Origin of the sequence: Paraburkholderia sp. SIMBA_027, assembly GCF_046535315.1 — a bacterium.
Taxonomy (GTDB): Bacteria; Pseudomonadota; Gammaproteobacteria; order Burkholderiales; family Burkholderiaceae; genus Paraburkholderia; species Paraburkholderia tropica.
This window is the reverse complement of sequence record NZ_JAWRWY010000016.1, coordinates 1-115,343: the sequence shown is the minus strand read 5'-3', so window position 1 is coordinate 115,343 and position 115,343 is coordinate 1. Positions and strand designations below refer to the sequence as shown.

The 115,343-nt window shown below is 64.8% G+C and carries 95 protein-coding genes, 3 tRNA genes, 1 pseudogene and 1 riboswitch (1 of these 100 running past the window's edge); of the genes and pseudogenes, 38 read left to right on the top strand and 61 right to left on the bottom strand.

Annotated elements, in window-relative coordinates:
* The 3 genes from SB764_RS28125 to SB764_RS28115 form a co-directional block, all read right to left on the bottom strand.
* Positions 1–228 carry the 5' portion of a hypothetical protein gene (locus tag SB764_RS28125; protein ID WP_065060271.1) on the bottom strand. The gene continues 9 nt to the left of window position 1, outside the view, so 228 of the gene's 237 nt are visible here — the first part of the coding sequence; its start codon is at positions 226–228; the stop codon falls past the left edge of the window.
* Between the two features lie 136 nt (positions 229–364).
* Positions 365–1,804, bottom strand: coding sequence for a lactate utilization protein B (locus SB764_RS28120; protein WP_074984417.1), 1,440 nt, complete (start codon positions 1,802–1,804; stop codon positions 365–367).
* An 89-nt stretch (positions 1,805–1,893) separates the two neighbouring features.
* On the bottom strand, positions 1,894–2,616 hold the full coding sequence (locus SB764_RS28115; protein ID WP_321865350.1) for a (Fe-S)-binding protein: 723 nt from the start codon (positions 2,614–2,616) through the stop codon (positions 1,894–1,896).
* Positions 2,617–2,839: 223 nt separating this feature from the next.
* Here SB764_RS28115 and SB764_RS28110 point away from each other — a divergent pair, with 223 nt between their 5' ends.
* Positions 2,840–3,640, top strand: coding sequence for an IclR family transcriptional regulator (locus SB764_RS28110; RefSeq protein WP_065060371.1), 801 nt, complete (start codon positions 2,840–2,842; stop codon positions 3,638–3,640).
* Between the two features lie 101 nt (positions 3,641–3,741).
* Here the strand turns inward: SB764_RS28110 and SB764_RS28105 are convergent, their stop codons facing one another.
* The 3 genes and pseudogenes from SB764_RS28105 to pbpG all read right to left on the bottom strand — a co-directional run bounded on the left by SB764_RS28105 (position 3,742) and on the right by pbpG (position 6,089).
* Entirely contained in the window at positions 3,742–4,266 is a 525-nt protein-coding gene (locus tag SB764_RS28105; protein WP_321856518.1) for a DNA-binding protein, read from the bottom strand.
* A 161-nt stretch (positions 4,267–4,427) separates the two neighbouring features.
* Positions 4,428–4,664 (bottom strand): annotated as a pseudogene (locus SB764_RS28100) (hypothetical protein); the annotation flags it as partial.
* Positions 4,665–4,913: 249 nt separating this feature from the next.
* Positions 4,914–6,089 (bottom strand): D-alanyl-D-alanine endopeptidase, encoded by a 1,176-nt coding sequence (pbpG, locus tag SB764_RS28095; protein WP_065060275.1) that lies wholly within the window; start codon positions 6,087–6,089, stop codon positions 4,914–4,916.
* Positions 6,090–6,832: 743 nt separating this feature from the next.
* On the opposite strand from pbpG, the gene SB764_RS28090 reads away from it, so the two are divergent.
* Entirely contained in the window at positions 6,833–7,405 is a 573-nt protein-coding gene (locus tag SB764_RS28090; protein ID WP_065060276.1) for a phasin family protein, read from the top strand.
* 321 nt (positions 7,406–7,726) lie between these two features.
* Here the strand turns inward: SB764_RS28090 and lpdA are convergent, their stop codons facing one another.
* The 3 genes from lpdA to aceE all read right to left on the bottom strand — a co-directional run bounded on the left by lpdA (position 7,727) and on the right by aceE (position 14,033).
* Positions 7,727–9,493, bottom strand: coding sequence for a dihydrolipoyl dehydrogenase (lpdA, locus tag SB764_RS28085; RefSeq protein WP_410865765.1), 1,767 nt, complete (start codon positions 9,491–9,493; stop codon positions 7,727–7,729).
* A gap of 97 nt (positions 9,494–9,590) precedes the next feature.
* On the bottom strand, positions 9,591–11,258 hold the full coding sequence (aceF, locus tag SB764_RS28080; RefSeq protein ID WP_065060278.1) for a dihydrolipoyllysine-residue acetyltransferase: 1,668 nt from the start codon (positions 11,256–11,258) through the stop codon (positions 9,591–9,593).
* A gap of 78 nt (positions 11,259–11,336) precedes the next feature.
* A complete protein-coding gene (aceE, locus tag SB764_RS28075; RefSeq protein ID WP_410865763.1) occupies positions 11,337–14,033 on the bottom strand; it encodes a pyruvate dehydrogenase (acetyl-transferring), homodimeric type in 2,697 nt (898 codons plus the stop codon).
* Positions 14,034–14,328: 295 nt separating this feature from the next.
* On the opposite strand from aceE, the gene fixL reads away from it, so the two are divergent.
* The 4 genes from fixL to SB764_RS28055 all read left to right on the top strand — a co-directional run bounded on the left by fixL (position 14,329) and on the right by SB764_RS28055 (position 21,059).
* Positions 14,329–16,857: an oxygen sensor histidine kinase FixL gene (gene fixL, locus SB764_RS28070; RefSeq protein WP_065060280.1), complete on the top strand. Its 2,529-nt coding sequence runs from the start codon at positions 14,329–14,331 to the stop codon at positions 16,855–16,857.
* Positions 16,854–17,504 (top strand): oxygen response regulator transcription factor FixJ, encoded by a 651-nt coding sequence (fixJ, locus tag SB764_RS28065; RefSeq protein WP_065060281.1) that lies wholly within the window; start codon positions 16,854–16,856, stop codon positions 17,502–17,504. Before fixL ends, fixJ begins: the two co-directional genes overlap by 4 nt.
* A 290-nt stretch (positions 17,505–17,794) precedes the next feature.
* Positions 17,795–18,649, top strand: a complete 855-nt coding sequence (gene folD / locus SB764_RS28060) for a bifunctional methylenetetrahydrofolate dehydrogenase/methenyltetrahydrofolate cyclohydrolase FolD (protein ID WP_321902265.1) — start codon at positions 17,795–17,797, stop codon at positions 18,647–18,649.
* Positions 18,650–18,962: 313 nt separating this feature from the next.
* Positions 18,963–21,059: a M3 family metallopeptidase gene (locus SB764_RS28055; RefSeq protein WP_065060283.1), complete on the top strand. Its 2,097-nt coding sequence runs from the start codon at positions 18,963–18,965 to the stop codon at positions 21,057–21,059.
* A 111-nt stretch (positions 21,060–21,170) separates the two neighbouring features.
* Here the strand turns inward: SB764_RS28055 and SB764_RS28050 are convergent, their stop codons facing one another.
* Positions 21,171–22,469 carry an amidohydrolase family protein gene (locus tag SB764_RS28050; protein WP_410865760.1) on the bottom strand — a complete coding sequence of 433 codons (1,299 nt, stop codon included), beginning with the start codon at positions 22,467–22,469 and terminating at the stop codon, positions 21,171–21,173.
* A 283-nt stretch (positions 22,470–22,752) separates the two neighbouring features.
* On the opposite strand from SB764_RS28050, the gene SB764_RS28045 reads away from it, so the two are divergent.
* Positions 22,753–23,451 carry an aspartate/glutamate racemase family protein gene (locus SB764_RS28045; protein WP_176079393.1) on the top strand — a complete coding sequence of 233 codons (699 nt, stop codon included), beginning with the start codon at positions 22,753–22,755 and terminating at the stop codon, positions 23,449–23,451.
* A 77-nt stretch (positions 23,452–23,528) separates the two neighbouring features.
* Here SB764_RS28045 and SB764_RS28040 read toward each other — a convergent pair whose 3' ends face one another.
* From SB764_RS28040 to SB764_RS28030, 3 genes are read right to left on the bottom strand one after another with little or no spacing between them, the layout of a single operon-like run.
* Entirely contained in the window at positions 23,529–23,930 is a 402-nt protein-coding gene (locus tag SB764_RS28040) for an OmpA family protein (RefSeq protein ID WP_156773750.1), read from the bottom strand.
* Between the two features lie 19 nt (positions 23,931–23,949).
* Positions 23,950–24,645: a M35 family metallo-endopeptidase gene (locus SB764_RS28035; RefSeq protein ID WP_082991930.1), complete on the bottom strand. Its 696-nt coding sequence runs from the start codon at positions 24,643–24,645 to the stop codon at positions 23,950–23,952.
* 1 nt (position 24,646) lies between these two features.
* Positions 24,647–25,177 carry a PAAR domain-containing protein gene (locus SB764_RS28030; protein WP_176079166.1) on the bottom strand — a complete coding sequence of 177 codons (531 nt, stop codon included), beginning with the start codon at positions 25,175–25,177 and terminating at the stop codon, positions 24,647–24,649.
* A gap of 269 nt (positions 25,178–25,446) precedes the next feature.
* Here SB764_RS28030 and SB764_RS28025 point away from each other — a divergent pair, with 269 nt between their 5' ends.
* Complete coding sequence (locus SB764_RS28025) at positions 25,447–25,917, top strand: hypothetical protein (protein WP_410865758.1); 471 nt, start codon at positions 25,447–25,449, stop codon at positions 25,915–25,917.
* Positions 25,918–26,087: 170 nt separating this feature from the next.
* Here SB764_RS28025 and SB764_RS28020 read toward each other — a convergent pair.
* Both SB764_RS28020 and SB764_RS28015 read right to left on the bottom strand, forming a co-directional pair.
* Positions 26,088–26,164 (bottom strand) — tRNA-Met (locus SB764_RS28020).
* 147 nt (positions 26,165–26,311) lie between these two features.
* Positions 26,312–26,848 carry a PadR family transcriptional regulator gene (locus SB764_RS28015; RefSeq protein WP_065060287.1) on the bottom strand — a complete coding sequence of 179 codons (537 nt, stop codon included), beginning with the start codon at positions 26,846–26,848 and terminating at the stop codon, positions 26,312–26,314.
* Between the two features lie 221 nt (positions 26,849–27,069).
* Here SB764_RS28015 and SB764_RS28010 point away from each other — a divergent pair, with 221 nt between their 5' ends.
* The gene (locus SB764_RS28010; RefSeq protein ID WP_205994444.1) at positions 27,070–28,059 is read left to right on the top strand and encodes an NAD(P)H-dependent flavin oxidoreductase; all 990 of its coding nucleotides are present in this window, start codon (positions 27,070–27,072) and stop codon (positions 28,057–28,059) included.
* Between the two features lie 88 nt (positions 28,060–28,147).
* Here the strand turns inward: SB764_RS28010 and SB764_RS28005 are convergent, their stop codons facing one another.
* Positions 28,148–28,768 carry a 2-hydroxychromene-2-carboxylate isomerase gene (locus SB764_RS28005; RefSeq protein WP_410865755.1) on the bottom strand — a complete coding sequence of 207 codons (621 nt, stop codon included), beginning with the start codon at positions 28,766–28,768 and terminating at the stop codon, positions 28,148–28,150.
* An 80-nt stretch (positions 28,769–28,848) separates the two neighbouring features.
* Between SB764_RS28005 and SB764_RS28000 the strand changes: the two genes are divergently transcribed.
* Together SB764_RS28000 and xth are read left to right on the top strand one after the other, a co-directional pair.
* A complete protein-coding gene (locus SB764_RS28000) occupies positions 28,849–29,577 on the top strand; it encodes an SDR family oxidoreductase (protein WP_065060290.1) in 729 nt (242 codons plus the stop codon).
* Between the two features lie 163 nt (positions 29,578–29,740).
* Positions 29,741–30,526, top strand: coding sequence for an exodeoxyribonuclease III (gene xth, locus SB764_RS27995; protein ID WP_336751867.1), 786 nt, complete (start codon positions 29,741–29,743; stop codon positions 30,524–30,526).
* Between the two features lie 77 nt (positions 30,527–30,603).
* Here xth and SB764_RS27990 read toward each other — a convergent pair whose 3' ends face one another.
* From SB764_RS27990 to glnA, 4 genes are all read right to left on the bottom strand, one after another.
* Positions 30,604–32,685, bottom strand: coding sequence for a prolyl oligopeptidase family serine peptidase (locus SB764_RS27990; RefSeq protein WP_110328257.1), 2,082 nt, complete (start codon positions 32,683–32,685; stop codon positions 30,604–30,606).
* A gap of 102 nt (positions 32,686–32,787) precedes the next feature.
* Positions 32,788–34,362 (bottom strand): nitrogen regulation protein NR(I), encoded by a 1,575-nt coding sequence (gene ntrC / locus SB764_RS27985; RefSeq protein WP_110328256.1) that lies wholly within the window; start codon positions 34,360–34,362, stop codon positions 32,788–32,790.
* A 40-nt stretch (positions 34,363–34,402) separates the two neighbouring features.
* On the bottom strand, positions 34,403–35,545 hold the full coding sequence (gene glnL, locus SB764_RS27980) for a nitrogen regulation protein NR(II) (protein ID WP_065060294.1): 1,143 nt from the start codon (positions 35,543–35,545) through the stop codon (positions 34,403–34,405).
* 185 nt (positions 35,546–35,730) lie between these two features.
* On the bottom strand, positions 35,731–37,146 hold the full coding sequence (glnA, locus tag SB764_RS27975; protein WP_065060295.1) for a type I glutamate--ammonia ligase: 1,416 nt from the start codon (positions 37,144–37,146) through the stop codon (positions 35,731–35,733).
* Between the two features lie 504 nt (positions 37,147–37,650).
* On the opposite strand from glnA, the gene SB764_RS27970 reads away from it, so the two are divergent.
* The gene (locus tag SB764_RS27970) at positions 37,651–38,118 is read left to right on the top strand and encodes a rhodanese-like domain-containing protein (protein ID WP_065060296.1); all 468 of its coding nucleotides are present in this window, start codon (positions 37,651–37,653) and stop codon (positions 38,116–38,118) included.
* Positions 38,119–38,272: 154 nt separating this feature from the next.
* On the opposite strand, the gene SB764_RS27965 is transcribed toward SB764_RS27970, so the two are convergent.
* The 5 genes from SB764_RS27965 to hrpA all read right to left on the bottom strand — a co-directional run bounded on the left by SB764_RS27965 (position 38,273) and on the right by hrpA (position 47,342).
* Positions 38,273–39,130 (bottom strand): competence/damage-inducible protein A, encoded by an 858-nt coding sequence (locus SB764_RS27965; RefSeq protein ID WP_110328255.1) that lies wholly within the window; start codon positions 39,128–39,130, stop codon positions 38,273–38,275.
* 34 nt (positions 39,131–39,164) lie between these two features.
* Positions 39,165–39,998 carry an EI24 domain-containing protein gene (locus SB764_RS27960; protein ID WP_065060298.1) on the bottom strand — a complete coding sequence of 278 codons (834 nt, stop codon included), beginning with the start codon at positions 39,996–39,998 and terminating at the stop codon, positions 39,165–39,167.
* A 188-nt stretch (positions 39,999–40,186) separates the two neighbouring features.
* Complete coding sequence (locus tag SB764_RS27955; RefSeq protein WP_321902275.1) at positions 40,187–41,215, bottom strand: sterol desaturase family protein; 1,029 nt, start codon at positions 41,213–41,215, stop codon at positions 40,187–40,189.
* 29 nt (positions 41,216–41,244) lie between these two features.
* Positions 41,245–42,285, bottom strand: coding sequence for a beta-propeller fold lactonase family protein (locus SB764_RS27950; RefSeq protein ID WP_065060300.1), 1,041 nt, complete (start codon positions 42,283–42,285; stop codon positions 41,245–41,247).
* A 200-nt stretch (positions 42,286–42,485) separates the two neighbouring features.
* Positions 42,486–47,342 (bottom strand): ATP-dependent RNA helicase HrpA, encoded by a 4,857-nt coding sequence (gene hrpA, locus SB764_RS27945; RefSeq protein WP_410865751.1) that lies wholly within the window; start codon positions 47,340–47,342, stop codon positions 42,486–42,488.
* Positions 47,343–47,365: 23 nt separating this feature from the next.
* Between hrpA and argA the strand changes: the two genes are divergently transcribed.
* The 3 genes from argA to proP all read left to right on the top strand — a co-directional run bounded on the left by argA (position 47,366) and on the right by proP (position 51,216).
* On the top strand, positions 47,366–48,769 hold the full coding sequence (gene argA / locus SB764_RS27940; RefSeq protein ID WP_065060301.1) for an amino-acid N-acetyltransferase: 1,404 nt from the start codon (positions 47,366–47,368) through the stop codon (positions 48,767–48,769).
* A gap of 42 nt (positions 48,770–48,811) precedes the next feature.
* Positions 48,812–49,087 (top strand): oxidative damage protection protein, encoded by a 276-nt coding sequence (locus SB764_RS27935; RefSeq protein WP_065060302.1) that lies wholly within the window; start codon positions 48,812–48,814, stop codon positions 49,085–49,087.
* 671 nt (positions 49,088–49,758) lie between these two features.
* Positions 49,759–51,216, top strand: coding sequence for a glycine betaine/L-proline transporter ProP (gene proP, locus SB764_RS27930; RefSeq protein WP_065060374.1), 1,458 nt, complete (start codon positions 49,759–49,761; stop codon positions 51,214–51,216).
* A 108-nt stretch (positions 51,217–51,324) separates the two neighbouring features.
* Here proP and SB764_RS27925 read toward each other — a convergent pair whose 3' ends face one another.
* The 5 genes from SB764_RS27925 to SB764_RS27905 all read right to left on the bottom strand — a co-directional run bounded on the left by SB764_RS27925 (position 51,325) and on the right by SB764_RS27905 (position 54,958).
* Positions 51,325–51,804 carry a metallophosphoesterase family protein gene (locus tag SB764_RS27925; RefSeq protein WP_410865749.1) on the bottom strand — a complete coding sequence of 160 codons (480 nt, stop codon included), beginning with the start codon at positions 51,802–51,804 and terminating at the stop codon, positions 51,325–51,327.
* A gap of 33 nt (positions 51,805–51,837) precedes the next feature.
* Positions 51,838–52,275, bottom strand: a complete 438-nt coding sequence (locus tag SB764_RS27920) for a cupin domain-containing protein (protein ID WP_183714221.1) — start codon at positions 52,273–52,275, stop codon at positions 51,838–51,840.
* Positions 52,272–53,690 (bottom strand): FAD-containing oxidoreductase, encoded by a 1,419-nt coding sequence (locus SB764_RS27915; protein ID WP_321865339.1) that lies wholly within the window; start codon positions 53,688–53,690, stop codon positions 52,272–52,274. Before SB764_RS27915 ends, SB764_RS27920 begins: the two co-directional genes overlap by 4 nt.
* 247 nt (positions 53,691–53,937) lie before the next feature.
* A complete protein-coding gene (locus SB764_RS27910) occupies positions 53,938–54,135 on the bottom strand; it encodes a hypothetical protein (protein WP_183038814.1) in 198 nt (65 codons plus the stop codon).
* A gap of 208 nt (positions 54,136–54,343) precedes the next feature.
* Positions 54,344–54,958 carry a glutathione S-transferase family protein gene (locus SB764_RS27905; protein ID WP_065060305.1) on the bottom strand — a complete coding sequence of 205 codons (615 nt, stop codon included), beginning with the start codon at positions 54,956–54,958 and terminating at the stop codon, positions 54,344–54,346.
* 623 nt (positions 54,959–55,581) lie between these two features.
* On the opposite strand from SB764_RS27905, the gene SB764_RS27900 reads away from it, so the two are divergent.
* The 9 genes from SB764_RS27900 to SB764_RS27860 all read left to right on the top strand — a co-directional run bounded on the left by SB764_RS27900 (position 55,582) and on the right by SB764_RS27860 (position 64,961).
* Positions 55,582–55,830 carry a hypothetical protein gene (locus SB764_RS27900; RefSeq protein WP_065060306.1) on the top strand — a complete coding sequence of 83 codons (249 nt, stop codon included), beginning with the start codon at positions 55,582–55,584 and terminating at the stop codon, positions 55,828–55,830.
* A 387-nt stretch (positions 55,831–56,217) separates the two neighbouring features.
* Positions 56,218–56,490: a hypothetical protein gene (locus SB764_RS27895; RefSeq protein WP_065060377.1), complete on the top strand. Its 273-nt coding sequence runs from the start codon at positions 56,218–56,220 to the stop codon at positions 56,488–56,490.
* A gap of 1,050 nt (positions 56,491–57,540) precedes the next feature.
* Positions 57,541–58,596, top strand: coding sequence for a substrate-binding domain-containing protein (locus SB764_RS27890; RefSeq protein WP_065060307.1), 1,056 nt, complete (start codon positions 57,541–57,543; stop codon positions 58,594–58,596).
* 240 nt (positions 58,597–58,836) lie between these two features.
* Positions 58,837–59,838 carry an ABC transporter substrate-binding protein gene (locus SB764_RS27885; RefSeq protein ID WP_322007739.1) on the top strand — a complete coding sequence of 334 codons (1,002 nt, stop codon included), beginning with the start codon at positions 58,837–58,839 and terminating at the stop codon, positions 59,836–59,838.
* A gap of 51 nt (positions 59,839–59,889) precedes the next feature.
* Complete coding sequence (locus SB764_RS27880) at positions 59,890–60,714, top strand: ABC transporter permease (protein ID WP_110328247.1); 825 nt, start codon at positions 59,890–59,892, stop codon at positions 60,712–60,714.
* Between the two features lie 50 nt (positions 60,715–60,764).
* Positions 60,765–61,673: an ABC transporter permease gene (locus SB764_RS27875; RefSeq protein WP_183714235.1), complete on the top strand. Its 909-nt coding sequence runs from the start codon at positions 60,765–60,767 to the stop codon at positions 61,671–61,673.
* Between the two features lie 8 nt (positions 61,674–61,681).
* Positions 61,682–62,722, top strand: a complete 1,041-nt coding sequence (locus SB764_RS27870) for an ABC transporter ATP-binding protein (RefSeq protein WP_410865809.1) — start codon at positions 61,682–61,684, stop codon at positions 62,720–62,722.
* 30 nt (positions 62,723–62,752) lie between these two features.
* On the top strand, positions 62,753–63,586 hold the full coding sequence (locus SB764_RS27865) for a phosphodiesterase (RefSeq protein WP_110328245.1): 834 nt from the start codon (positions 62,753–62,755) through the stop codon (positions 63,584–63,586).
* 163 nt (positions 63,587–63,749) lie between these two features.
* Positions 63,750–64,961 (top strand): MFS transporter, encoded by a 1,212-nt coding sequence (locus tag SB764_RS27860; protein ID WP_074984384.1) that lies wholly within the window; start codon positions 63,750–63,752, stop codon positions 64,959–64,961.
* Between the two features lie 30 nt (positions 64,962–64,991).
* Here SB764_RS27860 and SB764_RS27855 read toward each other — a convergent pair whose 3' ends face one another.
* Together SB764_RS27855 and SB764_RS27850 are read right to left on the bottom strand one after the other, a co-directional pair.
* Positions 64,992–65,534: a bacterioferritin gene (locus SB764_RS27855; RefSeq protein WP_065060313.1), complete on the bottom strand. Its 543-nt coding sequence runs from the start codon at positions 65,532–65,534 to the stop codon at positions 64,992–64,994.
* 71 nt (positions 65,535–65,605) lie between these two features.
* Positions 65,606–65,767 (bottom strand): DUF1328 family protein, encoded by a 162-nt coding sequence (locus tag SB764_RS27850; protein WP_065060314.1) that lies wholly within the window; start codon positions 65,765–65,767, stop codon positions 65,606–65,608.
* Positions 65,768–65,976: 209 nt separating this feature from the next.
* Here SB764_RS27850 and SB764_RS27845 point away from each other — a divergent pair, with 209 nt between their 5' ends.
* Positions 65,977–66,114, top strand: a complete 138-nt coding sequence (locus SB764_RS27845) for an entericidin A/B family lipoprotein (RefSeq protein WP_074984383.1) — start codon at positions 65,977–65,979, stop codon at positions 66,112–66,114.
* A gap of 144 nt (positions 66,115–66,258) precedes the next feature.
* On the opposite strand, the gene SB764_RS27840 is transcribed toward SB764_RS27845, so the two are convergent.
* Positions 66,259–67,260: an EamA family transporter gene (locus SB764_RS27840; protein ID WP_183714238.1), complete on the bottom strand. Its 1,002-nt coding sequence runs from the start codon at positions 67,258–67,260 to the stop codon at positions 66,259–66,261.
* A gap of 678 nt (positions 67,261–67,938) precedes the next feature.
* Here SB764_RS27840 and SB764_RS27835 point away from each other — a divergent pair.
* The 5 genes from SB764_RS27835 (at position 67,939) to SB764_RS27815 (ending at position 73,782) form a co-directional block, all read left to right on the top strand.
* Complete coding sequence (locus SB764_RS27835) at positions 67,939–68,346, top strand: GreA/GreB family elongation factor (RefSeq protein ID WP_065060318.1); 408 nt, start codon at positions 67,939–67,941, stop codon at positions 68,344–68,346.
* 207 nt (positions 68,347–68,553) lie between these two features.
* Positions 68,554–68,693: riboswitch (TPP riboswitch) on the top strand.
* A gap of 102 nt (positions 68,694–68,795) precedes the next feature.
* On the top strand, positions 68,796–70,727 hold the full coding sequence (thiC, locus tag SB764_RS27830; RefSeq protein WP_065060319.1) for a phosphomethylpyrimidine synthase ThiC: 1,932 nt from the start codon (positions 68,796–68,798) through the stop codon (positions 70,725–70,727).
* 215 nt (positions 70,728–70,942) lie between these two features.
* On the top strand, positions 70,943–71,164 hold the full coding sequence (locus SB764_RS27825; protein WP_065060320.1) for a glycine zipper 2TM domain-containing protein: 222 nt from the start codon (positions 70,943–70,945) through the stop codon (positions 71,162–71,164).
* Positions 71,165–71,415: 251 nt separating this feature from the next.
* Positions 71,416–71,916 carry a hypothetical protein gene (locus SB764_RS27820; protein WP_260183321.1) on the top strand — a complete coding sequence of 167 codons (501 nt, stop codon included), beginning with the start codon at positions 71,416–71,418 and terminating at the stop codon, positions 71,914–71,916.
* Positions 71,917–72,180: 264 nt separating this feature from the next.
* Positions 72,181–73,782 (top strand): L-lactate permease, encoded by a 1,602-nt coding sequence (locus tag SB764_RS27815; RefSeq protein WP_065060322.1) that lies wholly within the window; start codon positions 72,181–72,183, stop codon positions 73,780–73,782.
* A gap of 118 nt (positions 73,783–73,900) precedes the next feature.
* On the opposite strand, the gene bamC is transcribed toward SB764_RS27815, so the two are convergent.
* Positions 73,901–75,130 carry an outer membrane protein assembly factor BamC gene (gene bamC, locus SB764_RS27810; protein WP_065060323.1) on the bottom strand — a complete coding sequence of 410 codons (1,230 nt, stop codon included), beginning with the start codon at positions 75,128–75,130 and terminating at the stop codon, positions 73,901–73,903.
* 386 nt (positions 75,131–75,516) lie between these two features.
* On the opposite strand from bamC, the gene SB764_RS27805 reads away from it, so the two are divergent.
* Together SB764_RS27805 and SB764_RS27800 are read left to right on the top strand one after the other, a co-directional pair.
* Positions 75,517–76,008 carry a DUF2844 domain-containing protein gene (locus SB764_RS27805; RefSeq protein ID WP_065060324.1) on the top strand — a complete coding sequence of 164 codons (492 nt, stop codon included), beginning with the start codon at positions 75,517–75,519 and terminating at the stop codon, positions 76,006–76,008.
* A 53-nt stretch (positions 76,009–76,061) separates the two neighbouring features.
* On the top strand, positions 76,062–77,342 hold the full coding sequence (locus tag SB764_RS27800; protein WP_410865742.1) for a DUF3443 domain-containing protein: 1,281 nt from the start codon (positions 76,062–76,064) through the stop codon (positions 77,340–77,342).
* A 63-nt stretch (positions 77,343–77,405) separates the two neighbouring features.
* Here SB764_RS27800 and SB764_RS27795 read toward each other — a convergent pair whose 3' ends face one another.
* Positions 77,406–77,939, bottom strand: a complete 534-nt coding sequence (locus SB764_RS27795; RefSeq protein ID WP_176079153.1) for a hypothetical protein — start codon at positions 77,937–77,939, stop codon at positions 77,406–77,408.
* 142 nt (positions 77,940–78,081) lie between these two features.
* Between SB764_RS27795 and SB764_RS27790 the strand changes: the two genes are divergently transcribed.
* Entirely contained in the window at positions 78,082–79,899 is a 1,818-nt protein-coding gene (locus SB764_RS27790) for a VRR-NUC domain-containing protein (RefSeq protein WP_410865740.1), read from the top strand.
* Positions 79,896–82,163, top strand: coding sequence for an ATP-dependent DNA helicase (locus SB764_RS27785; protein WP_410865738.1), 2,268 nt, complete (start codon positions 79,896–79,898; stop codon positions 82,161–82,163). The genes SB764_RS27790 and SB764_RS27785 overlap by 4 nt, the downstream gene beginning before the upstream one ends.
* 106 nt (positions 82,164–82,269) lie before the next feature.
* On the opposite strand, the gene SB764_RS27780 is transcribed toward SB764_RS27785, so the two are convergent.
* From SB764_RS27780 to xylA, 6 genes are all read right to left on the bottom strand, one after another.
* A complete protein-coding gene (locus SB764_RS27780) occupies positions 82,270–85,128 on the bottom strand; it encodes an AAA family ATPase (protein WP_410865736.1) in 2,859 nt (952 codons plus the stop codon).
* 441 nt (positions 85,129–85,569) lie between these two features.
* Positions 85,570–86,769 (bottom strand): sugar ABC transporter permease, encoded by a 1,200-nt coding sequence (locus SB764_RS27775; protein ID WP_321902292.1) that lies wholly within the window; start codon positions 86,767–86,769, stop codon positions 85,570–85,572.
* Entirely contained in the window at positions 86,766–88,307 is a 1,542-nt protein-coding gene (xylG, locus tag SB764_RS27770; protein WP_408583291.1) for a D-xylose ABC transporter ATP-binding protein, read from the bottom strand. Before xylG ends, SB764_RS27775 begins: the two co-directional genes overlap by 4 nt.
* A gap of 135 nt (positions 88,308–88,442) precedes the next feature.
* A complete protein-coding gene (gene xylF / locus SB764_RS27765; protein WP_065060332.1) occupies positions 88,443–89,471 on the bottom strand; it encodes a D-xylose ABC transporter substrate-binding protein in 1,029 nt (342 codons plus the stop codon).
* Positions 89,472–89,672: 201 nt separating this feature from the next.
* Positions 89,673–91,163 carry a xylulokinase gene (gene xylB / locus SB764_RS27760; protein ID WP_321902294.1) on the bottom strand — a complete coding sequence of 497 codons (1,491 nt, stop codon included), beginning with the start codon at positions 91,161–91,163 and terminating at the stop codon, positions 89,673–89,675.
* 82 nt (positions 91,164–91,245) lie between these two features.
* Entirely contained in the window at positions 91,246–92,568 is a 1,323-nt protein-coding gene (xylA, locus tag SB764_RS27755) for a xylose isomerase (protein WP_410865734.1), read from the bottom strand.
* A gap of 270 nt (positions 92,569–92,838) precedes the next feature.
* Here xylA and SB764_RS27750 point away from each other — a divergent pair, with 270 nt between their 5' ends.
* Positions 92,839–94,077 (top strand): XylR family transcriptional regulator, encoded by a 1,239-nt coding sequence (locus SB764_RS27750; protein WP_074984369.1) that lies wholly within the window; start codon positions 92,839–92,841, stop codon positions 94,075–94,077.
* A gap of 38 nt (positions 94,078–94,115) precedes the next feature.
* Positions 94,116–95,180: an aldose epimerase family protein gene (locus SB764_RS27745; RefSeq protein WP_065060335.1), complete on the top strand. Its 1,065-nt coding sequence runs from the start codon at positions 94,116–94,118 to the stop codon at positions 95,178–95,180.
* Between the two features lie 79 nt (positions 95,181–95,259).
* Here SB764_RS27745 and SB764_RS27740 read toward each other — a convergent pair whose 3' ends face one another.
* The 18 genes from SB764_RS27740 to SB764_RS27655 all read right to left on the bottom strand — a co-directional run bounded on the left by SB764_RS27740 (position 95,260) and on the right by SB764_RS27655 (position 112,796).
* On the bottom strand, positions 95,260–96,120 hold the full coding sequence (locus SB764_RS27740; RefSeq protein WP_176079145.1) for a 3-hydroxybutyryl-CoA dehydrogenase: 861 nt from the start codon (positions 96,118–96,120) through the stop codon (positions 95,260–95,262).
* 188 nt (positions 96,121–96,308) lie between these two features.
* Positions 96,309–96,875 carry an acyloxyacyl hydrolase gene (locus tag SB764_RS27735; RefSeq protein WP_410865731.1) on the bottom strand — a complete coding sequence of 189 codons (567 nt, stop codon included), beginning with the start codon at positions 96,873–96,875 and terminating at the stop codon, positions 96,309–96,311.
* A gap of 481 nt (positions 96,876–97,356) precedes the next feature.
* Entirely contained in the window at positions 97,357–98,295 is a 939-nt protein-coding gene (locus SB764_RS27730; RefSeq protein WP_065060338.1) for a DMT family transporter, read from the bottom strand.
* 231 nt (positions 98,296–98,526) lie between these two features.
* Positions 98,527–98,603 (bottom strand) — tRNA-Pro (locus SB764_RS27725).
* Positions 98,604–98,715: 112 nt separating this feature from the next.
* Positions 98,716–99,105 (bottom strand): MerR family transcriptional regulator, encoded by a 390-nt coding sequence (locus SB764_RS27720; protein WP_065060339.1) that lies wholly within the window; start codon positions 99,103–99,105, stop codon positions 98,716–98,718.
* Positions 99,106–99,234: 129 nt separating this feature from the next.
* Positions 99,235–99,645 carry an integration host factor subunit alpha gene (locus SB764_RS27715; RefSeq protein WP_065060340.1) on the bottom strand — a complete coding sequence of 137 codons (411 nt, stop codon included), beginning with the start codon at positions 99,643–99,645 and terminating at the stop codon, positions 99,235–99,237.
* A gap of 81 nt (positions 99,646–99,726) precedes the next feature.
* Positions 99,727–102,183 carry a phenylalanine--tRNA ligase subunit beta gene (gene pheT, locus SB764_RS27710; RefSeq protein WP_321892049.1) on the bottom strand — a complete coding sequence of 819 codons (2,457 nt, stop codon included), beginning with the start codon at positions 102,181–102,183 and terminating at the stop codon, positions 99,727–99,729.
* 117 nt (positions 102,184–102,300) lie between these two features.
* Complete coding sequence (gene pheS, locus SB764_RS27705) at positions 102,301–103,314, bottom strand: phenylalanine--tRNA ligase subunit alpha (protein ID WP_065060342.1); 1,014 nt, start codon at positions 103,312–103,314, stop codon at positions 102,301–102,303.
* Between the two features lie 268 nt (positions 103,315–103,582).
* Positions 103,583–103,942, bottom strand: coding sequence for a 50S ribosomal protein L20 (gene rplT, locus SB764_RS27700; RefSeq protein WP_004192938.1), 360 nt, complete (start codon positions 103,940–103,942; stop codon positions 103,583–103,585).
* A gap of 30 nt (positions 103,943–103,972) precedes the next feature.
* Positions 103,973–104,170 (bottom strand): 50S ribosomal protein L35, encoded by a 198-nt coding sequence (gene rpmI / locus SB764_RS27695; protein WP_027793434.1) that lies wholly within the window; start codon positions 104,168–104,170, stop codon positions 103,973–103,975.
* 319 nt (positions 104,171–104,489) lie between these two features.
* Entirely contained in the window at positions 104,490–105,011 is a 522-nt protein-coding gene (gene infC / locus SB764_RS27690; protein ID WP_074987823.1) for a translation initiation factor IF-3, read from the bottom strand.
* Between the two features lie 50 nt (positions 105,012–105,061).
* Positions 105,062–106,969: a threonine--tRNA ligase gene (gene thrS, locus SB764_RS27685; RefSeq protein WP_065060344.1), complete on the bottom strand. Its 1,908-nt coding sequence runs from the start codon at positions 106,967–106,969 to the stop codon at positions 105,062–105,064.
* 271 nt (positions 106,970–107,240) lie between these two features.
* Positions 107,241–107,317, bottom strand: a tRNA-Val gene (locus tag SB764_RS27680).
* 111 nt (positions 107,318–107,428) lie between these two features.
* A complete protein-coding gene (locus SB764_RS27675) occupies positions 107,429–109,690 on the bottom strand; it encodes a RelA/SpoT family protein (protein WP_074987824.1) in 2,262 nt (753 codons plus the stop codon).
* A gap of 121 nt (positions 109,691–109,811) precedes the next feature.
* A complete protein-coding gene (locus SB764_RS27670) occupies positions 109,812–110,165 on the bottom strand; it encodes a RidA family protein (RefSeq protein WP_321856435.1) in 354 nt (117 codons plus the stop codon).
* A 71-nt stretch (positions 110,166–110,236) separates the two neighbouring features.
* The gene (locus SB764_RS27665; protein ID WP_124261169.1) at positions 110,237–111,130 is read right to left on the bottom strand and encodes an alpha/beta fold hydrolase; all 894 of its coding nucleotides are present in this window, start codon (positions 111,128–111,130) and stop codon (positions 110,237–110,239) included.
* A gap of 301 nt (positions 111,131–111,431) precedes the next feature.
* Positions 111,432–112,073, bottom strand: coding sequence for a CoA transferase subunit B (locus SB764_RS27660; protein WP_074987826.1), 642 nt, complete (start codon positions 112,071–112,073; stop codon positions 111,432–111,434).
* Between the two features lie 15 nt (positions 112,074–112,088).
* Positions 112,089–112,796 (bottom strand): CoA transferase subunit A, encoded by a 708-nt coding sequence (locus tag SB764_RS27655; protein ID WP_065060349.1) that lies wholly within the window; start codon positions 112,794–112,796, stop codon positions 112,089–112,091.
* Between the two features lie 239 nt (positions 112,797–113,035).
* Here SB764_RS27655 and SB764_RS27650 point away from each other — a divergent pair, with 239 nt between their 5' ends.
* On the top strand, positions 113,036–113,602 hold the full coding sequence (locus SB764_RS27650; protein WP_110328229.1) for a LuxR C-terminal-related transcriptional regulator: 567 nt from the start codon (positions 113,036–113,038) through the stop codon (positions 113,600–113,602).
* Positions 113,603–113,677: 75 nt separating this feature from the next.
* Here the strand turns inward: SB764_RS27650 and SB764_RS27645 are convergent, their stop codons facing one another.
* Both SB764_RS27645 and SB764_RS27640 read right to left on the bottom strand, forming a co-directional pair.
* Positions 113,678–114,118 carry an acyl-CoA thioesterase gene (locus tag SB764_RS27645; RefSeq protein WP_065060351.1) on the bottom strand — a complete coding sequence of 147 codons (441 nt, stop codon included), beginning with the start codon at positions 114,116–114,118 and terminating at the stop codon, positions 113,678–113,680.
* Between the two features lie 96 nt (positions 114,119–114,214).
* Positions 114,215–114,994 carry an SDR family oxidoreductase gene (locus SB764_RS27640; RefSeq protein ID WP_110328228.1) on the bottom strand — a complete coding sequence of 260 codons (780 nt, stop codon included), beginning with the start codon at positions 114,992–114,994 and terminating at the stop codon, positions 114,215–114,217.
* Positions 114,995–115,170: 176 nt separating this feature from the next.
* On the opposite strand from SB764_RS27640, the gene SB764_RS27635 reads away from it, so the two are divergent.
* A partial coding sequence (locus SB764_RS27635; protein WP_410865807.1) for an FAD-dependent oxidoreductase occupies positions 115,171–115,343 on the top strand: 173 nt, incomplete at its 3' end.

Sequence of the window (115,343 nt, the reverse complement as noted above, 5' to 3'; positions counted from 1 at the left end):
GCTTGCGTGCGGCAGCGGGCTCGCGCCGCGCATGGCCTTCACCGGCGCTTTCACGTCGCCTGCATCGCCGACGAGACCATACGACACGGCGCGCGCCAGTTCGGCGCTCACCTGATCGGCGGCGAGCGGCAGTTGCTGCTCGGCGGTATCCCAGGCATGAACCCATGCAATCGCCGCGAGCGGCACGATCAGCGCCAGCGGCCAATACACCACTATTTTCTTTCTCATGATGCGACTCTCTCTCGACTATGGGGCGAGGTGCTTGAGACGCACTATCGCCAGTCGAAATGATATAGACGATCGCAATCAGGAAAAACCCGACAAAGACGAACACACTGTTGCCGCAGGTTAAACAGTGGCGGATTTACGGTTGACGAGCCCGCGTTGCGTTGGCGTCGAGATGCGTCTGGCGCGCCGCGTACAGTTCGCGGAACGTGCGTCCGACCGGCGTGGGCATGTCGCGCCCCTCGGTCCAGCCGCGCGCGAACGGCAGCTTGCGGATCGACTGCCCCTGCCGCCCTAGGCGCTCCAGCACACGCACGCCGAGTTTGGTCAGCAGCGCATACGCCGTGGGATGCAGCGCGAACCAGCCCCAGACGGCCAGCGCCGCGCGTTCGCGCCACGGCCGCAGCTTGCGTTCGGTCTGCTTCTCGCGCAGCTTGCGCAGCAGGTCCGAAAGCGGAATGCCGACCGGGCAGACGCTGTTGCACTCGCCGCAAAGCGTGGCGGCCTGGGGCAGATCCAGCGCTTTCTCGATCCCGACGTAGCTCGGCGTAAGCACCGATCCCATCGGCCCCGGATAAACCCAGCCATACGCATGGCCACCGACCTTCTGATAGACGGGGCAGTGGTTCATACACGCGCCGCATCGTATACAGCGCAGCATTTCCTGGAACTCGCCGCCGATCAGCCCGGTGCGGCCACCGTCGACGAGCACCACATACATATGCTCGGGCCCATCCTGGTCGCCCGGACCGCGCGGGCCGGTGAGCATCGAAAAATAGTTCGAGGTGGCCTGCCCCGTCGCCGAACGAGGCAGCAGGCGCATGGCGGTGGCGAGATCTTCCAGCGTGGGCAGCACCTTTTCAATGCCGGTGACCGCCACGTGCACGCGCGGCATCACCGTGCACATGCCCTCATTGCCCTCGTTCGTGACCAGCACGACCGAACCCGTTTCCGCGACGAGGAAGTTGCCGCCCGTCACGCCCATGTCCGCCGAGAGGAAGTGTGGCCGCAGCACCTCGCGCGCCTCGCGCGTCATGTCGGGAATTTCCGTCAGACGCGCTGTGTGATGCGTCTGCGCGAACAGGTCGGCGATCTCGTCTTTGTCCTTGTGGACGACGGGCGCGATGATGTGACTCGGCGGTTCGTTGTTGTTGATCTGAAGGATGTACTCGCCGAGATCCGTCTCGATGGACTGCACGCCCATTTGCGCGAGCACGGTGTTGAGCTGCATCTCCTCCGAGACCATTGACTTCGTCTTGATGACCTTGCGCACCTCGTGCTTGCGCGCGATGTCGGCCACCAGTTGCGCCGCGTCGCGTGCGGTCTCCGCAAACAGCACCGTGACGCCGCGCCGCGTGGCCTCGGCCTCGAACTGCTCGATCCAGACGTCGAGATTCTCCAGCGCACGGTTGCGGCGCGCTTTCAGCGCGGCGCGCGTGGCCTCGAAGTCGATGGCCGTGATCGCCTCCGCCCGTGCCGTGACGAACTTGGTAGAGAGCTTCTTCAGGTTCTGTTGCAGACGCTGGTCGGCAAGCTTCTGGCCGGCGCGCGCCTTGAACTGCATCGATTGGACTTGCATGGCGGAGTGTCGGGCAATTAAGTGGCGTGAACGTGCGGATGGGGCAGCGTGCGGCGTTGGCGTACGCGTTGGCGCGACAGCGCGACGCGTCAGACGTCGCCGGCCAGCACCTGTGCGATATGCAGCACACGCGTATGTGCGTCGCCGGTGCGACGCAGTCGCCCTTCGATGTTCAGCATGCAGCCGAGGTCGCCGAGCACCACCGCGCCCGCGCCGCTCGCCTGCACGTTCATGCATTTCTCGTCGACGATCGCGGTGGAAATCGCGCCGTACTTGACCGCGAACGTGCCACCGAAACCGCAGCAATGCTCGCAGTCCTTCATCTCGTGGACTTCGACACCCCGTTGCGCAAGGAGCGCGCGCGGCTGCGCCTTCACGCCCAGTTCGCGCAGCCCCGAGCACGAATCGTGATAGGTGACCGGACCGCGAAACTCGCCTTCGGGCAACGCGACCTTCGCCACGTTGACCAGAAAGTCGGTCAGCTCGAATACGCGCTCGCGCAGCTTGCCGTAGCGCGACATGAGCTCGGGGTCGTCGCGAAACAGGTCGCCGTAGTGCGCGCGGATCATGCCGCCGCACGAGCCCGACGGTATGACCACATAGTCGAACTGTTCGAATTCGCGCAGCGTCTTTTCGGCCAGATCGCGCGCCAGCGCGCGTTCGCCCGAGTTGTAGGCCGGCTGACCGCAGCAGGTTTGCGCGGGCGGCACGACGACTTCGTAGCCCGCCGATTCGAGCAGTTTGATCGTCGAAAAACCGATCTCGGGACGCATCGTGTCGATGAGGCAAGTGACGAACAAACCGACTCGCATGGGATTCCTCCTAAAAACCGTCCCCGATTATCCGATGTTTCGCGCCCGTCACCAACGCGGGGCTGCCCGGGTTTCTCTCGCCCCGCGGCGCCCAACAGCTAGCCTCAGTGCGCTTGATCCGACACTGCGGCAGTGCAGCAACGAGGCTCGCCAGGCGCTTACTTTTTTCACAATACGAGATACAATGAATTTTCCGCTTCACGCGTCAAACGAAATTGCACCCATGAGCGACACGAATCCGGATCCGAAGACCTCGATTCAGGTGATCGAGCGCATGATGCGGCTCCTAGACGCACTTGCCGCGCACACCGACCCCGTCAGCCTGAAAGAACTGGCGCAACGTACCGAGCTGCACCCCTCGACTGCGCACCGTATCCTCAACGATATGGTGAGTTGCCGTCTGGTGGACCGCTCCGACCCCGGCACATACCGGCTGGGCATGCGTCTGCTCGAACTCGGCAACCTCGTGAAAGCGCGCCTTTCGGTGCGTGACGCAGCGCTTTCGCCGATGCGCGAACTGCACCGCCTCACCGGGCAAACGGTCAATCTCTCCGTACGCCAGGGCGACGAAATCGTGTATATCGAACGCGCGTATTCGGAGCGCTCGGGCATGCAGGTCGTGCGCGCCATTGGCGGCCGCGCGCCGCTGCACCTCACTTCGGTGGGCAAGCTTTTTCTCGCCGCCGACGAAGCCACCCGCGTGCGCGCTTATGCAACGCGCACCGGCCTCTCGGGTCATACGCGCAACAGCATTACTGACCTCAGCCGCCTCGAACGCGAACTCACGCATGTGCGCCAGGAATCGTGCGCGCGCGATAACGAAGAACTCGAGCTGGGCGTTCGCTGCATTGCCGCGGGTATTTACGACGACACCGGCAAGCTCGTGGCGGGCCTCTCACTTTCCGCGCCTGCGGATCGCCTGCAGGACTCGTGGCTCGGTCAGTTGAGCAAGACCGCGCTGACGATTTCGGAGTCGCTGGGTTATCACCCGGAACCGGTCGACGGACACGTTCACACCGCGTGAGACCGGCACACTGACGCACGCCGTCGCGGCACACGAAGCGGAGGCAGGTCCTCCGCTTTTTTACGCCCGCAAATTCCCGCGCGCGAGCTAGTGTGCAGAACTCATCCCACGAGTGCTTCGAGTTGCCGGTCAATCTGCGTATCGAGCGCACGCGCCTCTTTCGCGAGATTGACCTGCCGGGCCGAGCGCGCCGTTTCGAGCAGCGCCGCGCTGATGCTGTAACCATCGCGGCCAACGAGCCACGCGAGGATGTCGCTCAAATGCCAGAGCGAGGGACTGCCTTCGTGGACCGGCTGCGGAAAGTCGTCTGCGTGAATGAGCATGAGCTTGCGCATGTTCTGTCGCGACATGCCCGTCATGTCTGCGACATCGGTCAAACCAACGAAGTCGGGCGCCGCTTCCACGAGCCGCGCGGACGGCACCGCCTCCTTCACGTTCTGCAAGGCCGTGTAGATGGCTTCCCATGCCGTTGCGCTGTCACGCGTGAACGCCAGCGCAATGCGCCCCGGCAAGCCTACGCCGATGGTGGCGTCGTCGCAGCCCGCCTGCGCGAGCCGTTCGACGAGCACGTTGTGGTCGCTGTCTTCCGGTGCAAGCTGATACTTGAGCGTGAAAACGTATTCCATGCCTGACTCCTGCCTTATTCGTGCGTTACTGGTGCATTGCGCGTGCATGACTCGTGCTCGCGGGCTACAACGGGCCGCCGTGACCTTGCCTCATGCGGCACGCCCCCGGCCGCACTGCCCGGCGGCACGCTGAATGGCGTGCCGGGCGGCCCCTTCGGCTGCGCCGTACAGTTGTCCACCACGCGCCTGAGCATGTTCGCGTGATTGCCCGCGTTGCGCGGGGTGCTCCAGATGCTCGTGATGCAAAATTCGCCGCAACGGCAATCGCCCTGATTGAGCGGACAAAACATCTTCCCCCACGCATGGCTGCGGCCTTTACCTGGTATAACTAACCAACCTCGAGTCTCGGCATAAACCAGTGCCGCCTCGACCTCTTTCTTCGCATGCGATCGTCTCATCGACCCACCCAGTGTATGTATCGTCAAGATAGTTGTCAACTGACAACCATCAAACTCCAACCGGTCTCGATGCCCGGCTGGCCGCCTTGATTCATCACTGGAAATCTTGCCGATTGAACCGGCGCCCATAAAGCTGGCCGGATGGCGTAGGCGCTCGCCCGACGCTCGTCGGAGCGCCGCCTGAAAACAAAAACGCCCCGCAGTAGCGGGGCGTTTTGCGAGACGAACTCGGTATTGGCGCGATGCGGCTCAGGTCCCCGCGCCGCCCGCGTCCGCGCTCGTGATACGCGGCTGCTGGTCGGCGCCGCCGTTGTCCAGCCACGTGCGCACGCGCGTAGCGTCGGCGAAGCGCGAGTACTTGCCGCTCGAATCGAGCAGCACCATGATCACCGGACGGCCATGCACGACCGTCTGCATCACGAGGCACTCGCCGGCTTCGTTGATAAAGCCGGTCTTCTGCAAGCCAATGTCCCACGACGGATTGCGGATCAGCGCGTTCGTGCTGTTGTAAGCGAGGTTGCGCTTGCCCGTGAACACGTCGTAGCTGCGATCGGTCGAGAACTGACGGATCATCGGGTACTGATACGCCGCGTTGACCATCTTCACGAGGTCGCGCGCGCTCGACACGTTGTGGCTCGTCAAACCCGTGGAGTTCTCGAAATGCGTGTCGGTCATGCCGAGCTGCTTCGCCTTGGCGTTCATCGCGGCGATGAAGGCCGGACGGCCGCCCGGGTAGTAGCGCGAGAGCGCGGCGGCCGCGCGGTTTTCCGACGCCATCAGTGCGATGTGCAGCATGTCTTCACGCGACAGCACCGAGCCGACCGACAGGCGCGAGCCCGTGTTCTTCTCGTAGTCGCGATCTTCGTCGGTGACTTCGATCTGCTCGGTGAGCGGCGCCTTCGAGTCGAGCACGACCATCGCGGTCATGAGCTTCGAGATCGAGGCGATCGGCACCACGGCGCGCGAGTTCTTGTCGAACAGCGGTTCGAGCGAATTCTGATCGACCACATAGGCCACACCCGAGCGCAGCATCAGCGAATCGGGCGTCTCGTGGAGGCCAAACGCCTGACCGGCGGTGGGCTGACGCGGCTCGAACGCCACGCGGCGCACGGCCGTGTGATGGCGGCCGTTCATCGTGTAGGCCACGCGGCGTTTCTTGGCCACCGGGCGCGCGTCGTCGTCCTTGGCCGCGACGGTGCGGGCAGCGCCCGCCTTCTTCGCAACCTTGGCCGATGCCGGCGCAACCTTCTTGGTGGACTTCTTCGCCTTGGCCGTCTTGGCCGCAGCGGTGTTCTGCGACGCAGCAAACGCGCCTTCGGGCACGAATAGCGTCGTGCTGATGGCCACGGACACAGCCACCGACAGCGCGGTGCTGACAACCGATGAGGGCACCAGCTTGAACGACAGGAATTTGTCGGATTTCATTGGTGTTCTGGATGGAGCGGCGGGATCGTTCGCCAAGTGTAGTAAAACCACGAAAAATTCGCAAATTGAAGCACTTATGGCTACTCGTTAAACCGAAATCTGGTTCTTGATTGAGTAGACCAATATGCTTCGCATTCTCGATGGACAGAGACAATCGTCCGGGCGGTCCCGCCCTGCTGCGCCAATGGCCGGCAACTATTGCTGTCGCCTACGCATTAACGGCGCACGTCATGCAGAACTTGATGTGGGATAAATACCGGGGACGATGCTCAGACGCCTATGCCGCCGAAACGCACGACGCGCGTTCGACCGGAATGAATCTTTAACGTTCCGTGACGCAATCTGGTGGACGCGTTAAGTGAAATCCCGCATGAGGCTTCCTCGAATCTGACGGCACAACCTCCGATGCGCCGTCAGCCTCAATCTTGCCAGAATCAGCGCGCATATGCCTGGCCTTGTCCAGCAAGGCCTGGCGCCGGTTTGCGAGTGCGCGCCCGTGGCGCCATGCCGCACATTGCCAACAGGCATGCAAATTGCCACATGCCAATCGCATAAGTGCTTGTTTAATAACAATTAAATGACATGGTGCGACGCACCACAAGACGCTTGACTTTCGCCTCAGGCATCCTAAAATCGTCTTCAATGTTGCGACGCACCAAAGCGTCCGGCAGATCACCAGCGTCTTGCCACTTACTCCAGGCGGCCCACCCACACGAGGCCGCTAACCATCCAGGAGCGTAAACATGAGTCTGCTGACCCCTGAGCAATTCGTCGCCGCCCAAAAAGCCAACCTCGAAACCCTGTTCGGCCTGACCGGCAAGGCCTTCGAAGGCGTGGAAAAGCTGGTCGAATTGAATCTTCAGGCCGTTCGCTCGAATCTGGCGGAATCGCAGGAACACGCACAGCGCGCGTTGTCGGTGAAGGATGCGCAGGAACTGCTCGCGCTCCAGTCGAGCTATGCGCAACCGCTCGCCGAAAAGGTGCTCTCGTACGGCCGCCACGTGTATGAAATCGCGTCGGCCACGCAAGCCGAATTCGCGAAGGTCGCCGAAGCCCACTACGAAGAGCAGAACCGCAAGGTGCAGTCGCTCGTCGACAACGTCGCGAAGAACGCGCCCGCCGGTTCAGAAACCGCCGTCGCCGTGATCAAGTCGGCCATCAACGCCGCGAACACGACCTACGAAACGGTCCACAAGGCCACCAAGCAAGCGGTCGAAATGGCCGAAAGCAACTTCAACGCCGCCACCGCCGCGGCCAGCAAGGCTGCCGCACAAGCCTCGCGCTCGGCTTCCGCTTCGGCCAAGAAGACGGTCTGAGGCCGGTTGTCGGCACGCAGCGCCGGCGCACGCCGGCTGTCGGCTGACTGATAACTGAAACCCGCCGAACCGGAGCGCGCGCTGCAACGGCTGCGCGCTCCGGCACCGACGCTCCGGCATGCTGCAAGGCGTGCCGCTTACCCGGTCGCCGACCGGGAATCTTTTTTACCGCTCCGGCGCGCCTCTCGACCTACCCGTCAGCCCGATCAGAAAGATCCAGGCGTCGCATGAAGAAAAACGGCGCACTCCCTGCGGAGTGCGCCGTTTGCTTACGTCTGTCTGCTTACGTGCATGCCGCCTGCGACAGCGGCACGCCACGTCTTACTTCTTTTTCTGCGGCGGCAGATCGGTACAGACGCCTTCGTACAGCTCGGCGGCCATGCCGACGGATTCGCCCAGCGTCGGGTGCGGGTGAATCGTCTTGCCGATGTCGGTCGCATCCGCGCCCATTTCCACCGCGAGGCAGACTTCGCTGATCAGATCGCCCGCGTTCAGACCGACGATAGCGCCGCCGATCACACGATGCGTCTCTTCGTCGAAAATCAGCTTGGTGAAGCCCTCGTCGCGGCCATTGGCGATCGCGCGGCCCGAAGCGGCCCACGGGAACACGGCCTTGCCGTACTTGATGCCTTCGGCCTTGCACTGCTCTTCCGTCTTGCCGGCCCACGCCACTTCCGGATCGGTGTAGGCCACCGACGGGATCTGCAGCGCGTCGAAGTACGCCTTCTCGCCATGCGCCGCTTCCGCCGCCACGTGGCCTTCATGCACGGCCTTGTGTGCGAGCATCGGCTGGCCAACCACGTCGCCGATCGCGAAGATGTGCGGCACGTTGGTGCGCATCTGCTTGTCGACTTCGATGAAGCCGCGATCCGTCACCGCCACGCCGGCTTTGTCCGCGCCGATCTTCTTGCCGTTGGGCGAGCGGCCCACGGCGACCAGCACGAGGTCGTAACGCTGCGCTTCGGCCGGAGCCTTTTCGCCTTCGAACGTGACGTAGATGCCGTCTTCCTTCGCTTCGGCCTTCGTCGTTTTGGTCTTGAGCATGACATTCGCGAAGCGCTTCGCGTTGTACTTCTCCCAGACCTTCACGAGATCGCGGTCCGCGCCGGCCATCAGGCCGTCCAGCATTTCCACGACGTCGATCTGCGCGCCGAGCGTCGAATAAACGGTCGCCATTTCCAGACCGATGATGCCGCCGCCGATCACCAGCATCTTCTGCGGCAGCTGACGCAGTTCCAGCGCGCCGGTCGAATCGACCACGCGCGGATCTTCCGGCATGAACGGCAGCTTCACGGCCTGCGAACCGGCTGCGATGATCGCCTGCTTGAACTTGACGATCTTCTTGCCGCCCTCGCCCGCCACTTCCATGTGGTGCGGATCGATGAACGAGCCGAGGCCCGTCACGACTTCGACCTTGCGCGCCTTGGCCATGCCGGCGAGACCGCCGGTCAGCTTCTTGACGACACCCGACTTGAAGTCGCGCAGCTTGTCGAGATCGACTTGCGGCTTGCCGAACGAGATGCCGTGCGATTCGAGCGACGCGGCTTCGTCGATCACCAGCGCCGTGTGCAGCAGCGCCTTCGACGGAATGCAGCCGACGTTCAGACACACGCCGCCGAGCGTCGCATAACGCTCGACCAGCACGGTCTTCATGCCGAGGTCGGCGGAGCGGAACGCCGCCGAGTAGCCGCCGGGGCCCGCGCCGAGCACGAGCATGTCGCATTCGACGTCGGCGCTGCCGCTGAAGCTGCCGGCTTGCGGCGCGGGCGCAGCAGCCTTCGACGCTTCGGCCGCCTTGGGCGCTTCCGCCTTCGGTGCTTCGGCCTTCGGCGCGGGCGCAGCCGCGCCTTCCGACACTTCGACGATCGCGACCAGCGTGCCTTGCGACGCCTTGTCGCCGGCCTTGATCTTCACTTCCTTGACCGTGCCCGCGACATCGCTGGGCACTTCCATCGTGGCCTTGTCCGACTCGAGCGAGACGAGCGTCTGCTCCTTCTCAATCACGTCGCCCGGCTTGATGTTGACTTCGATGACGTCGATGTCCTTGAAGTCGCCGATATCCGGCACTTTCACTTCGACGAGACTCATGGTGTCCCCTTCAGGAACGACCGGCCGCACCGGTCGCGGCGCGCATCGGCTTGAAGAGCGGATGCGGCGCGTTGGGTGCTGGACGGTCGAAACGGTTTTACAGGATCACGCGGCGGAAATCGCCGAGGATCTGGCCGAGGTACGCGTTGAAGCGCGCGGCAGCCGCGCCGTCGATCACGCGGTGGTCGTACGAGAGCGAGAGCGGCAGCGTGAGACGCGGCACGAACTGCTTGCCGTCCCACACGGGCTTCATCGCGCTCTTCGACAGGCCGAGGATCGCCACTTCCGGCGCATTGATGATCGGCGTGAAATGCGTGCCGCCGATGCCGCCGAGCGACGAGATCGAGAAGCAGCCGCCTTGCATCTGGTCCGGCTTGAGCTTGCCTTCACGCGCGAGCTTCGACAGCTCGGTCATTTCCTTCGCGATGTCGACGAGACCCTTCTTGTCGGCGTCGCGAATCACCGGAACGACGAGACCGTTCGGCGTATCGGCGGCGAAACCGATATGGAAGTACTGCTTGAACACGAGGTTGTCGCCGTCGAGGCTCGCGTTGAACGCCGGGAACTTCTTGAGCGCCGCAACCACTGCCTTGATGACGAACGCCAGCATCGTGAACTTCACGCCGGCCTTCTCGTTTTCCTTGTTCAGTTGCACGCGCAGCGCTTCGAGATCGGTGATGTCCGCTTCGTCGTTGTTCGTGACGTGCGGGATCATGACCCAGTTGCGGTGCAGGTTCGCGCCCGAGATCTTCTTGATGCGCGACAGCGGCTGCGTGTCGATCGGGCCGAACTTCGTGAAGTCGACCTTCGGCCACGGCAGCAGGTTCAGGCCCGCGCCGTTTGCCGGAGCCGCAGCGGCAGCCGGAGCCGCCGTCTGGCCGCTCATGACGCCCTTCACGAATGCCGTGATGTCGGCTTGCGTGATACGGCCCTTCGGACCCGAGCCCGCAACGCGCGCCACGTCGACGCCCAGTTCGCGCGCGAACTTGCGCACCGAAGGCGAAGCATGGCTCGGACGGCGCGAACCGCCTTCGCCGGCCGGGATGATCGGGGCTTGCGCGAGTGCCGACGGCGCAGCGGGCGCGGCCTTGGCGGGCGCAGCCTGCGGTGCGTCGGACGGCTGTTCGGCGGGCGCCTTCGCAGCCGGCGCGGGCGCAGCGGCTGCCGCACCTTCCGCTTCCACGACGATGATTTCCGCGCCTTCCGACACGTTGTCACCGACCTTGACCTTGATTTCCTTGACGATACCCGCGACCGGGCTCGGCACATCCATCGTGGCCTTGTCCGATTCGAGCGTGACGAGCGACTGCTCCTTCTCGACGCGGTCGCCGACCTTCACGCCGATCTCGATGACCGGAACGTCCTTGTAGTCGCCGATATCGGGGACCTTGACGGTCTGCACGCCGCCGCTCGCGGCGGGCGCGGCAGCAGCGGCTGCCGGCGCGGGCGCTGCGGCTTGCGCGGCGGCCGGTGCAGCCTTCTCTTCCTTCGCGGCCGGTGCGGCAGCGGGAGCCGCGGCGGCGCCGGCGGCTTCCAGCACGAGGACGAGCACGCCTTCCGAGACGTTGTCGCCGACCTTGACCTTCACTTCCTTCACCGTGCCCGATGCCGGGCTCGGCACGTCCATCGTCGCCTTGTCCGACTCCAGCGTGATGAGCGACTGCTCTTTCTCGACGGTATCACCCGCCTTCACCAGCACCTCGATCACAGGAATGTCCTTGTAATCGCCGATGTCCGGCACCTTGACTTCGATCGCTTGACTCATTGTTAGTGTCTCCGGGGCCGCATAAAACGCGCCTCCCCGCTTCGGGGAGGCGCGCATGCCATGCACAGGGGTGATGCGTTAGACGGTCATCGGGTTGGGTTTCGACGGATCGAGGTTGTACTTGGCGATGGCTTCGCCGACAACCTTGCGTTCGATCTTGCCTTCGTCCGCGAGCGCGTTGAGCGCTGCAACCGTCGTCCAGTAACGATCGACTTCGAAGAAGTGACGCAGCTTTTCACGCGTGTCCGAACGGCCGAAACCGTCGGTGCCGAGCACCACGAACTTGCGCGCCACGAGGCCACGGATCTGGTCGACCAGCGCGCGCACGTAGTCGGTCGAAGCGATGACCGGACCTTCCGTGCCCTTGAGCAGCTTCTCGACGTGCGATTCGCGGCGCGGCTCGCTCGGGTGCAGCAGGTTCCAGCGCTCGACTTCGTGGCCTTCGCGGGCCAGTTCGGTAAAGCTCGGCACGCTCCAGAGGTCGGCTTCGACGCCCCAGTCGTTCTTCAGCAGGTCGGCGGCGGCGATCACTTCGTTGAAGATCGTGCCTGCGCCCAGCAGCTGAACGCGCGGGCCCTTGGCCTTGGCGTCCGCCTTGCGGAACGCATACATGCCCTTGATGATGTCGGCGGCTACGGCCTCGCCCTGCGGAATCGCCGGGTGCTCGTAGTTCTCGTTCATCACGGTGATGTAATAGAACACGTCTTCCTGGTCCTGCACCATGCGGCGCAGACCGTCTTGCATGATGACCGCGAGTTCATAGCCGAAGGTCGGGTCGTAGCTCACGCAGTTCGGCACCGATGCCGCCCACAGGAGCGAGTGACCGTCTTCGTGCTGCAGACCTTCGCCGTTCAGCGTCGTGCGGCCTGCGGTGCCGCCCAGCAGGAAGCCGCGCGAACGCATGTCGCCGGCGGCCCACACCAGGTCGCCGATACGCTGCATGCCGAACATCGAATAGAAGATGTAGAACGGGATCATCGTCTCGCCGTGCGTCGAGTACGACGTCGCGGCCGCGATCCAGTCCGACATGCCGCCGGCTTCGTTGATGCCTTCCTGCAGAATCTGACCGCTTTCCGATTCCTTGTAGAACATCAGCTGGTCCGAATCTTCCGGCACGTACTTCTGGCCTTGCTGATTCCAGATGCCGATCTGGCGGAACAGACCTTCCATGCCGAAGGTACGCGATTCGTCCGGCACGATCGGCACGACGCGCTTGCCGAGCTGCTTGTCCTTCAACAGGATGTTGAGGATACGCACGAACGCCATCGTCGTGGAGATCTCGCGGCCTTCGCCCGTGCCCTTGAGCAGCGGCTCGAATGCGTCGAGCGCCGGCACCGGCAGCGAGGCGGCCTTCTGGCGGCGCGCCGGCAGGTAACCGCCGAGGTCCATGCGCTTCTGGCGCATGTATTCGAGTTCCTTCGAGCCTTCTTCGAACGTCAGATACGGCACGTCGACGATCTGCTCGTCGGTGATCGGCAGACGGAACTGGTCGCGGAACTTCTTGAGCTGATCCACCTGCATCTTCTTCTGCTGGTGGGTGATGTTCATCGCCTGACCGGCTTCGCCCATGCCGTAGCCCTTGATCGTCTTCGCGAGGATGACGGTCGGCTGGCCCTTCGAATTCGAAGCTTCATGGAACGCCGCGTAGATCTTGTGCGGGTCGTGGCCGCCGCGGTTCAGGTTCCAGATGTCGTCGTCGGACCAGTCGGCGACCAGCGCCTTCAGTTCCGGCGTGTTGAAGAAGTGCTCGCGAACATACGCGCCCGACTCCGACTTGTACGTCTGGTACTCGCCGTCGACGACTTCCATCATGCGGCGCATCAGCGCGCCCGACTTGTCGCGCGCGAACAGCGCGTCCCAGCGCGAACCCCAGATGACCTTGATGACGTTCCAGCCGGCGCCGCGGAACTCGCTTTCGAGTTCCTGGATGATCTTGCCGTTGCCGCGCACCGGGCCGTCGAGACGCTGCAGGTTGCAGTTGATGACGAACACGAGGTTGTCCAGACGCTCGCGGCCGGCCATGCCGATCGCGCCGAGGGATTCCGGCTCGTCCGTTTCACCGTCGCCGAGGAAAGCCCAGACCTTGCGGCCTTCGGTCTTCACGATGCCGCGCGCCTGCATGTACTTCATGAAGCGGGCCTGATAGATCGCCATGATCGGGCCGAGGCCCATCGAGACGGTCGGGAACTGCCAGAAGTCCGGCATCAGCCACGGGTGCGGATACGACGAGATGCCCTCGCCGCCCACTTCCTGGCGGAAGTTGTCGAGTTGCTTTTCGCTCAGACGGCCGAGCAGGAACGCGCGCGAGTAGACGCCCGGCGACGAGTGGCCCTGCACGAAAATCAGATCGCCGCCGTGGTTGTCCGACGGTGCGTGCCAGAAGTGGTTGTAGCCGACGTCATAGAGCGTGGCAGCCGACGCGAACGAGGCAATGTGACCGCCCACGTTCGTGTGCTTGCCCGCGCGCAGCACCATGGCCATGGCGTTCCAGCGCGTGTACGAGCGGATACGGTGTTCGATGTCCTGGTCACCGGGGTTCTTCGCCTGGTTGGCGACCGGGATGGTGTTGATGTACGGCGTGTTCGCCGAGAAAGGCAGATGCTCGCCGTGCACACGGGCGAATTCGATCTGCTTTTCGATCAGGTAATGGGCGCGGTCGGGACCGATGGTCGAAATGACGCCATCGAGCGCCTCGAGCCATTCTGCGGTTTCCTGGGGATCCTCGTCCTTGTCGGCGGCAACGTACTTCAGGACTTCGTCGGGTACAGCGGACATGCTCGTCTCCTGGATGTAGGGGAACGCTGTTGATCGGACCATGCGGGCGACGACGCCCAGACGTAACCGGGCCGACCGCAGCAGCTTTGCGGGCGATTGTAATGACGCCCCCCGAACTCGCGCAAGGAAATTTTCGAATCGCGAGATGACATTTCATAATGCAAAAAAATGCTGCGGCGCACGCTGAATCGTTCGGGCCCTTGCGCCGATATCAACCAGTTTGGGCCGGTTTATCTGCGATTTAATGCTTTTTTCACGGCATTTTGGACTCTTACGCTGAGCTACAATCCTTGCCATGTTGACCGAACGGCTTTTCGCACGCTCGGCGCGGCCGCCCGGTTCGCCCGGCGAGTCGTCGCCGTCTCGCTGGCACCACGGACCCTGGTGGTCGAACTCCTATTTGTTGACGCCGCTCCTGTCGATCCTCGTATTTCTGATCGTCATGAGCCTGATCCTCTGGAGCCTCAACCGCCGCGAGCAGCAGCAGCAGGAAGACACGCTCTATCGCAACGTGGCCTGGGCCCAGCAACAGATCCGCCTCTCCATGACGGGCGCGCAAGAGCAATTGCAGGCGCTGGCGCGCGATCTGGTCGCGGGCCATAACGACCCGCAGTCGTTCCAGGTGTCCACCACGGACATCATGCAGGGCCATCCCGAAATCCTTTACCTGAACTGGTACACCAGCCAGCAGGAGCCGCGCTGGCCCAATACCGCGCTGCCGGTCTTCGGACAGCGCCTCGCCAAGCCCAACGACTCGCAGATGGACGATGCCGTGAAGGCCGCGTTCGCCGAGGCGCGCTCCACGCGCCGCCAGGTCTATTCGCCGCTCATTTACGACGACGTCGGCAACGGCTACATCACGCTCCAGACGCCGGTATACCGCGATCGCGAATTTCTTGGCTCCATCGCGGCCGTGTTCTCGGTCGAAGGCATCCTGAAGCACGACATCCCGCCGGAGCTGTCGGCCAAGTACAAGATTTCGATCCTCGACGCGAACAACCGCGAACTCGCCACTACCTCGACGCGCCCGCGCCTGCCGCGCGACGTCTATTACGATCTGCCGCTCGATCCGCCGGGCCAGGGCGTCTCGGTGCGCGTCTATTCGTATCCGCAGATGACCAACTTCACGAACAACACGCTCGTGTGGCTGGTCGCGGGGCTCTCCTGCTTCGTGCTGTGGAGCCTCTGGAGCCTGTGGAAGCACACGCGCCAGCGCTTCGAGGCGCAGCAGGCGCTCTATGCGGAAGCGTTCTTCCGCCGCGCGATGGAAAATTCCGTGCTGATCGGCATGCGCGTGCTCGACATGCATGGCCGCATCACGCACGTCAATCCGGCGTTTTGCCGCATGACCGGCTGGGACGAAAGCGATCTGGTCGGCAAGACCGCGCCGTTCCCCTACTGGCCGCGCGACAGCTATCCGGAAATGCAGCGCCAGCTCGACATGACGCTGCGCGGCAAAGCGCCCTCCTCGGGCTTCGAGCTGCGCGTGCGCCGCAAGGACAGTTCGCAGTTCCACGCGCGCCTCTACGTCTCGCCGCTGATCGACAGCTCGGGCCGCCAGACCGGCTGGATGTCGTCGATGACCGACATCACCGAACCGAAACGCGCGCGCGAAGAACTCGCCGCCGCCCACGAGCGCTTCACGACCGTGCTCGAAAGCCTCGACGCGGCCGTCTCCGTGCTGGCCGCCGACGAAGCCGAACTGCTGTTCGCCAACCGCTACTACCGCCATCTGTTCGGCATCCGCCCGGACGGCCATCTGGAACTCGCGGGCGGCGGCGGTTTCGATTCGTCGAGCGCCTCGTCGGACTCCATCGACATGGTCGACGCCTTCGCCGGCCTGCCCGCCACGGCGCTCACCGAGAGCACCGCCGACGCGCAGGAGATCTACGTCGAGAGCATCCAGAAGTGGTTCGAAGTGCGCCGCCAGTATATTCAGTGGGTCGACGGCCACCTCGCCCAGATGCAGATCGCAACCGACATCACCACGCGCAAGCAGGCGCAGGAACTGGCCCGCCAGCAGGACGAAAAGCTGCAGTTCACGAGCCGCCTGATGACGATGGGCGAAATGGCCTCGTCGCTCGCGCACGAGTTGAACCAGCCGCTCGCCGCGATCAACAACTACGCCTCGGGCACCGTCGCGCTGGTGAAGTCGGGCCGCGGCGCGCCCGAGAATCTGCTGCCCGCGCTCGAAAAAACCGCCCAGCAGGCCGTGCGCGCGGGCATGATCATCAAGCGCATCCGTGAATTCGTGAAGCGCTCCGAACCCAAGCGCCAGGCCGCGCGTGTCGCCGACATCGTCGCCGACGCCGTGGGGCTCGCCGAGATCGAAGCGCGCAAGCGCCGCATCCGCATCGTGACCGACATGCGCTCGCGCATGCCCGTGATCTACGTCGATCCGGTGCTGATCGAGCAGGTGCTCGTCAACCTCTTGAAGAACGCCGCCGAAGCGATGGCCGACGCGCGTCCGAATTCGCCCGACGCGGCGATCGACCCGGTGATCCGCGTGATCGTGAAGCGCGAAGGCGGCCACGTCTGCATCAGCGTGATCGACCAGGGGCCGGGCGTGGACGAAGCCACCGCCGAGCGCCTGTTCGAACCGTTCTACAGCACCAAGTCCGACGGCATGGGCATGGGGCTGAATATTTGCCGCTCGATCATCGAATCGCATCGCGGGCGTCTCTGGGTGGTCAACAACGTCGAAGCAGACGGCCACATCAGCGGCGCCACGTTCCATTGCAGTCTGCCCATCGGCGAGTCCGACCAGCCCTCGCGGGACGGTCGTGACGAACCGACTCCACAAACCGTTACGGGAGAGCCATGAACAGCCCAGTCACCACCCAGGAAACCGTCTTTGTCGTCGACGACGACGAGGCCGTCCGAGACTCCCTGCGCTGGCTGCTCGAAGCGAACGGCTACCGCGTTCAGTGCTTCACGAGCGCGGAAGAATTCCTCGAGGCGTACCAGCCCGCGCAGCAAGCCGGTCAGATCGCCTGTCTGATTCTGGACGTGCGCATGCAGGGCATGAGCGGGCTCGAACTCCAGGAGCGCCTGATCGCCGACAACGCGTCGCTGCCGATCATCTTCGTCACGGGCCACGGCGACGTGCCGATGGCCGTCTCCACGATGAAGAAGGGCGCGATGGACTTCATCGAGAAGCCGTTCGATGAAGCCGAACTGCGCAAGCTGGTCGAGCGCATGCTCGACAAGGCGCGCAGCGAAAGCACCAACGTGCAGCAGCAGCGCGCGGCGGCCGAACGTCTGGGCAAGCTCACGGCGCGCGAGCATCAGGTGCTCGAGCGCATCATCGCGGGCCGCCTGAACAAGCAGATCGCCGACGACCTCGGCATCAGCATCAAGACCGTCGAAGCGCACCGCGCGAACATCATGGAAAAGCTCAACGTGAACACGGTCGCCGACCTGCTCCGTCTGGCGCTGTCCAACAAGCCGCAACAGGCGCAGCAGCAGTAATCGCTGCGTCATTCGTGAAGCCGCTGCGGCAACCGCCGCACGGCTTCACCGTCATTCTCCGCAGTTTTCCTTCCAGAACCGGCCGCCGATCCGTCCGGCCGCGACAGGTCACGCCCGTCGCACGGGTATAATGTCGGCCTCCACAGCGGCGCCCGCTTTCGCGCGATTGTTCATCCGCGCGCGGCGACGCAGAATTCGCTTAGGATTCGCTTCGTTCGCGCCCCGCCGCTTGCCCCGGCGACTCGCGCTCCGCGCTTTTGTCATCTGCCTCACTCGACTCTCGACCGACCATGACTGCCACCCTCATCGACGGCCTCGCCCTCTCCAAGAAACTGCGCGCCGACGTCGCCACGCGCGCTGCCGCTCTCGCCGCACGCGGCCATCAGCCGGGCCTCGCGGTCGTGCTGGTTGGCGATAATCCGGCGAGCGAGGTCTACGTGCGCAACAAGATCAAGGCGTGCGAGGACAACGGCCTCCATTCGTCGTACGACCGCTATCCGGAAACGCTCTCGGAAGCCGATCTGCTCAAGCGCATCGACGAACTGAACAACGATCCGAAGATCCACGGCATCCTCGTGCAACTGCCGCTGCCCAAGCATATCGACAGCCACAAGGTGATCGAGGCAATTGCCCCCGAGAAAGACGTCGACGGCTTCCACGTCGCCAACGCTGGCGCGCTCATGACCGGCCAGCCGCTGTTCCGCCCCTGCACGCCTTACGGCGTGATGAAGATGTTCGAGGAATACAAGATTCCGCTCGAAGGCGCGAACGCCGTGGTGATCGGCCGCTCGAACATCGTCGGCAAGCCGATGGCGCTGCTGCTGCTCGAAAAGGGCGCGACGGTCACGATCTGCCACAGCAAGACGCGCGACCTCGCGAAGCACACGCTCGACGCGGACATCGTCGTGGCCGCCGTCGGCAAGCGCAACGTGCTGACCGCCGACATGATCAAGCCGGGCGCGACCGTGATCGACGTGGGCATGAACCGCGACGACAACGGCAAGCTGTGCGGCGACGTCGACTTCGCGGGCCTCAAGGACAAGGCCGGCTTCATCACACCGGTGCCGGGCGGCGTCGGTCCGATGACCATCACCATGCTGCTCGTCAACACGATCGAAGCCGCGGAGCGCGCAGCCGGCGTGTAGGATCTCTGTTGGCCCGCTGTTTGCCGCCCGTTGCACCAAGCCTCGCATTGCGCGGCGCAACATGGCGCCGCCTGCGTCGATATTAAAAAAGCCCCGGAAATCCGGGGCTTTTTTACGCCTGATGCCCGTGCGCGCGCCGTTTCGCGCGTCGGGATTTCGCCGCCGCGAGCCGACTTCTGCTAATTTGCTCGCATGACCCGGTTGGAAAGCGCGCACTGCGCCCCAATAACCGATCTAACGAACCCACAGCCGGGGCGCGCGACCACGCGGCGCCCCGAATCGATTAACCGCGACAGAAGGAACAGGACGCACCATGGCAACGACTTCCTCCGATAATCCGCTGCTCGACTTCTCCGGCCTGCCGCGCTTCGGCGAAATCCGCCCCGAACACGTGACGCCCGCGCTCGACGTGCTGCTCGCGAACGCCAACGCCGCCGTCGAACGCGCCGCGCAACCAATGACGCCCGCGCAATGGAGCGACGTGGTCGAGCCCGTCGAGCGCGTCACCGAACCGCTCTCGCGCGCCTGGGGCGTGATCGGCCACCTGAACGCCGTCGCCGATACGCCCGAGCTGCGCGCCGTCTACGGCGAGAATCTGCCGCGCGTGACCGAGTTCTGGTCGAGCGTCGGCCAGAATCTCGCGCTGTACGAGAAGTACAAGGCCATCACGAATCACAACTCGTTTCAGTTGCTCACGAGCGAGCGCAAGAAGATTCTCGACAACGCGCTGCGCGACTTCCGCCTCTCGGGCGCGGAGTTGCCCGAAGAGCAGAAGCCGCGTTTCGCCGAATTGCAGGAGCGCCAGGCCGCGCTCTCTAAGGCGTTCTCGGACCACGTGCTCGACGCGACCAACGCCTACGCGTTCTACGCAAAGGACGAAAAGGAACTCGCCGGTCTGCCCGAAGACGTGATCGCCGCCGCGCGCGAAGCCGCCGAGCGCGATAACCAGGAAGGCTGGAAGTTCACGCTGCACTTCCCCTCGTATTTCCCGGTGCTCCAGTATTCGGAAAACCGCGCAATGCGCGAAACGATGTACCGCGCCTACGTCACGCGCGCATCGGAACTTGGTCCGGTCTATGGCGGCGGCAAGCCTGAATGGGACAACACCGCGATCGTCGACGAACAGCTCAAGCTGCGCGCCGAAGAAGCGAAGATGCTCGGCTACAACAACTTCGCCGAAGTCTCGCTCACGCCGAAGATGGCCGAATCGCCCGCGCAGGTCATGAGCTTTCTCGAAGACCTCGCCACGCGCGCGCGTCCGCACGCCGAGAAAGACTGGGAAGAACTGCGCGAATTCGCCGCCAGCGAATTCGGCCTCACGCAACTCGAACCGTGGGACATGGCGTTCGCGGCCGAGCGTCTGCGCCAGAAGCGCTATTCGTTCTCCGAAAACGAGGTGAAGCAGTACTTCCCCGAAGACTTCGTGCTCAAGGGCCTCTTCAAGGTCACGGAAACGCTGTTCGGCGTGCGTATCCGCGACGACAGCGCGCCGGTCTGGAACAACGACGTGCGCTTCTTCCGCGTCGAGAACACCGACGGCTCACTGGTCGCGCAGTTCTATCTCGACCTCTACGCACGCGAAGGCAAGCGCGGCGGCGCATGGATGGACGACGCGCGCTCGCGCCGCAAGCTCGAAGCCAATGGCGTGCAGACGCCGGTCGCGTACCTCACCTGCAACTTCTCGGCGCCGGTGGGCGGCCGTCCGGCCTGCTTCACGCACGACGAAGTCATCACGCTGTTCCACGAGTTCGGCCACGGCCTGCATCACATGCTCACGCGCGTCGATGAACTCTCGGTCTCCGGCATCAACGGCGTGGAATGGGACGCGGTCGAACTGCCGTCGCAGTTCATGGAAAACTTCTGCTGGGAATGGGACGTCCTCACGGAGATGACCTCGCACGTCGATACGGCCAAGCCGCTGCCGCGCGAACTCTTCGACAAGATGCTCGCCGCCAAGAACTTCCAGAGCGGTCTGGGCACGCTGCGCCAGATCGTGTTCTCGATGTTCGACATGGCGCTGCACGTGGACTTCGACGCCTCGAAGGGCAAGACCGTGAACGAACTCGCGCGCGAAATCAACGAGCGTTATCACGTGATTCCGCAGGCGCCGTTCTCGCGCTGGCCGAATACGTTCAGCCACATCTTCGCGGGCGGCTACGCAGCGGGCTACTACAGCTACAAGTGGGCCGAAGTGCTGTCCGCCGACGCCTACGCGGCGTTCGAGGAAGCCGCGCAAGCCACGAAGTCGAGCGTGCTCGACGCGGCCACCGGCACGCGCTATCGCAAGGAGATTCTGGAAGTGGGCGGCAGCCGGCCGGCGATGGAATCGTTCAAGGCGTTCCGCGGCCGCGAGCCGAGCATCGACGCGCTGCTGCGCCACAACGGCATGGAGCAGCCGCCGGCGCATTGAGCTTCGCGGCGTTCACAGCGGTTCACGACCGCTACGCCGAAAAGCAAAACCGCGCACTTCGGTGCGCGGTTTTTTTATGGCCGCTCGATACCGCTGCTAGCGCTTCGTCATTCAGCGATGCAGCTTGAAATCGACGCTGTCAGGCCGTCCGTCGAGCGTGAGCGACGCGCGCTGCGCCGGTTGGCGGCTCACCACCCTGCCCCGGCTCACGACCGCGAGTCGCGCGGCGCGCAAACGAATTGCCTCGATCGGATCGCGGGCATCGAGCACGACGAGATTCGCGGCACAGCCCGGCGCGATGCCGTAGCCTTCGAGCCCGAGAATCTGTGCGGGATTGACCGTGACCGCATCGAAGCACGCGCGCGTGGCGTCGACGCCCGTCATCTGCGCGACGTGCAAGCCCATGTGCGCGACTTCGAGCATGTCGCCCGAGCCGAAGCTGTACCACGGGTCCATCACGCAATCGTGGCCGAACGCGATCGTCACGCCCGCCGCCATCAACTCGGGCACGCGCGTCATGCCGCGCCGCTTCGGATAGGTGTCGGCGCGCCCCTGCAACGTGATGTTGATGAGCGGATTCGCGATCGCCGCCACGCCCGACTCGCGAATCAGCGGAATCAGCTTGCTCACGTAGTAGTTGTCCATCGAATGCATCGACGTCAGATGCGAACCAGTCACGCGCCCATGCAATCCGAGGCGGTGCGTCTGCGCCGCCAGCGTTTCGATGTGACGCGAGAGCGGATCGTCGGACTCATCGCAATGCATGTCCACGCGCAGGCCTTTTTCCGCGGCGAATTCGCAGAGCAGGCGCACGGATTCCGCGCCGTCCGCCATCGTGCGCTCGAAGTGCGGAATGCCGCCGACCACGTCGACGCCCATCGCAATCGCACGCTTGAGATTGTCGAACGCGCCCGGACTGCGCAGCACGCCGTCTTGCGGAAAGGCCACGAGTTGCAGATCGAGATAAGGCGCGACGCGACGCTTCACTTCGAGCAGCGCCTCGACCGCGAGCAGTCGTTCGTCACAGACATCGACATGCGAGCGGATCGCGAGCAACCCGCGCGCGACGGCCCAATCGCAGTACTGCAACGCGCGTTCGACCAGCGCTTCCTGAGTGAGATGCGGTTTGAGTTCACCCCACAGCGCAATGCCTTCGAGCAGCGTGCCCGATGCGTTCACGCGCGGCAGCCCGTACGACAACGTGGCGTCCATGTGGAAATGCGCGTCGACGAATGGCGCGCTCACGAGCATGCCGCCCGCGTCGATCACCTCGCGCGCCTGGGCGTCCGCCTCGGTGTCGATATGCGGCTCGACGGCCACGATGCGCCCCGACTCGATACCGATATCGACAGTGGCATGGCCGGCGGGATGGCCATGCGCAAGCACGGCGCGGCGAACGATCAGGTCCATGGCGAAGCTCCTGGGTGGCGTCTTGTTGTGGGCCCGATGCGGCCAGCGCATCGCGGCATGTGATCCGATTCTATCGGCGACAGAAATGAGGTGCCAGTTCGGAAGCCACAGCGCAGCACCCATACACCCGCGCCCGACTGTACTGAAGTGATCGAATTTCGCGATAACTGTCCGCGCGCTGTGCCCAATCCGTATCGTGACACTTGCGCCGCACCGTACCTGTACAGCGCAGGACACACGCCTATACTCGTTCGATCCTTACCTCTTTCGGCATTGGCAGATGATGAAAACGATCGGCGTAATTGGCGGCATGAGCTGGGAATCGTCGGCGGAGTATTACCGCCTGCTCAACACGTATACGAAGGCACGGCTGGGCGGGCACCACAACGCGCGCAGCCTGATGGCGACCGTCGATTTCGCCGATATCGAAGTGCTCCAGCGCGCGGGCGACTGGGACGCGCTCGGCGTGCAGATGGCGCAGGCGGCGACGCAACTCGAACGCGGCGGCGCAGGGATCGTGCTGCTCGCGACCAACACGATGCATCGCGTGTGCGCGTCGATCGAAGCGGCGATCGCGATTCCCTTCCTGCATATCGCGGACCCGACCGGCGCGGCGCTACGCGCGGCGGGCGTCACACGCGTCGGCCTGCTGGGCACGCGCTACACGATGGAGCAGGACTTCTACGTGGGGCGGCTGCGCGACGTTCACGGCATCGAGGCGATCGTGCCCGACGACGCAGCGCGCGCCGACGTGCATCGCATCATCTATGACGAGCTGTGCCACGGGAACGTGAAGACAGAATCGCGGCAGGTTTATCAGCGCACGATCGAAGCGCTGGCACAGGCCGGGGCGCAAGCGGTGATACTCGGCTGCACCGAGATCACGCTGCTGATACGTGCTGAAGATTCCGCGCTGCCCGTGTTCGACACGACGGCGCTGCATGCGCAGGCCGCGGTGGATTGGGCGTTGAGCGACGCGTAAGAGGAAGGCAAAGGTAGCGCCGCGCTGATGCGGCGCTACAAAGGATAAAGCCCGCACGATTTGGCGTGCGAAAAACGTTACTTCTCCAGACATTCCGGAATAAGCGTTAATTCCGCTCTGGTTCCTGATGGCTCAAATTTGTCGTTTGGCAAGGCGGGCCTGTAAAGGTGCGCTGTGACTTCATACTGCGCTGCCTGCACGCCAAGCACGTCCAAGGTTTTCTTGACGACGTTCGCCCGCGCTTCTGCGATATGTTGAGCGTTATGCTCGCGCTTGTCCGCCAAGCCGGTAATAGAAACACCCTTAAGGACGGAGCGCTTACTATGCGTGTCTACGACCCAGTTTGCGAGTGAAAGAATCTCCGCATTACTTATCTCACTCGAATTAAATCCGAAATTTATATCTCTCGTAACGCCTGGAATCGGCGACGATCCCTCACAGGCGAGCGCACAAGGCATCGAAAGCGCGAGTGACAGCAACAGAATGACTCGTCTCAATTTAGTCGCCCTCGACAATATAGCCAGCAACACTATCGGCGTTATTGAGTGCAAGATCAGAATTCGATTGTGCCCAATCACGAAGCGTAAACGCAATCGTATATTGATGATCTTTGCTAGCCATTGTGTCCAGGAAGTGTGTGACTTCGTGAATTACGGTCGATACGCGCGAATCCGCATTGTCCGACCAATGCCGCATGGTGCAAAACAGCGGACTAATGCTAATAGTGTGCGTTGCCGTATCCGGCGCGCATACATGCGCGGCCTCCTGGCCAGACCTCGCAGGATTCGGCATACAACCTGTCGCTCTGTCGCGGTCGCTTCCAGTTCGAACGAAATTTGCCGGACTAAGCCCGCGCAGGACCGCGCTCACACGCGCTATACCGTTTAGCAGAATCGTGCGCGCTGTTTCATCATTTCGCCCAAACCAGCGCTGTACGCGTGCGCGCTCGTTCGGCGTCCACAACTTCAAGGCGCGCACGCGGGCTTCGACTAGTGGAACTGCACGCTGGAGAATGCTATTAATAATTTCTCTGAATTCTTTGTTGGACATGTCCTCGCAGATTCTTTCGGTATTGATTTTTACCGTTACCATCGATCCGGGATTCGTGTTTGTGACCGCAGTAGAATGAACCGTAATCCATTCTTCTTCATTGACTTTGAATCCATATTCATTTTTGCCAGGAAGATCGCCCATTTCATCTTCCCCCAATGATTTCAACTTCTAGCCGCCGCGATGTTTCCGTACTGATACGCACGGTGCGCCCCTCTGAGTCAGTCACGCCGCTTGCGACGACCGCTAAGTCAGATAGGACGCGATAGCGAATCTTCGAAAGTGCGCGCCCGGTGCTGTCAGTGAGCGCAAATTGCTCATCGTATGGGGCGTGCTGCATGTCCTGTAGTGTGGCGAGACTCGCGCTATAGCCCATTTCCCCCCATTCGTCCTCCCAGCTATGAGAGGCACTGACTTGCGACGCGCTGAAGACCGGCGGCGGTGAACATTTGCAGATGCAGATATCGTCTTCCAGCGCCTGTTGCTTGCCCCGCATCGTTGCGCTGTGACGCGGACCTACCGACTCGATATAACCGTGCGATTTACAGCCTTCGCACCAGACCTTTGCTCCGATAAACGTAATCGGTATGCCGTGGTGCGTGCAGTTTTCTGCGCCCTCCAGGACAACACCGCCCGCCGTGGATTTATCGCCTAGCCTCAACAGATAACGCCTCATGTGCGTGCCTTCGTTCGATTGCAGGTATGGAAACCGTGCAGATACGCGACCAGCACGGTCACGACGGACCCTCCGCCGCTAACCGGTAATCGTCGGATTACGCAAGGGGGCAGACCATCAGATAATCTTTAAAGTGGAGTTTGATTTATCCGTTTTGCGTCGTGAGCGAAACGCAATTTGACATTCCACAAACTGAATGTGATATCGCAATTTATTCGGAAGTCAGAACGCTTCCCGAATAAATGAACGCGCCCCAAGGGGCGCACGAAATGGAGAAGTACAAGGCTGAACTTACCAGCAAACAGAGAGCAGAGCGCTTGCTTGCTGAAATGCGCAAGGTCGTAGCGGAAAAGATGTTTGCGCTAAAGCTCGATGCCTACCACGAAGTGCACGACGTGCTGGAACGTGTCCCTCATGATTTTCTCGCGAACGTCGGTTTGCCGCCGGAACAGCGCTGCACATACAGCGTGGTAATCCAGGATATGAGCAAATTTGCGGATACGGTCCAGCGCGTCAGTCTCTATCTGCCCGGGGAATTTCAGGACTCGTATCTGAAACTTCTTCGCCTCATGCAAAACGCAGCCGCCGATGAAGTGATATGGACACATACGCCACCGCGCACGACAACCCAGCCAGAGATGGCGGCCATACTTTTGCAGACCGTCAGATTGCTTTCCGACCTGATGGCCTTGCATCAACGTTTGCCCGACGATGTAGCAGACAGCCTGGTTCGGCCTTGAGACCAGTGACGGTGAGGAACGAGACGCCAGATCAACAGGCAACAAAAAACCCGCTCAAGGCGGGTTCGATGTTTCGGAAAAAATCACCTAAGTTTCGCGGCGATTTTCCTACGGGCAAAACAGCGCGATTCCGTGATACACAAGAAACCGGCTGCAAGCCTTGACGGTATTGGTTGCGGGGACAGGATTTGAACCTGTGACCTTCGGGTTATGAGCCCGACGAGCTGCCAGACTGCTCCACCCCGCGTCCGTCAGAGAAAAGAATTATAGGACCACGATTCCTTTACGTCAACACTTTTTTCATCATCGTGTTCATGCGCCACCTGGTACGATCGTTGCCCCACCCCATTACTTCGGCATCCGAATCATATTCAAACGGCGTGCGCACCGGGATTCAAGCCGCTTCATCGCCCACGATCGCACGCAATTCCTCGGCCCACGCAAGCCACTGGGTCTGCGTCTGAATACCCGCCTTGAGAATCGCATACTGCAATTGCTGGGCACGCGTGAGCTGCGCCGCACCGAAGTCGCGCCGCTCGATCTCGCGATAGGTCTCCAGCCGCGCGCTCGCCTCGTCGATCAAGCGCCGCAATTCCTCGCCGAGCCCCAGCGGACCAATCACCGCATCCGCCCGCAGCTTGAGCAGGAACACGTTGCGATCATCCACGCCGAGCCGCGTCTCGCGCACCCAGCGCGCGACTTCCTCGCGCCCGACGGGCAGCACCCGGTAAATCTTCTTGCGCGACGCCGCCGCGCCCTCCTCGACCACCGTCACCCATCCCGACGCGACCATGCGGCCGAGTTCGCGGTAGATCTGCTGATGCGTAGCCTGCCAGAAGTAGCCGATGGCCCGGTCGAAGCGCCGGGCAAGGTCGTAGCCCGACGACGGCTTTTCGAGCAGGGCGATGAGGATGGCGTGAGGAGTCGACATGCGGCGATTCTAAACCACGCCTCCCGCGCCGCCGCCCTGGTTCCGTCCCGAATATCTCCCGCCACGATTCCGAACGCGTCCCGAGAAACAGCACTATGCAACTGGTTGCATAGTGCTGTCGCCTTTGCTATGTTTAGCCCTGCCGGCGCGTGCAAGCGCCGCCCTACGAACAACGCGTCGGCGCCCATCGCGGGCCGCCGCCATCATCAAGGAGATAAGGGATGTCCCTGCCCGCCGTGCTGCGCCGTGGCCTGTCGATTCCGGTCGTCGGCTCGCCGCTCTTCATCATCTCGAACCCCGATCTCGTGATCGCGCAGTGCAAGGCAGGCGTGGTCGGCTCCTTCCCGGCGCTCAACGCGCGCCCCGAGCACGTGCTCGGCGAGTGGCTCGACCGCATCACCACCGAACTCGCCGAATACAACGCGAAGCACCCCGATCGCCCCGCCGCACCGTTCGCGGTGAATCAGATCGTCCACAAGTCGAACGATCGGCTGCAGCACGATCTGGGGATCTGCGCGCAATACAAGGTGCCGATCGTCATCACGTCGCTCGGCGCGCGCGAGGAAGTGAATCAGGCGGTGCATGGCTGGGGCGGCATTGTGCTGCACGACGTCATCAACAACAAGTTCGCGAAGAAAGCCATCGAGAAAGGCGCCGACGGTCTGATCGCCGTCGCGGCCGGCGCGGGCGGTCATGCGGGCACGCTCTCGCCGTTCGCGCTGATTCACGAGATCCGCGAATGGTTCGACGGCCCGCTGCTGCTCTCGGGCGCGATCGGCAACGGCAACGCGATTCTCGCCGCCCAGGCGGCGGGCGCGGACCTCGCGTATATCGGCTCGGCCTTCATCGCCACGCAGGAAGCGAACGCCGTCGAAGCCTACAAGCAGATGATCGTCGACAGCGACGCCGCCGATATCGTCTACTCGAATCTCTTCACGGGCGTGCACGGCAACTATCTGCGTTCGAGCATCGTCGCGAGCGGCCTCGATCCGGACGCGCTGCCGGAATCGGATCCCACGGCCATGAATTTCGGCTCCAACCGCGTGAAGCCGTGGAAGGACATCTGGGGCTCGGGCCAGGGCATCGGTGCAGTGAAAGCGATCGTGCCCGCCGCCGATCTGATCGCGCGTCTGAAACGCGAATACGATGCGGCGCGTGAGCGGATCGGCGTGATGTCGGCGAGCGAAGCCGAAGCGCCCGCCGCGGTCTGATACGCGATACGCGACAAGCACGATCGAAACGGGGAAGCGCATGCACCTCATCTGCGCTCCCCGCTTCGCCGCCAAGGCCGCTACAACGCTACGCGCCGCCTTTCACGCGCACGATTTCGTCTTCGACATCGCGCAGTTGATCCTTCCCAAAGAACATCTCGTCGCCGACAAAGAACGTGGGCGCACCGAACGCACCGCGCTCGAACGCCCGTTGCGTATTCGCGAGCAGGCCCGCTTTCACATCGGCGTCGGCGAGCAGCGTTTCAAAACGCGCGACGTCGAATCCATCGGCTTGCAGCGTGGCGCGCAGCACGTCGGGATCGTCGAGCTTGAGGCCGTCCTCCCACATATGCGCGAACATGCGATCGACGTAACGCGCGAACACGCCCTCGCGCTGCGCCGCCACCGCGCCACGCATGATCTGCAGCGTATTCACCGGAAAATGCGGATTCATCCGATACGCACTGAGGCCGTGCTTCGCGATAAACCGCTTCATCTCCACGAACAGATATTTGCGCTTGTTCTCGATCTGCGCGGTGCTTTCGGCCGGCGAGCGATTGCCCGTCATCTTGAACAGGCCGCCGAGCAAAATGGGCACATACTCGAAGCGCACGCCGTGACGCGCCTCGATCGCGGGAATGATCTTGTGGCTCAAATAAGCATTAGGACTGCCAAAATCAAACAGAAACTGCACGCTGATGTCCTGCATTGTCGCTCCTCCATGCGTGTGTGAATTCGTTTGACGCATATTCCTCCATGCAGGCAAACATGACAAGGAGACAAACCACCATGACGCAAAAGAAAGCCGTGCTCGTGATCGGCGCAGGCGATGCAACCGGCAGCGCAATTGCCCGGCGTTTCGCACGCGAAGGCTATATCGCCTGCGTGACGCGCCGCCATGCCGACAAGCTCGCGCCGCTGGTCGCGCAGATCGAAGCCGAAGGCGGCATCGCGCACGCGTTCGGCTCGGACGCGCGCAAGGAAGAGGACATGATCGCGCTGTTTGCGGAGATCGAGGCGAACATCGCGCCCATCGAAGTCGCGATCTTCAATATCGGCGCGAACGTCCGTTTCAGCATCACCGAAACCACGGCGCGCGTGTATCAAAAGGTGTGGGAAATGGCCTGTTTCGCGGGCTTTTTGATGGGACGCGAGGCGGCGAAAGTCATGCTGCCGCGCGCGCGCGGCTCGATCTTTTTCACCGGCGCGACAGCAAGCGTGCGCGGACGCGCGGGCTTCTCCGCCTTCGCGGGCGCGAAGCACGCGCTGCGCGCGCTCGCGCAATCGATGGCGCGCGAACTCGGGCCGGAAGGCGTACACGTTGCGCAGATCATCGTCGATGGCGCGATCGATACCGAATTCATCCGCGAGAATTTTCCGGAGCGCTACAAGCTCAAGGAGCGCGACGGCATTCTGAATCCCGACCATATCGCCGACGCTTACTGGATGCTGCATCAGCAGCCGCGCGATGCGTGGACGCATGAACTCGACCTGCGTCCGTGGCTCGAGGAATGGTGAAATTTGCGCCCTTCGCGCGCGGGTTGACTCATGATCGCCCGCAGCCAGGTATGATGCGGGAAACGCCGGTTCGCGGCGCGCGTCCTTTCGCTTGACGCACGCGCGGCCGCCGGCCCGATTTGTCGCGCCTGCTTCACCGCGCTCATTACCTGTTCAGCAACTCATGAAAATCGCCACCTGGAACGTCAATTCCCTGAAGGTCCGCTTGCAGCACGTTATCGACTGGCTCGGCGAGAGCAAGGTCGACGTGCTCTGTCTTCAGGAACTGAAGCTCACCGACGATAAATACCCGCGCGCCGAACTCGAAGCGCACGGTTATCGCAGCTGGTTCACCGGCCAGAAGACCTATAACGGCGTGGCCATTCTCGTGCGCGACGGCCTGAACGTCGACGAAAGCAGCGTCGTGCGCAATATTCCCGGCTTCGAAGATCCGCAGCAGCGCGTGGTTGCCGTGACGGTCGAAGGCACGCGCATCGTGTGCGCGTATTTCCCGAACGGTCAGGCGCCGGGCAGCGAAAAATTCGCGTACAAGCTCGACTGGCTCAACGCGATGCACGACTGGCTCGCCGCAGAAATGCAGCAGTATCCGAAGCTCGCGCTGCTCGGCGACTACAACATCGCGCCCGAAGACCGCGACGTGCACGACCCGAAAGCGTGGGAAGGCCAGAATCTCGTCTCGCCCGAGGAGCGCGCGCAGTTCCAGCGGCTCATCGCGCTCGGTTTCGTCGATGCGTTCCGCCAGTTCGAGCAGCCGGAAAAACTCTTTACGTGGTGGGATTACCGCATGTTCGCGTTCCGTCGCAACGCGGGCTTGCGCATCGACCACATTCTGCTTTCGCCCGCGCTCGCGACCACGCTCATCGCGTGCGAAGTCGACAAGGTGCCGCGCAAATGGGAGCAGCCGTCCGACCACACGCCGGTCATCGCCGAAGTCACGCTCGCGGGCTGAGCGCGCCGTATGACCGCGCGCGAAGACTCAAGCGCGCGCGGCTAACGTGAGGCGCACGCGCGCTTCACGCTGATCTTTCACCACGTTCCGCCGAGCGTGGTCCACAGGAAGCGATAAACGAGCGCATCGTACTGCGCGCGTTCCAGCGAATCGCTGCCCGGCCCGTGGCCGCCTTCCGTGTTCTCCAGATACCAGACGTTCGCGTGCCCCTGCTCCTGCATGCGCGCGACCATCTTGCGCGCGTGCGCGGGATGCACGCGATCGTCGCTCGTCGAGGTCGTGAACAGCACCGGCGGATACGCAATGCCCGGCTTCACGCGTTGATACGGCGAGTACGCCGCGAGCGCGGCGCCTTCTTCGGCATCCTCGGGATCGCCGTATTCGTCCATCCACGATGCGCCCGCGTGCAGCAGCGGATAACGCTCCATGTCGAGCAGCGGCACTTCGCACACCACCGCGCCGAACAGCTCGGGCCGCTGCACCATGCACGCGCCGACCAGCAGCCCGCCGTTGCTGCCGCCCTTGATGCCGAGTTGCGGCGCGCTCGTATGGCCTTGCGACACCAGCGCCTGCGAGACGGCGATGAAGTCGTCGAACGAACGCTGCCGATGTTCGCGCTGCGCCTGTACGTGCCACGCCGTGCCGTATTCGCCGCCGCCGCGGATATGCGCGATCGCGACGATGCCGCCCTGCTCCAGCCAGCCGATGCCCGAGCCCACGAGATACTGCGGCGTCAGCGCGATCGAAAACCCGCCGTAACCCGTCAGCAGACACGGCAGCGGCTTGCGGGCGTCGCCTTCGAGCGCGGCGCGCGGACCGACGACCGTGAACGGCACCATCGTGCCGTCGGCCGAGCGGGCGTGCGAGCGGATCACCGTGAACGGCCCGGCGTCGAATTGCGTGGGCCAGCGGTCGAGCAATTCCCAGTTCTGCAGATCCTGCTGCGCGAGATCGGCGAGCCAGTATTCAGGCGGCAGCAGATAGTCGTCGACGTCGACGAACACTTCATCGTTGAGCGTGTCCTCGATCGGCGAGACATCGACCTGCGAACTCGCGCGGCCCGGAAAGCGGCGCGAATGCCACGTCCACGCGCCTTCGTGCTCGATCGGCTGCCAGAGCATCGTGCGGCTTTGCACGTCGTCGAGCCAGGACACGATCAAGACGTTTTTCGTATTGGTCCAGTCACATGCGGACGTCACGGGCGTCGGCGTAAAGAGCGGCGTGAACGTGCGCTCGCCGGCCACGAACGCGTCCTCGCGGATCGCGAGCAGCGAACCGCCCGCATACGTGTGCGTGCCGATCGTCCAGTCGAGACGCGGTTCGAGCATGAGCCAGCCATGCCACGCGCCCACGGCCACGTGCGCAGGCACGTCATAGAGTTGCCATTCGCCGCGCTCATCCAGGCGATAGGTATGGGAATCGAAGAAGTCGACCGCGCGCACCACGTCGTGGCGTTGCTCGACCGGATCGTAGTCGCCCTCGACGCTGATGTCGTCGAACTCGCCACGAAACACCACGGGCGCATCGACGAGGCGCGTGCCGCGCGTCCAGCGCCGCACCTCGCGCGGATAACCCGAGCGCGTGAGCGTCTTCTTGCCGTGATCCCAGCCGACGTAAACCGTGTCGCGATCGATCCACGAAATCGTGTGCTTGCCTTCCTTCTCGATGCAGAAACCGCCATCGACGAACACGCGCCGTTCGAGATCGAACTCGCGCACCGTGACGGCGTCGGCGCCGCCATCGGAAAGCTGGATCAGCGCGCGGTCGCCATCGGGATACAGAATGTCGATGCCCGCGCAGACCCATGGCATGTCTTCCGCCGCGCCGAGCGCATCGAAGTCGAGCAGCGTTTCCCACACCGGTTGATGCGCGCGCCAGTCGGCCCATTTCGCGCGGCGCCACAGGCCCTTCGGATTGTCCTCGTCTTCCCAGAGATCGTAGGCCCATTCGAGCCAGCGGCTCGGAATCACCGGCCGTTCGCGCGGCAGATAGGCTTGCGCGAGGCGCTTCTCCAGCGCGTCGAAGCGCGCGCCGCCCTGCCACGCAGCACGCGTGCGCGCGTTCTGCGCCTCGACCCACGTCATGGCGGCGGGGTCGTCGAGCGATTCGAGGGAGAGAAAGGGATCGGCCTCGGCGGGCCAGGGAGAAATCACGGGCATGTTCGATCGTCTGCAAGAAACCAGCGTCGATTATGCCCCAGCGCGTGAGCCGGCACGCGTACGGTGCATCGGCCCGCCTGGAGCCGATGCACCGTGCCCTGCTTATTCCAGATTCAATTCCTGGATCTTGCGCGTGATGGTGTTGCGGCCGATGCCGAGGCGCTCGGCGGCCTCGACCTTGCGCCCGCGCGTGAAGTCCAGCGCCTCGCGGATCACGGCCGCTTCGAAACGGCGCGAAAGTTCGTCCATGACGTCGGCGCTGTTTTCGCGCAGCAGGCGCGCGACCTCCGTGCGCAGGCCGCTTTCCCACACGCTCACCGCGAGCGCCGCCGCAGCGGCGACGCCGTTCGCCGCGGAGAAACCGCCCACGGCTGCGCCAGCCGCGCCGCCGAATCCCGGCACGCTCGCCGCGCCCGGCACGCCGCCCACGGCACCGGCGCCCGCCGCCGCGCCATCGTATGCGGCCGCGCCGGCGCTGGCCAGTTCGCCCGAACCCGCCGCGCCCTCGCCCGCCGCGATATGCGACGGCAGCAGATCAGGCGGCAGATCCTTGATTTCGATGGTCTGCGCGGGCGCCATCACCGTGAGCCAGTTCGCGAGATTCTCGAGCTGGCGCACGTTGCCCTGAAACGGCAGCGACGACATATACGCGAGCGCTTCGTCCGACACGCGCTTGGGTTCCACGCCCAGTTCGCGCGCGCTCTTTTGCAGGAAGTGACGCGTGAGCAGCGGGATATCCTCGCTGCGCTCGCGCAGCGCCGGCAGACGCAGGCGGATCACGTTGAGGCGGTGATACAAGTCCTCGCGGAACAGCCCCTGACGCACGCGCGTTTCGAGATTCTGGTGCGTTGCCGCAATCACGCGCACGTTGGCGCGCAGCGGATTGTGACCGCCCACGCGATAGAACTGGCCATCCGAGAGCACACGCAGCAGACGCGTTTGCAGATCGAAGGGCATGTCGCCGATTTCATCGAGAAACAGCGTGCCGTTCTCGGCTTGCTCGAAGCGGCCCTGGCGCATCGCCTGGGCACCCGTGAACGCGCCGCGCTCGTGGCCGAACAGTTCGGATTCCAGAAGATCTTTCGGAATGGCCGCGGTGTTCAGCGCGATGAACGGACCGTTCGCGCGTGGGCTATGTCGGTGCAAGGCGCGCGCGACAAGCTCCTTTCCGGTGCCCGACTCGCCCGTGATGAGCACGGTCGCCGCCGAATGCGAGAGGCGGCCGATCGCGCGGAACATGTCCTGCATCGCGGGCGCCTGGCCCAGCATCTCGGGCGCTTCGGCGGGACGGTCGTCCCACTGCTGTTCACCGCGCATGCTTTCGTCGACGGCGCGGCGAATCAGCTCGACAGCCTTGTCGACGTCGAAGGGCTTGGCGAGATATTCGAATGCACCGCCCTGGAACGCGGCCACCGCGCTGTCGAGGTCGGAGAACGCCGTCATGATGATGACGGGCAGTCCCGGCAGACGCTCGCGCACGGTCTGCAGGAGTTCGAGCCCCGAGCCGCCTGGCATGCGGATATCGGAGACGAGCACCTGCGGGCTGTCGTGGTCGAGCGCGCTCGCGGCTTCGCGCACGTTCGAGAAGCTGCGGGTTGCGAAATTTTCGCGTGCGAGTGCTTTTTCGAGCACCCAGCGAATCGATTGGTCGTCGTCAACTATCCAGATCGGCTTCATAAGGTCGGTCAGAAGTCTTGGTGGCTTGCGGGTCGTGAGATCAGTTGTCGAGCGGCAGCAAAATCTGAAACTCGGTATGACCGGGCCGGCTTTCCACTTCGATCAGGCCGTCGTGCTGTTGCACGAAAGTCTGCGCGAGCGTGAGGCCGAGACCGCTGCCATCCTCGCGTCCGGAGACGAGCGGATAGAAGATGCGGTCGCGAATATCCTCGGGAATGCCGGGGCCGTTGTCGATGATATGCAAGTCCAATGCCAGCTTGCACAGGCGTTTTGAAATCGTGATCTTGCGGGCGATGCGCGTGCGCAATTCGATGCGCGCGTCGCCCTGCGAAATGCGTTCGCGCAGCGCCTGCGCCGCGTTGCGCACGATGTTGAGGAGCGCCTGAATCAGTTGCTCCTTGTCGCCGCGCAGGTCGGGCACGCTCACGTCGTAATCGCGCTCGATCGTGAGGCCGCGCGGAAACTCCGCGAGTATCACGGCACGCACGCGCTCGCAGACTTCGTGAATATTCACGTCGCCGACGATGTGCGGATGACGATGCGGTTCGAGCAGCCGGTCGACGAGCGTCTGCAGACGGTCCGACTCCTTGATGACCACCTGCGTGTACTCGCGCAACTCGCCACGCTCGAGCGTGCCGAGTTCGAATTCGAGCAGTTGCGCCGCGCCGCGAATCCCGCCGAGCGGATTCTTGATTTCGTGCGCGAGATTGCGGATCAGATGCTTGTTGACCGTCGCGAGGTCGTGAATGCGCTCCTCGCGGTCGGTGCGGATATGCCGCTCGTTCTCGAACAGTTCGAGCAGCACGTAGTCAGGCGCGCTCTCCAGAAAGCCGACGATCGCATGCACATGCAGCGATTCACGGCCCGGCCGTTCGAGCGAGGCGTCGAGCCGCGTCGCGTGAAAGCGGTGTGCGGCAATCGACGCGATGGTTTCGAGCAGTTCGTCGGCATTCGAGAACAGATCGGACCACACCATCTGCGAAAGCTGCCGGCGCGACAGATCGAGCATCGCCTCGGCCGAGGGGTTCGCGAACGCCACACGCAGGCTGCGCTTGTCGAGCACGAGCACGACGGTGGGCAGCGCCTCGAAGCCGGGCAAGAGACCCGACTCGACGAGCGGCGCGTCGTCCGAAAGCGGCTCCGCGTGGCCCTTTCTTGCCTTGATCAGATTCTTGAGCACCATCTTGCATGGCCGGCCGCCACGCGGCGCACCGGCTCTCTGTCCCTGTCGTTGAGTGACGGCAACGCGGCGAGCGGACCAACGAAAAAGGGACGGCACCGCCGTCCCTTCGTGACCGATCGCCGATGTCGGATGGACACTTCGCTGCGCGGTTGCGAGCGAAGCGCCATCGTCGATTACAGCGCGCTTTACAGCGAGTAGTACAGTTCGAACTCGACCGGGTGCGTCGTCATGCGCACGCGTTGCAGTTCGCCTTCCTTCAGTGCGAGGTAGGCGTCGATCATCGAATCCGTAAACACGCCACCGCGCGTCAGGAATTCGCGATCCTTGTCGAGCGCTTCCAGAGCCTGGTCGAGGCCGGCGCAGACGGTCGGGATCTTTGCATCCTCTTCCGGCGGCAGGTCGTACAGGTTCTTGTCGGCGGCTTCGCCCGGATGGATCTTGTTCTGCACGCCGTCCAGACCTGCCATCATCAGTGCCGAGAAGCACAGGTACGGGTTGGCCATCGGATCCGGGAAGCGCGTTTCGATACGGCGGCCCTTCGGGTTCGAGACGTGCGGAATACGGATCGACGCCGAACGGTTGCGTGCCGAGTAAGCCAGCTTGACCGGTGCTTCGAAGTGCGGAACCAGACGCTTGTACGAGTTCGTCGACGGGTTCGTGATGGCGTTCAGCGCGCGAGCGTGCTTGATGATGCCGCCGATGTAGAACAGCGCGAATTCCGACAGACCTGCGTAGCCGTTGCCTGCGAACAGGTTCTGGCCGTCCTTCCAGATCGACTGGTGAACGTGCATGCCCGAACCGTTGTCGCCAACGATCGGCTTCGGCATGAACGTCGCCGTCTTGCCATACGTGTGCGCCACGTTATGGATGATGTACTTCATCTGCTGCGTCCAGTCCGCGCGCTGAACCAGCGTCGAGAACTTCGTGCCGATTTCGTTCTGGCCCTGGCCAGCGACTTCGTGGTGGTGCACTTCGACCGGGATGCCGATCTGTTCGAGCAGCAGACACATTTCCGAACGGATGTCCTGGAACGTGTCGACCGGCGCGACCGGGAAGTAGCCGCCCTTGACGCCCGGACGGTGACCCGTGTTGCCGCCTTCGAATTCCTTGCTCGACGACCACGGTGCTTCTTCCGAGCCGATCTTGACGAACGAGCCCGACATGTCCGTGTTCCACTGGACCGAGTCGAAAATGAAGAATTCGGGTTCCGGACCGAAGAAGGCCGTGTCGCCGAGGCCCGTGCTCTTCAGGTACGCTTCAGCGCGCTTGGCGAGCGAGCGCGGGTCGCGCTCGTAGCCCTTGCCGTCAGCCGGCTCGACCACGTCGCAGGTCAGAACCAGCGTCGACTCTTCGTAGAACGGGTCGATGAAGGCCGTGTTCGCATCCGGAACGAGCAGCATGTCCGAGGCTTCGATGCCCTTCCAGCCGGCGATCGACGAACCGTCAAATGCATGACCCGACTCGAACTTGTCTTCGTCGAAGTGCGACAGCGGAACCGAGACGTGTTGCTCCTTGCCGCGCGTGTCGGTAAAGCGGAAGTCGACAAACTTGACGTCTTCGTCCTTGACGAGTTGCATGACGTCGGCCACGGATTTACTCATAACCTATTCTCCTGATTAACGATTTCGGCGAACGCTGCCGCCGTCCCAATCCTTGTTAGTCGCCGGTTGCTGCCCGGCCCGCTTGCGCAGACCGGCTGCGAACGATCGCGACAGATAAAGCAGCTTCCGTGCCAAGTAAGCGCCAGCCTGGCACAAACCCAATGCCGACGCGCACCTGGACGAAAAAACCGCGCCTCGTCGGCGAGCAGGCTCGACGACCGGGGCGCCTTCATGCACCAATTTCGTGCGATCCCGAATTTGGCGCGTAAAACTCACTTCATTATGGTGCATAACGGCATTCTTGCACCACGATTGCGCAAAAACCTTGCGGCCGCGCGAGCGGACTGCCTGCGCCCTTCCGGCATTGCGATGACGCCGCCCCGCAAGCGGTCATGCGCGCGCCGTCGTTGCGCGAGTATGCCCCGCAATGCGGGGTTCCCGCACTCATGCAGCGCGCTAGAATGATTCTTTGGACCGATCACGCATCCGAGGAGATCCGCTGTCATGAGTACGCTCGAACAATTGCACGCCCAGGCCGACCAGCGCCGCGTCGAGAACCAGTTGCCCTACGCCGGCGCACTGTCGCCCGCCGAGGCGTTCGAGCTTCTGCAACTCGATCCGCGTACCCGGCTCGTCGACGTGCGCACGCGCGCCGAACTCGACTGGGTGGGCCGCCCCGTGATCGGCGACGGCCAGTATGCCCACGTCGAATGGACACGCTACCCGGGCGGCGTGCCGAACACCGACTTCATCGCCCAGCTCAAGAGCGCCGTCAGCGACACCGACGCGCCCGTGCTGTTCCTCTGCCGCAGCGCGGCCCGCTCGAAGCTCGCGGCCATCGAAGCGGCCAAAGCCGGCTTCACGCACGCCTACGACCTGCTCGAAGGCTTCGAAGGCGACAAGAACGCCGAAGGCCATCGCAAGTCGGTCACGGGATGGTGCTTCCGCGGCCTGCCCTGGCTCGGCGCCTGATTCGTCCCGACTCAAACCGCCCGCCCGACCGGCCCGCACGCGCGGCGTCCGTCCAGCGGGCCACTCTGAGCGCCCCATATGACACGCCGATGATGCGGTTGGCGTGCCCTTCAAGCGCCTCAAGCGCCTCAAGCGCTTCGAGCACCTCGCAAACTCAGAACCCGGCGCGCGGACCGCTGCGACGCTCGCGATCCGGCGCGTCCTCGCCCGCCTCGGGCGGCTCCACGACATCGCCGCCCAGCAGGTGCACCCCCTCGCGCAGCTTCACGAACGCCGCCGCCACCGCCTCGGGCTCGCCCTTCACACCCAGATCGATGTGCCGACGCGCGTAAATGCCGCCGCGCTCCGTGTCGCCCACGCTCGGCAGGCTGAACACGCGCACGCCCGGAAAATCGTGCTCGATACGCTCCATCAGCGGCGTGATCGTCGATTCCGGCAACTCGAACACCAGCAGCGACTTCTCCGCATGCGGCGTCTGATGATGCAGATGCGCGTATTTCGTATCGAGCACCCACTCGATCATCGGCCACGCCATCACCGGAAAGCCCGGCACGAAATAGTGCTCGCGAATCGAAAAGCCCGGAATCTTGTTGTAGCCGTTCGGAATGATCTCGCAGCCCTGCGGGAAGGTGCCCATCTGGAAGCGATGCAGATTCTCCGGCGACGCGAAATCGATCGGATCGGCGCCCGTGTGCATGTCGCGGATACGCTCGCTGATCGCCGCCTCGGCGTCAGGGTGCAGCGCGAGCGGCAGGCCCAGCGCGGCCGCCGCGCACTGGCGCGTGTGGTCGTCGGGCGTCGCGCCGATGCCGCCCGTGGAAAACACGATATCGCCCGATTCGAACGACCGCTTGAGCGTGGCCGTGATGCGCGCCGGATCGTCGCCGACGTATTCGGCCCAGTCGAGCGCGAGGCCGCGCGCGCCGAGCAGTTCGATGACCTTCGGCAGATGCTTGTCGGTGCGACGGCCGGACAGAATCTCGTCGCCGATGATGATGACGCCAAATGCCATGAGTTGCCTCGTCGAGGAAATGAGATGAAGGAGTTCAGTGGACGATGGTGATGTCGTGCCCGCTATGCTGCGTCTCTTCGTGACGCAGGCGCTGCAGCGCGCGCAGGCAGTAATGACCGAACCAGAGCGCCGTGAACACCAGAATGAAAGCGTAGATCCAGATGGTCAGCGCGGCCACCACCGGGAAAAGCAGCACGAGCCAAGCGGACGCGACCCAGATCGCCGTCGGCAGTGAGCCGAGCAGACCGCTCGCCACGCCGATCGCCAGCAGCGGCAGACGATGGCGGCGCACAATCTCGCGGCGTTCCTCGGCGCTTGCGTGCAGCGCGAGCGCGTCGTAAGTCATCACGCGATACGTGAGCCAGCCCCACAGCAGCGGCGGCACGAGCACGCAGAACGGCGGAATGAACCAGAACGGCAGCGTCACGATCAGCAACACGATGCACAGCAGCGTGGTCCAGAGCGAATGCGCCATGCTGCCGAACCAGCTGCCGCCGCGCCGCGGCTCCAGGCCGGCATACTGCCGCGCCGTGAGATGGCGAATGACACGCGGCATCGCCACGGCGACGATCAGCAGCAACACCGTGATGACGATGAGCGGAATCGACAGGATGATGACCACGAACGGCCCGATCATGCTGCGCAGCGCGCCGAAACCGAGCGCGTCGAAGACGTGATAGAGCCAGGACATCGCCGGCCAGTTTTCGAACGTGATCCGCACCGCGTCGATGAGCGGCTGCCAGAAGATATAGAGCACGACGCCCCACGCCCCCGCCGCCACGAGGAACGGCACGATGGTCAGGAGCAGCATGGCGGGATGGAACACGCCGGAAAGCGCGCGGCCAAGCGAGCGCAGCAAGTCGTTCATGCGAGCGGGAAAGTAGCGGAGAGACAGGGAAGCGTCACGAAACCGGTGGCGTCACTGCGACAAAACGACAGCATAAACCACGGCGCGCCGCTCGGGCGAAACGAGCGCAGGCGCGGCGCAGGCACGTGGAGCGTAGCGCTTTCGTCAAGAAGTCATGAAGCGCAGCGCCGGAAGGCGGCGCGAAGCGCTCAGGCAACGGAAGTATCGTCGCGGGCGGCGGCCTTGTTGCGCCCGCGTGCGCCAAGCCGGCGCGCGATGCGCCCGAACGCCAGCCCCTGCTGCGCCCAGAATCCCTCGCCGTAGCGCACGCCTTCGAGCTGGTCGCGAATGCCCGTGGGTTCGAGTTCGCGATTGAACGACGCACTGCCGAACAGCATGTCCCACCACGGAAACAGCACGCCGAAGTTGCAGCCGTAGGTGGTGCCTTCGTGGCCATAGCCGATGGCGTGATGGCGGCGATGAAAGCGCGGACTCACGATCAGCCGCTCGCCGAGCCAGCCGAAATGCGCGCGGATATTGGCGTGCTGGACGTTCTGCACGAAGTTCGTGAGCGCGACGAGCACCACGAACTGCGCGGGCGGCACGCCAATCACGAGCGCGATGGCGGCGAACATGCACGACTGCATCAGCACGTCGAGCAGATGGTTGCGGTTATCGCACCAGAACGACATCCGGCGCTGGCTGTGATGCACGGCGTGCAGCTCCCACCAGATGCCGTAGCGATGCGAGAGCCGGTGATACCAGTAGCCGAAGAAGTCGAGCACGATCAGATAGATCGCGAACGCCACGATGGGCTGCGTCGTCACGCCGGGCCAGAGATTGTCGATATCGACGCTCATCACGCCATGCAGACGCAGCCAGCCCTGCGCGCGGTCGAACACCGGCTGCATGGCGAAGAAGAACAGCAGATTGAGAATGCCGAGCCGCGTGATCCACGTGTAGACGGCGTCCACGCCCACGCCCTTGCGGTCCTGCCATTTTTCCGCGGGCATCAGCGCTTCGAGCGGACGCAGCAGCGCGTACATCACGCCCACTTCCAGCACGCCGACGATCACCCAATAGAGCGCGTCGAACGTGTCTTCGTCCACGTTCATCAGACCGAAGCGGAACAGCAACGGCTGGAGGACGTTCACGTAGACCAGCGTCTGGAGCCACGACACGCAGTCGTCGGCGCCGGACGCGAGCCATTGAATGCCGGAATTCAGCAACGCGAGCATGGGCAAACGCTAGCAGAGTCCGCCGGTTGTCACGCGCCGTTCGGCGACATGACCGGCGCGCGGTCGAAGAAGTAGATACCGTGCGGCGAGCGGCCCACGGCAATCGTCTTGATGAGCTTTTTCGTCTGCATGTCGATCAGACCGATGCGCTTCGCGAAACGGAACGTGACCCACAGATAGCGCTTGTCGGCAGTGAGCTCCATGTCGTCCGGTCCGGGCAGCAGGCCGTTGATCTCGCCCACTTTCTCCAGCGACTCCTCGTCGAGAATGCTGATGACGTTCGAGACGCGGCTCGACACCAGCACGTGACGGCCGTCCACCATCGAGCGGAAGTTGTGCGCCGCCTTGCCCACCTGAATCGTCTTGATGACCTTCTGGTTGCGCCAGTCGACGACCGCGACGTAGTCGGCGCCCGTCATGCCGACGAGCAGGTATTTGTCGCCGGGCGTGAGCCACAGGCCGGCCGGCGCGGCGCCCACTTTCATTTTCCAGAGCACTTTCTGCGTGGGCAGGTCGACGGCCGCGATCTCGCCCGACACCTGCAGCGAGACGAACACGATATTGCTGTCCTTCGTGAACGCCAGGTGGCTGGGCATGGCCGAGAGCGGCAGGCGCTTCGCGACCGTGAAATTACCGGCGCCGCCGTAGTGATAGATATCGAGGCGATCGAGACGCAGGCCGGTGGTCACGAACCATTTGTTGTCCGGCGAGAAACCGAGCTGATACGGGTCTTCGATGTTCTCGATCCAGCGCTGCGCCTTGCCGGTTTTCGGGTCGACGAACAGCAGATTGTTGGACACCGAATTCGCGACGATCAGCGAGGTATTGTCGGGCGTGGGAAACAGGTGATGCGGCTCCTTGCCCGTGGGCACGGTGCCGACGACTTCGTGCGTCTTGTCGTCGATGAGGCTCAGCGTGGCTTCGCCGGAGTTCAGCACGATGATGTTGTTCGCGTGCGCGATACTCGGCATGGCCGTGGCCAGCGCGGCGCCGACCAGCGCGGAGGAGGCAAACACGGCGGCGCGTTTGGCAAAGCGACCGGCGGCACGGCGGAATTCGTTTTTACGCATGAAGAGTCGTTCCCAGGCAGATCCGTGATTGTAGAACGCTTACCGCTTCGCAAGGTTGACGTAGGGCCCATGAAATACAACGGGGCGCGAAATTTCGCGCCCCGCTCCCGCCTTTTTCGTCTTTTTCTTCTGCCTTTGCGGGCCGATTGTCATGATTGTTATGGCCCGCAAAAATCAGCGTGACGACTACGCGATCGGCCTCATCGCTGCATCGATTCCCACACTTTGTACAGGCGCTTCACCGAGACCGGCATCGGCGTGCGCAATTCCTGTGCGAAGAGCGAAATCCGCAACTCCTCGAGCAGCCAGCGGAACTCCGCGAGCCGCGCGTCGAACACGCCGCCGCGCTGCGAGAGCGCGCGCTGATACTGCTGCGCGAGCGGCTGGAATTCCGAAGCCTGGCGCGCGTCGCGGGCGGGATCGGCACGCAGCTTGTCGATGCGTAGCGCGATGCCCTTCAGGTAGCGCGGGAAATGCACGAGCTGCGCGTACGGCGTCTCCAGAATGAAGCGCTTGCCGATGAGCGCGTCGAGCTGCGCCTGCATGTCGGCGGCCGGCGCGCCGAACGCCTTCGCCGCCACGAGCTTCTTCGACACCGACGCGAATTCCGCCAGAATCTGCCCGACGAGCCGCGCGATTTCCTGCGCGAGCAGCGAAAGCCGTCCGCGCCCTTCGTCCTTGCGGGCATGGAAACTCGCTTCGTCGTCGGGGAGCGGATCTTGCAGGCAGGCGCGATCGAGCGCGAGTTCGACGAGCTGATCGCGCAATTCCTCCTGCGTGGCGCGCGCCATGAACTGCATCGCCATTTCGCGCAGACCCGGCAGATTCCTCTCCAGATAGCGGATCGGCTCGCGCAACTGCAGCGCGAACAGACGACGCAGACCGGCACGATGAATCCGCGCCGCTTCCTCGGGCGAATCGAACACTTCCACGTCGCAATGCGTGGCGCGGTCGACGAGCGCCGGATAGCCGAACAGCGTCTGGCCGCCCCGGCGGATTTCCAGCAGTTCGGGCAACTTGCCGAAATTCCAGGTCGTGAGGTTTTCGTAGAGCGCAGTGGCGGGCGACGCGTCGCTCGAAGCGGGCGTGTGAGGCGCGTTGGCCTTCTTCGGCGCGCTCGCGTTCGGCACTGCGCCGGCGGCAGCGCCGCCGCTTGCATCCTTCGCGTCCTTCGCGCCCTGCGCGTGCGTTTCCAGCGCTGCCAGCGCGGTCGCGCTCGCCAGCTTCTGGAACTGCTGCTGCGCCTGCGCGCCGAGTTCCGCGCGCAACTGCGCGAGATTGCGGCCCATCGCGAGCTGGCGACCGTGCTCGTCGATCACCTTGAAGTTCATGAACAGATGCGCGGGCAGCGTCTCCAGCTTGAAATCCGCGGACTTCAACTGGAGCTGTTTCTGCTCCCGCACGTCGATGATCAGCGCCTCCAGCAGCCCGCCCGCGCCGAAGCGCTCGCCACTCACGCGATCGGCGAAACCGGCCGCGTACTCGGGCAGCGGCACGCAATGGCGGCGCAGCTTCTGCGGCAAGGACTTCAGCAGCAGTTGCGCCTTCTCCTTGAGCATGCCCGGCACGAGCCATTCGCAGCGGCGCGCATCGACCTGATTGAGCGCGTAGAGCGGCACCGCGAGCGTCACGCCGTCACGCGGCGAGCCCGGCTCGAAGTGATACGTGAGCGCCATCCCCACGCCCGACATCGTCATGCGCTTCGGAAACAGATCGGTCGTCACGCCCGCCGCTTCGTGACGCATCAGGTCGTCGCGCGAGAGATACAGCAGACGCAGCTTGTCCTCGGACTGCCCGCTCTTTTTCACCTCGTCGCGATACCAGCGCTCGAACGACGCGCCCGAATACATGCCCTCGGGAATCGCCTGATCGTAGAAACCGAAGATCAGTTCGTCGTCGACGAGCACGTCCTGGCGGCGCGACTTGTGTTCGAGTTGCTCGATGTCGGCGAGCAGTTTGCGGTTGTGCGCGAAGAACGGCAGCTTTGTGTCGAACTCGCCCTCGACCAGCGCGCCGCGAATGAACAACTCGCGCGCGCGCGCCGGGTCCTGCTTGCCGAACGCCACGCGGCGTCGCTGATACACGGGCAAGCCGTACAGCACGCCGCGCTCGAACGCGCTGACCTGCGCCGCGCGCTTCTCCCAATGCGGCTCGGAGAGCGACTTCTTGAGCAGATGCGCGCCCACTTTTTCGAGCCATTCGGGCTCGATCTTCGCGATGCAGCGCGCGTACAGACGGCTCGTTTCGACGAGTTCCGCCGCCACGACCCAGCGCCCCGCTTTCTTCACGAGCGCCGAACCGGGCCACAGATGGAACTTGATGCTGCGCGCGCCGAGGTAATGCGGTTCGTCGTCGGCCTTGAGACCGATGTTGCCGAGCAAGCCCGTCAGCAGCGCATGATGGATTTGCTCGTAGGTCGCGTCGGACTGGTTGATGCGCCAGCCGTGCTCGCGCACGACCGTGAGCAGTTGCGAATGCACGTCGCGCCATTCGCGCAGACGCAGATGCGAAAGGAAGTTCGCGCGGCACGCATCGACGAGCTGCTTGTTCGACTTCTTGTGCGCGACGGCGTCTTCGAACCACGTCCAGATCTTGAGCCACTGGAGGAATTCCGAGCGCTCGTCGGCGAAACGACGATGCGCCTGATCGGCCTGCTCCTGCGCTTCGATCGGCCGGTCGCGCGGGTCCTGCACCGACAGCGCGCTCGCGATCACCAGCACTTCGCGCAGCGATTGTTCGTCGCGCGCGGCCAGAATCATGCGGCCGACGCGCGGATCGAGCGGCAGACGCGACAGCTCGCGGCCGAGCGTGGTCAGCGCGTTGTCGTCGTCGACCGCGCCGAGTTCGTTGAGCAGCTGATAGCCGTCCGCGATCGCGCGTCCCGGCGGCGGCTCGATGAACGGGAAGGTTTCGATCGCCGTGAGATGCAGCGACTTCATGCGCAGAATCACGGCCGCCAGCGACGAGCGCAGAATTTCCGGATCGGAAAAACGCGGCCGCGCGACGAAATCGGACTCTTCGTAAAGCCGGATGCACACGCCGTCGGCGACGCGCCCGCAACGGCCCGCGCGCTGATTCGCGGCGGCCTGCGAGATCGACTCGATCTGCAACTGCTCGACCTTGTTGCGGTACGAATAGCGCTTCACGCGCGCGAGGCCCGTGTCCACCACGTAGCGGATGCCGGGCACCGTCAGCGAGGTTTCGGCCACGTTGGTCGCGAGCACGATGCGGCGCGCGTTCGACGCCTTGAACACGCGCTCCTGTTCCTGCGCCGAGAGCCGCGCGAACAGCGGCAGGATTTCCGTGTGCGGCGGATGATGCTTGCGCAGCGCTTCGGCGGCGTCGCGAATCTCGCGCTCGCCGGGCAGGAACACGAGCACGTCGCCCGAGCCTTCGCGGCAGAGTTCGTCGACGGCGTCGACGATCGCGTCCATCAAATCGCGGTCGGTGTCGCGCTGCGATTTCTTCGCGGGCGCACTGCCCTGTGCGTTCTTCACGGCCGGACTGTCTTCCTGCACCGGGCGATAGCGCACCTCGACCGGATACAGACGCCCGCTCACCTCGATCACCGGCGCGGGCTTTTCGTCGCTGCCGAAATGGCGCGCGAAACGATCCGCGTCGATGGTCGCCGAGGTCACGATCAGCTTGAGATCGGGCCGGCGCGGCAGGATTTCCTTCAGATAGCCGAGCAGGAAGTCGATGTTGAGGCTGCGTTCGTGCGCCTCGTCGATGATGATCGTGTCGTAGGCCTTGAGCAGCGGATCGGTCTGGGTCTCGGCGAGCAGAATGCCGTCGGTCATCAGCTTGACCGACGCGCCCGCCGCCAGATTGTCCGTGAAGCGCACCTTGTAGCCGACCACTTCGCCGAACGGCGTGCCCAGCTCCTCGGCGATACGCCGACCGGTCGCCGACGCCGCGATCCGGCGCGGCTGCGTGTGGCCGATCAGGCCGGAGCCGCCCGCGCCGAGACCGCGCCCGAGCGACAGCGCGATCTTCGGCAACTGCGTGGTCTTGCCCGAACCGGTTTCGCCGCTGACGATCACGACCTGATTGTTCGCGATCGCGCGTGCGATTTCCTCGCGGCGGCCGGAGACCGGCAGCGCCTCGGGAAAGGTGATCGGCGGGATCGGATTCGGCGTGACGTTCGCGCGCGGCGCGCGTTCGCGGCGCTCCTTGCGCTCGCCTTCGGGACGCGGCGGGCGGTCTTCGCGGGCCGTCTGCGGGCGCTCGGTTTGCGGTTTGGCCGGACGCGCGGCGTTGGCCGGCTTGCGCTGAGCGGCGGCTTGCGGGTCACGCGGGGTTTCCGTGCGCTCGGCGCGGGGTTCGCGGGGTTCGCGCGCTTCACGTTGCGGGCGGGGTTCGCGTGGCTCGCGCGATTCACGTTGATCGCGCGGCTGACGATCGCCGCCGCGCGAAGCCTCGCCCGACTGCGGCGCACGTGGCGGCGTATGCGCCGCGTTACGCGCTTCGCCCGTCCGCGACTCGCCTTGCGGCGCTCGCCGAGATTGATCACGCGCGGGCGCGCGAGGCGCCTGGCGATCGTCGCGAATCTCGCGCGGCGCTTGCGCAGGCGCATCGGCTTTCTGCGGCGTTTTCTGCGGCGTTTTCTGCGATGTTTGCGGCGAAACGGGCTGCGGAACTGATTGAGAAGCGGCTTGAGAAGTGGCTTGAGAAGCGGCCCGAGCAACCGGCGACGGTTTTTGCGCCGTCACCGGCGTCTGCGTTTTCACGGCAGGCGCCTCCGGCAGATCCGGCGCATGCGGCACCACCGGCGCCACATTCTTTTCACCCCGTGTTTCACGCGGCGGCTGCGCCTCGGCCGGCTTCGCGGCGGGCGCCTGTTTCCCACGCTGATCCTGCACGCGCGCGCCACCGAGCGCGCCGCTGCCCATCAGCGCGGCGAGCCGGTCCAGCGACGCCGGTTTCTGCGTATCGCCCTGCGCGCCGCCGTACTTCTGCGCGCCGCGCTTTTCCCGCGCGCCGCCGTGCGCGGCGTCATCGCCGGAAGGGGTGTTGCTGCCCTGCCCCGAGGCAGGTCTTTTGGGTACATTCGACATGGGGGCGCATTATAATCCCGGGCATGAATTCCCAAACCGACCTCGTCCCCGCCACCCAAGGCGCGCCGGCCGCCGCCGCCGCCTCGGACCCCGCGTCCCAGCAAGCCGCGCAGCAGGTGGCGCAGCACGCGCAGTTCGTCGACTGGATGCGATCGGTCGCGCCCTACATCCACGCATTCCAGGGCAAGACTTTCGTCGTCGGATTCGGCGGCGAGGTCGTGCACCAGAACCTGCTCAACGCGCTCGTCGCCGACATCGCGCTGCTCCAGGCCATGGGCATCCAGATCGTGCTCGTGCACGGTTCGCGCCCGCAGGTCGAAGAGCAGATGAGCCTGCACGGCGTGGAGTCGGAGTTCTCGCACGGCATGCGCATCACGAATGCCCGCGCGCTCGAATCCGCGAAGGAAGCGGCCGGCGAAGTGCGTCTCGACATCGAGGCCGCGATCAGCCAGGGTCTGCCGAACACGCCGATGGCGCACGCGCACATCAGCGTCGTGTCGGGCAACTTCGTCACCGCGCGCCCGGTCGGCATTCTCGACGGCGTCGACTTCCAGCATACCGGCGTGGTCCGCAAGATCGACGCCGACTCGATCCGCCATTCGCTCGCGAGCCGCAAGCTCGTGCTGCTTTCGCCGCTCGGCTTCTCGCCCACGGGCGAGGCGTTCAATCTGTCGATGGAAGACGTCGCGTCGGCGGCGGCCATCGCGCTGCGCGCCGACAAGATCGTGTTCCTCACGGAGACGCAGGGTCTCATCGACGAGGAAGGCGGGCTGATCCGCGAAATGTCGCTCGACGACGCCTACCGGCTCCAGGAAGGCGGCACCGTGCTCGGCGACGCGGGCTTCTATCTGAAGCACTCGATTCGCGCCTGCCGCGGCGGCGTCGGCCGCGCGCACATCATTCCCTACGCGCTCGACGGCGGCCTGCTGCTCGAACTGTTCCTGCACGACGGCGTCGGCACCATGATCTCGTACGAGAATCTGGAAAGTCTGCGCGAGGCCACGCCCGACGACGTCGGCGGCATTCTCACGCTGATCGAGCCGCTCGAAAGCGACGGCACGCTGGTGCGCCGCGGCCGTCACCAGATCGAACGCGACATCGACCATTTCTCGGTGATCGAGCACGATGGCGTGCTGTTCGGCTGCGCCGCGCTGTACGCGTACTCGCAGGAACGCATCGGCGAAATGGCGTGCCTCACCGTCTCGCCCGAAGCGCAAGGTTCCGGCGACGGCGAGCGCCTCTTGCGCCGCATCGAGCAGCGCGCCCGCGCGCGCGGCCTCACGCGCATCTTCGTGCTCACCACGCGCACGGAACACTGGTTCCTCAAGCGCGGCTTCGTCAAGGCCACGGTCGACGACCTGCCCGAAGACCGCCGCCGCCTCTATAACTGGCAGCGCAAGTCGCTCGTGCTGATGAAACAGCTCTGAGCGCGCCGCCCATTCCCCATACGACTACAGGAGAAGCACAGCATGGCCCGTATGATTCAATGCGCGAAGCTCGGCAAGGAAGCCGAGGGTCTCGATTTTCCGCCGCTGCCGGGCGAACTCGGCAAGCGCATCTATGAAAGCGTGTCGAAGGAAGCCTGGCAGGGCTGGCTCAAGCAGCAGACCATGCTGATCAACGAGAACCGCCTGAACATGGCCGATCCGCGCGCGCGCCAGTACCTGATGAAGCAGACCGAAAAGTACTTCTTCGGCGAAGGCGCCGATCAGGCGTCGGGCTTCGTGCCGCCGACGCAAGGCTGATTGTCCGCCCATCCGCGCGCCGATCCGGCCCTTTGCCGATCGACACCGTGGAAAGCCCTGCAAAAACCGCGCCTCGTGCGCGGTTTTTTTACGCGCGTTTTATGCCACTCGTCATCGCGACCGACGTTTTTTGCTGCACCGCGAAATCGCCGGAATCCCTTGCCGCATAAGGGCTGGCGCGCCTCCCCGGCGCCCCGGCTGACGGGCCGGTTTGCACGATCTTCCGTTATCGTGCTATCATGTCGCTTCGTTCAACAGGCATTAGCCATCAATTGCATTCAGTCCGGCGCCCGAAAACGCCTTTTCAGCTGAATGCGCTCGCACAAAAAGAACGCGCCGCCACGCGGTGATTCTTTTTCGTTCAGCGGCACTTTGCAGTCACACTCCGTGACAGCCCAGTGTCCTCAAGCGTCCTGCCCCCCTCTACGGCCACGCAGGCGCCAAGCTTAATCACAATTCGATCGAGTGTCGTTTCGCGACACTTCAGCATGCACTTTCGTGCGCCGCCGGATCACGCTCATCGTGCGTCCGGCCAGGCCCGGTTTCGCCCCAGGCGAGCCCATGCGCATCGCGCGCCGCGCACGAACGGCTGCCGCTATCGCGAAACGGCACTCTCCGGCAACCGTGGCGAGCTCTCCTGGAGTTCGTCGCAGTCATTGGAGATGCAGACCTTGACCGCTTCCACTTCCGGCGCGTCGGCCCAGTCCGACCTTACCCTCGACGACATCACGATCGTCGACAACAGCCTCCTCAAACGCGCCGTCGGCGCCATGGCCCTTGGCAATGCCATGGAATGGTTCGACTTCGGCGTCTACAGCTACATCGCCGTCACGCTCGGCCAGGTGTTCTTCCCGTCGAGCAGCCCGTCGGCCCAACTGATCGCCACCTTCGGCACGTTCGCGGCCGCGTTCCTCGTGCGCCCGATCGGCGGCATGGTGTTCGGCCCGCTCGGCGACCGTATCGGCCGCCAGCGCGTACTCGCGATGACGATGATCATGATGGCCTGCGGCACTTTCGCCATCGGCCTGATTCCGTCGTACCACTCGATCGGCATCGCGGCGCCCGTGCTGCTGCTGGTTGCGCGTCTCGTGCAAGGTTTCTCGACCGGCGGCGAGTACGGCGGCGCGGCGACCTTCATCGCCGAATTCGCCACCGACAAGCGCCGCGGCTTCATGGGCAGCTTCCTCGAATGCGGCACGATGGTGGGCTACGTGTTCGGCGCGGGCACGGTCGCCGTGCTGACCGCCCTGCTCTCGCATCAGCAACTGCTCGACTGGGGCTGGCGCGTGCCGTTCATGATCGCGGGTCCGCTCGGGATCGTGGGCCTGTACATCCGGACCAAGCTCGAAGAAACGCCGGCGTTCAAGCGTGAAGCCGAACTGCGCGAAGCCGAAGAAACCGCGCGTCCGAAGCTCACGCTCCACTCGCTGCTGACCCAGCATCTGCGCCCCTTCCTGCTGTGCGTGGGCCTCGTGCTGATCTTCAACGTGACCGACTACATGGCGCTCTCGTATCTGCCGAGCTATCTGTCGGCGACGCTGCACTTCAACGAAACGCACGGTCTTTTCCTCGTGCTCGCCGTGATGGTGCTGATGGTGCCCCTCACGATCGCGTTCGGCCGCCTCTCGGACGCCATCGGCCGCAAGCCGGTGATGCTCGCGGGCTGTGTGGGCCTGATCGTGCTGGCGATTCCGTCGCTCACGCTGATCCAGACGGGCGCGGTCGTGCCGGTGTTCCTCGGTCTGATGATTCTCGGCACGCTGCTGTCGTGCTTCACGGGCGTGATGCCCTCGGCGCTGCCCGCGCTGTTCCCGACCGCGATCCGCTACGGCGCGCTCGCCATCGGCTTCAACGTCTCGGTCTCGCTGTTTGGCGGCACGACGCCGCTGGTCGCCGCCTGGCTCGTCGAGCACACGCAGAACCTCATGATGCCCGCGTACTATCTGATGGGCGCGGCGGTCGTCGGTATCGTCTCGGTGCTGGCGCTGCACGAAACGGCGCGCCGTCCGCTGCCGGGCTCGGCGCCGAGCGTCGGCACCAAGGCAGAAGCGCATGCGGTGCTGCGCGGCGTGCGTCTCGCCCGCGAGATGGACGACGACTACGCGACGGCCATGCCCGCGCGCGTGTAAGTCACACACGGATACGCCGGTTCCCGAATCGGCGACGCCATGAAAAAGGCCAGCTTTGCGCTGGCCTTTTTTGCGTCTGGCGTTCGTGCGATGCGCGCCCGGCGCGCTTTATTCGATCAGCCGTGCGTGCTCGATGCGCGGCGCGCCGCCGACATCGATCGTCAGCATCGCGGCCGAGATCGGCAAGCTGAAACGGCGCGGTCCCGCGCTGCCCGGATTCACGTAGATCACGCCGTCGCGCGTATCGAGCGCGGGCTTGTGCGAGTGTCCGCTCACGACGATCGCCACGCCGTCCGCGCGCGGATCGCCGCGCAGATCGGGCAATTCGTGCACGACCGCAATCGCGATCCCGCCGATCTCCAGCCGCGTCTGCACCGGCAGCGCCTCGGCCCACGCACCGCGATCGTTGTTGCCGCGCACGGCGGTCAGCGGCGCGATGCGTGCGAGCGTCTCCAGCACGCCAGGCTCGCAGATGTCGCCCGCGTGCACGATGGCATCGCAGCCGTCGACGAAGCTCAGCAATTCGGGGCGCAGCAGATTGTGCGTGTCGGAAACGAGCGCGATGCGCAGCGGCGTCTGGCGTGACATGGAAACGTAGTCGAGTGGCGGAACACCCGCACCTTACCCGTTCGTGGAGGTTTGCGCAGCCGCGTGGCTGTCGTTATGCACTTCGTCGCTCGCTTCGGCGCGAACCTCGGCACGCGTATCGAAATACACCGCGAGCCAGACCGTCGGCAGCGCCGGATCGGTCCACGCCACGCGATGCCGGCAATGCGGCGGAATATGCACATAGTCGCCGGGCAGCATGCCGTGCCGCACGCTCCCCTGCGCCTCGAATTCCAGCGCCGCCGCGCCCGCGAGCAGCACCACCCATTCCTCGCGCGGATCGTCGTACCAGAAGCCCTCGGGACTCGTCTGCCCCGTCGAGACGATGCGCTCGATCAGCACGCCGTCGCGCTTGAGCAGCGCATCGAAACGCTCGTCGCCCGCATAGACGTCGATCGCCGAAAAGAGGTTGCCGGTCTTGCCGCCACGCGGCCGCGCCGTACTGTCGTTCATTCGAGCGGCCTCAGTCCGTCGAGCAGCGTGGGCACGAGTTCGCTGACCGTGGGATGGATGTGCATTGCGTATTGCAGCGTCGTATAGGGCGCGTCGGCGGTCATGATGTCGATGAAGCAGTGAATTGCCTCGTCACCCTCGATGCCGAAGAGGCTCGCGCCGAGAATCTTGTGCGTTTGCGCATCGACGAGCGCCTTCATGAAACCCGCGGTCTCGCCGCGCTCGCGCGCACGCCCGACACGCGACATCGGCATCGTCGCGATCAAGGCAGGCCGCTTCGTTGCGCGGACCTCGCGCTCACTTGCGCCCACGCGCGCGAGCGGCGGATCGACGAACACGGCGTAGGCCGGAATGCGCGTATCGACGCTGCGATGCGCGCCGTCGAGCAGATTCGCCGCGACGATCTGGTAATCGTCGTATGAGGTGTGCGTGAACGCGCCGCGCCCGTTCACGTCGCCGAGCGCCCACACGCCGTCGACGTTGGTGCGCAACTGGCCGTCGACCGCGATGATGCCGTGCGCGTCGCGCTGGATGCCCGCGGCGTCGAGGCCGAGATCATCGGTATTCGGAATACGGCCGGTCGCGAACAGCAGATGCGACACGTCGAGCGTGTCGTCGCCGAGCTCGATGCGGATGCCGTCGGCGGGCGTGGCGCCGAGCGGCGCCACGCTTTTCGGCGAAGTGCCGAAGCGGAACACCACGCCTTCGCGCGCGAGCACGTCGTGCACGGCTTTGGCGACGTCGTCGTCCTCGCGCGCGAGAATGCGCTCGCCGCGCACGAGCACCGTGACCTGGCTGCCGAAGCGGCGGAACATCTGCGCGAATTCGAGCGCCACGTAGCTGCCGCCGCAGATCGCGAGATGCGCGGGCAATTCGGTGAGGTCGAGGATGCCGGAGTTGGTTTCGTACCAGATGCGGTCGAGTCCGGGCACAGGCGGCACGGCGGCGCGCGTGCCGGTGTTGATGAAGATTTCGTCGGCTTCGAGCGACTCGGACTCGCCGTTCGCGGACGTCACGCTCAGCGAATGCGGCCCGGTGAAACGCGCGTGTCCTTGCAACACGGTGACGTTTTGAGCGTTACGCAGCCAGTGCTCCACGCCGTCGCGCGACGCGCCGATGATCGCGTCCTTGCGCGCCTTGATAAAAGCGAGATCGACGCTGACATCGTCGCGATGCGCGCCGAGCGCGCCATTGCCGATGCGAACGCCGTACTCGCCGGCGTGCCGCGCCACATGGGCCGCGCGCGCGCAGGCCACCCAGGCCTTTGTCGGCGTGCAACCGGCGTTCACGCACGTGCCGCCGAACTGCGCGCGCTCGATGATCGCCGTCTTGCGCCCGCTCGCGCCGAGACGCACCGCCAGCGGCGGACCGCTTTGCCCGGTGCCGATCACGATCGCATCGAATCGCTGTGCCATGCCGCTCTCCTTCGTGTGCTTCGTGTGAAGGGTCCAGGTCGCGCACGGCGCATGCCGCGCTCGCGCCATCTTACGCCGCGCTGCGCACGCGCCGCGCGAGCGCGGCCGACGGCGCTTCACACAGAACTCACGGAAATCGGCGAAAAAAAGAGCCGCCTCGGAACATGAGGCGGCTCACAGGGTGACGCCACAACAGCAAACGGGCGATGCCGCTGCGCGTCGGGGGGGAAACAAAAAAGCACGGGCCTTAGTGCACGCGCTCGCAGCCGCGGCTAGCGCACCAGAGTTCGCGCGAACGCAGCACCGCAGCGCGTGCGCCGCGCGTGGCAACCATGAAGCCGACCTGGCTCATGTTGAAGTCGAGCGACACCATCAGCTGCATGAGGTCCACCATCGGCAGGACCAGTGCTGGCTGATACAGTTGTCGTTCGATAAAGGATTTCATGACGGCTCCCGCTGTGGCCGCCGCGTCTGCATGACGCAGCGGCGATTCCATGGAAGCCATTCTAGGAATGTAGCGTCCGCCGATAAATGGGCTGGACGCGAAGTCACTTGTCGTCAATCGCGAACAATCGTCGCAGGGGCGCGCCGCACGGGGTTGTGCGCCGAACGCTGCCCTGCTGCTTGCGTCCTGGTTCCTCGCGCCAGCGCACTCACTCCAGCGGCGTCGCGACGAACTCCGGCAAGGCCTCGGCGCGCCGCGACAGCGCGGCCAGCGCCGGATAGCGCGCCGGATCGGCCGTGCCCGGCAGGATGTGCTGCGTGAAACGCCACGCCACCGCCGCCGTGATGTCCGCCTGCGTGATCCGGCCCGCGCAGAGCCAGCCCTCGCGCCCGCTCACGAGGCGCTCCAGTTCGGCGTACGCCGCATGCATCTGCGCGTTGACCCGCTCGAACCACGGCTCGTGCTGTCGATCCTCGGGGCGCAACTGGCGCTCGTACACCTGCTGCACGGTCTTTTCCATCGCCGCCAGCGCGAAACCGTTCACGCGCAGCGCGAACGTGCGCTCCTGCGTCTCCTCCGGCATCAGACGGCGCGCCGCCGGGACCTTGTGATCGAGGAAATCGAGAATCAGCGTGGAGTCGATCAGCATCGTGCCGTCGTCGTCGATGAATGTCGGCGCCTTGACGACCGGGTTGATCTTCGCGAACGCGTCGTAGTGCCGGAACACCGACACGCTCTGGTGCTCGAAAGACAGCCCGAGGACGTGCAGCGAAATCGCCACGCGACGCACGTACGGGGAATCCATCATGCCAATCAGCTGCATTGCTCACCTCGCTCACAAAAAAGGGACCGGACCATCGATGGTGCAGCATCGGCCAGCGGTTTTCAAGCCGGATTGATGAAGCGCAAAGCGGCGAAGCGAGTGGGGACAAAGCAAGCTCGCCGGCGCTTCCATCTTTCGCCGAAATTGCTCAGGCCATCTGATTATCGTGGGAGCTTGAGTCTGAGCGAGCGGAGGAAATCCGGACATCAAGCAGCGAATCAATCGGATTGCCGTGCGTCGTTTAGACCGTGTTTTTTGCGACGGATTGCGCATACATTCATGCACGCATCTATCGCGAAAACAGGCCCGAAAAATGCCGTGTCGACGTGTCGCGCGCGCCAACGATCGCTCAGGAGCAAGATTCGTTAGCTGACGTTTCATCTGACGCGACGCGGCAATGTTGCGGCGCAATGGCCGTGTCGCCGCAACGCCCCGACTTCGCGGTTCCGCGCCCACCAAGGCGCACCGGACAGCACGCAGCAACAGCAGGATGCCGAATCATTAATCACCCTGCATTTACAGGGCTTTTCGCACGCCGCATGTGTTGCAGTGCATCGCCGGGAAACTCCTGGATTCGTCCGGCGTAAGGCTGCGCTAGTCTGATTGCACTAGGAGATGAAATCATGAGACAAGCATTCAATGTTGGCATCGTCATCGTCCTCGCACTCCTTCTCGGGAACCGGATTCTGACTCGCGTGCAGGCGCACGAGGGCAGTTCGGTCAGCTGCGCGAAGGGTTCCGAACTCGTGCGCCTCGAAGCGCTCGCGCGCGGTTTCACGACCCTCGGGGCGCGCAGCCAGGGGGAAAACTTCCTCTCGTCCTGCCTCGTGTCCGGTGAGGCGCAGGTCGGCAACGTCGTCGCGCACGACTGAAGCCTCGCCTGGATCGCTGGCCGGGTTCCGCCGGAAGGGCCTGGCGGCACGGCCGGCCGGCTGTGTGCCTGAGCGCGCGCTCCGTGCGCCCGTTCGCCCTGCGCGAAACGTTTCGTGAAATTGTGGCCCGTCCGCGCGCTGCGCTCAGGCGTAGCTGTCCGCTCCAGTCCGGCCCGCCGCCGATATGCCGCCGATACCGTCCGGCATCGCCATTTCCCGCCGACTGCCTTGCTGCTCACCGCATTCGCGCACTCACGCGCACCCTGCGGCGACGTGATAAACGACGCCCATCGGCCTGCGCAGAAGCCTCAGGTTAGCGAACCTTTCTTTCGGGTTGCCAATGCGCGCACCTGGCAGCGACAATGGTGCGCAATCCGGAGGGAATTCATGAAAGGAAGGGTCCTGCTGCTTGGAATCGGCATGCTGACGGCGTGCACGTCGGTCACCGGCGTGAATTCGAGACAGGACGGCCACCTTTCGGTCACGAGCCGCGCGCGCTGGGATTTCGTCTCCTGGAATCATGTGCGCAGCGCCAGCCTCAAGGAAGCGCAAGCCTATTGCCACAAGCGCAAGAAGGAAATGCACGCCATCCAGGTCCATAGCGAAGGCTTGCGCGGCGTCACCTCGCAGACAGTAGAAGTAATCTTCGACTGCATCTGATCTCTCCCCGCTCCACCCCCAACGCCCCGCCCCACAAGCCTTTCCGCCGGTAAGCAGAAGGGTTTTTCTTAGCGACCTTGCCGTCGCGCAACAGTTTGTTGTCGTTCTCCCTGATATTCAAACCGCATGCCCGAGGTACACTTACTTAACACTTTGTTACGGTTTGTCTTAACTCGTATCATGCTTACCGCTTTCTTCATCGCGTCGCCGGTCGCCATCGCTGCCTTGTTCGGCTTTGCACGGCTCGTGAATCCGCGAACCGGCCAGATCGGCAGCCGCTGATCGCGCAACGGCATCGTCCGCCTGGCGTCGCTTGCCGGGAAGCCGCGCGGTTGATGCGTTCGCGATTGCGCCGTTATCGGCGTCGCTACGTAGGCATCGCGAAGCGTCAGGACCGATTGCTCGCACCCGCTTGATCGCGCCCTTTTCTGCCGTTTAGCGCGTTACTCCGCGTCCCCACATTCCCGCTGCCGGTTTCCCGCGCGCGCAACAAAAAACCCGCGAAGCGTGACGCTATCGCGGGTTTCATGATTCCAGCGGTAGGCGCTGGAAGAACAGCAACATCTGGTGCCGGGGACCGGACTCGAACCGGCAAGCCGTGAGGCGGCGGATTTTCGTCACACTACGTCTTTCGACGCCACCCGCTCATCGAGGCGGGCGTTCGTGCGCTGGACTATGCCTTCACCATCGCCGTGCCGCGTGCCGCTTTCGCGTAACACGCCGCGCCAACTTTAGGCGCCCCCCGTCTAGTCTCTACACCTTCCGTACCGACGCTTGCAGCATCAGCCGGCTTGGCTCGGCGTTGCCTCGGTGCCCGCGGGCCCCCAGGGGATTCGCCGAATTTGAGGGGTTCTGCACCGGCCGTTTCCGGCTGGGCACTCAAATTATTTTAAGTCCGCTATGTTTACCAATTTCATCACCCCGGCAGGGCGGACGCGATTCTACCATTGCACCGCGCCCCTCCCAAGCGCCTCTCCGTCATCGCTCCGTCATACGCGTTTCTCATAATCGGCCCCGTCGAAAACGTTTACATCGCCCGGGGCCAGTCGCATGACGTCAACCATCAAAGATGTCGCCGCACACGCAGGATTTTCGATCGCCACCGTGTCGCGGGCGATCAACGCGCCGCACACGGTCAATCCGGTCACGCTCGCCCGCGTGCGCGAAGCCATCGACGCGCTCAAGTTCAGCCCCAGCCCGCTCGGGCGCCAGTTGCGCGGCGAACGCACGCGTCTGATCGGCGTGGTGCTGCCAACGCTCGCCAATCCGGTCTTCGCGGAATGTCTGCAGGGCATCGACGAGCTGGCGTCCGCCCAAGGCTTCCGCCTCATGCTGATGACGACGCAATACGACGCGCAGCGCGAGCGCCACGCGATCGAAACGTTGCGCGCGCAACGCGTCGAGGGCCTGATCCTGACGGTCGCCGACGCGGATACGCACCCGCTCCTCGACGAACTCGACGCCGACGGCCCGCTCTACGTGCTCATGCACAACGACACCAAGCGCCGCCCGTCGGTGTCCGTCGATAACCACCAGGCCGCTTTCGACGGCGTGCGCACGCTGATCGCCCACGGTCATCGGCGCATCCTGATGCTCGCGGGCACGCTCGCCGCCTCCGACCGCGCGCGCCAGCGTCACGCCGGCTACGCGCAGGCGATGCAGCAAGCGGGTCTCACGCCCGCACCCGCGCTCGAAATCGATTTCAACGCGGCGGAACTCGCGCCGTCGGTGCTCGCGCATCTGACGACCGGCCCGCAGCGCCCCACCGCCCTCTTCTGCAGCAACGATCTGCTGGCGATGGTGGTGATGCGCGGCCTGCGCCGCGCGCGCATGCGCGTGCCGCAGGACATGTCGATCCTCGGCTTCGACGGCCTCGCGGTCAGCGAGCTGCTCGCGCCTCCGCTCGCGAGCATCGGCACGCCCAACGGCGAGATCGGCCGCTCGGCGTGGCAGCGTCTGATGGCGCGCATCGGCGGCGAGTACTCGGGTCCGTCGCTCGGCCTCGCGCTGCCGCACACGCTGCGCGAAGGCGGCACGATCGCGGCCATCGCCAGCGTGGCGCATGCGGGTTCCGCACAGCGCGCACGCAGCAGCATCGCGTCGTAAGCGCGCCGTAGTCGCTTCATAGCCGCTTCATAGCCGCTTCATAGCCGCTTCATAGCCGCTTCATAGCCGCTTCGCGCATCGATTTTTACCCGGCCTCGCCGTCCGCCCCCTTCTCGCCCACGACACAACGGGCCGCGCCCACCTGCGCGCCACAACGCCCATCCGATCCGGAGCCCCGACGTGACTCACCGACTCGCCTTCCGCCATCCGCTCGCCGCACTCGCGCGCCGCGGCGCCGCCATGCTCGGCCTCGCGCTCTCGTTCGCGGCGGCGGGCCTCGCCGCGCCGACGCTCGCGCACGCCGACGCCACCGCGATCTGCTACAACTGCCCGCCCGAATGGGCCGACTGGGCCAGCCAGATCCAGGCGATCCAGCGCAAGACCGGCATCCGCGTGCCGTTCGACAACAAGAACTCGGGCCAGTCGATCGCGCAGTTGATGGCCGAGCAGAAAAGCCCGGTCGCCGACGTGGTGTATCTCGGCGTGTCGTCCGCGTTCCAGGCGAAGGACAAAGGCGTGATCGCGCCGTACAAGCCCGCGCACTGGGACGACATTCCGGCCAACCTGAAAGACCCGCAAGGCTACTGGTTCGCGATCCACTCGGGCACGCTCGGCTTTTTCGTCAACAAGGACGCGCTCGACGGCAAGCCGGTGCCGCGCTCGTGGGCGGACCTGCTCAAGCCCGAGTACAAAGGCATGATCGGCTACCTCGATCCGTCGAGCGCCTTCGTCGGCTATGCGGGCGCCGTCGCCGTGAATCTCGCGCTCGGCGGCACGCTCGACAACTTCCAGCCCGCTATCGAATGGTTCAGCAAGCTCAAGGCGAACCAGCCGATCGTGCCGAAGCAGACCGCCTACGCGCGCGTGCTGTCGGGCGAGATTCCGATCCTGCTCGACTACGACTTCGACGCCTATCGCGCGAAGTACAAGGATCACGCCAATGTGGAGTTCGTGATTCCGAAGGAAGGCACGATCTCCGTGCCCTATGTGATGAGCCTCGTGAAGCACGCGCCGCACGCCGACAACGGCAAGAAAGTGCTGGATTTCGTGCTCTCCGACGAAGGCCAGAAGCTTTGGGCCAACGCGTATCTGCGTCCCGTGCGCGCCAACGCGCTGTCGCCGGAAGCCGCCGCGAAGTTCCTGCCCGCGAGCGATTACGCGCGCGCCAAACCGGTCGATTTCGCGAAGATGGCCGCGCAGCAGCAGAGCTTCGGCGAGCGTTATCTGCAAGTCATGCACTGAGCGCGCGCTGAGTTCGCCACACCCGCCACGTTCGTCCACTTTCGTTTCGCCATGCACGATCTCACGTTTCCCCTGCGCTGGCGCGTGGCGCTCATCGCGCCCGCGCTCGCGATCTTCCTCGCGTTCTGGCTGCTGCCGATGGTGGCGCTCGTCCAGGTCAGCGCCGACGGCCATCTGTTCGCCACCTACACCGCACTGCTCGGCAACGGCCGCTACATGAGCGCGCTGCTCGCGACGGTGCTGCTCTCCGCCGCCGTCACGGCCGCGACGCTCGCGATCTCGACGATCTGCGGCCTCCTGCTCGCGCGCCGCCGTTTCGCTGGCCGACGCGCGCTGGTCGCCCTGCTCACGTTTCCGCTCGCGTTTCCAGGCGTGGTGGTCGGCTTCATGGTGATCATGCTCGCGGGCCGCCAGGGCCTGATCGGCGCGCTCGCGCTGCGCTTCACCGGCGAGCGCTGGGTGTTCGCCTATTCGATGGCGGGCCTGTTCGCGGGCTATCTGTACTTTTCGATTCCGCGCGTGATCGTCACGGTGATGGCGGTCGCGGGCCAGCTCGACGCCTCGCTCGAAGAAGCCGCGCGCTCGCTCGGCGCGTCGCCGTGGCGCGTCATGCGCGACGTGATCCTGCCCGCGCTCGCGCCGGGCCTGATCGCGGCGGGCGCGGTGTGCTTCGCCACCGCGATGGGCGCCTTCGGCACCGCCTTCACGCTCGCCACCGACATCGACGTGCTGCCGATGACCATCTACACCGAGTTCACGCTCAACGCGAACATGGTGACGGCGGCCGGCCTGTCGATCGTGCTCGGCGCGGTGACGTGGGCCGTGCTCACGCTCGCGCGCAGCCTGACGGGCGCCTCGGTGGCGGCAACGGCGTGAGCCGCGCCACCCTCGACACCGCCGCATCCTCGACGTCATCCGAACGAAGCATGAATACGATCGCCACGTCCTCTTCTCCGTCCCTGCCGCCCGCCGCGCGCCGCAAACGCCTCGTCTGGCCCGGCGCGCGCGCGTGGCTCGCCGCCGCGCAATGGGCCATCACGCTCGCCACCTGCGCCTTCCTCGTGGTGCCGGTCGTGATGTCGATTCTCGCGGGCCTCACCGTCAACTATTTTCGCGGCGTGGCGAGCGGCCTCACGCTGCGCTGGCTCGACCAGGTCTGGACGCAGTATCACGACTCCGTGTTCCTCTCGCTCGAAGTCGCGGCCGCCACGCTCGCCGTCACGCTCGTCGCGGGCGTGCCCGCCGGTTATGCGCTCGCGCGCAGCCGCACGCGTCTCTCGCGCGTGATCGAAGAGTTGCTCGTGATGCCCGTCGCGCTGCCCGGCCTCGCCTCGGCGCTCGCGCTGCTGGTGGTCTACGGCGGCTTCTCCGCGTTTCGCATGAGCGCGGCCTTCATCGTGGTCGGGCACGTGGTGTTCACGCTGCCGTTCATGGTGCGGCCGGTGGCGGCCGTGTGCGCCTCCGGCGATCTGCGCACGCTCGAAGAAGGCGCGGCGAGCCTCGGCGCGAACTTCGTGCAGCGCTTCATGACGATCGTGCTGCCGAACGCGCGCCCCGGCATCGTGGCGGGCGCGCTCGCGGTGCTCACGCTCTCGATCGGCGAATTCAACCTGACGTGGATGCTGCACACGCCCGACACCAAGACGCTGCCCGTCGGTCTCGCCGATACCTACGCGTCGCTGCGCATCGAAGTCGGCAGCGCGTACACGATCCTGTTTTTCATCATGACGATGCCGCTGCTGGTGGCGATGCAGTGGCTCGGCGTGGACGCGACGGGCGCCCAGACGAAGCGCGCCGCCGCCGCGCATGCCGCTCATACTGAGGAAGCCGAATGAAGCCCGCAATGAAACTCGACTCGATGCCGATCACGCTCACGCAGTGCGCGAAAACGTTTCGCGGCACGCGCGTGCTGGAGCCGCTCGACCTGAGCATCGGCGCGGGCGAGACGCTCGTGCTGCTCGGCCCGTCGGGTTGCGGCAAGACCACGACGCTGCGTCTGATCGCCGGCCTCGAGACGCCCGACGCGGGCGGCCGCGTGGCGTTCGGCGACGACGACGTCACGGCCCTGCCCATCGAGCGCCGCAAGGTCGGCATGGTGTTCCAGAATTACGCGCTGTTTCCGAACCTCAACGTGCGCGGCAATATCGGCTACGGTCTGAAGATTCAGCGCGTGAGCGGCGCGGACGCGCGCGAACGCGTCGACGCACTGCTCGCGATGATGCGTCTCGAAGCGCACGCCGACAAACCCGTTTCGCAGCTTTCCGGCGGCCAGCGCCAGCGTGTCGCGCTGGCGCGTGCGCTCGCGCCGCGCCCGCGCGTGCTGCTGCTCGACGAACCGCTGACCGCGCTCGACGCGCGTCTGCGCGACACGCTGCGCGGCGAAATGAACACGCTGCTGCGCGAGCTGAGCGTGACGACCGTCTACGTCACGCACGACCAGGCCGAAGCGATGGAACTCGGCGACCGCATCGTCGTGATGAGCCATGGCCGCATCGAGCAGATCGGCACGCCGCGCGACATCTATTACCGACCCGCGAGCCGCGCGGTGGCGCAGTTCATCGGCACGCTCAATCGCCTCGCGGGCGAGTGGCGCGACGGCATGCTCTGCACCACGGGCGGCGCGGTCCGCGCGCCGGGCAACAGCCGCAGCGGCGCGAACGAACTCTTTTTCCGCCCCGAAGACGCCACGCTCGCCGATCCCGCCGCCGCCGCGCTGCGCGGCACGATCGAGCAAGCGACGTTTCTCGGCGAACGCACGCGCCTGACGATCGGCGGCGCCGCGCCCGATGCGCTGTTCATCGACGTGGCGGGCCGCATCGAACTCGCGCGCGGCACGCCCGTGGGCATCGCCATCGCACCGGAAGCGCTGATTGCGCTCGCGTAACTTCGCGTAACTTTTACAATCGAGGTCAACATGCTGCTCGCCCAGATCAGCGATCTGCACATCAAGCCGCCGGGCGCGCTCGCGTACCGGCGCGTCGATACCGCCGCGCAATTCGCGCGCACGATTGCGCGGCTCAACGCGCTCGCGCCGCGTCCCGACGCGGTGCTCATCACCGGCGATCTGGTCGATTGCGGCAGCGCCGACGAGTATCGGCATCTGAAAACGCTGCTCGACACGCTGGCGATTCCCTACTGGCTGCTGATCGGCAATCACGACGGACGCGAGGGCTTGCGCGAGGTGTTCGGCGAACGCGCCGAACTGCAGGCGCGCGCGCCCGGTGATTTCGTGCAATACGTCGTCGATCTCGGTGCGCTGCGCGTGATCGCGCTCGATTCGATGCAGCCGGGCCGCAGCGGCGGCACGCTCTGCGAGGCGCGGCTGGGCTGGCTCGCGCAGCAACTCGACGCGGCGCGCGGGCATCCGGTGATCGTCGCGCTCCATCATCCGCCGTTCGATTGCGGCATCGCGCATATGGATGCGATCCGTCTCGACGAGCCCGCCGCGCGCGCGCTCGAAGCGCTGATCGCGCAGCATCCGAACGTGGAGCGCGTGCTCTGCGGCCATGTGCACCGGCCGATGTTCGTGCGCTTCGGCGGCACCATCGCCAGCGCGGTGCCCGCGCCCGCGCATCAGGTCACGCTCGATCTCGCGGCCGATGCACCCTCCTCGTTCACGCTCGAACCGCCCGCCTTCGCGCTGCACCGCTACGACGCCGCGCGCGGCATCGTCACGCATCACGCTTATGTGGAGGCCTCGGACGGCCCGTATCCGTTTCACGAACCGTCGGGCGAATTGATCGCCTGAGCGGTGTCTGACCATCGTCAGGCTCGCGCGCGACGGCATCCGCAGCGACGGAGCGGCGCCAGCAGAAACCCCCGCGCTCCGGTATGATCGGCACGCCCGGCCCCGCGCCGGGCTGCCCTTTACGTATCGGGCCGTTCCGCCGCGAACGGCCGACCCAGCGCCCATGCCCACATCCGAATCCGCTACCGCCGGCGACAGCCGGTCGTTGCGCGGCCTCCTGCTTTTGCTCGCGACCATCGCGGGCATTTCGGTCGCGAACATCTATTACAACCAGCCGCTGCTCGACGACTTCCGCCAGGCCTTCCCGGGCGGCGCGGCATGGATCGGCGCGGTGCCCGCCGCGACGCAGCTCGGCTACGCCGCCGGCATGCTGCTGCTCGCGCCGCTCGGCGACCGCTTCGACCGCCGCCGCATCATCCTGATGCAGACCGCGCTGCTCTGCTGCGCGCTGCTCGTCGCCACGACCGCGCCCACGCTGCCCGTGCTGATTGGCGCGAGCCTCGCCATGGGCGTGCTCTCGACCATCGCGCAGCAAGCCGTGCCGTTCGCCGCCGAACTCGCGCCGCCCGAAGGGCGTGGCCACGCCGTCGGCACCGTCATGAGCGGCTTGCTGATCGGCATTCTGCTTGCGCGGACCGCCGCCGGTTTCGTCGGTCAGTATTTCGGCTGGCGCTCGGTGTTCGGCGCGTCGATCGTGGTGCTGCTCTGCCTCGCCGTGGTCATCATCAAAAAACTGCCGAAAAGCCGGCCGACGTCGACGCTGAGCTACGGCAAGCTGCTCGGCTCGATGTGGCATCTGGCGGTGGAATTGCGCGGACTGCGCGAAGCGTCGGCGACGGGCGCCTGCCTGTTCGCCGCGTTCAGCCTGTTCTGGCCCGTGCTCACGCTGCTGCTCGCGGGCGAGCCGTTCCATCTCGGGCCGCAGGTCGCGGGGCTGTTCGGCATCGTCGGCGCGGCGGGCGCGCTGGCCGCGCCGTGGGCCGGACGCTCGGCGGACAAACGCGGACCGCGCGCGGTCATCACGATGTCGATCGCGCTGATGGCGCTCGCGTTCGTGATCTTCGCGTTCTCGGGCAAAAGCCTGATCGGTCTGGTGATCGGCGTCGTGGTGCTCGACGTCGGCGTGCAGGCCGCGCAGATTTCGAATCAGTCGCGCATCTACGCACTGCGGCCCGAAGCGCGCAGCCGCGTGAACACCGTGTTCATGGTCTGCTATTTCATCGGCGGCGCGACCGGCTCGGCCGTGGGCGCCGCGACGTGGCATGCGTTCGGCTGGGTCGGCGTCTGCGTGGCGGGACTCGGCTTCACGGCGCTGGCCGCGTGGGTGCATTTCGCCACGCGCCCGCGCGTGAACGCGAGCGCGCAGACTTCCTGACCGTCACGGCAAATCCCGCCGTCGACACGCCTATTTGCCCGAATCGAGCAAATCGGTCATGTCGTCGGCATGCTCTTCCTCGACGGCGAGAATCTCCTCGAAAATGCGCCGCGTGGTGGTGTCGCTGTCGCCGAGGTAATGAATGATCGCGCGATAACTCTCGATCGCAATGCGCTCGGCGATCAGATTTTCGCGAATCATGTCGTGCAGGTCCTTGCCCTCCTTGTACTCGGAATGCGAATGCTCGACGAGGTGCGCGGGCGAAAAATCCGGCTCGCCGCCAAGCTGCACGATGCGCGCGGCGAGCATGTCCGCGTGCTGTTCTTCCTCGGTCGCGTGCTCGAGAAACTCGGCCGCCACCGATTCCGATTCGATCCCCTTCGCCATGAAGTAGTGCCGCTTGTAGCGCAGCACGCAAACAAGCTCGGTGGCGAGCGAATCGTTGAGCAGCTTGAGCACGGTTTCGCGGTCCGCGCCGTAGCCCGGCGTGACCGGGCCTTGCTCCAGATTGCGTCGCGCATCTTCGCGCACGCGTTTCAGATCGATCTCAAACGAAGCGTGTGACTTCGACATCTGACTCTCCTTCGAACGGTTGGCAGGCTGACTTGGGTTCGCGCGCGGTCGCGGACGGCGACTACCGGCCGCTAGCCGCGCAGCACGCCGAGCAGCAGCGTGACGACGAACACGACGAGGAAGACGTAAAACAGGATCTTGGCGATTTCCGCCGCGCCCGCCGCAATGCCGGTGAAGCCGAACACGGCGGCAATGAGCGCGATCACGAAAAAGACGATGGCGTAATGAAGCATGGCGTCGTTCTCCCGTTTTTCCCCCTGGATGCGGCTGATGTGGCAATTCGCTATGCGCAAGCAGCGGTCCCGAGCACGCGGACAATCTGGCGGAAAAATCGCGAATAGCCCTTGAAACAAGGGCTCGAAGCAGAATCGGGAGGGAGAGAAACGGCGTCAGGCACGCCGCGTGCTGGAGGAGGATTCCCTTAATCGTGGAGGAATCCCTCATGAAACGCCTGATTGCCTTGCTTCTCGTTGCCGCGTCGGCTGCGGCACTGGCCGCCTGCAACACCGTGGCGGGCGCTGGCCAGGATATTTCTTCAGGTGGTCACGCCATTTCGAACACCGCCGAGCAGGCGAAGTAAGCGGCGGGCCTCGGTGAAAAACGGCTGCGCTGTGCGCGCCGTTTTTCATCGTTTTGCGGCGAATCGAAGAAGAAAATCCAGTACCTGGCAAACACCTGGCAATCACCTGGCCATCCGGACAATCTGCGTGAATCGCAGATCGAATCAGTTTGTCCGGCGCCTGTCGTCGAAGAAAAACGAGAGTCCGACGCTGCCGAGAATCAGCACCGTCGCGACGATCGTCCCCGTGGTGATCGGCTCGCCCAGCATCACCGCGCCCAGCGCCACCGCCACCACCGGATTCACGTACATGCAGCTGCTCGCCACGAGCGGACTTGTCTGGCGAATCAGATAGCCATACGCGACATACGCGGCCATCGTGCCGATCAGCATCAGATAAACGAAGGCGACGAACGGCAGGAAGTGCAGCGTGCCCATGCGCTCGCCGGTGATCCACGCGACCATCGTCGAGATCGCACCGCCGAGGCCGATCTGCAAGGCCGTGGCGATGAAGAGATCGGACGGCAATTCGAGCCGTCCCGCCAGATGCGCGCCCACTGCCCAGAACAGCGCGCCGCCGAGAATCGCGAGCGACCCGCCCGCCGTGCCGCTCGCGCCGCCGCCGTGACTCAGAATGGCGATGCCGACGAGACCGAGCGCGACCGCCGCCCATTCGCCTTTCGCGACACGCCGGCCCGCAGCCGCTGCGATCAGCGTGGCGAACAAGGGAACGGTCGCGACCATCACGGCCGCCGTGCCGGTGCCGACCGTGCGCATGCCGTACGCGAGCATGCCGCTCGACAGCCCGACCAGCAGCGTGCCGACGACACCCGCGTTACGCACCTGCGCGAGCGTGGGCATGACGGGGCGTCGCCGCATCGCGAATACGAACAGACCGATGCCCGCCAGCAGGTTGCGCAGGCCCGAGAGCAAGAGCGGCGGAAACGAGCCGAGCGCGACGTGCACACCGAGATAGGTCGAGCCCCAGACGAAGTAGACGACCGCAAGCGACAGCGCGACGCGACCGCTGCGCGTCTGCGGCAGGCGCAGGGCGCGCGCACTGCGCCAGCACCAGGCGCCCGCCCGTATCAACGCTTGAAGGAGACCGAGAAGGAGCCCTTGTGCGAGCGACAAAGCAGTCTGGCCGGAAGGCAAACGGGGCAGCATCGTCAATGCTCCGTGGCGGCGCTGGAAGGGGAACGGACGAAGCACGGGCATCCCGCCGGACGTGGGACGGGACGAGCAAAGCGCGACGGCATGATGGAGGCGGAGAGCGGAGCGAAAGTGCGAGAGAGCGTGCCGATGAGGGCGAAGCTGAACGCGCCCGAAACACGATTGAAAGCTCGGACGGGCGCCACGCATTATGCAACAACGTGCTTCATTGCGGACGCCGCGCAGCGCCTTTATGCGTGGGGGCGCTGCGTGCGCGCAACGGTGTCCCGATCCGGGCGAAACGCAGCGTCGATCCGGCCGCCCTCGCCCCCGATTTTCGAGACCGTGCTAGGATGACACATCCTTTCGATTTACTTTCAGACGATTTTTCGTCCACTTTTTTGCTTCGTCGATACTGATGCGCCAATCGCCCCCGATCCTCGCCGTTTGCCCGCCGCCGCGCCCGTTGCGCGGCGCGGTCGTGCGCGCACGGGCGGCCCGCGCACCAGCACGCGCATTCGCTCGACGACGCCCGCGCCAACCCGGCCAGTCCACCGGCTACCACGCCCCGCAAGCCGCCGCCCGGCGCCCGCGCTGAACCACCCTCCGCTTCCGGAGCCGTTCGGCCAGGCTCCGGGCCGACGATCCCTCACCTCATCCCTTTCACTTTTCCGGATTGCCGGGAGAACCGCCATGTCCAAGAAAATCCGTTACCTGACCGAACTCGATCTCGCCCGCCTCGAAAAATGCGCCGCCGAACCTGGCGCCGCCCCGGCGCGCCAGGCCATGCTCGACGAGCTGCTCGAGCGCGCCGAGATCGTCGATGCGCACAAGGTCGCCTCGAACGTCGTCACCATGAATTCGCAGGTCACGCTCGTGAGCGAGCGCTCGGGCGAACCGGTGACTTTCACGGTCGTTTATCCGGCGGGCGCGAATGTCGAAGCCGGACGCCTGAACGTGTTCTCGCCGGCGGGCCTTGCGCTGCTCGGCGCGAAGCGCGGCGACACCGTGCGCTTCACGCCGCCGAGCGGCGCCGTCGAAACGCTCAAGATCGATCGCATCCTGTTTCAGCCCGAAGCCGCCGACGATTTTTCGCTCTAATCGCTCTAATAACGCGCAGCTTTCACCCGAAGCACGCGCGGCTTTGCGCCGTGGCTTCGCGGTTCTTCCACCACTTTTCCTCCCTCCCCAACAACGCGAAATCCGCGCGCATCGCTATATGAGCGCGCGCGCGAAACGCGCCGCGCCTGCCACATCGCGCGCGAATTCGCGCTTGCCAGATCGTCGCAGCGCGGTGTATCGTTTGGCCTGCTTACGCGGGGGTCCTGCGTCATGCGCCGCTTCGAACCATTCATACGAATGCTCAAGCTGCGTATTTCGCGGGTGAGAAATACCCTTTGAACCTGATCTGGATAATGCCAGCGCAGGGAAGCGTCCGGACTTCGCAGCACCATCGCCTTGCTTCATCCATCAAAGCGAAGTCCGTCCACGTTCCGTTTCGTCTCCTGCTAAGCCGTTGTTCCCCCACTGCTTCATGGAGAGAGAGACGCATGAACGCGAATCCCAAATTCATTTCCGCCAACGCGCACGTCGACGAAGCCGCGATCGCGCCGCTGCCCAATTCCCGCAAGATCTACGTCACCGGCTCGCAGCCCGACATCCGCGTGCCGATGCGCGAGATCACGCAAGCCGACACGCCCACGGGCTTCGGCGGCGAGAAGAATCCGCCGGTCTACGTCTACGACACCTCGGGTCCGTACACCGATCCCGAAGCGAAGATCGACATTCGCGCGGGTCTGCCTGCGCTGCGCCAGTCGTGGATCGAAAAGCGCGGCGACACCGAAGCGCTGCCTGGCCTCTCCTCCGACTACGGCCGCGAGCGCGCCGCCGATCCGGCCACGGCCGAACTGCGTTTCCCGGGCCTGCACCGCACGCCGCGCCGCGCCCAGGCCGGCAAGAACGTCACGCAGATGCACTACGCGCGTCAGGGCATCATCACGCCCGAAATGGAGTACATCGCGATCCGCGAAAACCAGCGTCGCGCCGAGTACCTCGAGAGCCTCAAGTCGAGCGGCCCGAACGGCGCAAAGCTCGCGGCAATGATGGGCCGCCAGCATCCGGGCCAGGCGTTCGGCGCAGCGGCGTTCGGCGCCGACGCGCTCAAGGAAATCACGCCTGAATTCGTGCGCGACGAGATCGCACGCGGCCGCGCGATCATCCCCGCGAACATCAACCACCCGGAAAGCGAACCGATGATCATCGGCCGCAACTTCCTCGTGAAGATCAACGCGAACATCGGCAACTCGGCGGTCACGTCGTCGATCGGCGAGGAAGTCGACAAGATGACGTGGGCGATCCGCTGGGGCGGCGACACGGTCATGGATCTGTCGACCGGCAAGCACATTCATGAAACGCGCGAGTGGATCATCCGCAATTCGCCGGTGCCGATCGGCACGGTGCCGATCTATCAGGCGCTCGAAAAGGTCAACGGCAAGGCCGAAGACCTCACGTGGGAAATGTTCCGCGACACGCTGATCGAGCAGGCCGAACAAGGCGTCGACTACTTCACGATTCACGCGGGCGTGCGTCTGCAATACGTGCCGCTCACGGCCAACCGCATGACGGGCATCGTCTCGCGCGGCGGTTCGATCATGGCCAAGTGGTGCCTCGCGCACCATAAGGAATCCTTCATTTACGAGCATTTCGAAGAGATCTGCGAAATCATGAAGGCCTACGACGTGAGCTTCTCGCTCGGCGACGGCCTGCGTCCCGGCTCGATCTACGACGCCAACGACGAAGCGCAGCTCGGCGAACTGAAGACGCTCGGCGAACTCACGCAGATCGCGTGGAAGCACGACGTGCAGGTGATGATCGAAGGCCCCGGCCACGTGCCGATGCAGCTCATCAAGGAGAACATGGATCTCCAGCTCGACTGGTGCAAGGAAGCGCCGTTCTACACGCTCGGGCCGCTGACCACCGACATCGCGCCGGGCTACGATCACATCACTTCGGGCATCGGCGCGGCGATGATCGGCTGGTTCGGCACGGCGATGCTCTGCTACGTCACGCCGAAGGAACACCTCGGCCTGCCGAACAAGGACGACGTGAAGGAAGGCATCATCACGTACAAGCTCGCGGCGCACGCGGCCGATCTCGCGAAGGGTCATCCGGGCGCGCAGGTGCGCGACAACGCGCTCTCGAAGGCGCGTTTCGAGTTCCGCTGGGAAGACCAGTTCAACCTCGGCCTCGATCCGGACAAGGCGCGTGAATTCCACGACGAAACGCTGCCGAAGGACTCGGCCAAGGTCGCGCACTTCTGCTCGATGTGCGGCCCGCACTTCTGCTCGATGAAGATCACGCAGGACGTGCGCGACTTCGCGGCGAAGCAAGGCATGAGCGACGACGAAGCCCTGAAAAAAGGCATGGAAGTGAAGGCCGTCGAGTTCGTCAAGCAAGGCGCGGAGATTTATCAGCGCCAGTAAGCGAAGCGGTTTTTCGCTGCGCCGCACGATGAAAATCGTCACGACGATCGTCGTGCGGCGCGCCGATACATTTTTTAACGACTCCGACAACTCGCTGACAAGCGCACACACCCTGATACGCGGCGTGTGGCTAGGATGGGTGTACTGGAGGTGCGAATCGGGCCTGCGATAGGCGGCGAGATCCGCATCGCATATCCGATTTCAAGGAGTCGACAATGAACGCGCTCGTCCGTCCCCGCATCCTACTCACGGCCGCCACGCTGGTCGCCGTGCTCGGCAGTCTCACTGCTTGTGACAACATGTCCCGACGCGATCGCGACACCGCCATCGGCGCGGGTGTCGGCGGCGCTGCGGGCGCCGTGATCGGCGGCAGCGCGCTGTCGACGGTGGGCGGCGCGGCGGTGGGCGGCATCATCGGCAATCAGGTCGGCAAGTAACCAGCGGTCTGCGCGAAGCATAACGACAACGTCGACAACCCCGACAGGCAGATCGCCGGCCAGCCCGGTTTCAGAGAGGATGCGCGGCGCATGGTTCCTTGGGACATGCGCCGCGCCTGTTTTTGAGCCGCGCCATTGCGTCGATGCCCTTGCCCGAAATATGCCGTTACGCGTGGGCAATACGCCGCGACGGCAACGCGAGTAAGCTCGATCGACTACGCCGCGATCCGCGCCGCGCCTCGGAGCCCGTCATGCAATACCCGTTTGCGTTTGTATCGATGCTGTCTTCGTCTGTGTCGGCTTGCCGCGCTTCCACGCCCGCGCGATACGTGAAGCGCGCCGCTTCGGCAGGCGCGGCCGTCACGCTGCTCGCGCTCTCGGGCTGCTACTACTACGCGCCATACGGCTACGCGCCCTACTCGTCCTACTCGCCGTACTACGCCGGCGCGGTGCCCGCCGCCGGCACGCAGCAGGAAACGTCGGCTTATCCAACGCAGCAATCGGCACAATCGACCTGGACCGCGGCGCCCAACCCCGCGCCCGCCGCGATTCCCGACGCGCAGTATCCCGGTTCGCTCACGGCCACGCCGCCGGTCGTCGTCGCCGCGCCCGTGTGGCCGGTCTGGCCTGCGTACTATCCGGCTTATCCGGCCTGGCCCGCCTACTATTCGTATCCCGCATGGGGCTGGGGCGCGCCGTCGATCTCGTTCGGCTTCGGCTACTGGGGCGGCGGCGGACACTGGCATCGCTGATCGCGCGGCATCGCATCCGCACTCGAACCGCTGCCCCTCCCGCGCGCCCGGCCCGCACACGACCGTACTTTCCCTCCTTGACGCTCCGCGCCCATTTTCTATCCTGCTTAGGGGCACCGGGGATTGAAGCACTGCCTTAACTACATCGCCCTCCTTCTCGACGACGCACGCCGCCGCGCGCCGTCCGCCCCGCCGACGCCACGCCCGGCACGCCTTGCGCCCACGCATCGATGCGCCGATACGAACCAGCACAAAGGAGACGTCATGTTTCATCAGCTGTTGACACCCATCGGCAACTCGCTGCTCTTGTCGTTCATCGTGGCGGTGTTGCCGATCGCCGTGGTGCTCGTCCTGCTCGGCTGGGCGCGCCGCCCCGCGTGGCAGGCTTCGCTCGCGGGCCTCGTCGTCGGGCTGATCGTGGCCATCGCGGGCTGGCAGTTCCCGGTCAATCTGGCGGTGAGCGCGGTGCTCAACGGCGTGGTGTTCGCGCTGTGGCCGGTCATGTGGATCGTGGTCACGGCCATCCTGCTCTACAACATCGCGCTGCGTTCGGGGCGCTTCGCGGCGTTCCGCATGTGGCTGCTCGACAATCTGCCGAACGACCGGCGCATCGTGCTCGTCGTGGTGGGGTTCTCGTTCGGCGCGCTGTTCGAAGGCATTTCGGGCTTCGGCACGCCGATCGCGATCACGAGTTCGCTGCTCATCATGCTCGGCTTCCCGACGCTCGAAGCGCTCACTTTCACGCTGATCTTCAACACCGCGCCGGTGGCGTTCGGCGCGCTCGGCGTGCCGATCACCGTGCTCGGCGCGGTCACGCATCTGCCCGCCGACGTGCTCGGCCAGATGGTCGGCCGCCAGTTGCCGTTCTTCGCCCTGCTGCTGCCGTTCTACGTGATCGCGATCTACGCGGGCGTGGGCGGCATGCTGCGCATCTGGCCGGTGCTGCTGGTCTCGGGCGGCAGTTTCGCGATCACGCAGTTCGTCACCGCGAACTTCATCAACTACAGCCTGACCGACGTGCTGTCGTCGCTCGTTTCGCTGATCCTGACCATCGTGTTTCTGCGCGTCTGGAAACCCGCGCCCGATCCCGCCTTCGAGATCAAGGTCGACCGCGCGAAGGAAGTGCGCGGCGCCGTCTCGGGCGCGCAAGGCTGGTATCCGTGGATCATCGTGGCCGTCGTGGTGATTCTCTGGACCGTGGCGAAGGTGTTCGCGATCGGCGACGTGAAAGTGCCGTGGCCGGGTCTCGACAAGGCCGTCTTCATCACGCTCTACAAGACGCCGTACGGCGCGATCTGGGACTTCCAGCCGCTCGCCACGGGCACCGCGATCCTCGTGGCGGCGATCATCACGGCCTTCGTCGTGCGGCTTAAACCCGCCGACTTCGGCGGCGCGATCGTCGACACGTGGGTGCAGACGCGCATCGCCATTCTCACGGTGGCGACCATCGTCGGGCTCGCGTTTCTGATGAACTACTCGGGCCTCACCTACACGCTCGGGCTCGGCGTGGCGTCGGTGGGCGCGTTCTTCCCGCTGGTGTCCGCGTTCCTCGGCTGGGTCGCCGTGTTCCTCTCGGGCAGCGACACCTCGGGCAACGCGCTGTTCGGCAACCTGCAGGTGGTGGCCGCGCAGCAGCTCAACCTCAATCCCGTGCTGATGGCGGCGACCAACTCGTCGGGCGGCGTGATGGGCAAGATGATCTCGCCGCAGAACATCGCGACGGGCGTCGCAACCACCGAGCTCAAGGGCAAGGAAGGCCACGTCTTCGCACGCACCTTCAAGCATTCGATCCTGATGACGGTGCTGCTCGGCCTGCTCGTCTGGCTCCAGCAGAACGTCTTCACGTGGATGATTCCGCCGCACTGAGCGCGCGATACTCCGCAGCAAAATAAAAAGCCCGCCTGCTTGACGCAGGCGGGCTTTTTAACGATCGCGGACCGGACGAAGGCGACGGACAGCGCGCCTTCGTCCGGTTGCAAATCGCTTAGTGCAGCTCTTCGACCATCAGGCCCATGATCTCGCGCGCCGGGCGCGACGAGTCGATCTGGCCTTTGTCGTCGACCACGGCGATGCGGGTCTGGTTCTCGGTCACGGCGCGCACGTTCACCTTGTACTGCTTGGCGATCTTTTCCTTGCGGCCATGGAAGATCTGGTTCCAGAAGCCCTGTTCCGCCGACGTCATATCCTGCGGATCGACGTAGCGCACGTAGTAGATGCCCTTCGAGCGGTCGCGGTCGTCCACGGTGAAGTTGGCGCGATCGAGCGCGACGCCCACACGCAGCCACGCGCGGTCATACGGCTCGCCGAGCGTGAGTTCGCTCGACGTGTACTGACCCGACGTGTTACCGGTCGGCGTGGACGGCTGGCTCTGACCCACGGCTGCGGCGTTCTGCGCGGCGATGGCGGCGGCGGCCGCGTCCGGTGCCTTCGACTTCGCGTCCTTGGCGTTGGCCTTCGCGTCGACGTCCTTCGCGACCTGCGCGTCGGGCACGCCCGGCTTGGCGTTCGCGAGCGTCATCATCAGGCGCTTCAGGTATTCCTGCTCGAGCGCCGGATCGTTGGGCTTCGGCACCCACTTGCTGGTCTCGTTGTTGGTGCCCGACAGCTGCTCGCTCAGCCCCTTCTGGCTGATGAACACATACGTGCCGCCCGTGGGCGACGTTTCGAGGCGCGTGCGGTACTTGTTGCGCTCGGCCGTGACGTACGAGTTGCCCGTGGCCCACGACAGCGTGTTGCGGATCAGACCGTCGTTGATCTTCGGATGGGTTTCGTTCCAGTCCGTTTCCATCACGCCCTTGTCGCGCTGGTCGACGACCAGCAGGAAGCCTTGTTCCTGCCAGAAGCGGCGGACCTGGGCCCAGACGTCGGCGGGCGTGCGGCTGTCGATGACGAGCCAGCTTTCCGTGCCGTCACGCTGGATGTGCATGCCCGGAACCTGCGGCAGCACCTGGGTCTGCTGGTCGGACGACGGCGCGTCGCTCTGGACCTGCTTGAGCGTGGACAGCGAGGCCTCGCCGCCCTGCGGCGCCACCGAACGCTGGTCGGACGTTTCGTCCAGCAAGTTCGGCGGTACAGCCAGCGACGCCTGCTTCGCCTTGGCGTCGCTGCGGTAATCGATCTTGTTCGGCGACGGCGAACTGCAGCCGGCGACCAACCCGCCCGCCATCAGGAGCGCAAAGGCGCGTGCGGCAAGACGTTGATGAAAATCACTCATGTTCGGGTAATCCCTTCGGCTTAGGCCACGTCCGGTTTCGTGGATCAACCAAACATTTTACCGGCGACTCGGCGTGATGTGCAAAAAGCCGGGGGCGACAACGCCGCTTGAAACGCTTTCCTCGCGCGCAACGCCCTGTCCGCGCGGCCTTTACCGGCATTTCCCGTAATCAAATTAACGTTTATCAACATTCGGTAAGCCTTGCCGATTGTGCCCTTTTGCTCAGCTTTTCCTTACAAATCAAGCGACTGCGGGTTCTATCGAGGTTCGCTCGAGTTTGCGCAGTGCGGTGTCGCGCGTTCGGTGGGCTTGCCTGAAAGGGCCCGGTGCTACTTTTCTCAAAAAGAAAAGAAACATCTCGAAAAAAGAATCTAACGGAGAGAAATATGACAACTTGCAGCCTCACCGAGGCGGGCCGCGTCACGTCTGTCGCCCGCGCAGTTACCTGCGCACTCGTGTGCCTGGCCGGTCTGCCCGCCGTCGCGCACGCCGCGCTCGGCGACATCGCCCCCGCCGCCGAAGCCGCCTCGCCGCCCGCGCACAGCGTCGCGGGCGGCGAGGCGCGGATGGCGAGCTACACCGATGCCGCGGGCACGACCGTCAACGTCTACATCGACGCCCGCAGCCGGCGGATCTTCGCCTACACCTGGCAAGGCCCGGCGACGCCCAATCTCGACACACTCCTCGGCCCGTACGCCGCCACCTGGCACAGCGGCGCGGCAGCGCTGCACGCCGCCGGCGGCGACGAACTGCACGCCGCGCGCGTGGAAACGCCATCGGTCATCGTCGAAACCGGCGGTCACATGCGCGGTTACATCGGGCGCGCGTGGCTGCCCGGCGCGCTGCCCGTCGGCATCACTGAGAGGGCACTGCAATGAACGCACATGAACTTCCAGCGCGGGCACAAGAGTCTGCGCCATCCCGCCGCCGCATGCGCCTGCTCGCTTGCGCGAGCGTCCTTGGGCTCGCGCTGAGCGTCACGCTCGTCGCCTGCGGCGGCGGCGGGGGCGATGGCGGCGGCAACGGCGCGGGCAGTCCGCCCGCCCCCAGCGCGACCGCCGCGCCTACCGCCGTCAAACCTGCGGCCACGCCCGCGCCGAACACCAGCAATACGAGCGTGCCGCCGTCGAGCACGCCCAACGTGCATCCCGTGAGCGTCGCGGCCACGCCCAGCTCGACGCGCAACATGCTCACCACGACCGTGACCGTCTGCGTGCCGGGCACGAACACCTGCGCGACCATCGGCAACGTGCAGGTGGACACCGGTTCGCAGGGCCTGCGGCTGCTCGCTTCCGCGCTGCCCGCCGGACTGAATCTGCCCGCCGTGTCGGCGGGCGGCGGCCAGGCCATCGCGGGCGAATGCGCGGGCTTCGGCAGCGGCTACACCTGGGGCGCCGTGCGCAGCGCCGACGTGCGGCTCGCGGGCGAAGTGGCGTCCGCGCTGCCGATCCAGGTGATCGCCGACCCGGCCGTGCCCGCCACGCCGAGCGCCTGCCAGGGCCGCGGCCTCGCGATGCTGACGCCCGGGACGCTGCGCGCGAACGGCATCCTCGGCGTCGGTCCGTTCGATGCCGACTGCGGCGCGTCGTGCGTCAATCAGGCGTCGGGATCGTGGTACTACGCGTGCGCGTCGGGCACTTGCGCGGCCAGCGCGCAGCCGCTCGCGCAGCAGGTGCGCAACCCCGTCGCCGCCTTCGCCACCGACAACAACGGCGTCGTGCTCGACCTGCCCGCGGTGGCCGCGACCGGCGCATCGAGCGTGTCCGGATCGCTGATCTTCGGCATCGGCTCGCAGTCGAACAACGCGCTCGGCGGCGCGACTGTGCTGCGCGCGAACACCGTGACGGGCTTCGTCTCGACCACCACCTCGGACGGCAGCGTCTACGCGCAAAGCTATCTGGACAGCGGCTCGAACGGATTCTTCTTCGCCAACGCGACGCTCACGCGCTGCGGCGTCTGGTACTGCCCGTCATCGCCGCAAAGTCTCAGCGCGACGATCAAGGGCATCGACGGCACCGGCGCGCCCGCCGCGCTTTCGATCGACAGCGCGCAGACGCTCTTCGCGAGCGGCAACTGGGCGTTCGCGAATCTGGCGGGCTACAACGGCCATGCGTTCGGATGGGGCCTGCCGTTTTTCTTCGGCAAGCGCGTCTATACGGCGATCGAGGCCCAGGCGACGCCGGTGGGCGCGGGACCGTACTTCGCGTTCTGATGACGAGGGGGAAAACGGAGCGAGGCGCGCGCAGCGCGCCTCGTCATGATGGACGAAACGTGCTTAGTCTTGCGCGCTGGCGTCGGAAGCCGGCGTGGTCTTCGCGAGCGCGGCCGGCGCGAGCCAGTGGAACGACGTGAGGCTGCCGGTGTGATCGTAGGTGCACTCGGCGGCGGTGGCCGTGGGCGGCGCCTTGTGCAGGCCGAGTTTGCGGGCGATCAGCTCGACGGGCGTGGAGGGCTTGGCTTCCGCTGCATGCGTCGACGAAGCGCCCGACGCAGCCGAAGCCGCCGACGCCACCGCAGCACTCGAAGCACCCGTAGCCGCATGTGCCCCGCTCGCAGCCACAGCCGCCGATGCGGCGACCGCCTCCGACGCCGGCAACGCGCCGCGTTCGAGATGCCCTTCGATCACCACGCGTTCGCCGCGATACGCCACGGCGGTATGCGTGACGGAGAGTTCGCCCAGCGACGCCTGGTTCAGCCGCGTGCGCATCTCCTGCTCGCAGGCGCCCGGATTCTGATACTGCGCGACGCATCCCGCGAGCAGGGTAACGCCGGCCGCAAGGCCGACGAGGCTGACATTCCGTTTATTCATCGCTCTTTCATGCGCTCGAAGCGCGGTTCGGTTTTCAGGCTGCGGCAATTGTAGCCTACGGTAGGCCGCGCCCTCCGTCGAAGCGATGCGCGGCGGCGCGGGCCTGCTATCATCGCTGCTGTATATCCGTACAGTGCCGCGCGTGCTTCCCGACTCCCCCGATCCGTTCTATTACCTCGCAAACTTCGAGCGTGCGCTCGGCTGGCTCGACGCGCGCTGCGCCGACCTGTTCGACGACGGGGAACGCCGCTTCCTGCGCGAATTCGTCGCCCTGCCGCGCGCCTCGCGTGCGTTGTTCGTGCGCATGCTGATGCGCAAAGGCCCGGATTTTCGCGTCAGCAAGCTCGATTACGCCGAAATCGGCTGCCCGCGCGAAGCCGCTGCGCCGCTGGTGGCGGGCGGCTGGCTCGACGGCGCGCCCGTGCTCGCTTTCGATGCGCTCGCGGCAATCGTCACGAAGGCGGAATTGCTGGCGCTCGCTGCGCACCTCGCGCAAGTCACCCATGAGCCCGACCTGGCCGACACCGCCAACGCGCCATCGCACGCAGCCGCCGTGCAAGCGCTCAACGCGCTCGACAAACGCAGCGCCACGCGCGCCGCCACGCTTGCCGCGCTCGACGCTCTCGCGCCCGACGCACGCGAATGGGCCGCGTGGTTCCCCGCTTCCGCCGACGCCGTGTTCCGCTTCAACGCTGCGCCGCTGTGCGAGCGCCTGCGCCTGATGTTCTTCGGCAATCTGCGCCAGGACTGGACCGAGTTCGTGCTCGCCGATCTGGGCGTCTATCGCTACGAGCAGGTGCCGCTCGATGCGGCGTCGCGCGCGTTCCAGCAGCGCACCGACATCGACGCCTATCTCGCCCTGCGCGATTGCCGCGAAGCGCTCGATCTCGCCGACGATCCGGTCGCGGGCCTCGCGTACGCGCTCGATACGCTCGACGCTCTCGCGCCCCGCACGCACGGCAATGCGTGGCTGCGCGCGCGTCACGACCGTCTGCGCCACGCCGTGGGGCTCGCCGCCGAGCGCGCCAGCGAAGCCGACCTCGCGTGGCGCGCCTACGTGGACAGCGCGCATCCGGAGTCGCGCTACCGGCGCGTGCGCGTGCTCGAACAACTCGCGCGCCGCGACGAAGCCGTGGCCCTCGCGCAGGCGATTGCCGCCGCGCCGGCGAACGAGGAAGAGGCGCAACGCGCGGCGCGCACGCTCGGCCGCCTGCTGCGCACACGCGCGAAAAAACACGCAAGCCAAGCGGACGACACCGCCGCGTCCACCCACGCGAAGCTCTCGCTGACCTTGCCCGCCGCGTGGGCGGCTCTGCGCGTGGAAGAAGCATCGCGCCGCGCGCTCAGCACCGACGACGCGCCCGTGTTCTACGTCGAGAACACGCTAATCACCAGTCTGTTCGGCCTGCTCTGCTGGCCCGCGCTGTTCGCGCCGCTGCCGGGCGCGTTCTTCCATCCTTTCCAGCGCGGCCCTGCCGACCTCCACGCCGCCGATTTCGTCAGTCGGCGCGCCGAGCGCTTCGCGGCCTGTCTCGCCGAACTCGACGACGGCCGCTATCGCGAGACCATCTTCGCCCGCTTCGGCGAGAAATACGGCGTCCAGTCGCCCTACGTCGCGTGGCCCGCGCTCGACGACACGCTGCTCACGCTCGCGCTCGACTGCTTTCCGGCCGCGCATCTGCGTCTGTGGTTCGAGCGTCTGTTGCGCGAACCCGCCGCCAACCGCTCGGGTCTGCCCGACCTCGTGCGCTTCTGGCCGCGCGAACGCCGCTACGAGCTGATCGAGGTGAAAGGCCCCGGCGACCGCCTGCAGGACAACCAGCGCCGCTGGCTCGCCTATTGCGCGTCGCACGGCATGCCCGTCACGGTGCTGCAGGCGCGCTGGGCCCGCGAAGATAGCGACGAGCGCGAAGAAAGCGATAGCGGCACGCTCGCGTCCCACCCGGAAACAGCGCGATGAGCTACACGGTCGCCGTGCGCACGCTCTGCGAGTTCACCGCGAAGCGCGGCGACCTCGACCTGCGCTTCACGCCATCGCCCGACGCGAGCGAAGGCCGCGCCGGGCATGCCGCCATCGCCGCGCGCCGCCCCTCGGGCTACGAAACCGAAATCGCGCTGACCGGCACCGTCGGCACGCTGACCGTGCGCGGCCGCGCCGATGGCTACGATCCCGCGCAACGCCGGCTCGAAGAGTTCAAGACCTATCGCGGCGATCTCGACGCCATGCGCGAAAACCACCGCGCGCTGCACTGGGCGCAACTGCGCGTCTATGGCGCGCTGATGTGCGAGAAGCGGGCGCTCGACACGATCGAACTCGCGCTCGTGTACTACGACATCGCCTCGGGCCGCGAAACCGCACTCACCGAACAGGCCAGCGCCACCGATTTGCGCGCCACGTTCGAGTCGCAGTGCGCGCGATTTTCCGCATGGGCCGAACAGGAAAGCGCGCATCGCAGCGCGCGCGACGCGGCGCTCGCCGCGCTGCAACTGCCGCACGCGGACTTCCGTCACGGCCAGCGCGATCTCGCCGAAGCGGTCTGGCGCGCGGCCACACAAGCACGCTGCCTGCTGGCGCAAGCGCCCACCGGCATCGGCAAGACGATCGGCACGCTGTTTCCGCAATTGAAGGCGTGTCCGCGCGCGGGCATCGACAAGGTGCTGTTTCTGAGCGCGAAAAGCTCGGGGCGCCAGCTCGCGCTCGATGCACTCGCGACGCTGACGCGCACGCAAGAAGACACAGCGCTGCCGCTGCGCGTGCTCGAACTCGTCGCGCGCGACAAGGCCTGCGAGCATCCCGAACTGGCGTGTCATGGCGAATCGTGTCCGCTTGCGCGCGGCTTCTACGACCGCCTGCCTGCCGCGCGCTCGGCGGCGCTCGCGCGCGTGCGGCTCGATCGCGCCACGCTGCGCGACGTCGCGCGCGATCACGCGGTCTGTCCGTATTACCTCGGCCAGGAACTCGCGCGCTGGAGCGACGTGATCGTCGGCGACTACAACTACTACTTCGACGTGAGCGCCATGCTGTTCATGCTCGCCGCGCACAATCAATGGCGCGCGAGCCTGCTCGTCGACGAAGCGCACAACCTGCCCGAACGCGCCCGCGCGATGTACTCGGCGGAACTCGTGCAGACGCGGCTCGACGCCGTGAAGCGCGGCGCGAGCGCGCCGGTCAAGCGCGCGCTCACCCGCCTCACGCGCCACTGGAACACCGAAAACGCCGTGCAGCCGCACGCGTGGCGCGCGAGCGACGCGTTGCCCGACGCCCTGATCGCCGCGCTCGGCGACGTGATCGGCGCGATCGGCGATCAACTCGCGGAGCCCGCGCTCGTGCGCGATCCCGAACTCGAACGTTTTTACTTTGACGCGCTGCATTTCCTGCGCATCGCCGAGCGCTTCGATCAGCATTCGATCTTCGACGTCACGCCGCTGCCCGCCGCGAGCAACGCGAAGCGCACGCGCTCCGCGCTCTGCATCCGCAACATCGTGCCCGCGGGCGCGTTACGTCCACGTGTGGCGGCGGCGCACAGCGTCACGCTGTTTTCCGCCACGCTCGCGCCGACGCACTATTACGCCGACATGCTCGGTCTGCCCGCGAATACGGTGAACGTCGAGATCGGCACGCCGTTTCGCGCGGAACAACTCGACGTTCAGATCGCGCGCGACATTTCCACGCGCTACAAGGACCGCGAGCGCTCGCTCGACGCGCTGGTCACGCGCGTCGCCGCGCAATATGCGCAGCGCCCGGGCAACTATCTGTGTTTCTTCAGCAGCTACGCGTATCTGCAAAGCGCCGCCGATACCTTCGTCGCGCGTCATCCTCATGTACCGGTGTGGATGCAGTCGCGCACGATGGATGAAGCGCAGCAGCAGGACTTCGTCGCACGCTTCGTGGAAGGCGGCAGCGGCGTGGGCTTCGCGGTGCTCGGCGGCGCGTTCGGCGAAGGCATCGACCTGCCGGGCACGCGGCTGATCGGCACCTTCATCGCCACGCTCGGCATGCCGCAGGTGAACCCCGTGAACGAAGCGATCCGCGCGCGCATGGACGCGCTCTATGGCGCGGGCTTCGACTACACCTATCTGATTCCCGGTCTGCGCAAGGTCGTGCAGGCGGCCGGCCGCGTGATCCGCACCGAGCGCGACAGCGGCGTGGTGCATCTGCTCGACGACCGCTTTGCGCGGCCCGACGTGCGCGCGCTGCTGCCTGCCTGGTGGGAAGTCGGCTAACCGCCATTCATCAGTATGCCGAACTATCTTGCGACCATGAAAAACCGGCGCCGCACGCGACGCCGGTTTCCACGCGAGCGCTTCTAGCGCATATCGATCACACCGATCACGCCGATTTCGACTTGCCCGCGCCCTTGCCGTTCTTCTTCGGAGGCGGCGGCGGATCGCCCTCGGCGTCGTCGGCGGCAATCTCGGGCGCGACTTCATTGACGTCGGGTTTCGCGCCTTTGCCGTCACCCTTCGCCTTCTTCGCGGCCTTGCCTTCCTTCACATCGGGCGGCACCGCGATCTTGTTGATGGTGACTTCTTCTGCGCTCGCGTCGTAGCCCAGTTCGACCGTATCGCCCGATTGCAGCGCGTCGCCGAGTATCTCCTTCGCGAGCCGCGTTTCCACTTCCTGGCGAATCTGCCGCTTGAGTTCGCGCGCGCCGAATTCCGGTTGATACCCCACCTCCACCAGATGATCGACAAGCGCCTCGCTCATCTTCAGCGTGATGCCCTGCGCCGCCGCCGTGCGCGTCACGCGGTCGAGCTGGATCTGCACGATATTGCGGATGTTGTCTTTCGAGAGCGCATGGAAAACGATGATCTCGTCGATGCGATTGAGGAACTCCGGACGGAAGTGGCCCTTGAGCACTTTCATCAACTCGCCGCGCACATCCTTGTCGCTCTTGCGCTTCGCCTCGGGCTGCTCCAGATTCTCCATGATGATCTGCGCACCCAGATTGCTCGTGGCGATGATGATCGTATTGCTGAAGTCCACGACGCGACCTTTGCCGTCGGTGAGGCGGCCGTCGTCGAACACCTGTAGCAGCACGTTATAGACGTCGGGGTGCGCCTTCTCGATCTCGTCGAGCAGAATCACGCAGTACGGCCGCCGACGCACGCGCTCGGTCAGTTGGCCGCCCTCGTCGTAGCCCACGTAACCCGGCGGCGCACCAATCAACCGCGCGACCGCGTGCCGCTCCATGTACTCGCTCATGTCGATGCGCACGATCGCCTGCTCGTCGCCGAACACGGTTTCGGCCAGCGCCTTCGCGAGTTCGGTCTTGCCGACGCCTGTCGGCCCGAGAAACAGGAACGTGGCAATCGGCCGATGCTCCTGACCGAGCCCCGCGCGCGACAGACGCACCGCATCGCTCACGGCCACCACCGCATCGCTCTGCCCGACCACGCGCTCGCGCAGTGTCTCTTCCATCTTGAGCAGCTTCTGGCGCTCTTCCTGCGTGAGATCGGCGACCGGAATGCCGGTCAGGCGCGACACGACTTCCGCGATCGACGCCACCGTCACTTCGAGCGTTTCCGAACCGGTCTTGCGCTGCCACGCCTCGGTGAGATCGTCGAGCTTCGTTTGCTTTTCCTTGATGCGTTCCTCGAAATTCTTCGCTTCGTCGTAGCGCTTGCGCGAGGACGCATAGTCCTGCTCGCGCTTGAGCTGCACGATTTCCGCTTCGAGCTCCTGGATATCGGCAGGCCGCGAAGTCGCGCCGATCCGCACGCGCGCGGCCGCCTGATCGATCAGGTCGATCGCCTTGTCGGGCAGGAAACGCGAGGTGATATAGCGGTCCGACAATTCGGCGGCGGCCACGAACGCGTCGTCGGCGAACGTGACCTGATGGTGCGCTTCCAGTTTGTCGCGCAGGCCGCGCAAGATCACGATGGTCTGCTCGACCGTGGGCTCGGGCACCAGCACGGGTTGAAAGCGCCGTTCGAGCGCCGCGTCTTTCTCGATGTACTTCTGATATTCGTTGAGCGTGGTCGCGCCGATCAGGCTCAGCTCGCCGCGCGCGAGCGCGGGCTTGAGCACGTTCGCGATATCGAGCCCGCCTTCGCCGCCGCCCTGCCCCGCGCCGACGATGGTGTGCAGTTCGTCGATGAAGAGAATCAGCTCGTCGTTCTTCGCGGTCACTTCGTCGATCAACTGCTTGGCGCGCTCCTCGAATTCGCCGCGGTACTTCGCGCCCGCGACCATCGAATTGATGTTGACCTCGACGAGCCGTTTGCCGCGCAACACTTCCGGCACGTCGCCATTGACGATGCGCTGCGCGAGCCCTTCGACGATCGCGGTCTTGCCCACGCCAGGCTCGCCGATCAGCACCGGATTATTCTTCTTGCGGCGCGCGAGCACCTCGATCGTGTTCTCGATTTCCTGCGCGCGGCCCAGCACCGGATCGAGCTTGCCCTGCCGCGCCATGGCCGTGAGATCGCGGCCAAACTTGTCGAGCGTGGGCGTGTTCGTGGGCGCATCCACGCGACCGTCTTCCGCGCCCTTGCCGACCACTTTCACCACCTTCTGGCGCAGCGCCTCGGGCGTCACGCCATACTTCTTGAGCAGCGTGCCCGCGATGCTGTCCGGCACCGCCGCGAGGCCGATCAGTAAATGCTCGGGGCCGACGTATGAATGGCCGAGATCGCGCGACGCCTGAAACGCGAACTGAAACGCCTTCTTCAGACGCGGCGAGATCGTCATCTTGTCGATGGCTGCGTCTTCGCGCGCGGTGCCTTGCTGCGCGTGCGCGTCGATATAGCCCTTGATGTCCTGCGGCGAGAGCTTGAGTTCCTTGAGCAGCGCCGCGCACACGTCCGTGTCGGCGAGCACGTAAAGCAGGTGCTCGGTGTCGAGTTCGGTGCGACGCAATTCGTGCGCTTTCTCGGCGGCCCGCTGGAGAATTTCGAGTGTCTGCTCGCTGAAGGCATCGGTCGCGTCGACCGACTCGCGCGGCACTTCGGCGGAGAAGCCGTGATCGTCGTCGACATCGTGGCCGCCGCCTTCCATGCCGCCGAAGAAGCGCGACAAACCGCCGCCGCCCAGCAGCGAATCGAATGGATTGAGCATGCTTTGATGCCGCATCAGCTGGCGATAGTCGTAGTCGCAGATCGACATCGACTTGCGCTCGCCGTTTTGCACGACGGTCACGCGCGCGACAGCGGGTCGCGCATTGCAGATTTCACAGAGGGTAGGCATGGCGGACTTGTCTCCTGTTCGGCGCCGTGCCGCAGCGCGCGGAACGGCACGACGCAACGCGGGTTGCGCCGGAAAAGTGACAGAGCGGCGATGTCGCGCGAGGCGCGCAACACCTTGACGAAGATGGCCGGCGCGCGGCGTAAGTAACGCGCCAGCGGTACACGGCGGATCGATTGTGGCAGGATTCCTGGCCGCATGTATCGAAGCTGCATCAAGCGCACGCATTGCTGCGCGCCGCGCAATAGATCGCGCGACCGCACACGGCTGCGTTCATCATGCCTGCGGCAATCGCTTCATGAAAGGCGCGTGACACCGATAAAAGAAAACGGGCGGCACCGATGGTCCGCCCGTTCATTTTCAATGCATTTACCGCACGTTCGTCGCATAGTCGATGCCAACTTCATGTGACGAAAACCACGTTTGCTATCGTCTGCGGTTTCGTCAGCGACGATTCGATCCTGACACCACATCGACCCACACGGCGAGCACGAGAATGCCGCCCTTCACGATCATCTGCCAGTACGCGTCCACGTCGAGCATCGACATGCCGTTGTCGAGACTCGCCATCACGAGTGCGCCGATCAGCGCGCCATAGACCGTGCCCGAACCGCCGCGCATCGAGGTGCCGCCGATGAAGCACGCCGCGATCGCATCGAGTTCGCCCATCGTGCCCGCAGACGGCGAGCCCGCCGCGAGACGCGCCGTGTTGACCATGCCCGCGACGGCGCACATGAGGCCCATCAGCGCGAAGATGGCGAGCTTCACGCGATTCGTGTTGACGCCCGAAAGACGCGTCGCTTCGAGATTCGAACCGACTGCGTAGATGCGGCGGCCGAACACCGTCTGCGTCGCCACCCACGTAAAGATGCCGAGCAGCGCGAGCAGCAGCAGCACCGGCACGGGAATACCGCCGTAGCTGTCGAGCATTACCACGAAAGCCAGCACAATCGCACCGGCACCGACGATCTTCACCGCGTCCTGCCAGAGCGGCACCACACTCAACTGATAGCGCCGGCGATTCGCACGCTGACGCACGGTCAGCACTGCCAGCAGCACGAACAGCGCGAACGCGATGACATCGCCCGCGACACGCGGCAAATAGCCTTGCCCGATAAATACAAAGGAATCCGAAACAGGTGCGATCGTCGATCCGCCGGTAATGCCGAGCAGCACGCCGCGAAACGCCAGCATGCCGCCGAGACCGACGATAAACGACGGCACGCGCCGATACGTCGACCACCAGCCGTTGAAGAGCCCGATCAGCACGCCGAGCGCGAGCACCACGGGCACGGTCGCGCCGATCGGCCAGTGACGGTTCACGTCGAGGATCGCCGCCACGCCGCCGAGCAGGCCGAGCAGCGAGCCCACCGACAAATCGATCTCGCCCGCGATGATGACGAACACCATCCCGCACGCGAGCATGCCGGTAATCGACATCTGCCGCAGCAGGTTCGAGACGTTGCGCGGCGTGACGAACGCGCCGTGCGTGAGCACCGAGAAGAACACCCAGATCGCCGCGACGGCGAGCAGCAAGGCGAGAATCTTGTAGCGCGCAAACAGCTGCTGAAAGCGCAGGCCGAGCCCGCTGCCACCGGGCAACTGGTCATCGCACGCGGCGGGGGTCGTGACGTCTGGGGTCATGCTGCACTCTCTGCAATGGGTTGGGCGCGCGCACTCTGAATCGCGGCGCCGAGAATGTGTTCCTGCGTGAGACCTTCGTTGACGAAATCGCCGCGCAATTCGCCCTCGCCGATCACCAGCACGCGGTCGCTCACGCCAAGCACTTCCGGCAGCTCGGACGACACCATCACGATGGCCACGCCGCGCTTCGCGAGCTGGAACATGAGCTTGTAGATCTCGTACTTCGCGCCGACGTCCACGCCACGCGTGGGTTCGTCGAGGATCAGCACCTTAGGGTCGGTCAGCAGCATCTTGGTGAGCACGGCCTTCTGCTGATTGCCGCCCGAAAGGCTCGCGATCGACAGCATGGGATTGGCCGCACGCACCGAAAGACGCTGCATTTCGGTGCGGATCGTGTCGAGTTCGGCGGCGGCGTCGATGCGTCCGCGCTTCGAAAAACGCTCCAGCACCGAGAGCGTGATGTTGTGGCCCACGCCCAGTTGCGGCACGATGCCGTGACGCTTGCGATCCTCCGGCACCATGGCGATGCCCGCGCGAATCGCGTCGAGCGGCGAACCGATCCTGAGCGTCTTGCCTTCGAGCACCACGGTCGCCGAACACGCGCCCGCATACGCGCCGAAGATCGCCTGCATGGTCTCCGTGCGCCCCGCGCCCACGAGCCCGGCCACGCCGAGTATCTCGCCGCGCCGCACCGAGAAGGAGACGTCGTCCACGCGTTTGCGGCGCGGATTGGTCACGTCGTAGCAGGTCACGTTGCGGGCTTCGAACACCACCTCGCCGATGTCGTGCGGCTCGCGTGGAAAGAGATTCTTGATCTCGCGGCCCACCATCATCGCGATCACGCGGTCGGTCGTGAGCGAGGCCATCGGCTCGGTCGCCACGTGCTTGCCGTCGCGGATCACGCTCACCGTGTCGCAGACCGCTTCGACTTCGTCGAGCTTGTGCGAGATGTACACGCAGGCCACGCCGCGACGCTTCAGATCGCGCACGATGTCGAGCAGGATCTTCGTCTCCGCCGCCGTGAGCGACGACGACGGCTCGTCGAGAATCAGCAGCTTCGCGCGCTTGTTGAGCGCCTTCGCAATTTCGATCAATTGCTGATGGCCGCCGCCGTAATTCATCACCGGCTGGGCGACGTTGATGGCGTCGATGTTCAGCTCGCGCAGCAATTCATCCGCGCGCCGGTACATCGCCGCGTAATTCATGCGGCCGCCGGGCAGCGTGATTTCATTGCCGAGAAAGATGTTCTCGGCCACCGACAATTCCGGCACGAGCATCAGTTCCTGATGGATGATGACGATGCCCGCGCGCTCGGTGTCGCGCACGCTGTGCGCTTCGAGCGGCGCGCCTTCCCAGCGGATTTCGCCACTCCAGGTGCCATGCGGATACACGCCCGAGAGCACTTTCATCAGCGTGGATTTGCCTGCGCCGTTTTCGCCGCACAGGCCCACGCATTCGCCGGGCCGCACGGTCAGGTCGATGCCGTCGAGCGCCTTCACGCCCGCGAAGGATTTGACGATGCCGCGCATCGTCAGCAAGGGTTCGGTCATACGCTATGCGCCAGTCTGTCGAGGTCTGCCGGTTCGAGCGAGCGCGACGAAGCCGCTCGCTGCGCCCGCGCGCGACGCGTCAGCACGCCGCGCGCGGGACTCTGCACTGCCTGCTGACAACGCTTACTGGCTGGCCAGTTGCGCCTGCGTATAGAAGCCGTCCTTCACGACCACGTCGACGTTGCTCTTGGTGAGCAGCGTCGGTTGCAGCAGCACCGTGTCGACCTTCTTCTTGCCGTTGTCGTATTGCGCGTTATAAGCGGGCTTCTGGCCCTTCGCGAGATCGACGGCGAGCTTGGCCGCTTCGCCCGCGATCAGCTTGAGCGGCTTGTAGACCGTCATCGTCTGCGTACCGGCCACCACACGCTTGACCGCCGCGAGATCCGCGTCCTGACCCGAGACCGGCACCTTGCCCGCGAGATGCTGCGCGGCCAGCGCCTGAATCGCGCCGCCCGCCGTGCCGTCGTTCGACGCGACCACCGCATCGATCTTGTTGTTATTCGCCGTGAGCGCGTCTTCCATGATGCGCAGCGCCGTCGACGCGCTCCACTCCGGCACCCACTGCTGACCGACCACCTTGATGTCGCCGCGGTCGATCGCGGGCTTGAGCACCTTCAACTGGCCTTCGCGCAGCATCTTCGCGTTGTTGTCGGTCGGCGCGCCGCCCAGCAGGAAGTAGTTGCCCTTCGGCTGCGCGTTATACACGCCCTGCGCCTGCAGCTCGCCGACCTTCTCGTTGTCGAACGAGATATAGGCGTCGATGTTGGCGTCGAGAATCAGACGGTCGTACGACACCACCTTGATGCCCGCCTTCTTCGCTTCGGCCACGACGTTGCCGAGCGTTTTCGAATTGAACGGCACGATCACGATCACGTCGACGCCGCGCGAAATCAGATTCTCGATCTGCGAGATCTGGCGTTCTTCGCTCGCGTCCGCCGATTGCACCGACACTTTCGCGCCGAGTTTTTCCGCTGCTGCAACGAAGTAATCGCGATCGCGCGACCAGCGCTCGACGCGCAGATCGTCGATACAGAAACCGATTTCCGGATGATCCTTGCTCGCATGCGCGAGCGGCGCGGCCAGCGACAGACTCGCGAGCACGGCGCCGCAAACGAGCGCCCCCAGAACCGAACGGCGTTTGGCGAATTGCATGTCTCCACTCCTGGTAATGACGAGCGCCGGCTGCGCACTGCGCGGCGACGGCGCGTCATGGCGTTGTAGTTGATGATGAAGTGCTCGCGCACGATGCTTGCGCGAAATACGACGTGACTGCCGGCGTTGCAACTGCGGGTCTTGCTTGCTGAAAACCGCGCGGCTATGTCGGCCGCGCGGACGCTTCGTCGCCGGTGCGTCTCACGCGCCGGTGGCGAAAACCGGTTCGAGCGCCGCGTAGAGCGCGCGAAACGTCGGACGACGCGCCTCGCGATACCACGCATGACGCGCGGCGTCGGGCTCGCGCACGGCGAGCACGGGTGGTTGCGGACACACCGTTTCGAGCGCCGCGCCGGGTTCGAGTGCGAGATGCGCAAGCCGCGCCGCGCCCAATGCCGGACCGACTTCGCCGCCCGCGCGCAAGGTGAGCGCGCGACCGCTGATATCGGCGAGCATCTGCGTCCAGTACGCGCTGCGCGAACCGCCGCCGATCACCGTGATCGTCTCGGGCACGAGCCCCGCCGCGTGCAGCGCATCCATGCCGTCGAGCAGCGCGAAGCCCACGCCTTCGAGCGTCGCGTTCGCGAGATCGGCGCGCGACGTTTGCGGCGTCATGCCGTAGAACACACCCTTCGCGTTGACGTTGTTGTGCGGCGTGCGTTCGCCGCTCAGATACGGCAGAAACCACGGACGGCGCGCGTCGAGATCGGCGTTCGTGTGTTGCCCGGCGTCGGCGAGCATTGCCGCCACGTTGTCGTAGTGCGTGAGTTGCGCGGTGAAGTCGAGACAACTCGCCGCGTTCAGCATCACCGACATCAGATGCCAGGTGCGCGGCAGCGCGTGGCAGAAGCTATGCACGGCGGAATCGGGATTGGCGAGAAAGCCGTCCGAGACCGCGAAATACACGCCCGAGGTGCCGAGCGAGAGCATCGCGTCGCCGGGACGCACGATACCCACGCCGACCGCGCCCGCCGCGTTATCGCCGCCGCCCGCCACCACGGGTAGTTCGCGCAAACCGAAGGCTTGTGCAATCTCGGGACGCAGCCTGCCCGTCACCTGATTGCCTTCGACCACCTGGGGCATCTGCGCGCGCGTGAGTCCGCACGCGGACAGGAGCGTGTCGCTATAGTCGCGCTTCGCGACGTCGAGCCAGAGCGTGCCCGCCGCGTCGGACGGATCGGTCGCGAACACGCCCGTCAGCAGCCAGCGCAAATAGTCCTTCGGCAGCAACACGTGCGCGATGCGCGCGAAGATCTCCGGTTCGTGCTTGCGCACCCAGAGCAGCTTGGGCGCGGTGAAACCCGGCATCGCCAGATTGCCCGCCAGCGCATGCAACTCCGGCACCGCGCGTTCGAGTTCGCGGCATTCGACATCCGAGCGGCCGTCGTTCCAGAGAATCGCGGGACGCAGCACCTCGCCGTTCGCATCGAGCAGCGTCGCGCCATGCATCTGACCCGTGAGGCCGAGCGCTTCGATGCGATCCGTGTCGATGCCGTTGCGGCGCGCTTCGTCGAGCAACGTGCCCAGCGCGGCGCGCGTGGCCTGCCACCAGTCCTGCGGCGCCTGCTCGGACCAGCGCGGCTGCGGACGGCTTGCCGTGAGCGGCGCGCTCGCCGTGCCGAGCACGTCGCCCGCACGATCGAGCAACACCGCCTTGACGCCCGAGGTGCCGAGGTCGATACCGATGAACATTGTCTCCATCCTTTATTCTGGCGGCGCGCGCCCGCAGGCGCGCGTCCGCTTGCTGCACCGACTTCGCGAATCGCGTGGGCGCTCAGCGCAGGCCGTAAATCGCCTGATTGACGACGTTTTCGAGGCGCTCCTGATGACCGCTCGCATGATGCGGATTGACGCCGTGCGCCGCCGCGTCGGCCGCCAGCGACGACAGCGAGAAGCCGCCCGCGAGAATCTTCCGGCCGAACTCCGTGTCCCAGCCCGCGTAGCGCTGACGCTTGAACTGTTCGAGGCGTTCGTTCTCGACCAGCACAGCGGCGCGTTCGAGTGCGAGCGCGAGCACGTCGATGGCGCCGACGTGACCGTAGAACATATCTTCCGGATCGCTGCTCTGGCGGCGCACCTTCGCGTCGAAATTCATGCCGCCGGTCGTGAAGCCGCCGTGGCGCAGAATCTCGTAGAACGCCAGCGTCAGCTCTTCCACGCTGTTCGGAAACTGGTCGGTGTCCCAGCCGTTTTGCGGATCGCCGCGATTGGCGTCCACGCTGCCGAAGATACCGAGCGCGTAGGCCATCGCGATTTCGTGATGGAACGAATGGCCCGCGAGCGTCGCGTGATTGGCCTCGATGTTCACGCGGATTTCATTCTGGAGTCCGTACTGTGTGAGGAAGCCATGCACGGTCGCGACGTCGTAATCGTATTGATGCTTGGTCGGTTCCTGCGGTTTCGGCTCGATCAGCAGCGCGCCCTTGAAGCCGATCCGCTCCTTGTGCTCCACCACCATCGAAAGAAAGCGCGCGAACTGTTCGCGCTCACGTGCGAGATCGGTGTTCAGCAATGTGTCGTAACCTTCGCGACCGCCCCACAACACATAGTTTTCGCCGCCGAGCTTGTGCGTGGCGTCGAGCGCGTGGGACACCTGCGTCGCCGCATAAGCGAACACTTCCGGATTCGGGCTCGTCGCCGCGCCGCCCGCATAGCGCGGATGCGAAAACAGATTCGCCGTGCCCCACAACAGCTTCATGCCGCTCGACTGCTGCTTCGCGCCGAGGTAATCGACCATGCGCGCGAAGTTTTCGGTGTAGTCCTTCAGGTCCTTGCCTTCGGGCGACACGTCGGTGTCGTGGAAGGTGTAGAACGGCACGCCGAGCTTCGTGAAGAATTCGAACGCGGCGTCGGCTTTCTGATGCGCGCGTTCCATTGCATCGCCCGGTTGCTGCCACGGACGTTTGAACGTGCCCTGCCCGAAGATATCGACGCCCGGCCACACGAACGAATGCCAGTAACACGCGGCAATGCGCAAATGCTCTTCGAGCGTCTTGCCGAGCACCTTCTTCGTGCGGTCGTAATGGTGATAGGCAAGCGGATTATCCGATTGCGGACCTTCGTAACGAATCGCGGGAATGGCTTCGAAATACGACATGGCGTCTCCGGTTATGTTGCGGCGCAACGGCACGCGCCTTGCAATGTGACGCCATACTGCCCGCGAGGCGCGAAGGCGGGCAATTGCGAAATTGCGCGAGCCGCGTAACGTTTCCTGCCAGCGCAGCGCGGCGTACGCGCACACGCGCCGCAGTGAGCCTAAAATAACCGGACACTTAAAACAGCCCGCGCCGCGCGCATCGTGCGCCGCGCCCGACACGGAGACAACCGCGCCTGCGAACCGCCGGTTTGCAGACGCCCGCGACACGCCATGAACCGCGCCCCCGCTTCCCAGACATCGCATCGGATCGCGCTGCTCTTCAACGCGAACAAGGTGTACGACCGCGAGATCATCGCGGGCATCGGCCATTACCTGCGCTCGACGCGCGTGGCGTGGGATCTGTTTCTCGAGGAAGATTTCCGCTGCCGCCTCACGGGCATCGAGCGCTTCGAGGGCGACGGCATCATCGCCGACTTCGACGATCCGGCCGTCGCCGAGGCGCTGCAAGGCTGCCCGCTGCCGGTCGTGGCCGTGGGCTCGTCGTTCGAGGACGCCGCGCAGTATCCCGCCGACCTGCCGTATATCGCCACCGACAACCGCAAGCTCGTCTCGCTCGCGTGGACGCATCTGATCGGCGCCGGGCTGCCGCATCTGGCGATGTACAGCCTGCCCGTCGCGCAGGAAAACCGCTGGGCGCAGGAGCGCGAACTCGCGTTTCAGGCGCTCGCCCGCGACGAAGGCGTCGATGCGCCGGTCTATCGCGGTCTCGCGACCAGCGCGCCGTCGTGGAATCAGGCTTCCGAACAACTGGGCGTCTGGCTCGATGCGCTGCCCAAACCGGTCGGCGTGATCGCCGTGACCGACGCGCGCGCGCGTCAGTTGCTGCAGGCGTGCCTGATGCATGGCATCGCGGTGCCCGAGCAGGTGGCGATCATCGGCATCGACAACGATCCGCTCACGCGCACGCTCACGCGCATTCCGCTGTCGTCCGTGATTCAGGGCACCGAGGAAATGGGCAAGACTGCCGCGCACATGCTGCATCAGATGCTGGGCGGCGCGCGCTTTCCGGGGCGGCGCATTCTGGTGCCGCCCGTCGGCATCAACGTGCTCGAATCGACGCGCCATGAGCCGCTGTCGAGCCCGCACGTCATGCGCGCGCGCCACTTCATCCGCCAGTACGCGTGCCAGGGCATCAAGACCGAACAGGTCGCCGATTACGTGGGCGTGTCGCGCTCGTCGCTCGAAGAGTATTTCCGGCGCGAACTGCATTGCACCGTCCACCAGGAAATCCTGCGCCACAAGCTCGACGCCGCGAAAGCCCTGCTCGCGAGCCGCGACGCAGCGAGCGCCGAAGTGGCGATCCGCTGCGGCTTCACTTCGCTGCAATATATGTACGCGGTGTTCCGGCGCGAACTCGGCTGCACGCCGCGCGAGTATCAGGACAGCGTGACGCCGACCGTTGCCGTCACGGCGTCGGCGGCCGCTCCTTCAACGCATTCCGCGGGCTGATTGCGGCCCGCCCGCCTCGACCACCACCACTTCGTCACATGAACAGTCTCGTCCAACTGAATCCGGAATCCTGGGGCACGCTGCCCGGCGGCGACGTCTGCCGGCTCTACACGCTGCGCAACGCCCAGGGCATGAAAGTGACGATCAGCGACTTCGGCGCGACGCTCGTCTCCTGGCTCGCGCCCGACCGCGCCGGCCGGCTCGGCGAAATCCTGCTCGGCCACGACACGCCCGCCGACTACGAGGCCGCGAGCACCTATATGGGCGCGCTGGTCGGGCGCTGGGCGAACCGCATCGCGGGCGCGCGCTTCACGCTCGACGGCATCGACTACGCGCTCGACCGCAACGAAAACGGCAACCTGCTGCACGGCGGCGCGAACGGTTTTCATCGCCAGTTGTGGGAAGTCGAAGAGGATCGCGGCGCGCTGCTGATGCGGCTCGACTCGCCCGAAGGCGACGGCGGCTTTCCGGGCAACGTGAGCGTGCAGGTGCGCTACGCGCTCGACGACGAAGGCACGCTGACGATCGAATACGAAGGTGTGACGGACGCCCCCACGCCGCTCAATCTCACGAGCCACGGCTACTTCAATCTGAGCGGCGAAGCTGGCGCGGACGTGCGCGGCCATATCCTCACGATCGACGCGGACAGTGTGCTCGAAGTCGATCCGCAGATGATTCCGACCGGCGTCGCCGACGTCTCGGGCACCGCCTTCGACTTTCGCCAGGGCGCGCCGCTCGGCGCGCGGCTCGACTGGCCCGACGCGCAACTGGCGCGCGCACGCGGCTTCGATCATTGCTATGTGCTGCGCGAGCACCCCGCGAACGCGGTGCGCCGGGTGGCGAGCGTCTACGAGCCGGCCAGCGGACGTGAAATGACGGTCGCAACCGATCAGCGCGGCCTGCAGTGCTACACGGGGAATTATCTGGAAGGCCAGCCCGGCCGTCACGGCGCGCCGTGCGTGCGCCATGCGGGGCTGTGCCTCGAAGCGGGCGGCTTCCCGAATCAGATCAACATGGAAGCGCCGCTGGCTGAAGCAACGGTGCTGCGTCCCGGCGACACGTATCGCCAGATCACGCAGTACGCTGTGCGCGTGCGCGCCTGACGCGCGCACGAGACACAACGCTGCGGTGCATCGTGACGAAACGCGATGCACCGTTTGGCTCAAGCGGCAAGAAGCGCGCTCACGAAACCTTGTCGTAGCTGTACACGCCGCGGCCCGTCTTGCGGCCCAGTTGCCCCGCCGCCACCATCTCGCGCAGCAGCGGACAGGCGCGATACTTCGAGTCGCCGAAGTCCTTGAGGAACACGTCCATCACCGAAAGACAGACGTCGAGGCCGATCAGGTCCGCGAGCGCGAGCGGCCCGATCGGATGATTCGCGCCCAGCTTCATGCCCGCGTCGATTTCCTCGGCGCTCGCGATGCCTTCGGCGAGCACGAAGAACGCCTCGTTGATCATCGGCACGAGAATGCGGTTGACCACGAAGCCCGGCGCGTTCTTCACGCCGATGGGCGTCTTGCCCAGACGCTGCGCCAGCTCGCGCACCGACTCGGCCACGGCCGGGCTCGTCTGCAGACCGCGGATCACTTCGACGAGCGGCATCATCGGCACGGGATTGAAGAAGTGCATGCCGATGAAGCGCGACGGGTCGGCGAGCGTGGTCGCCAGCGCGGTGATCGAAATCGACGAGGTATTCGAGGCGATGACCGCGTCGGCGCGCGCGGCGCTCTCGATCTGCTTGAGGATGCGTGTCTTGAGCTCGGCGTTCTCGGTGGCCGCCTCGATCACGAGGTCGGCGCTCGCGAGGCGCTGATAGTCGGTGGAGGTTTCGATGCGCTTGAGCGCGGCGTCGCGCCCGCCCGCGTCCAGCTTGCCCTTCGAGACGAGCCGCTCGAGGCTGTGCGTGAGCGTGGCCACGCCTTTGGCGAGCGCCGCGTCGTTCACGTCGATCATCAGCGCCTTGAGTCCGGCCACGGCGACCGCCTGCGCGATGCCGTTGCCCATGGTGCCCGCTCCCACAATCCCTACCGTTTCGATTGCCATGCCTGCTCCTCACTCCTTGTCCGCGACGCCGGCGCATCGCTATGGAAAAAAACCGGCAATGCAGCGCGCGTGGTGCACTGCATCATGGACCATAGTGTAACGGGTAGTGGCGTGAAAGCGCCGCCGGCGCGGCGCAGTGGCGCGCCGCAGCGGCATGCGCGAGGCAAGGCGGGAAAGCGGAACAGCGTTCAGAAGTTGTACTGCACGTAGACCCAGGTGAAGTTGAGTCCGGGATTCGGCGTCTTGATATCGGCGTTCGAGATGTGCTGGAAGCGCACGCCCGCCTGGTAGTTCTGGTGCGCGCCGAACTGTGCGCCGACGCCGAGCATATCCGCGAACTGGAAGGCCGACGACAGCGTGCGGTCCGGCGTCAGCTCGACGTGCGTGAGCATGCGCACGCCCACGCCCGCCTCGAAGTACGGACGGATCCAGCCGGTGTCCTTGATGATGCGGAAAACCGGCGTCACGCCGAATTCCCAGATGGTCGGCTGCGTGGCCGCGGTCTCGCTCAGGTGCCAGTAGGCCGCGTGAAACTCGCCGACCACCGTGAAGTGAAAGCCCGCGATGTGCCACCACTGCAAGCCGGGGTCCCAGACGAGCCCGAAGTCGAGCTTCTTGACATCGTGATCCGCCACGCCCGGGCCGATCTGAATGCCGAAATGGTCGGCATGCGCACTGGCTGCGCCGGCAGCGAGTAGCGCGGCGCACAGGCCCCTGAGCAGGCGGCCCGCCCGCACCGATTTTCTTGCTGTCATGAACATCCCCGACAAGGAACGACACTTCACGACGCGGCCATATCCGGCCCGCTCTCCCTGAACCGCTGACTTCCGGCGCTGACGTCTGCCCGATCCCCGCGCGAGGATGCGAACGTCGTCGCCCTGTGAACTGGCTTGAGCCCATCGCTGCGCGCAAGTTCGGTCGTTTGCAAATGAACTTTCTGCGCAGTGTCGCCAGTTTAGTCGCGAATTTATGATCGTGCTCACAGCGAGCGCGCGCAATCATGCACACGCTGACTGAATGCTTTCAGCGATATTCATGGCGCCTGCAAGCGGTGCGCGCAGGTCGACCGGGACGGCCTCGCATTCAGCGAACGGCTTGACGGAATGAGCGTGGAGATGTGAAACGCGGATCGTCGCGGCGGGTGCCGCGGAACGATCCGGCAGAAGAACGATGATCGTTGCGAACGCAACGATCATCGAGAACGGAGAAACCTGGGCGTGCGCGAGCGGCTGGCGGCTAGTGCTTCGCGCTGGCGCGATGCTCGCGCGCGCCCATGCCGGGCAGGCGCTTGATAAAACCCGTGGCGAGCGCGGTGCCGCAAAGAATCGCCACGCACGCCTCGACCATGCCGATCGACACGTGCTCGCCGAGAAACAGCGCGCCCCACAGAATGCCGAACACCGGAATCACGAACGTGACGGTGATCGTGCGCGCCGGACCGATCGCCGCGATCAAACGGAAGAACAGCAGATACGCGAGGCCCGTGCAGGCGACGCCGAGGCCGAGCGTCGCGCCCCACGCGTGCATCGACACGGCCGCATGCGGCCAGGTGGCAATCGCGAACGGCGTGAGGATGAGCGTGGCGGCCGTCATCGTGCCGGCTGCCACCGTGAGCGGATCGACGCCCGTGAGGTGGCGCTTCGTATAGCTCGCTGCCACGCCGTAGAGCGCCGACGCGGTCAGCGCCGCGCCCGCCGCGAGCAGCGTCGACGTCGTGCTCGCGCCATCGCCCGCATGCGTGACGATCTGGTCCCAGACCAGCGCGAGCACGCCGAGGAAACCGATCACGAGTCCGGCCACGCGCAAACCGCTCAAACGATCCTTCAGCCAGAAGTACGCGACGATCGCGCCAAACAGCGGCGTGGTCGCGTTGATCACCGAAGTCACACCCGCGGAGAGCGTCAGCTCGGCCCATGCGAACAGACAGAACGGCGCAGCCGAATTGAAGAAGCCGACCACAAGCAGCGGCCAGGCGCGCTCGCGCAGCGCGCCGAGCGCCTCGCGCGGCGAACGTCGCGAGAACAGCACGAGCAGCAGAAACAGCGCGCCGATCCCCACGCGCAGCGCCATCAGCGGCGCCACACCGAGATCCGTCACGCCGACGCGGATAAAGAGAAACGAGCCGCCCCACAATGCGGCGAGAAAGACGAGCTGGGCGAGTTCGATCGGATTCATGGAGGCGGCGAGGTCGATGATGTGCGGTTGCGCTGCGACCAGGCGTCGCGCGCGATGCGCTAATCGTAAGGGTCCGGACAGGTCCCTCATAGCGAATCATTCTCACCGATATGTGAGAAAAATTAACAGCCGATTCTTGCTCACATCATTTGCGCACATCTTCATTGCGAAAACCGCGCGCCAAAAGAAAAAGGACCTACGGTTTTCACCGTAAGTCCTTTTTCAACTTCCTGGTCGGGGCGAGAGGATTTGAACCTCCGACCACCTGCACCCCATGCAGGTACGCTACCAGGCTGCGCTACGCCCCGAGAGCTAGAGAGTATAACAGACCCTTTTCCCAATTAGAACTGTCTGTCGTGCAATTCGTCGGAAAAGACGCTGCGGGAAAACTCACCGCCGTTCAGGTCCATTCACATCCCTTCATCGACCAAGCACATCGAGCACATGCAGCAAGGCCTTGCGCAACTGATCGACATCGACGCTCGCCATATTGCCTTCGCTCACCGGCGCGTCATTGGCTTCGGGTTCGCCGCTCGCGGCGCCATGCGAATCGAGACGATTGCGCGCACCGTTGATCGTGAAGCCCTGTTCGTAGAGCAATTCGCGAATGCGGCGGATCAGCAAGACCTCGTGATGCTGGTAGTAGCGGCGATTACCGCGCCGCTTCACCGGCTTCAACTGCGTGAACTCCTGCTCCCAATATCGCAGCACATGGGGCTTCACGCCGCAGAGCTCGCTCACTTCGCCGATCGTGAAGTAGCGCTTGGCGGGAATCGGAGGCAAGACGACCTTTTCGATTGTCGATGTCATCGCCGGGTTGCCGTCGTGGTGGTTGCGCAAATTGGCGTCGCCGCCAGGGTCCGTAGTATCCAGTCACGCCCGCCGCTGTGCCACCCGTGCGGGCGCGCGCGGGATGACCCGCGCATGCGTTGATCTCGCTTAACGCGGGAAGCTTGCCTCAGCGCCGCTCTCGACCAGCGCCTTGAGCTTCTGGCTCGCGTGGAACGTGACGACGCGGCGTGCCGCGATAGGAATCGCCTCGCCCGTTTTCGGGTTGCGGCCAGGACGCTGCGGCTTGTCGCGCAGCTGGAAATTGCCGAAGCCCGAGAGCTTCACGCTGTCGCCGCCTTCGAGCGCGTCGCGAATCACTTCGAAGAACGCTTCGACCATGTCCTTCGCTTCGCGCTTGTTGAGTCCGACGTTGTCGAACAGCAGCTCTGCGAGTTCGGCCTTGGTCAGCGTGGGCGTGTCGTTCGTGGCGCTTGCCGACGAGGCAGGAATGTCGCGAATCATGGCGCTACGCTGTGCCGCAAGAAGGGCTTCGAAATCACTCGAGTTCATTTCGTTCATCTATCTTTGAAATGGCGCGCTTCCGGTTGCGATGACACTGCAGACCGGAAGCGATTGTCGGTACGTGATGAGCCGTGGAGCTTATCCGCGCAACCGGGCGCCAAACACTCGAGCCAGGCGATCCACCAGGGACTTGATGGCCGCGTCGACCGTCTCGTCCTGAAGAGTTCCGCCAGTATCTTGCAGGGTCACCCGGAAGGCAAGGCTTTTCTCGTCCGCGCCAAGTCCGGAAGTATTTGATTTTGCACGAAATTCATCGAACAGCGCAACCCTCTGCACAATCCGTGCGGGCTCGTCCTGCATGCCCTTGCGGAACTCGTCCAGCAGTGCTTGCACCTCAATCTTTTGATCCACGACAAGTGCGATATCGCGTCGCACCGGCGGGAACTTCGAGACTTCGGTCGGTGCGGGCAGCTCGCGCGCCATCAGCGCGTCGGCTTCCACTTCGAAGAGGATCGGTGCGTGCGGCAGATCGTACTTCTGCATCCAGCGCGGATGCAGCTCGCCGATCCAGCCCACGGCGCGACCATCGACTTCCACGCGCGCGCTGCGTCCCGGATGCAGCGCCGGATGCTCGGCCTTCACGAAACGCGGCGTTTTCGTGGCGCCGAGGCCCGCGAACAGCGCTTCGAGATCGCCCTTCATGTCGAAAAAGTCAACGCCGCGCGTTTGCGCGCCCCACTGCTCTTCGAGCGCCGGACCATACGCGAGCGCGCCGATCATCTTCGGCTGCGCGAAGCCTTCGACCGTCATTTCGCTGGCCTTGATCGACGCATCGCTCAGGAACACGCGGCCCGCCTCGAACACGCGCACGCGATCCGCGCGGCGGTTGAGGTTGTGGCGCAGCACGTTGATGAGGCTGCCGAACAGCGTCGTGCGCATCACCGAGAGCTGGCTCGCGATCGGGTTCAGCAGCTTCACGGGCTTGTCGTTACCGGCGAAATCGAGCTCCCACTCGGCATCGACGAAGCTGAAGTTGATCGTTTCCGCGTAGTCGCGCGCGGCGAGCGCGTGACGGATCGTGTGAATCGAACGGCGCGTTTCGTGGGTCGCGCGCATTTCGCTGCGCGCCACCGGCGGCAGCGCCGGAATCTTTTCCACGCCGTAGATACGCGCGACTTCTTCGATCAGATCTTCCTCGATCTCGATGTCGAAACGGTACGGCGGCGGCGTGACGCTGAACGATTCTTCGCCTGCGGCGTCGACGCTGCGCTCGAACGTGAGGCCAAGACGCGTGAAGATCTGCGCGATTTCATCGGCGCCAATCTTCACGCCGATGATGCGGTTCGCGCGCGCGACACGCATCGTCACGGCCGCGCGCTGCGGCACGTTCACGGTTTGATCGTCGACCGGACCGGCTTCGCCGCCGCAGATGTCGAGGATCAGTTGCGTGATGCGTTCGATGTGTTCGACGGTCGTCGACCAGTCCACGCCGCGCTCGAAACGATGGCCCGCATCGGTCGAGAAGTTGTAGCGGCGCGAGCGGCCACGAATGGCATCCGGCCACCAGAAAGCGGCTTCCAGATAGATGTTTTTCGTGTCGAGCGTGACCGCCGTGCTGTCGCCGCCCATGATGCCCGCGAGGCTTTCGATCTCGCGTTCGTCGGCGATCACGCCCACGGTTTCATCGACTTCGACCGTGTTGCCGTTGAGCAGCTTGAGCGACTCGCCCTTCTTGCCCCAGCGCACGTCCATCGAGCCGTGGATCTTGTCGAGATCGAACACGTGCGACGGGCGGCCGAGTTCGAGCATCACGTAGTTCGAGATGTCGACGAGCGCCGAGATGCTGCGCTGACCCGAGCGTTCGAGGCGCGCGACCATCCATGCGGGCGTCTGCGCGCGCGCATTCACGCCGCGAATCACGCGGCCCGAGAAGCGGCCGCACAGATCGGGCGCCGAGATCTTCACGGGCAGCGTTTCGTTGAGTTTGACTTCGACCTTCGGATACACGGGCGCTTGCAGCGGCGCGCCGGTAATCGCGGCGGTTTCGCGCGCGACGCCGTACACCGAGAGGCAATCGGCCTTGTTCGGCGTGAGCTTGATTTCGAAGATGATGTCGTCGAGATTGAGCGCTTCGCGGATGTCCTGGCCGATCGGCGTGGCTTCCGGCAGGATCATCAGGCCGCTGTGGTCTTCCGAGAGCTTGAGCTCGCGCGCCGAGCACAGCATGCCCTGGCTTTCCACGCCGCGCAGCTTCGAAAGCTTGATCGCGAACGGCTTGCCGCCTTCTTCGGCGGGCGGCAGTTCCGCGCCGACGAGCGCCACGGGCACCTTGATGCCGGGCGCCACGTTGGGCGCGCCACAGACGATCTGCAGCGTCGCGCCGGTGCCGGCGTCGACCTGACAGACGTTGAGCTTGTCCGCGTCCGGGTGCTTCACGACTTCGAGCACGCGACCCACGACGATCTTCGTGGTGGGCGGCGCGGCCGGGCTCAGGCCTTCGACTTCGAGGCCCGCCATCGTGAGCGCGTGGGCGAGTTCATCGGTCGTGAGCTTCGGATCGACAAAGCTTCTCAGCCAGGATTCGGGAAATAGCATGGGGTTTTACGTTCCAGACAGATTGTGACCACTGCGAAGCGGGTTCTCGCGCACCTTTTGCGGTGCCGCGTCCGCTTCGCGCGCTGCTAATGCGTGCTTCTGCGTGCTTGCGCGTACTCAGGCGAACTGGCGCAGGAAGCGCAGATCGCCTTCGAAGAACAGACGCAGATCCTGCACGCCGTAACGCAGCATCGTCAGGCGTTCGAGGCCGCTGCCGAACGCGAAGCCGATGTAGCGCTCCGGGTCGAGACCCATGTTGCGGATCACGGTCGGATGCACCTGGCCCGAGCCGGAAATTTCGAGCCACTTGCCCGCGTTCTTGCCGTGCTCGAACATCATGTCGATTTCCGCCGACGGCTCGGTGAACGGGAAGTACGACGGGCGGAAACGCACCTGAATGTCGTCACGCTCGAAGAACTTCTTGAGGAAGTCGCTGTAGACGCCCTTCAGGTCCGCGAAGCTGATGTTCTCTTCGATCCACAGGCCTTCGACCTGGTTGAACATCGGCGAGTGCGTGGCGTCGCTGTCCACGCGATACGTGCGGCCCGGCACGATCACCTTGATCGGCGGCGTGTGCGTGCGCGCGTAGCGCACCTGCATCGGGCTCGTGTGCGTGCGCAGCAGCAGCTGACGGCCATCGGCGTCCTTGCCGTCCACGTAGAACGTGTCCTGCATCGAACGCGCCGGATGGTTTTCCGGGCTGTTGAGCGACGTGAAGTTGTACCAGTCGGTCTCGATCTCGGGACCGTCGGCCACATCGAAGCCGATCGAGCCGAAGATCTGCTCGACGCGTTCCCACGTCTGCATGACCGGATGCAGGCTGCCCGTGCCGGCGCCGCGGCCCGGCAGCGTGACGTCGATCGCCTCGGCGGCGAGACGCTGGTTGAGCAGCGCGTCGGCGAGCGCCTGGCGGCGGGCGTTGAGCGCCGCCTCGACCTGCTGCTTGACGGCGTTGATGCGCGCGCCCTCGGTCTTGCGCGTTTCCGGGTCGAGCTTGCCGAGGCCCTTGAGCAGTTCGGTCAGCGCGCCCGACTTGCCGAGAAAGCGAGCCTTTTCGTTTTCAAGCGTGTTGACGTCGGGGGCGGAAGCGAAGGCGCGTTGCGCGTCGGCGACAATCTGGTCCAGATCCATTGATCCCATCTTTTCAGCGTCAGTGTTTGAGACTTGGAGCAGCGTGGCACGTTGCCGTCCGCCATGATGACCCACGCGAACGACGACATGACGACACTGCCAGAAGCGGCGCCGTACCCGGCACTTGAACAGCACGTAAAGCACAGCACTTGAAGCGCGCAGGAAGCGCTTCACCAACAAAAACGGGGCTCGGTGAGGAGCCCCGTTTTTGTTGCAGCATCACCGAAACGACCGGACGCTGCTGCAACGAACCTGCGCAATACCCGACTTAGGCAGCGACGGCGGCCTTCACCTGCTTGACGATCGCAGCAAATGCAGCCTTGTCGAACACAGCCATGTCAGCCAGGACCTTACGGTCGAGTTCGATCGAAGCCTTCTTCAGGCCGTTGATGAACACGCTGTAGGTCATGTCGTGCTGACGCACCGCTGCATTGATACGCGTGATCCACAGTGCGCGGAACACACGCTTCTTGTTGCGGCGATCGCGATAGGCGTACTGGCCTGCGCGCATGACCGCCTGCTTGGCGATGCGATAGACGTTATTGCGACGGCCGCGGTAACCCTTGGCCAGGTTGATGATCTTCTTGTGGCGGGCCCGTGCGGTAACCCCACGTTTGACTCGAGGCATGAGTAGCTCCTTTGAGTTGTCGGTTGAGGATTACGCGAACGGCAGCATTGCGCGCACGGACTTCAGATCGGAATCATGAACGGCCGTTGCACCACGCAGATGACGCTTGTTCTTGGTGGTCTTCTTGGTCAGGATGTGACGCTTGAAGGCTTGACCGCGCTTGACGGTACCACCCGGACGAACCACGAAGCGCTTTGCGGCGCTCTTCTTGGTCTTCATCTTGGGCATGAAAAACTCCATTTATTTGATGGACATGGGTGTGCGGCTGGCTCCCACGCGCGCTTCGAATATTTCGAACACCTCGCGTTTCGCCCTTATACCGCCCTTCGAAACCCACTCCACTTGTTTTGGCAGCTGGCCGGCTTTCAACAAACAAGCTCGCCGCCGCTTTCAGGAAAAACGCCCGTTTACCGCACTTTCGCGCGGCGCGCGGGCGCCATTCCGGAACCTGCTTCCCGTGCTTCACGCCACGTGGCGCGCTACACGTCCTACCAAACTCTTCGGGCCGCCGCGCTCTGCCGTAACACGACCGACACGCGGCAACACCTTACTTCTTCTTCTTCGGCGAGAGCACCATGATCATCTGGCGCCCTTCCATCTTCGGCATCTGCTCGACCTGGCCGACTTCTTCGAGGTCCGTGCGCAGACGCTCGAGCACGCGCATGCCGATTTCCTGGTGGGCCATTTCGCGGCCGCGGAAACGCAACGTGATCTTCGTCTTGTCGCCGTCTTCGAGGAAGCGGACGAGATTGCGCAGCTTGACGTTGTAATCGCCGTCATCGGTACCCGGACGGAATTTGACTTCCTTGACCTGGATAACCTTCTGCTTGAGCTTGGCCTCGTGTTGCTTTTTCGCCTCCTGGTATTTGAACTTGCCGTAGTCCATCAGGCGGCACACGGGGGGCACGGCCTGCGGGGCAATTTCAACCAGATCGACGTCCTGTTGTTCCGACATACGGAACGCTTCGGCCAGCTTTACGATGCCGAGCGGCTCGTTGTCGACTCCGACGAGACGCACCTCGGGTGCAGAGATTTCACCGTTGATGCGATGCGACTTATCCGTAGCGATGTTACGTTTCCTCTAAAAATTGAAAAAAACGAGCCGCGCTGCCAGGTGGCTCACTTGAACGACTTGACGTCCTGCGCCAGACGTTCAGCGAATGCGTCGACAGGCATGACACCCAGGTCGACACCGCCACGGGCACGCACGGCTACCGTTTGTGCTTCACGCTCTTTGTCGCCGACAACCAGGAGGTACGGGACCTTCTCAAGCGTGTGCTCGCGTATTTTATAGCTAATTTTCTCATTGCGCAAATCCGCCTGCACTCTAACCCCTTGTTTTTGCAACGATTGGGCTAGATTTGCTGCATATTCGGCCTGACTTTCCGCGATATTCATCACAACGACCTGCATTGGAGCCAGCCAGGACGGCATTGCACCAGCATGGTGCTCGATCAAAATACCGAGGAAACGCTCCATCGAACCGAGGATGGCGCGGTGCAACATGATCGGGCGACGGCGGCTGTTGTCCTCCGCCACGTACTCGGCGCCGAGGCGCTCCGGCAGCACCATGTCGAGCTGCAGCGTGCCGCACTGCCACGAACGGCCGAGCGCATCCTTGATGTGGTACTCGACCTTCGGACCGTAGAACGCGCCCTCGCCCGGCAGCTCTTCCCACGTCAGACCGCACGCCGTCAGCGCTTCGCGCAGGCCTTGCTCGGCGCGATCCCAGATTTCATCCGTGCCCGCGCGCGACTCGGGGCGCAGCGACAGCTTGATGTCGATGTGATCGAACCCGAAATCCTTGTAGACGCTCATCGCGAGCGTGTTGAAGGCGATCGACTCGGCGATGATCTGGTCTTCCGTACAGAAAATGTGCGCGTCGTCCTGGACGAAACCGCGCACGCGCATCAGGCCGTGCAGCGCGCCCGACGCCTCGTTGCGGTGGCACGAGCCGAATTCCGCGTAACGCAGCGGCAGATCGCGGTACGAACGCAAACCATGATTGAACACCTGGACGTGGCCCGGGCAGTTCATCGGCTTGATCGCGTAGTCGCGCTTTTCCGACTCCGTCGTGAACATGTTTTCACGATAGTTCTGCCAGTGACCCGACGCTTCCCACAGCGAGCGGTCCATGATCATCGGCGTCTTGATTTCGTCGTAGCCCGCCACGCGCAGGCGGCCGCGCATGTACTGCTCGACCTGCTGCCAGAGCGTCCAGCCCTTCGGATGCCAGAACACCATGCCCGGCGACTCGTCCTGCATGTGGAACAGGTCGAGCTGCTTGCCGAGCTTGCGGTGGTCGCGCTTTTCGGCCTCTTCGAGATTGTGAAGATAGAGTTCCTGATCTTCCTTCTTCGTCCAGGCCGTGCCGTAGATGCGCTGCAGTTGCTCGTTCTTCGCGTCGCCGCGCCAGTACGCGCCGGCAACCTTCATGAGCTTGAAGACCTTGAGCTTGCCCGTCGACGGCACGTGCGGACCGCGGCACAGGTCGGTGAAACCGCCGTGCGAATACAGCTTGATGTCCTGGTCGCCCGGGATCGACTCGATGATCTCGGCCTTGTACTTCTCGCCGATGCTCTTGAAGTAATCGACCGCGTCGCCACGCGAGACGACGCGGCGCGTGACCTGCTCGTCCTTTTTCGCGAGTTCCTGCATGCGCTTTTCGATCTTCTCCAGATCTTCGGGCGTGAAGGGACGGCTGTAGGCGAAGTCGTAGTAGAAACCGTTGTCGATCACCGGTCCGATCGTGACCTGCGCTTCCGGGAACAGCTCCTTGACCGCATACGCCAGCAAGTGCGCGGTGGAGTGACGGATGATGTCGAGGCCGTCGGCATCCTTGTCGGTGACGATGGACAGCGATGCGTCGTGATCGATCAGCGTCGACGTGTCGACCAGTTCACCGTCGAGCTTGCCGCCGAGCGCCGCTTTGGCGAGGCCGGCGCCAATCGAAGCCGCCACTTCGGCGACCGTGACGGGATGATCGTACTGTCGAACCGACCCGTCGGGCAGACGTATCGCAACCATGTTTTTCTCCAGCTGTGCCTCGACGGCACATCGTATTCGTGGGAACAGACCCGCGCAAATCTCGCGGCGAAAAAAAATGCGGCCCCGCTTTCGAGGGGCCGCATTCACTTTTCAAACCAGATTGCAGGGCGAAAGAGGTCCTCGACTAGCGTCGCTCCGAAGTAGTTTCGGTAAACGTTCGCGATGTCATAACCGTATTCGCCTTGAGCGCAGAGCGCTTGTACTGCCTTGAAGCCCCGGCAACTACCACCTGCCGCAACTTCGATTTCGTTGGTAGGCTCGATTGGACTCGAACCAACGACCCCCACCATGTCAAGGTGGTGCTCTAACCAGCTGAGCTACGAGCCTGAAGAAGCAAGACTATATAACGTTTTCACGGAGCTGGCAAGTGCTTTTTTGCGTTGCGGCATTAGCGGGCACGCTCGGGGCAATCAGTGAAAACCATTGATCAAATGCGGATCAACTCCGCCGCGACGCCCGCACCACCCCCGCCACCTCGCCCAGCACGACGCAGGCGCGCTGGATCTGCGCCGAATTCGACACCTCGACCGTGAACTGCATATACGCCGCGTTACGACGCGACTGCGTCTTCACGCCGATCACGTTCATCTTCTCGCGCGCGAACACTTCGGAGATGTCGCGCAGCAAGCCTTGCCGGTCGGTGGCCTCGATCGAGATGTCGACCGGATAGACCGACTGGCCGCGCCCGCCCATCACGTCGGCGGACCACGTGGTTTGCAGCACGCGCTCGGGCGCACGGCGCGCCATGCGGATGAACGTCGGGCAGTCGCTGCGGTGAATCGACATGCCCTTGCCGCGCGTGACGAAACCGCTGATTTCGTCGGGCGGCGCGGGACGGCAGCAGCGCGCGAGCTGCGTGAGCAGCGCATCCACGCCCACGACCAGCACGCCCGACGATCCGCCGTGCGCGACGTTCGCGCCGCTTGCGCGCTTGGTGAGCTGTTCGGGCGTTTCCTCTTCGGGCTCCGCGACCGGCGCGTCGCTCAGCGCATGCTCGACGTGGCGCAGGCTGAACTCTTCCTTGCCGACCACGCTGAAGAATTCGTCGGTCGACTTGAAGCCGAGTTTCGCGGCGAGCTGGTCGAGATTGACCGACGTGCGCCCTTCGCGCTGCAGCGTTTTTTCGACCATCGCGCGACCATTCGCGATGTTTTCCTGCGCCTCGATCGCGTTGAACCACGCGCGCACCTTCTGGCGCGCGCGGTTGCTGTGCAGATAGCCAAGTTGAGGATTGAGCCAGTCGCGCGACGGGCCGCCCTCCTTCACCGACACGATCTCGACGGTCTGGCCGTTCTGCAACTGCGTATTGAGCGGCACCATCGCGCCGTCGACGCGCGCGCCGCGGCAGCGATGGCCCAGCTCGCTATGCAGGTGATACGCGAAGTCGAGCGGCGTGGCGCCTTGCGGCAGCGCGATCACGCGCGCCTGAGGCGTCATCACGTAGATGTGATCGTCGTCGAGCGTGGCCTGACGCAGTTCTTCCCACGGCTGGCGATCGTCGGAGACGTCGTCCTTCCAGGCGAGCAACTGACGCAGCCAGGCGATCTTCTCGTCGTAGCTGCTGCTCGCGCTGAACTGGCCGCCGTAGCCCTTCGTGCCCGCTTCCTTGTAGCGCCAGTGCGCGGCCACGCCGTATTCCGCGAACTGATGCATTTCCTGGGTGCGGATCTGCACTTCGAAGGCGCGCCCGTCGTCGCCGACCACAACCGTATGCAGCGAGCGATACCCATTAGGCTTGGGACGCGAGATGTAGTCGTCGAACTCGCGCGGCACCGGCTGCCAGAGGTTGTGCACGATGCCCAGCACCGTGTAGCAATCCTTGATGTCGCGCACGATCACACGGAAAGCGCGCACATCGTAAAGCTCGGAGAAGTCGATCTCCTTGCCACGCATCTTCTTCCAGATGCTGTAGATGTGCTTGGGCCGCCCGCTCACCTCGGCGTCGATATGCGCGGCGGCCAGTTCGTGTTCCAGCCGGGCGATCGCCTCGGACACATAGCTTTCGCGCTCGACGCGCTTCTCGTCGAGCAGCTTCGCAATGCGCTTGTACGTGACCGGCTCCTTGAAGCGGAACGCGAGGTCTTCGAGTTCCCACTTGAGTTGCCAGATGCCGAGGCGGTTGGCGAGCGGCGCGTAGATCTCGAGCGTTTCGTGCGACACCTCGGGCGCGGGCTGGATCTTCGCCGCCGCGTAGTAGCGCAGCGACTGCAGCCGCGACGCGAGACGGATCAGCACCACGCGGATGTCCTGCGCGAACGCCAGCAGCATCTTGCGCAACGACTCGACCTGCGCGCGCCGCGCGGCCTGCGCGTCGCGGCTTTCGCGGCCCGACTCGGGCGCGGCATTCTGCGCGGCCGCACGCTGACTCACCGAGCCCAGACGCAGGAGCTTGCGCACATCGAAAGTCAACTTGGCGACTTCGGCGCCGAAGCGCGCTTCGAGCGTGCGTTCCGGGTCGTCGAGATGCGGCGCGAGGTTGAAGAGTGCCGCAGCCAGCACCGCCGGCGGATCGACGTTCAAGCGGCTGAGGATCGACGCCGTCCCCTGCGCGTGCTCGATCAGGGGTTCGCCCGTCGAGAGGCGCGCGTCGCCCGCGTGCTCGCGCACGAACGCGAGCGCGTCGTCGAGCGACGGCAGCGCGGCTTGCGCCGCAGAGCCGGCTGGATCGGCGGGGACAGTAGGGATGGTGTCGCTGCTCATGAGGCTGGGCCCGCCGGCGTACCGAACGGGCTTATGACTACAGTAATACGGTCAATCGGACGATACGAAACGCGAGGAATCACCTGGCGAAGCGATCTTCGAAGCGATGATCGCGGCGCACTCAGTCGCGCTGCGCGGCCACCACGACGATTTCAATCAGGCATTCCGGATTGGCGAGCTTCGCTTCGACCGTCGCGCGCGGCGGCGTGGCACCCTGCGGAACCCACTTGTCCCACTCGGCGTTCATGCCCGCGAAATCCTTCATGTCGGCGATATAGAGCTGCACCGACAGCAGCAGCGTCTTGTCGCTGTTCGCTTCGCCCAGCAGGCGGTCGATATGGCCCAGCACTTCGCGCGTCTGGCCAGCGATGTCCTGCTTCGTGTCCTCGGCGATCTGACCCGCGAGATAGACCGTACCGTTGTAAACAGCGGTTTCCGAAAGGCGCGGACCCACGTGGTGACGAATGACTGCCATGTAAATTCCTGTTGAAGTTGAACGTGCCGGGCGCGCCGGATCGGCTCCGGGCGGCGCACGGCTATCTCATATTATGACGCGCTGACCGGCTCCCCGGCGAAGAAACGGCGCGCGATGCCGATCTGGTCGGGCGAGAGGAAGGCCGGCGCATGGCCGACACCCGCGATTTCGACGCTCTCGACGTGCTGACCCTTTTCGACCATTTTCGCGACCGTTTCGCGCGACAGCAGATCGGACAGTTCACCGCGCACGCTCAGTACCGGCCCCTTGAACGCTGCCAGCGAGCGCCACAGGAACTGCTCGCCCTGCTCGTTCTGCTCGGGCGTCACGCCCTTGAACGCCTCGGAAATGCGCGGGTCGTAGCGATAGCGCCATCCACCGTCCACTTCGTGCAACAGCGGCGTGTTGATCTCGCGCCACTCCTCGGCCGTGAGCGGTCCGAACGACGACGCCAGCAGCGCGGCGTTGTCGATCCCTTCCTGCAGCGTTGCGAAGCGCGAGTCGCGCCCGACATACTCGCCGATGCGCTCGAGCGACGCCGGTTCGATATGCGGGCCGATGTCGTTCAGCAGCAGGCGCCCGATGGGCGCGTCGGGCAGGCCTGCGAGCGCCATCCCGATGAGACCGCCCATCGACGTGCCGAACCAGTCGACCTGTTCCACGCCCGTGCGCGCGATCAGCGTCACCATGTCGGCCACATACTGCGCGACGCCATAGCCGCGCGGATCGACGAGCCACGACGACAACCCGCGCCCCACCACGTCCGGACACACGACGCGATACGTACCGCATAGCGCCGCCGCGAGACGATCGAAATCGCGGCTGGAACGCGTGAGGCCGTGCACGCACACAAGCACGCGCGGATTCGCTGGATCGCCCCACTCGGTGTACGCGACGCGGTGCAGCCCCGAGGGGCTGAGGCACTGAACGTACTGCTGACGTGGCACGGCTGACGATTCGGTCATCGCTGGGTCCTCGCTGGAAGTGCCCGAAGGCTCAGGACGAATTCTAAACGGCTTTGCCAGGCGGCATGGACGGCCGCGACGAGCCGCACCCCGGCGTGCTGCCTCCACGCGCCCGGACGGATGCTCCGTCCGACGGTGTGTCGCCGGCCTGACGCGCATGCCGAACGGCCTATGCCATCCGGACGAGGTTTCAGGCACGCGCAAAAGCGCAAGAATGGAATCGTCCAAAACGAAAACGGGCGAGACCGAAGTCCCGCCCGCCACCGTCATGCAAAGTTCCGCTGAGAAAACCGCGCCGCGATCAACCCACCGCGCTCACGTCGAGCGGCGCGCCGGTCTTGGTCTTGATCTCATCTACCGTCACGCCCGGGGCGAGTTCCGTCACCTTCAGGCCGGCGTCGGTCACCTCGATCACGCCGAGGTCGGTAATGATGATGTCGACCACGCCCACACCCGTGAGCGGCAACGTGCATTTGTCCAGAATCTTGTGCTGGTCGCCCTTGGCCACGTGCTCCATCAGCACGACCACGCGCTTGACGCCCGCCACGAGGTCCATTGCGCCGCCCATGCCCTTGATCATCTTGCCGGGGATCATCCAGTTGGCCAGGTCGCCCTTCTCGCTCACCTGCATCGCGCCGAGGATCGCGAGATTGATGTGGCCGCCGCGAATCATCGCGAACGAGTCCGCCGACGAGAAAATCGACGACCCGGGCAGCGTCGTGACCGTCTGCTTGCCCGCGTTGATCATGTCGGCGTCCACCTGTTCTTCGGTCGGGAACGGGCCGATGCCGAGCAGGCCGTTTTCCGATTGCAACCACACTTCCACGCCTTCCGGCACGTGATTGGCCACGAGCGTCGGCAGGCCGATGCCGAGGTTCACGTAGAAGCCGTCCTGCAGTTCCTTCGCCGCGCGCGCGGCCATTTCGTCACGATTCCATGCCATGATCCGTCTCCCTCCTCAGGCGCTCGCCGCGGCGCGCACGGTGCGTTGTTCGATGCGTTTTTCGGGGCTCGCGTTGAGCACGAGGCGCTGCACGAAAATGCCCGGCGTGTGGATCGCGTCCGGATCGAGTTCGCCGTTCTCGACGATCTCTTCCACTTCCACGACCGTGATCTTGCCCGCCATCGCGCACATCGGGTTGAAGTTGCGCGCCGTGCGGCGATAAATGAGGTTGCCCGACTTGTCGGCCTTCCAGGCCTTCACAAGCGCGACGTCCGCCGTCAGCGAATGTTCGAGCACGTAGTGGTTCTCGCCGAACTGGCGCGTTTCCTTGCCCTCGGCGATCAGCGTGCCGTAGCCCGTGTTCGTGAAGAAAGCCGGGATGCCCGCGCCGCCCGCGCGCAGCTTTTCGGCCAGCGTGCCCTGCGGCGTGAATTCGAGTTCGAGTTCGCCCGACAGATACTGGCGCTCGAATTCCTTGTTCTCGCCCACGTACGACGAGATCATCTTCTTGATCTGGCGCGTTTCCAGCAGCAGACCCAGGCCGAAGCCGTCCACGCCCGCATTGTTGCTGATGCAGGTGATGCCCTTCACGCCCGAATCGCGCAGCGCGCCGATCAGCGCCTCGGGAATGCCGCACAGCCCGAAGCCGCCGACCGCGAACGTCTGGCCGTCCTTGACGATGCCTTCGAGCGCGGCAGCCGCGCTTCCATAGACCTTGTTCATCAGTGTGTCCCTTCCTCGAATGGAAATTCGTCGCTACGTTTTGCGTTGTTTCTGTTCGTTCTGCCCGGCACGCGGGCGCAATGCGCGCCCGGATGCCCCATTCTAGTCATCCGCGAGTGGCGTTGCCGTGAATCCGACAGCCTTGCCACCCGGCCCTCCGATGGTTGTGAAGCGTACGCTGGGCGGGCGTTGCGGCACAATACGCAAAACTACATAAAGCCATTCCCGTATCGCACGCCATGCCCGAACCTGCCACGTCCCCCGCCGCGATCGATTACCGGACCGCGTTTCACCTCGCGCCCATCGGGCTCGTGCTCGCGCGCGAGCGCATCATCGAAGACTGCAACGAGGCGCTTTGCGCGATCTTTCGCTGTCCGCGCGAGGCGCTCGTCGGCCAGTCGTTCCTGGTGCTATATCCGTCGGCGGACGAGTTCGAGCGCATCGGCGAGCGCATCCCGCCCATCATGACCGCGCAAGGCAGCTATGCCGACGACCGCATCATGAAACGCGCCAATGGCGAACTGTTCTGGTGCCACGTCACGGGCCGCTCGCTCGACCGGCAGGCGCCGCACGCGGCCGGCGTCTGGACATTCGAGGATTTGAGCGCCACGCGCCGTGTCGCCGTCGAGCTTACGCCGCGCGAGCGCGAAATCGCGGCGCAACTGGTCACGGGCAAGACGAGCAAGCAGATCGGGAGAATTCTCGACATCAGCTCGCGCACGGTGGATGTTTATCGCGCGCGGCTGATGCGCAAGTACGACACCGGCAACGCCACGGAACTGCTGCAGCGGCTGCTCGGGCATTGAGCGGAGGGGGCAGCGGAGAAACGGCGGCGGACGCAGGAGACGCGCCCGCGCGGCGGAGCGTATCAACGCAACGCGTCAGCGCGCCTTGACGAGCGGCGCGTTCTCGATGGTGGCACGCAGATGGTCGGGAATCGGCACCGACTTGCCCGCTTCGTAGTCGATCCACACGCAGCGCGCGTTGCCGCGCGCGTAGAGCGTGTCGGGCTCGTCCACGCGGCGCAGTTCGAAACCGGTGTCGAAGCTGCTGCGTCCTGGCTGGCCCACGGTCATCGTGCAGACAATGTCGCCGGGATAGTGGAGCTGCTTCAGGAATTCCATCGAGGCGTTGACGATGACCGGCCCCTGACGGTTGCCGCCCTCCCGGCTCTCGCCGGCGACGCCGAGCTGTTCGAACCAGGAAATCCGCACCTGTTCCATGTAGCGGAAGTAGACCGTGTTGTTCACATGGCCGAAAGCATCCATGTCGCCCCAACGGATCGGCATGGTCATTTCAAATACGGGGTGGTAATCGCTCATTGCACTTCGACTTCGGGTTACGCAAAAACGCGAGTGTACGATCCGCGACGCATCAGCGCAGCGACATCGCCACCCGCGCGGAAAATGGGAAAGCGCTCAGGTCAGGCCGAAGCCGTCGTCGGCGGTAATGATCGAGCCGTTCATGAACGCGGACTCGTCGGCTGCGAGCAGCAGCAGCAAGCCGTCGAGGTCGGCGGGCGTACCCACGCGATGGCGCGGCAGCATCGAAATCAACTTTTGCCCCTGCTCCGTCGACCAGTGGTGATGGTTGATTTCAGTGTCGATATAACCGGGACAGATCGCGTTGACGTTGATGCCGTGACGCCCCCATTCGAGCGCCATCGACTTCGTCATGTGCACGACGGCGGCCTTGCTGATGGAATACAGGCCGATTTGCGGCAGCACGCTCAGCCCCGCCACCGAAGCAATGTTGATGATGCGGTATGCCGGTTTCGAGCCGCCGCCGTTGCCGCGCATGATCATGCGTTTGGCGACTTCCTGCGCCACGAAAAAGGCGCCGCGCGTGTTGGTATCGAACACGTACTCGAAGTCGGCGGGCGTGACGTCGACGAGTTTCTGCGTGGTGGAAACGCCCGAGTTGTTGACGAGGATGTCGATGGTTCCGGCTTCGGTTTCCGCGTGCGCGACCGCCGATCGAATGCTCTGGTAGTCCGTCACATCGAGCGAAACCACATGGGCGGCACCGCCGTCGGCTTCGATTTCCGCGCGCAATTCCTTGAGCCGCTCCACGCGGCGGCTCGCCAGCACGACTTTCGCCCCTGCCTGCGAGAGCACCTGCGCGAAGCGCTTGCCGAGTCCGCTCGACGCGCCGGTGATCATCGCCACCTTGCCTTCCAGATTGATCGAACGGCCCATTTTCGCTTCCTGTTCAGGGGTAAATAAGTGCCGGAATGCCGCTGCGGCAGCGAGCCGGGCATTCTGGCATAAAATAGAACGGTCGTGCTAATGTAGGCTGATTGGGTTGCGGCTCGCGGAGCGTTCCCCGACAATACGAACCCGAAAAAAGCATTCTAATGGCAAGAGGAGCTTTAATGACCCCCGCAAGTCTTTTGGAGCAATACGGCCCACGCGAGTCGATGGAATACGACGTCGTGGTCGTCGGCGGCGGCCCGGCCGGGCTGTCCGCAGCCATCCGCCTGAAGCAGCTCGCAGCGGAAAAAGGCGTCGAAATCGGCGTATGCGTCCTGGAAAAAGGCTCGGAAAT

Coding starts and splice junctions, on each gene's coding strand:
- SB764_RS28120 (WP_074984417.1), bottom strand. CDS start 1,804: ATGCAAGTCCAATCGATGCAGTTCAAGGCGCGCGCCGGCCAGAAGCTT.
- SB764_RS28115 (WP_321865350.1), bottom strand. CDS start 2,616: ATGCGAGTCGGTTTGTTCGTCACTTGCCTCATCGACACGATGCGTCCC.
- SB764_RS28110 (WP_065060371.1), top strand. CDS start 2,840: ATGAGCGACACGAATCCGGATCCGAAGACCTCGATTCAGGTGATCGAG.
- SB764_RS28105 (WP_321856518.1), bottom strand. CDS start 4,266: ATGGAATACGTTTTCACGCTCAAGTATCAGCTTGCACCGGAAGACAGC.
- pbpG (WP_065060275.1), bottom strand. CDS start 6,089: ATGAAATCCGACAAATTCCTGTCGTTCAAGCTGGTGCCCTCATCGGTT.
- SB764_RS28090 (WP_065060276.1), top strand. CDS start 6,833: ATGAGTCTGCTGACCCCTGAGCAATTCGTCGCCGCCCAAAAAGCCAAC.
- lpdA (WP_410865765.1), bottom strand. CDS start 9,493: ATGAGTCTCGTCGAAGTGAAAGTGCCGGATATCGGCGACTTCAAGGAC.
- aceF (WP_065060278.1), bottom strand. CDS start 11,258: ATGAGTCAAGCGATCGAAGTCAAGGTGCCGGACATCGGCGATTACAAG.
- aceE (WP_410865763.1), bottom strand. CDS start 14,033: ATGTCCGCTGTACCCGACGAAGTCCTGAAGTACGTTGCCGCCGACAAG.
- fixL (WP_065060280.1), top strand. CDS start 14,329: ATGTTGACCGAACGGCTTTTCGCACGCTCGGCGCGGCCGCCCGGTTCG.
- fixJ (WP_065060281.1), top strand. CDS start 16,854: ATGAACAGCCCAGTCACCACCCAGGAAACCGTCTTTGTCGTCGACGAC.
- folD (WP_321902265.1), top strand. CDS start 17,795: ATGACTGCCACCCTCATCGACGGCCTCGCCCTCTCCAAGAAACTGCGC.
- SB764_RS28055 (WP_065060283.1), top strand. CDS start 18,963: ATGGCAACGACTTCCTCCGATAATCCGCTGCTCGACTTCTCCGGCCTG.
- SB764_RS28050 (WP_410865760.1), bottom strand. CDS start 22,469: ATGGACCTGATCGTTCGCCGCGCCGTGCTTGCGCATGGCCATCCCGCC.
- SB764_RS28045 (WP_176079393.1), top strand. CDS start 22,753: ATGAAAACGATCGGCGTAATTGGCGGCATGAGCTGGGAATCGTCGGCG.
- SB764_RS28035 (WP_082991930.1), bottom strand. CDS start 24,645: ATGGGCGATCTTCCTGGCAAAAATGAATATGGATTCAAAGTCAATGAA.
- SB764_RS28030 (WP_176079166.1), bottom strand. CDS start 25,177: ATGAGGCGTTATCTGTTGAGGCTAGGCGATAAATCCACGGCGGGCGGT.
- SB764_RS28025 (WP_410865758.1), top strand. CDS start 25,447: ATGGAGAAGTACAAGGCTGAACTTACCAGCAAACAGAGAGCAGAGCGC.
- SB764_RS28015 (WP_065060287.1), bottom strand. CDS start 26,848: ATGTCGACTCCTCACGCCATCCTCATCGCCCTGCTCGAAAAGCCGTCG.
- SB764_RS28010 (WP_205994444.1), top strand. CDS start 27,070: ATGTCCCTGCCCGCCGTGCTGCGCCGTGGCCTGTCGATTCCGGTCGTC.
- SB764_RS28005 (WP_410865755.1), bottom strand. CDS start 28,768: ATGCAGGACATCAGCGTGCAGTTTCTGTTTGATTTTGGCAGTCCTAAT.
- SB764_RS28000 (WP_065060290.1), top strand. CDS start 28,849: ATGACGCAAAAGAAAGCCGTGCTCGTGATCGGCGCAGGCGATGCAACC.
- xth (WP_336751867.1), top strand. CDS start 29,741: ATGAAAATCGCCACCTGGAACGTCAATTCCCTGAAGGTCCGCTTGCAG.
- SB764_RS27990 (WP_110328257.1), bottom strand. CDS start 32,685: ATGCCCGTGATTTCTCCCTGGCCCGCCGAGGCCGATCCCTTTCTCTCC.
- ntrC (WP_110328256.1), bottom strand. CDS start 34,362: ATGAAGCCGATCTGGATAGTTGACGACGACCAATCGATTCGCTGGGTG.
- glnL (WP_065060294.1), bottom strand. CDS start 35,545: ATGGTGCTCAAGAATCTGATCAAGGCAAGAAAGGGCCACGCGGAGCCG.
- glnA (WP_065060295.1), bottom strand. CDS start 37,146: ATGAGTAAATCCGTGGCCGACGTCATGCAACTCGTCAAGGACGAAGAC.
- SB764_RS27970 (WP_065060296.1), top strand. CDS start 37,651: ATGAGTACGCTCGAACAATTGCACGCCCAGGCCGACCAGCGCCGCGTC.
- SB764_RS27965 (WP_110328255.1), bottom strand. CDS start 39,130: ATGGCATTTGGCGTCATCATCATCGGCGACGAGATTCTGTCCGGCCGT.
- SB764_RS27960 (WP_065060298.1), bottom strand. CDS start 39,998: ATGAACGACTTGCTGCGCTCGCTTGGCCGCGCGCTTTCCGGCGTGTTC.
- SB764_RS27955 (WP_321902275.1), bottom strand. CDS start 41,215: ATGCTCGCGTTGCTGAATTCCGGCATTCAATGGCTCGCGTCCGGCGCC.
- SB764_RS27950 (WP_065060300.1), bottom strand. CDS start 42,285: ATGCGTAAAAACGAATTCCGCCGTGCCGCCGGTCGCTTTGCCAAACGC.
- hrpA (WP_410865751.1), bottom strand. CDS start 47,342: ATGTCGAATGTACCCAAAAGACCTGCCTCGGGGCAGGGCAGCAACACC.
- argA (WP_065060301.1), top strand. CDS start 47,366: ATGAATTCCCAAACCGACCTCGTCCCCGCCACCCAAGGCGCGCCGGCC.
- SB764_RS27935 (WP_065060302.1), top strand. CDS start 48,812: ATGGCCCGTATGATTCAATGCGCGAAGCTCGGCAAGGAAGCCGAGGGT.
- SB764_RS27925 (WP_410865749.1), bottom strand. CDS start 51,804: ATGTCACGCCAGACGCCGCTGCGCATCGCGCTCGTTTCCGACACGCAC.
- SB764_RS27920 (WP_183714221.1), bottom strand. CDS start 52,275: ATGAACGACAGTACGGCGCGGCCGCGTGGCGGCAAGACCGGCAACCTC.
- SB764_RS27915 (WP_321865339.1), bottom strand. CDS start 53,690: ATGGCACAGCGATTCGATGCGATCGTGATCGGCACCGGGCAAAGCGGT.
- SB764_RS27910 (WP_183038814.1), bottom strand. CDS start 54,135: ATGAAATCCTTTATCGAACGACAACTGTATCAGCCAGCACTGGTCCTG.
- SB764_RS27905 (WP_065060305.1), bottom strand. CDS start 54,958: ATGCAGCTGATTGGCATGATGGATTCCCCGTACGTGCGTCGCGTGGCG.
- SB764_RS27900 (WP_065060306.1), top strand. CDS start 55,582: ATGAGACAAGCATTCAATGTTGGCATCGTCATCGTCCTCGCACTCCTT.
- SB764_RS27895 (WP_065060377.1), top strand. CDS start 56,218: ATGAAAGGAAGGGTCCTGCTGCTTGGAATCGGCATGCTGACGGCGTGC.
- SB764_RS27890 (WP_065060307.1), top strand. CDS start 57,541: ATGACGTCAACCATCAAAGATGTCGCCGCACACGCAGGATTTTCGATC.
- SB764_RS27885 (WP_322007739.1), top strand. CDS start 58,837: ATGCTCGGCCTCGCGCTCTCGTTCGCGGCGGCGGGCCTCGCCGCGCCG.
- SB764_RS27880 (WP_110328247.1), top strand. CDS start 59,890: ATGCACGATCTCACGTTTCCCCTGCGCTGGCGCGTGGCGCTCATCGCG.
- SB764_RS27875 (WP_183714235.1), top strand. CDS start 60,765: ATGAATACGATCGCCACGTCCTCTTCTCCGTCCCTGCCGCCCGCCGCG.
- SB764_RS27870 (WP_410865809.1), top strand. CDS start 61,682: ATGAAACTCGACTCGATGCCGATCACGCTCACGCAGTGCGCGAAAACG.
- SB764_RS27865 (WP_110328245.1), top strand. CDS start 62,753: ATGCTGCTCGCCCAGATCAGCGATCTGCACATCAAGCCGCCGGGCGCG.
- SB764_RS27860 (WP_074984384.1), top strand. CDS start 63,750: ATGCCCACATCCGAATCCGCTACCGCCGGCGACAGCCGGTCGTTGCGC.
- SB764_RS27855 (WP_065060313.1), bottom strand. CDS start 65,534: ATGTCGAAGTCACACGCTTCGTTTGAGATCGATCTGAAACGCGTGCGC.
- SB764_RS27850 (WP_065060314.1), bottom strand. CDS start 65,767: ATGCTTCATTACGCCATCGTCTTTTTCGTGATCGCGCTCATTGCCGCC.
- SB764_RS27845 (WP_074984383.1), top strand. CDS start 65,977: ATGAAACGCCTGATTGCCTTGCTTCTCGTTGCCGCGTCGGCTGCGGCA.
- SB764_RS27840 (WP_183714238.1), bottom strand. CDS start 67,260: ATGCTGCCCCGTTTGCCTTCCGGCCAGACTGCTTTGTCGCTCGCACAA.
- SB764_RS27835 (WP_065060318.1), top strand. CDS start 67,939: ATGTCCAAGAAAATCCGTTACCTGACCGAACTCGATCTCGCCCGCCTC.
- thiC (WP_065060319.1), top strand. CDS start 68,796: ATGAACGCGAATCCCAAATTCATTTCCGCCAACGCGCACGTCGACGAA.
- SB764_RS27825 (WP_065060320.1), top strand. CDS start 70,943: ATGAACGCGCTCGTCCGTCCCCGCATCCTACTCACGGCCGCCACGCTG.
- SB764_RS27820 (WP_260183321.1), top strand. CDS start 71,416: ATGCAATACCCGTTTGCGTTTGTATCGATGCTGTCTTCGTCTGTGTCG.
- SB764_RS27815 (WP_065060322.1), top strand. CDS start 72,181: ATGTTTCATCAGCTGTTGACACCCATCGGCAACTCGCTGCTCTTGTCG.
- bamC (WP_065060323.1), bottom strand. CDS start 75,130: ATGAGTGATTTTCATCAACGTCTTGCCGCACGCGCCTTTGCGCTCCTG.
- SB764_RS27805 (WP_065060324.1), top strand. CDS start 75,517: ATGACAACTTGCAGCCTCACCGAGGCGGGCCGCGTCACGTCTGTCGCC.
- SB764_RS27800 (WP_410865742.1), top strand. CDS start 76,062: ATGCGCCTGCTCGCTTGCGCGAGCGTCCTTGGGCTCGCGCTGAGCGTC.
- SB764_RS27795 (WP_176079153.1), bottom strand. CDS start 77,939: ATGAATAAACGGAATGTCAGCCTCGTCGGCCTTGCGGCCGGCGTTACC.
- SB764_RS27785 (WP_410865738.1), top strand. CDS start 79,896: ATGAGCTACACGGTCGCCGTGCGCACGCTCTGCGAGTTCACCGCGAAG.
- SB764_RS27780 (WP_410865736.1), bottom strand. CDS start 85,128: ATGCCTACCCTCTGTGAAATCTGCAATGCGCGACCCGCTGTCGCGCGC.
- SB764_RS27775 (WP_321902292.1), bottom strand. CDS start 86,769: ATGACCCCAGACGTCACGACCCCCGCCGCGTGCGATGACCAGTTGCCC.
- xylF (WP_065060332.1), bottom strand. CDS start 89,471: ATGCAATTCGCCAAACGCCGTTCGGTTCTGGGGGCGCTCGTTTGCGGC.
- xylB (WP_321902294.1), bottom strand. CDS start 91,163: ATGTTCATCGGTATCGACCTCGGCACCTCGGGCGTCAAGGCGGTGTTG.
- xylA (WP_410865734.1), bottom strand. CDS start 92,568: ATGTCGTATTTCGAAGCCATTCCCGCGATTCGTTACGAAGGTCCGCAA.
- SB764_RS27750 (WP_074984369.1), top strand. CDS start 92,839: ATGAACCGCGCCCCCGCTTCCCAGACATCGCATCGGATCGCGCTGCTC.
- SB764_RS27745 (WP_065060335.1), top strand. CDS start 94,116: ATGAACAGTCTCGTCCAACTGAATCCGGAATCCTGGGGCACGCTGCCC.
- SB764_RS27740 (WP_176079145.1), bottom strand. CDS start 96,120: ATGGCAATCGAAACGGTAGGGATTGTGGGAGCGGGCACCATGGGCAAC.
- SB764_RS27735 (WP_410865731.1), bottom strand. CDS start 96,875: ATGACAGCAAGAAAATCGGTGCGGGCGGGCCGCCTGCTCAGGGGCCTG.
- SB764_RS27730 (WP_065060338.1), bottom strand. CDS start 98,295: ATGAATCCGATCGAACTCGCCCAGCTCGTCTTTCTCGCCGCATTGTGG.
- SB764_RS27720 (WP_065060339.1), bottom strand. CDS start 99,105: ATGACATCGACAATCGAAAAGGTCGTCTTGCCTCCGATTCCCGCCAAG.
- SB764_RS27715 (WP_065060340.1), bottom strand. CDS start 99,645: ATGAACGAAATGAACTCGAGTGATTTCGAAGCCCTTCTTGCGGCACAG.
- pheT (WP_321892049.1), bottom strand. CDS start 102,183: ATGCTATTTCCCGAATCCTGGCTGAGAAGCTTTGTCGATCCGAAGCTC.
- pheS (WP_065060342.1), bottom strand. CDS start 103,314: ATGGATCTGGACCAGATTGTCGCCGACGCGCAACGCGCCTTCGCTTCC.
- rplT (WP_004192938.1), bottom strand. CDS start 103,942: ATGCCTCGAGTCAAACGTGGGGTTACCGCACGGGCCCGCCACAAGAAG.
- rpmI (WP_027793434.1), bottom strand. CDS start 104,170: ATGCCCAAGATGAAGACCAAGAAGAGCGCCGCAAAGCGCTTCGTGGTT.
- thrS (WP_065060344.1), bottom strand. CDS start 106,969: ATGGTTGCGATACGTCTGCCCGACGGGTCGGTTCGACAGTACGATCAT.
- SB764_RS27675 (WP_074987824.1), bottom strand. CDS start 109,690: ATGAGCAGCGACACCATCCCTACTGTCCCCGCCGATCCAGCCGGCTCT.
- SB764_RS27670 (WP_321856435.1), bottom strand. CDS start 110,165: ATGGCAGTCATTCGTCACCACGTGGGTCCGCGCCTTTCGGAAACCGCT.
- SB764_RS27665 (WP_124261169.1), bottom strand. CDS start 111,130: ATGACCGAATCGTCAGCCGTGCCACGTCAGCAGTACGTTCAGTGCCTC.
- SB764_RS27660 (WP_074987826.1), bottom strand. CDS start 112,073: ATGGCATGGAATCGTGACGAAATGGCCGCGCGCGCGGCGAAGGAACTG.
- SB764_RS27655 (WP_065060349.1), bottom strand. CDS start 112,796: ATGAACAAGGTCTATGGAAGCGCGGCTGCCGCGCTCGAAGGCATCGTC.
- SB764_RS27650 (WP_110328229.1), top strand. CDS start 113,036: ATGCCCGAACCTGCCACGTCCCCCGCCGCGATCGATTACCGGACCGCG.
- SB764_RS27645 (WP_065060351.1), bottom strand. CDS start 114,118: ATGAGCGATTACCACCCCGTATTTGAAATGACCATGCCGATCCGTTGG.
- SB764_RS27640 (WP_110328228.1), bottom strand. CDS start 114,994: ATGGGCCGTTCGATCAATCTGGAAGGCAAGGTGGCGATGATCACCGGC.